The following is a 115,343-nucleotide window of genomic DNA, read 5'->3' as shown; positions in this document are numbered from 1 at the left end:
CCGAGCAATCACTATCGTCGTTCATGGTTATATCAATTTCATCGTCAGGGACATCAGTACAAAATAAATCTATATTAGAGATACGTTCATTACTATACGTTCTGTAATAAAAGGTTCCAAGTTCTGTAGTATTTAAAACGCCATTATCATTAACCTCAAAAAGTTCATCTCTTGTAAAACCATTTATGAATACCGACAAAGACTCTGAAGGATCATCTTTTGTTTTGTAAAGCACTAGGCCACTAACTCCATTACAGGCTTCAAAAGTATCATCAAAATCTATATTAAAAGTGATGATATCGCCATCATCACAAGAAAAAATACAGAAAATTATTGAGGGAATTAATACAAAAAGTAACTTGCGCATTGGGTAGAGATTTTAAGGCAAAAATAATAGAATTGTATTTATAACGCAGGTTATTGATAATAATTTTATTTCAAGTATTTTTACCTCAGAAAAGGATTAAAACCCTAAATGCTTTAAAATGAAAACCGTTTATTTTGATAATGCTGCCACTACTCAAATAAGAGAAGAGGTCATTGCTTCTATGGTTGAGGTTATGAATGGTAGTTACGGAAATCCATCATCTTCACATAGTTTTGGGAGATCATCAAAATCTTTGGTTGAAAGTTGCAGAAAATCAATTGCTAGTTTCTTTAATGTGTCTGCTAGTGAAATTATTTTTACTTCGGGTGGCACAGAAGCCGATAATCTAGTGTTACGAAGTGCTGTTAGAGATTTAGGGGTTAAACACATTGTGACTTCTAAAATAGAGCATCATGCCGTTTTGCATACACTGGATCAATTAGAAAAAGAACATCCATTAAAAATTAGTTTTGTTAAGGTTGATGATAGAGGGACTATTGATTATGAGCAGTTAGAAAGCCTTTTAAAAGGTGAGCAAAAAATATTGGTAAGCCTCATGCATGTTAATAATGAAATAGGTAACCTTATAGATATAGAACGTGTTGCCAATTTATGTAAGGCCAATAATGTTCTATTTCATACCGATGCGGTTCAAGCTATTGGTCACTATCAATTAGATTTACAAAAGGTTTCAGTTGATTTTTTAGCGGCCTCAGCTCATAAATTTCATGGTCCAAAAGGGGTGGGGTTTGCTTTTATTAGAAAAAATACTGGCTTAAAACCTCTTATTTTTGGAGGTGAACAAGAGCGTGGACTCAGAGCCGGAACAGAAAGTGTTCACAACATTGTTGGTATAGCGTCTGCACTAAAAATAGCCTATAACAACCTAGAAAAGGAAACCACCTATATAAAGGGATTAAAGCAATATTTTATTGAAAATTTATCGAAAGCAATTCCGCAAGTAAAGTTTAATGGGCTTTCAGCCAATATGGAAAAAAGTACATATACTTTGGTTAATATTTGTTTACCCGTAGACCCCAAAAAAACAACCCTGTTATTATTTCAGTTAGATTTAAAGGGGATTGCTTGCTCAAAGGGAAGTGCTTGCCAAAGTGGGAGTTCTCAAGGCTCACATGTGTTAGCTGAAATTTTAAATGATGAAGATTTAGAAAAACCATCCATTCGATTTTCTTTTAGTATATATAACACAAAAGAGGAGATAGATTATGTGGTGGAGGTTTTAAAAGACTTGTTAGAAACTTAATAAGACACATGTCACCTTTTAATTTATTGGGGGGGGTATAGATTTGTATTTATTATGCGTATACTTCGTGATTTAAATAACTTCGTTTTTTTACCAAAAAAATTAAAACTTCATGTTAGTCCTCACGTTAAATACTCTAGGTGTTAAGTAATTTGGAATAGCAAACAGGCGTTTACTGTATACGTCCCTTACCCAAGTATTTGTGATAGAGTTTTGAACATCAAAAATGTTGAAAATCTCAAAACCTAGTGATAATTCTTTAAAAGGCTTTTTCCAACCACGGTTAAATTGCTTTTTGTCATCCACCAACACTAGTTGTAAACCAAGGTCAGCTCTTTTATAATCTGGTAATCTAGTTTGATAGATGTAAGGGTCTGCGTAACTTGGTGAACCACCAGGAACTCCAGTGTTATATACCAAATTTAAATACATTTTAAGGTTTGGCATCTTGGGCACATAGTCTTGAAATAACGCTGCAAACTTCAAGCGTTGATCTGTTGGTCTTGAAATATAACCTCGGTTTTCAATGTTCTCTTCTGTTTTTAAGTAGCCAAAACTAAACCATGACTCTGTTCCGGGCACAAATTCCCCATTCAATCGCATATCCAATCCGTAAGCATATGCTTTTGCGCTATTATTGGCTCTATAACGAATTCTAACATTTTCAATGGTATAAGGATTCACATTCGTTAAATTTTTGTAATAAACCTCAGAGGTAAGTTTAAAAGGTCTGTCCCACATTTTAAAACTATAATCATTACCTAAAACCAAATGGAAAGATTTTTGGGCTTTTACATTGGGTTGAACCGTTCCAGTAGCATCACGTAACTCTCTATAAAAAGGTGGTTGATAATAAATACCTGCCGCAGCTCTAAAAAGCATGTCTCTTTTCCAACTAGGTTTTATAGCAAATTGTGCCCTCGGACTAAACACTATTTGGTTTGTAGAGGCAATACTTTCACCTTTTACAGACCAATTGTGTACTCTTACTCCAGCATTATACCAAACATCACTATTTCCTAAAGTAGAGCGTTTACTCCATTGAGTATAAGCTTGTATGCGGTTTATTTGTGTGAAATTGGTTGCTCGTACATTTTGAAAGGGTTCTAACGGACCGCTGTATGGTATATAAGGCTGTTCATTGGTTGGAATGGTTCTTGGAGGCCTTATTGAAAAGCCGGCAGAATCAATGACTTCCCATTCTACCAATCGATCTCTAATATCTTCATTAGTGTATTTTACAGACCACTCAATTCGGTTATCATCTAGCTTTATATCCCCTTTGTGTTCAATATTAGTAATAAGCGCATCTAAATCATTTCTACCATGGTTTAATTGACTGCCAATGCCTTCACTAAACTCCACTTCACCAATATCTTCATCACCAATGTTAGTATTTACTTCGCCTAATCTGTATTGTGCCAGTATATCGAAATACTCTTCTTCTGTGGTATGATAGGTGGAAGCAATCAGTTTTAAAGTTAAATCATCATTTGCAAAATAGGTTCCTTTAAAAGCACCAAAGTAGGTTTGGTATTGATCTTCTTCTTGACCTTCATAAAACACCAATAAAGCTATGGGATCACTTAAAGTACCAAAATTAGTCTGACGTGTTTGTGGTTCATAACTATAAAGGTTTATAGAGGCATTTCCTAAAAAACTTAAGTGAAATTTATTGGTGAATTTATAAGTAAAAAAAGCTTGTAAATCGGCAAATGTAGGGTTAAAGTTCGTTTCGGTTTCTTTTGCATTTACCAATAAACTGTTATCGCGGTATCGCACACCAACAATACTTGTAAATTTAGAATCTTTACTAATGTTTTCTAAGGAAATACTACCACCTAATAAGCTTAAATCGGTATTTACTTCAAATTGGTAGGGCGTTTTGTAGGTAATATCAAGGACGGAGGATAACTTATCACCATATTTTGCTTGAAAACCACCCGATGAAAAATCAACATTTTGAACCAAATTGGTATTAACAAAACTCAATCCTTCTTGCTGTCCAGACCTAATTAAGAAAGGTCTATAAACTTCAATATCATTTATATAGACCAAATTTTCATCAAAATTTCCACCTCTTACTGAGTACTGTGTACTCAGTTCGTTGTTGTTACTAACCCCTGGAAGTGTCATTAAAAGGTTTTCAACACCGGCATTGGCACCGGGAATTTTTCTAATAACTTCTGGTTGAATATTTATGATGCCTTCAACTTCTTTTCGTCTTGTAGTATTTATGGTTACTGTAGAAATTTGTTCTACCGAAGTTTTTAAAACGGGATTAAACTCTAATTCTTCACCATTTTTTAAATTGAAAACGCTTGAAACCTTTTTAAATGAAAGATGTGTAAATTCAATGGTAATATCTGTGTTTGAAGCTATTTCTAAGAGATAAAATCCGTTTTCGTTAGTTTGGGTTCCTAAGTCACCGGCTTTAATATTCACACCTTCAATGGGTTGCTTATTTTCATTTAAAATGATACCTCTAATTATCGATGTTTGTGAAAAGCTTTTGAAAGCTATGAATGAAAGTAAAACAAAGAAAAAGAATTTTGGTTTCAAAAGTAGTTACAATTTATTTTCGATAGAACAACGCTTCAAAAGTAGAATTATTTCCAACATTATCAGTAACAATTACTTTTAAAATGTTTTTGGTGTCGGTTACAATACCATCATTGAAATCAAAAGTTATAGTTTTGTCTTTATAATTATCACGTTCCATTAAAATCCATTTTCCATTAATGGTTGCTCTGTAATTTGATATACCAGAGCCTTCGTCATCAATTTTAATTTTTAGATAGCGATACTTACTAAGCCATTGTCCGTCTTTAAAGTTAACAGGTGTGATGGTTGGTTTTATAGTATCTGTTGCTAAGGCAAAAGTACCAAGTGTTTTTGTAGAAGCTGTAAGTATATTGCCTCTCCTTTGGGTATACGTATATGATGGGAATTTATTGTAGCCCAAAAGACGCGCAATATAAAGCTTACTTTTGTCTGCTTCTTTGTAATTACTAATATCATAAGTAATGTTGAAGTTCTTTTTAGCAGCTATAACATCTTCATGAAGTTTTAAAGTATCACTATTGACTTCAAAATCTAGGTAAAAATCTTCATAAAAAGTGTCTTGGTAAAAATCTACTGAAATTTTCCCCTCTTTTAGGTTAACCGCTTGGTCAGCTTTAATAAAATAGGGTGTGGTTTTTGTTTGTATCGGTGTTGTGATATTGTTTTTAGATCCTTTTAAGTTAAGCGTTACCCAAGTCTCATTATTTTTAAAATCAGCCACGCGAATTTTGTAAACTAAATAAGTGCTATCCTCAATTTTTATGACACCGTCGTTTATAACAGATTTGAAAATACTAAGTGGGTTGTTCTTTTTGTACAATTTTTGAATGCGCTCTTTTTTTGTAACGTAATGCTCGTAATCAATTAATTGATTGATGTGTTTGGTTTCGCTAAACGAAAATCTTTTAAAATCTAATTCAAAATTTTTATTACCATTTACAAAAGTTTGTATGTTATAAACACCGTTTGAATTTGCAGCCAAATTTTGTCTGTCATTTGTTTCAATACCAAATCCTATGTTTCCAATGGCGTTCACATTTTTAACCACATAGTCACCACTTTCAATTGGGATTAAGCGGAGTTTTTGTTTGTAGTTAGAATTATTTACGAAAGAGTTCTCATCCAATGGGTAGGCATAAATAGACTTTACAAAAGGCATAGTACTGTCAGCAATGTCAATGCCAAATAACATAGGGTTTATGGGGCGCTGTGCATTATCTCTAATTTCAAAGTGCAAATGTGGACCACCAGAGCCGCCCGAATTTCCACTATAAGCTACTAAACTACCTTTTTTAACAAGAAGTGTTTCCGCACCTGGAAACATTTCTATTTCGTATGACTCCTTTTTGTATTGATGCTTTTTTACATAAGTTTCAATTTCAGGGGCAAACTTCTGTAAATGGGCATACACCGATGTGTAACCGTTTGGGTGTGTAATGTATAATGCCTTTCCGTAGCCATAAGCTGATATTTTAATTCTACTCACATAACCATCAGCAATGGCTTTTACATTTAAACCTACACGTTGCTGCGTTTTGATATCTAAACCAGAATGAAAATGGTTGGAACGTAATTCTGCAAAGGTTCCAGAAAGTATTAAAGGAATGTCTAACGGATTACCAAAATAGTCTTGTGGGTATTGATTTTGGGCATTGATTAAAAAAGGGAAAACTAAAACAAAAGCAAGTATAAATCTCATAGAAATGTATTATGGCTAAAATATTAATTTGAGGTGAATATGCCAAGACCAAAAAAAAAAATCAAGCCAATGTTTTTTTATTGTTTGATAATGAGGTAATTCAAAATTTTATAAAAAAACAATTGTAATTTATAAGCAGGTATGTTAACTTTGTGAGATAAGTATTGAATTTTTAAATGAGTAATATTGAAGATATTGTAGATTCTCTTGAAAACAAAATTAGCAAAGTATTACACAAAGTAGCACTTTTAAAACAGGCTAATTTAAAATTACAGGAAGAATTAAACGCTTCAAAAAAACAAATTCGAGACCAAAAATTGTTGATAACAGATTGGGAAGAAAAACATAATGCTCTAAGAATAGCAAATACAATACTTGGTAGTGACGATAACAAAAGAGAAACTAAGCTTAAAATAAACGCATTAATAAGAGAAATAGATTATTGTATAGCACAAATTTCAGATTAATGCCGCATATATTCAATGTCAGAAAAGCTTAAAATAAAGCTATCTATAGCTAATAGAGTATACCCTTTAACTATTGAAGCAAGTCAGGAAGAAGGGTTGCGCAAGGCGGCTAAGAATATTGAATATATGATTAAACAGTTTGAGCAAAGTTATTCTGTTAGAGATAAACAAGATGTTTTGGCTATGTGTGCCTTACAATTTGCATCTCAAGTTGAACAGAAATCTATTGATAAAGAGCATGTGAATGAACATGTAGAAATTAAGCTTAAAGCGCTTAATGAGCTATTACATTCGCATTTAAACTCTTAACGTTCTTTAAAATAAACTAAAAGTTACTGCCTACATTGGTTATTTTTTTTGATAAACTCAACGTTAATTCTTTAAAAAGGGTGAGTTTAAGTTGTAAAAGCATGCTGCCTTAGTCGTAGATCCTTGATCAGCTTGTTAGCCCTAAACTTGTTTTTAAGGAGTTTATACAGAATGCACAACTGATGTAGGCTTTTTTTATATATAAATCAACTAAATTAAGAATGGACAATTCAATTATATTGGTAGTAGGAGGAGCCTTTATAGGCCTTATAATAGGTTTTATAATTGCAAAAGTGTTAGAAAAAAGTAAAGCCTCAAAACTTATAAAGGAGGCTAAAAAAAGTGCTTCATTGATTCTAAAAGAAGCTAAAAGCGAAGGTGAAACCATTAAAAAAGATAAAATACTTCAGGCTAAAGAAAAGTTTATAGAACTAAAAGCAGAGCATGAAAAAGTTATTTTAGCTAGAGACAAAAAAATGGCTGAAGCCGAAAAAAGAACTAGAGATAAAGAGTCTCAAGTATCTAGCGAGCTTTCTAAAGGGAAGAAATTAAACCAGAGTTTGGAAGACAAAATTAAGGATTACAACCATAGGCTTGATGTACTTGATAAGAAGCAGGAAGAACTTGATAAGCTTCATAAAAGTCAAGTGCAACAGCTAGAGGTTATTTCTAGTTTATCAGCCGAGGAAGCTAAAGAACAGCTTGTGGAGTCTCTGAAAGGTGAAGCAAAGAATGATGCCATGGCATTTATACAAAGTTCTTTAGAAGAAGCTAAACTAACTGCAGAACAAGAGGCAAAAAAAGTCATTATTAATACGATTCAACGTATTGGAACTGAGGAAGCTGTAGATAACTGTGTATCAGTTTTCAATATAGAATCTGATGACGTTAAAGGACGTATTATAGGGCGTGAAGGTAGAAATATTCGTGCCATTGAAGCCGCAACAGGCGTTGAAATAATTGTTGATGATACCCCTGAAGCTATTATTCTTTCTTGTTTTGATTCTGTTAGAAGAGAGATTGCGAGGTTATCGTTACATAAATTGGTTACAGATGGGCGTATTCATCCTGCTCGTATTGAGGAAGTGGTTAAGAAAACCAAGAAACAAATTGAGCAGGAAATTATTGAAGTTGGTAAGCGTACTGTTATAGACCTAGGTATTCATAATTTAAATCCAGAATTAATAAAAATGGTGGGACGTATGAAGTATCGTTCCTCTTATGGGCAAAACTTGTTACAGCATTCTCGAGAAGTTGCTAAACTTTGTGGCGTTATGGCGGCTGAACTTGGTTTAAACCCCAAACTAGCTAAACGCGCCGGATTATTACATGATATAGGAAAAGTGCCAGATGCTGAAGCTGATATGGAAACACCTCATGCTATTTTAGGTATGCAGTGGGCAGAAAAGTACGGTGAAAAACATGATGTATGTAATGCTATAGGAGCCCACCACGATGAGATTGAAATGAAATCATTATTAGCACCTATTATTCAGGTTTGTGATGCTATTTCGGGAGCGCGTCCAGGAGCACGTCGTCAAGTTTTAGATAGTTATATTCAACGTTTAAAGGATCTTGAAGATATTGCATTTGGCTTTACAGGAGTTAAAAAAGCCTACGCTATTCAAGCAGGAAGAGAACTCCGTGTTATTGTTGAGAGCGAAAAGGTAAATGATGATATGGCAGCTGATTTATCATTCAATATTTCTCAAAAAATTCAAACCGATATGACGTATCCTGGTCAGGTTAAAGTAACAGTTATTAGAGAAACTAGGGCAGTTAATATCGCTAAATAAAACTTTTATTCTCTTGTCACACTGACTGCGGTCTAAGTGTAAATAGAAGCAGATAAAATTAAAGTCCAGAGTACACTGGACTTTTCTATTTCCTAGGATGATATTTCTCAACGACCTTGGTTAGATGACTTTTATCAACATGTACGTAAATTTCGGTGGTAGTGATACTTTCATGCCCTAGCATGAGTTGTATAGAGCGTAAATCGGCATCATTTTGTAGTAAATGTGTAGCAAAGGAATGTCTAAACGTGTGAGGTGATATTTTCTTTTTTAAGCCTACTTGTTCAGCTAATTGTTTCACAATATGGAACACCATAGCTCTAGTTAGCTGTTTACCCCTTCGGTTTAGAAATAAAGTATCCTCAAACCCTGGTTGAATGCGTAAATGATTTCTAATATGTTTTTTGTATATATTGATATACTTTTGCGTAGAAGCAACAATGGGTACAAACCGCTGTTTGTCTCCTTTACCAGTTACTTTTATAAAGCCTTCATCAAAATATAAATCAGATATTTTCAAGTTAACAAGTTCACTTACACGTAAACCACAGCCATAAAGGGTTTCTAACATGGCTCTGTTGCGCTCTCCTTCGGGTTTACTTAAATCTATGGCATCTATAATAGTATCAATTTCTTTTTCTGATAGTGTATCGGGCAATTGTCTTCCTATTTTAGGAGACTCAATAAGTTCCAAAGGATTGTCTTTTCTGTAATCTTCAAAAACTAAATAACCAAAAAAACTACGCAAGCCTGATATAATTCTAGACTGCGAACGGGCATTAATATCTTTTGCAATTTCGTAAATGAATTGCTTAATAACCTCTGAAGAAATAGAAGTAGGAGAGAAGCTTAAGTTCTTGTCTTCCAAATACCGAATCAATTTTTTTACATCTCTAGAATAGTTATCAATGGAGTTATCAGATAATCCACGTTCTATCTTGAGGTAAAGTTGATAATCTTTCAGAGCATGCTGCCATTTCATAGTAATAAAAGTACAATAAAAAAGGCCACTAAAAAGTGGCCTCAACGTTATTTCTACTTTATTCTAGAAATTATCTGTTAGAATATTTATTAAATCTACAATAGCCCAAATGCCTAAACCTCCAATAGTCAAGATAAAAAGAATATTCCAGCCAACAGGCTTTTTGTAATACCATCTATGCGCTGCAAATGGCCAACCTAGAAAGAACCAAAGTGCAACACCTACCCATTTGTCTTGTGAAGCCATTGGGGTAGCCATGGGTTCTACAACCTCAACCGTTGTAGTAACTTCGGTATTAGTTGATGTGGAAATTGTTCTTTTAACAGGAAAAGAAGCATAACTAGCACTGTACATCAGTAAAGTGACTAATAGGGAAAATAATAATTTACTTTTCATAATTAATTGGTTTATGTTTGTTTAAATTTATAAAAAAAATCGTTAATATGATTAGAATTATCCTTATTTATTGTTTTGTATTTTTAACAACAGCTATTTGTTTTTCTCAAAGCAAGTATGAATATTTTGGAGGATTAGTATTAAATGATTCCACTAGAATTACTTACAAATTAAGCTTAACAGAAAGCAAAGGTGAAATAAAAGGATATTCTATTACTGATTTAGGAGGCTTGTATGAAACAAAATCAACCGTTTTTGGAGAGTATAATAAAGCTAAAAAAGAGTTGAATTTTAGAGAAGTTCAAACAATATATACTAAAACACACTTAGAGAAAGATTATGATTTTTGTTATGTAAATACTACTATTAAAAACTTTTCTTTTGAAAAAACAGAGCAGTTTAAGGCAAAATTTATTGGATTGTTTTCTGATAATTCACAATGTATTAATGGGGAATTATTCTTGAGTCAGCCTGAAAAAATAGAAGCTAAAATGGAAAAAGTAAAGAAAAAAATAGATAAAATTAAAAGGATTCCAGATAGCATTAAACAGAAATTTCAACCCTTGAAAATGATGGACTCACTAAATATGAACATTTTAAGAAAGAATCAAACTTTAAGTGTTTTTTCTAAAAGTGACAAAATTAACCTAATAATTTATGACGGAGGAAAAGAAGATGGGGATAAGGTAACAATAAAGGCCAATGGAAAAGTTTTGAAAAACGGATATGTGGTAAATAATAAAAAAGAGATTATAGAATTAAGCTTAAATGAAGAAGTTACCAGAATTTCAATTACAGCTGTAAATGAGGGAGAAATTTCACCTAATACAGCTATTCTTCAATTAGAAGATGAGAAAAACAATATTAAGGCATTGTCTAATTTAAAAGCAGGAGAAACAACTACAATTGATATTTTGAAGTTTAAAAAATAATATCTTTACAGTTATGAAAAAAATAATCATTATCAATGGTCCCAACTTAAATTTATTGGGTAAACGAGAACCAAACATTTATGGCAGTTTAACTTTTACTGAGTTTTTAGACGAATTAAAAGTAAAATACCCAATTGCAAATATTGATTATTTTCAATCTAACATAGAAGGAGAACTTATTGATAAACTTCATGAAGTTGGTTTTAGCTATGATGGAGTTATTTTAAATGCTGGTGCCTACACGCATACTTCTATAGGTATAGGAGATGCGATAAAGGGCATTGAAACACCTGTGGTGGAAGTGCATATATCCAACACTTTTGGAAGGGAAGAGTTTAGACATCAATCATACATATCTCCTAATGCCAAAGGGGTTATTCTTGGTTTCGGTTTACAGAGTTATGAATTAGCATTAGAAAGCTTTCTGAAATCTTAGAATTAATGAAAGGCTTTGCATATGGTATCCTAATATTCTTTTTCGCAAGTATTTCGTTAAACGCCCAAAATAAAGTTGATTTTGGAGTTAAAGGAGGTCTCAACTATACGTTTTTTAAAATAAAAGAATCTAGTTTTGGTTTTGATCAGGATACTGAGTCAGGGTTTTACGGGGGTTTATTTTTTGATTTTAAAATTGATGAAAGTTATGGGCTTCAACCAGAATTACTGTTTATAACTCTTAAAGATTTTAAATTTTTAAATGTTCCACTTTATGTAAGATATGAAGTAGCCAATAGGGTTAATTTATTAGTAGGCCCCAGCGTGAATTATTTCTTTGACTTCTTTTCCAATAAATTAAAGATTAGAGCAGATTTAAGTAGTTCTTATACTATAACTTCTAGTTTAGATATACAAGTGAAATACGCTTTAGGTTTTCAGGAAATTACTCCAAACAGTTTTTTTATAGGTCTTGGTGTTAGGTTATAAAGGCGTGCAATAATAAATTTACAAAATAAAAAAGTTCCGAGAAATCGGAACTTTTTGTCTAAATATCTAATAGTGTAACTTTTCTAAAAGTTCTAAATATGGATACACTCGTCATAAGCATCAGCAACAGCTTCCATAATCGCTTCACTCATAGTAGGGTGTGGGTGTACTGCTTTTAGTACATCATGGCCAGTAGTTTCTAGTTTCCTAGCCACAACAGCTTCGGCAATCATATCGGTTACACCAGCACCAATCATATGACAACCTAGCCATTCACCATATTTAGCATCGAATATTACTTTTACAAAACCGTCTTTATTTCCACCAGCACTAGCTTTACCTGATGCAGAAAATGGGAATTTTCCAATTTTAATATCAAAACCTTTGTCTTTGGCTTGCTGCTCTGTTAACCCAACAGACGCTATTTCAGGTGAGCAATACGTACACCCTGGAATATTTCCATAGTCTAAAGCTTCGACGTGGTGACCAGCTATTTTTTCAACACATAAAATACCTTCGGCAGAAGCTACGTGCGCTAAAGCTTGACCAGGAGTTACATCACCTATAGCATAGTAACCAGGAATATTAGTTTGATAGAAATCATTAACTAAAATTTTGTCTCTATCAACCACGATACCTACATCCTCTAAACCAATATTTTCAATATTTGTTTTAATTCCTACGGCAGATAAAACAATATCAGCTTCTAAAACTTCTTCTCCTTTTTTAGTTTTAACGGTAGCTTTAACACCTTTACCAGAAGTATCTACATTGGTAACTTCGGCAGACGTCATGATATCAATACCATTCTTTTTAAATGAACGTTCTAATTGCTTAGAAACATCACCATCTTCTACAGGAACAATATTTGGTAAATATTCTACAACAGTAACCTCAGTGCCTATGGAGTTATAAAAATAAGCAAACTCAACCCCAATAGCACCAGAACCAACAACAATCATTTTCTTAGGTTGTTTTGACAGGCTCATGGCCTCACGGTAACCAATTACTTTTTCACCATCTTGAGGTAAACTTGGTAACTCACGAGAGCGTGCTCCTGTAGCAATAATGATATGGTCTGCGCTGTAAACAGTTCCGTCAACATCAATCTTTTTTCCTGGTTTCAAAGTACCATAACCAGTAATTACATCTATTTTGTTTTTCTTCATCAAGAACTCAATACCTTTACTCATGCCTTCAGCTACACCACGACTACGTTTTACAACGGCATCAAAATCATGTTCAGCGTCTTTAACTTTTAAACCGTAATCTTCAGCATGCTTTAGATACTCAAATACTTGTGCAGACTTTAATAAGGCTTTGGTTGGAATACATCCCCAGTTCAAACAAACGCCACCTAAGCTTTCTTTCTCAACAATAGCGGTTTTAAAACCTAATTGAGATGCTCTAATTGCAGTTACATAACCACCAGGACCACTTCCAAGAACTATAATATCGTATTTACTCATCTGTTAAAATTTAAGGTGCAAATTTACGAAATCGATTTTTAATAAAGAATTTAGAACCCTATAAAATTTGTATGATTTATTACCTTTGTAATGCAAGCATCATTATATGAATATTCCCAGGACAAGTTACCCCAGAGTTGTTATTATTGGCGGCGGTTTTGCGGGTATAGCTTTGGCAAAAAAGCTATCTAAACAAGAGGTTCAGGTTGTTTTATTAGATAAGAACAATTACCATACCTTTCAACCATTACTATATCAAGTATCTACAGGTGGATTAGAACCAGATTCTATAGCCTATCCTATCAGGAAGGTTTTAAAAGATTTCCCCAATTTTTATTTTAGATTGGCTAATGTTGAAGCAATTGATTCGGAAAAGAATAAAGTAAAAACTAATATTGGTAATTTAAAATTTGATTATTTGGTTATTGCTTCAGGGTCGGTAACTAATTATTTTGGAAATACAGACATTGAAAAGCACAGTATGGCTATGAAAACCATACCGCAGTCGCTTAACCTAAGGAGTTTAATTCTTGAAAATTTTGAAGATGCCCTTTTAACTTCCGATTTAAATGAGCGTAATGCTTTAATGAACTTTGTAATTGTTGGAGGAGGTCCAACGGGAGTGGAACTTGCTGGGGCTTTAGCTGAAATTAAGAAGGGGATTTTGCCCAAGGATTATCCTGATTTAGATACCCGTTTGGCACAAATTCATGTGGTACAGTCGGGTGATTGTATCTTAAAGGGTATGAGTGCCAAAGCTTCTCAAAAGGCAGAAGACTTTCTTGAAAAATTAGGAGTTAATATTTGGAAAAACGTTAGAGTGACTAACTACGATGGAAAAACAGTTACTACCGATACCGATTTAACCTTTGAAACGGCCACCCTTATTTGGGCAGCGGGGGTTAAGGGAGCCACCATCAAAGGTTTAGACAGTAGAGATTTTATTACTAAAGGCCATCGTATTATTGTTAATGCGTTTAGCCAGGTAAAAGGCTTTAATCATATTTTTGCCATAGGTGATGTAGCTTGTATGATAACTAAAAACTTCCCTGATGGCTTACCAATGATGGCGCAACCCGCCATTCAACAAGGCGAACAACTGGGAGGAAATTTATTAAGTATCATAGAGAAAAAACCGCTTAAGCCATTTACTTACAAAGATAAAGGGGCCATGGCTACTATTGGAAGAAACAAGGCGGTAGTAGATTTGAAAAAGTGGAAATTTCAAGGTGTTTTTGCTTGGTATGTATGGATGTTTGTACATCTTTTCTTTCTAATTGGTTTTAGAAATCGCATGGTAGTGTTTGTTAATTGGGTTTATAATTATGTGCGTTTTGATAGAGAGGCACGATTAATCATTAGACCTTTTAAGAAGAGAAATCCATAGCTTTTTCATGATTCCAAATCCTTTTTTTGATGTTAACGGTTATTAATTTGTTAATTGTCAGATATTTTGAGTACATTGATGAAACTATTAACCAATCAAATTTTATTCAAAATGAAAAAACATGTAATTATTGTCATGCTACTTTTTGTAGCAGTAATGTATTCACAAAAAAAGAAAAACGGAACGGTTTACATTGAACACCCAGCTATTGAAATAGTTGAAGCTATGCAACAAGCTGATATTGCAGGCGATGTTGACAAAGTAGCATCTTATCTGGCAGATGATTTTATTTCTGTTAGTGGAACTACCAGAAATAAAAATGCCAAAGGAACCAACAAAGAGCAATTTCTAAAATGGGTAGAAAACAAAACTAAGTGGACTGCTTATCCAAGTTTAACTAGACATGGAGAAGCTTACCCCGATGCTATAGAATATAAAGACGGTAAAACATGGGTGCAAACTTGGAATTATTTAAAAGGAGTTCATGATGCCACAGGCGTTAAGATAGAAATGCCATTACATAACTTGTATAGACTTAATGATGATAATAAAATTGAGTTAGAGATTTATTATAATTATCCCGTTGGTCAAGATATAAGAGCTGGCTTTACAGAAAGAACTAATGGAACTATTTATAATGAGCACCCACATATTAACAAAGTAAGACGTATGATGGCAGCTTTTGAAAATATGGATTTAGAAAAAGCGTATAGCTATTTTGATGAAAAATGTACATTTAGTAGTCTTGAGATGCCCGTTGGTGAAAGTATGAATTTAGACGAAGTTAAGGAAAACCATAAAGGGTTCTATGAAAATTTTGAAATAGAAAGTATCGATGTTGTTGGATATCCAGATTTGTTACATTATGAAATTGGAGGCAATGATATGACCGTTCAGTCTTGGTGGAACTTCAGATTAATAAGAAAGTCAGACAAAAAGAAAATTATTATGCCTGCCATGTATACACATGATTTTGATGATGATGGTAAAATTGTAAGATCTATAGGCTATTTTAGCACGAAGGTATTAGATGCTAAATAGTGCTCATATAGAGTAGTAATTTAACCTCCTTTTACAGGAGGTTTTTCTTTTATAAATCATCAGTAAAATGACGTTTACCTTTTTCTTTGCTAAATTTTTCCTTGTTGTATGTTTTTGATTGTCCTTTAGTAATTGAAAGTGATTGCCAATCTTTACCTTTTAAAACTTTTCCTAAAAACACAATTTGCCCAACATGGTATGCATAATGTGCTAACTGTCGGTTTATGGCCTCGGTAACAGTATGACCTTGGTTTCTTATATAAATAATTTTTTCTAGATCTTCAGTTGTAAGAGATGTAATGGCATTAAATAAGCATTGCCATCCTTTTTCCCAAGCACTAAAAAGTTCTTCTATTGTAGGGTAGCTGTCTTCAAACTCCAAATCACGTTGCCGCCACACTTTTTCGCCATCTTCTGTTAAAAAATTGGTCCATCTACTCAGCATATTACCAGCCATATGTTTTACAATTATAGAAATAGAATTAGCGTCTTTTGAAATTTCATTTTGTAACTCTTCAAAAGTAAGTTGACTAAAGGTGTTGTCACCTAAACTCTTGTAATATTCAAATTGTTTTAAAATATTTGTTAGATAGCTTTCCATTCATTAAAAGTACTACTTATTTTGGTATAAATTTTAAGGAAACACCATTAATACAGTGTCTTTTACCAGTAGTTTCTCTAGGGCCATCATTAAAAACGTGCCCTAAATGCCCCCCACAAGTTGCACAATGCTCCTCGGTTCTGGAATAACCAATTTTGTAGTCTGTTGTGAAGGCTACATTGCCTTTAATTTCTCTATCGAAACTAGGCCATCCGGACCCTGAATCGTACTTGTGTTCACTCTTAAACAATGGAGTTTCACAGGCCTTACATACATAAATACCTTCTTTATAGTTTTTGTTTAAAGGACTGGAAAAACGCTCTTCTGTACCAGATTTTCTAAGCACGTAGTATTCCAAATCAGTTAATTGAGACTTCCATTCTTGATCTGTTTTGGTTACCTCATAAGGTTTATTATTTCCTTTTTGGGCAGAACCATTACAACTTAAAAAAACGCAGCAAATAATCAGTGTGAATATTTTTTTCATTTTCATATAAATTTAATCTATCTATTAGGTCGATTAAGGATAATAAACTTAACGTTTTTTAAGTGGAATAATTTTGAAATTTAATTTACTCATAAAAATTTACCGCGTCTTAAAAACAACAAGGTACAATTTTTGTACTTTTATGATTATTAAAAATATTCAAAAATGAAATTGAAAAATCTACTTATTTATTCAGGTTTACTAATTATAGCTATTGCTTGCGCTACAAACCCTTTTACAGGAAAAAAAACCATGGCGTTGGTGCCAAATTCTCAATTATTCCCAACGGCTTTTTCTCAATATAATCAATTTTTAGAAGAGAATCAAGTTGTAAAAGGAACAAAAGATGCTGAAATGATAACCAGAGTGGGGCAGCGAATTGCTGTAGCCGCAGAGCGTTGGTTAAATGCCAACGGGCATCATGGGTATTTAAAAGATTACAAATGGGAATATAATTTGGTTAATGATAAAACAGTAAATGCGTGGTGCATGCCAGGAGGGAAGATAGTTTTTTATACAGGTATTTTACCGGTTGCTGAAAGTGAGACAGGAGTAGCTGCTATTATGGGACATGAAGTTGCTCATGCCTTGGCAAATCATGGACAGCAACGTATGAGTGCAGCTTACATTCAAGCAGGTGTTGCTATAGCAGGAAATGTCGCTATCAAAGACGAAAAAGATAGAAATGCATTTAACCAATATTATGGAGTAGGTAGTCAGGTAGGTGTTATGTTACCATTTAGCAGAACTCATGAAACCGAGGCCGATAAAATAGGCGTTTATTTAATGGCTATTGCAGGATACAACCCTGATGAGGCGTCAAAATTATGGGAGCGTATGAAAGCTAAAAGTAGTGGGCAAGCTCCACCAGAGATATTGAGTACACATCCCTCTAATGAGTCACGTATTGCCAATCTAAAAACTTTGGCGCCTAAAGCGAAGGAAGAAGCGGCTAAATTTGGTGTCACTTCATTTAGACCACTAGGAAAATATTGATATTATAAATATTTGTTCTATTTTAGATAGCTGTTCACCAAAAAAAAGAGCAGCTTTTTTATTATGGAAGTATTAGAAAAGGGGAATAAAAAATTACTTAATGCTTGGGCTTTTTATGATTGGGCAAACTCTGTTTACCCTTTGGTTATTTCGTCTGCGGTATTTCCAATTTTTTATGGGGCTTTAACAATTATTAAAGATGCAGAAGGGAATAAAATTAATGACACGGTTTCTTTTTTAGGCTACAATTTCAATAACGATTCCCTAATTAGTTATGTAACCGCTTTAAGTTTTTTAATTGTATCTATAATTTCTCCAATACTATCAGGTATCTCAGATTATGTTGGGAATAAGGAAAATTTTATGAAGTTTTTCTGTTATTTAGGATCCTTGTCTTGTATTGGTTTGTATTGGTTTTCTTTAGATAACTTATTTTTTGGGTTATTGTGCTATCTTTTAGCATTAGTAGGGTTTTGGGGAAGTTTGGTTTTTTATAACTCGTATTTACCTGATATAGCCTACCCAGAGCAGCAAGATAAGATTAGCGCTAAGGGGTTTTCTTTAGGGTATATTGGTGGTGTTGTTTTATTAGTGATTAATTTAATAATGATTCTCTACTATGATACGTTTGGCTTCAAAGATTCTGGTGAACCCACTAGAATATCATTTATTATGGTGGGTATATGGTGGATGGGTTTTGCACAATATACGTTTAAGTATTTACCAAAAGGAACTCACGAAGGCCAAAAAGTTACACGTTCTGTAATTGTACACGGTTACAAAGAATTAAAGAAGATTTGGACCGCACTTAAAACTAACAAGATTTTAAAAAGTTATCTAAGTGCTTTTTTTGTTTATAGTATGGCAGTTCAAACCATTATGATTGCAGCTACGTATTTTGGAGTTGAAGAATTGGATTGGGGAGATCAAGATTCAACTATAGGATTAATAATAAGTATTTTATTAATACAGTTAATAGCTGTAGTTGGAGCAAATTACACGGCAAAAATGTCTGAAAAGTATGGTAATATTAAAACCCTTTTAGTAATTGTTTTTCTTTGGATTGCAATTTGTGCGTATGCATACTTTGTTGTTAGTCCAATTCAATTTTATGTAACAGCTGCATGTGTTGGTTTGGTTATGGGAGGGGTGCAAGCTTTATCTCGCTCCACCTACAGTAAGTTGATTCCAGAAGATTCTGAAGATACAGCTTCATATTTTAGTTTTTATGATGTTTCTGAAAAAATAGGTATTGTTATAGGCATGTTTTTGTATGGATTTGTTGCAGAACTAACTGGTAGTATGCGATATTCAATATTATTTCTCATTACTTTTTTCGTAGTTGGGGCTATATTGCTTTTTAGAACCAAGAAAATTTCTCAGATATAACAAAACCCTACATTTAAAAAGAATGTAGGGTTTTGTTATGGTTTATGATAGATAAAAGTCTATGACTCTGTTGGCTTTTCAGCCTTTTCTACTGTAATTTTTAATTCATTAGAGTTCTTATCTAGATCTATTTTAATCTTATCACCCTCTTGAACATTAGATGCCACTATTTCTTCGGCTAAAGCATCTTCAATATACTTCTGAATGGCTCTCTTTAATGGTCTTGCGCCATATTGCCTATCAAAACCTTTATCGGCAATGTAATCTTTTGCACTGTTACTGAGTTTTAAGATATAGCCCAAACCTTTAATGCGTGCTAAAAGCTTTTCAAGTTCAATATCAATGATTTTATTAATGTCTTCTTTTTCTAGGGCATTGAACACAACTACGTCATCAATTCTGTTTAAGAATTCTGGCGCAAATGATTTTTTAAGCGCATTTTCAATAACACTTTTGGCATTAGCATCTTCTTGAGCTTTTTGTGATGCAGTACCAAAACCAACTCCGGTACCAAAATCTTTGAGTTTTCTGGCACCAATATTTGATGTCATAATGATAATGGTATTTCTGAAATCAATTTTCCTTCCAAGACTATCTGTTAAATAACCATCATCAAGCACTTGAAGAAGCATATTAAAGACATCTGGGTGTGCTTTTTCAATCTCGTCCAAAAGAATGACTGCGTAAGGTTTACGTCTTACCTTTTCAGTTAACTGTCCACCTTCCTCGTAACCAACATATCCTGGAGGCGCTCCAATTAATCTTGAAATAGCAAACTTCTCCATATATTCACTCATATCAATTCTAACAAGAGCATCTTCGCTATCAAATAGTTCTTTGGATAGTATTTTAGCCAATTGTGTTTTTCCAACTCCTGTTTGTCCTAAAAAGATAAAAGAGCCAATAGGTTTATTGGGGTCTTTTAATCCAGCACGATTGCGTTGAATAGCTTTTACTACCTTTGAAACGGCCTCGTCCTGACCAATGACTTTTCCTTTAATTAAATTAGGTAATTCTGCTAATTTATTAATTTCGGTCTGTGCTATTTTATTTACAGGAACACCAGTCATCATAGAGATAACATCCGCTACGTTGTCCTCGGTTACTATTTCTCTATGTTGTTTTGTGTCCTCTTCCCATTTTTCTTGAGCTATAGCTAGTTCTTTTTCCAAACGTTTCTCATCGTCTCTTAATTTAGCGGCTTCTTCATACTTTTGCTTTCTAACAACAGCATTCTTAGTTTCTTTAATCTGTTCGAGTTGTTTTTCCAACTCAATGATTTGTTTTGGAACTTCAATATTTGTAATATGAACTCTAGAGCCAGCTTCATCTAAAGCATCTATAGCTTTGTCTGGCAGGAACCTTTCAGTCATATATCTATTTGTTAATTTCACACAAGCCTCAATTGCTTCAGGAGTGTAATCAACATTATGGTGTTCTTCGTATTTAGCTTTTATGTTATTAAGAATTTCAATAGTCTCTTCAACACTTGTAGGTTCTACAATAACCTTTTGAAAACGTCGTTCTAAAGCTCCATCTTTTTCAATATACTGCCTGTATTCGTCTAGTGTAGTTGCACCAATACATTGAATTTCACCCCTTGCCAGTGCTGGTTTAAACATGTTAGAAGCATCTAAACTACCTGTAGCACCACCAGCACCTACAATAGTGTGTATTTCATCAATAAACAAAATAACATCATCGTTTTTTTCAAGCTCGTTCATAACTGCTTTCATACGTTCTTCAAATTGTCCACGATACTTGGTACCAGCAACTAAACTTGCTAAATCTAAAGTAACAACTCTTTTATTAAAAAGGATTCTTGATACCTTTCGTTTTACAATTCTAAGAGCTAATCCTTCAGCAATGGCAGATTTACCTACTCCAGGTTCACCAATTAAAAGCGGATTGTTTTTCTTTCTCCTACTTAAAATTTGAGAAACGCGCTGTATTTCTTTTTCTCTACCAACAACGGGGTCTAACTTACCTTCTTCGGCTAGAACCGTTAGATCGCGCCCAAAATTATCCAAAACAGGGGTTTTAGACTTCTTATTTGATTTGCTTGTAGGTGAATTAAAAATGTCTTTTGAAGAATCTTCTTCAGGGTTTGGGCTGTCATCCTGAAAAGATTCTGCTTTAGGTTCTATATAATCGCTATCGTTTGTAATCATAAGTTTAAACTGTTCTTTGACATTATCGTAATCTACTTTCAGCTTATTTAAAAGCTTGGTAGTGGGGTCGTTTTCGTTTCTAAGGATGCACAATAGTAGATGAGCTGTATTTATGGATGAACTCTGAAATAATTTAGCTTCTAAAAACGTAGTTTTTAGGGCGCGTTCTGCTTGTCTTGTAAGGTGTAAGTTTTTCTTTTGGTTAGAGGCTGCTATAGTATTAGGATTTGCAGGACTCAATATTTCTACTTTTCGCCTTAAATGATTTAAATCTATATCTAAGGCGTTTAAAATATTTATGGCTTTCCCGTTTCCATCACGCAATAGCCCTAGCATCAAATGTTCAGTACCAATAAAATCATGTCCTAAACGCAAGGCTTCCTCTTTACTATATGCAATTACATCTTTTACTCTTGGCGAAAAATTATCATCCATAATAAACTCCTTTCTGCAATAAAAATAACAATAATAGTTGACTAAGGGCAAAAACTGTACCCTAAATTAACTGTCAGTTGCTAATTGACGAAAAAATCTTCATAAAATCAAAATTTTAACGCGCATACTTATCAACTAAAAAGAGCTTAAAAATTGTTAATAAAAAGTATCAAAAAACTAACGTAAGTCAGTTGTTAGCACTCATGAAATATTTATATTAGCATGTTTTGAAAACTCATAAAATTAATTGATTTACTTATGGCAGAAGGAGAAAAATTGATCCCTATTAATATTGAAGATGAAATGAAATCAGCCTACATTGATTACTCGATGTCGGTCATTGTGTCACGTGCTTTACCCGATGTAAGAGACGGATTAAAACCTGTTCATAGACGTGTGCTTTACGGAATGCATGAATTGGGTGTAAGAGCTAATTCTGCACACAAAAAATCTGCAAGAATAGTAGGGGAGGTTTTAGGTAAATATCACCCGCATGGTGATACATCGGTTTATGATACCATGGTACGTATGGCACAGGAATGGAGCCTTCGCTATTTATTAGTTGATGGTCAAGGAAACTTTGGTTCTATTGACGGCGATAGTCCTGCGGCAATGCGATATACCGAAGCACGTATGCAGAAGATATCTGAAGATATGTTGGCAGATATTGAAAAGGAAACTGTAGATCATAAGTTGAATTTTGATGACACGCTTCAAGAGCCAACTGTATTACCAACTAGAATACCAAATCTTTTAGTAAATGGTGCATCAGGTATTGCAGTAGGAATGGCAACAAATATGCCGCCACACAACCTTACAGAGGTTGTTGATGGTACCATTGCTTACATTAACAACAATGATATTGAAGTTGATGAATTAATTAAGTACGTCAAGGCGCCAGATTTTCCAACAGGAGGAACTATTTATGGGTATGACGGAGTTAAGGAAGCCTTCCAAACTGGGCGTGGAAGAATTGTTATAAGAGCAAAAGCCAATATAGAAGAAGTTCAAGGGCGCGAGTGTATAGTTGTTACAGAAATTCCTTATCAAGTCAATAAAGCTGATATGATTAAGAAAACAGCTGATTTGATTAACGATAAAAAAATTGATGGTATTGCCACTATTCGAGATGAGTCTGATAGAAAAGGCATGCGTGTAGTGTATGTTTTAAAACGTGATGCTATCCCTAACATTGTTCTTAATAAACTCTATAAATATACGGCATTACAATCATCATTCAGCGTCAACAATATTGCGCTTGTTAATGGGCGACCTCAGTTATTAAATTTAAAAGATTTAATTCAATATTTTGTTGAGCACAGACACGAAGTTGTAGTAAGAAGAACCAAGTATGAGTTGCGTAAAGCTGAAGAGCGTGCACATATACTTGAAGGTTTAATTATAGCTTCTGATAATATAGATGAAGTTATTGCTTTGATTAGAGCCTCAGCCAATGCAGATGAAGCTAGAGAGAAGTTAATGGAACGCTTTAAATTAACTGAAATTCAAGCTAAAGCAATAGTTGAAATGAGACTGCGTCAGCTAACTGGTTTAGAGCAAGATAAATTGCGAGATGAATATGACGAACTATTAAAAACTATTGAAGACTTAAAAGATATCCTAGATAAGAAAGATCGTAGAATGGATATCATTAAGGAAGAGTTAGAAGTTATTAAAGATAAGTTTGGTGATGAGCGTAGATCTACTATAGAATATGCTGGTGGTGATTTAAGTATTGAGGATATGATTCCTAACGAAAAAGTAGTTATCACAATTTCACATGCTGGTTATATTAAGCGTACCTCGTTAACAGAATATAAAACTCAAAATAGAGGAGGGGTAGGTCAGAAAGCATCTACGACTAGAAATGAAGATTTTCTTGAGCATTTATTTGTGGGTACTAACCATCAATATATGTTATTTTTTACTCAAAAAGGTAAGTGCTTTTGGATGCGTGTTTATGAGATACCAGAAGGAAGTAAAACTTCAAAAGGGCGTGCTATTCAAAACCTTATCAATATAGAACAGGATGATAAAGTAAAAGCCTTTATCTGCACCCAAGATTTAAAAGATGATGATTACATAAATGGTCATTATGTAATAATGGCTACCAAAAACGGTCAAGTTAAGAAAACATCTCTGGAACAGTATTCTCGTCCAAGAACCAATGGTATTAACGCTATTACTATCAAAGAAAGTGATGAGCTTTTAGAGGCTAAATTAACCACTGGTGATAGTCAAGTAATGTTGGCACTAAAATCTGGTAAAGCTATCAGATTTGAAGAAGCCAAAACAAGACCTATGGGGCGCAGTGCATCAGGAGTTAGAGGTATTACTTTAGCTGGACCAAAAGATGAGGTCATAGGTATGGTAACAGTAGAAAACCCACAGGAACAAACGGTTTTAGTCGTTTCTGAAAACGGTTACGGTAAACGAACTTTCATTGATGATCCTGAAGATGGTGAAGCTGTTTACAGAATAACCAATAGAGGCGGAAAAGGAGTTAAAACTATTTCAATTACTGAAAAGACAGGAAATTTAGTAGCTATTAAAACAGTAACTGATAGTGATGATTTAATGATTATAAATAAATCAGGTATCGCAATTAGACTAGAGGTTGCTAATTTAAGAACCATGGGAAGGGCTACTCAAGGGGTTAAATTAATAAATCTAAAAAACTCAGATTCCATTGCGGCTGTTGCCAAAGTTATGCATGACGAGGATGATGTTGAAGAAGTGGAAGGCGTTGAAAACACTGATGTTAATGAAGATGGCACAACTCTTGATAATGATATAAACGAACATAACACTGATAATTAATTAAATAGATTTTAAAATGAACAAACAAATTATTATAGTTTTAGCACTAGTAGTATGCAGCTTTTCATTTTCCCAAAAGAAAGAACTGAAAGCTGTTGAAAAAGCTATTAAAGGGACTAACTTTTCTGAAGCTAAGGCGGCATTAACGCAAGCCGAAGCATTCCTTGATGTCATGGACGAAAAGACAAAGGACAAATATTATTTCTTAAAAGCTCAGGCGTATTATTCAGAAGGTTCTGGTAGTCTAAAAGATTATGATGTAGCTCTTAAAAGTTTAAATGAGGTACAGTCATCATATTCTAATGAGATTCCTGAATTAAAGCAGAAAATGACGAATTCACTTTTAACAAAGGGTAACAAAGCTTATGAAGGGAAAGACTTTTCTAAAGCATCAAAGTTCTTTGAAAAAGCCTATGGGTTTTCAAAAAAGGATACCGTATATCTTTATTATGCAGCAGCAACTGCTGTTAATGTACAAGAGTTTGACAGAGCGTTAAAATTTTATGAAGAGTTAAAAAAAGTAGGTTATACAGGTGTAACTACTGAATACTGTGCTATTGATGTGTCTACTCAAAAAGAAGAGGTTTTTCCTAATAAGCAAATGAGGGATATTTCAATTAAGACAAAAACTCACAAAGATCCTTTTGAAAAGAAATCAGATTCAAAGAAGCCAGAAATTGTAAAAAATGTTGCCTTAATATATGTAAGTCAGGGCAATAATGAAAAGGCGATTGAGGCTATGAAAGATGCAAGAGCAGAGACTCCAGATGATGTAAATTTATTACTCACAGAAGCCAATATTTATTTTAAAATGGGTAATACTGAGAAGTTTAGAAGTTTGTTAGAAGAGGCTACTCAAATGGATCCTGAAAATGCAGAATTACAATACAACTTAGGGGTTATCGCGGCCGATTCTGGTGAAGATGCTCGAGCTAAACAGTATTATGATAAAGCAATAGAATTAGATCCCAATTATATTAACGCTTATATCAATTTATCTGCATTAATATTAGGTAAAGAAGAGTCTATTATCAAAGAAATGAATGGATTAGGAACTTCTGCTGCTGATGATAGACGTTATGAAGAATTAAGAAAGGAAAGACAGGACCTTTATAGAAAGGCAGTGCCTTATCTTTCAAAAGCACTTAATATTGAACCAGAAAATTTGAGTGCTGCTAAAACACTAATGAACATTTATAGTATTTTAGGGGAAACAGATAAATATAAAGAAATGAAAGGGATTGTTGAAGCTATTGAAGCATCAGCAAACTAGACTCATACACAATAATATAAAAAAAATCCACTTTAAATAAAGTGGATTTTTTTTATATTATTTTTTTGATGACTCTTAGTTTATGAGTGTGGGTTCTCTTGTCAGCGTTATAAATCCCAGAGTGGTCTAGCCTATCAATTCTTACTTTACCATGAGCATGGATAATGTAGTTGTCTTTCATGATGATGCCTACATGGGTAATAACCCCTTCGGTATTATCAAAAAATGCTAAATCGCCTGGTTCACTTTCTTCAATAAAACTTAAAGCTTCTCCTTGTGTAGCTTGTTGTGAGGCGTCTCTCAGTAGTTTATATCCATTAAGTTTATAAACCATTTGTGTTAATCCAGAGCAATCTATTCCAAAGGGTGTTTTACCTCCCCATAAATAGGGGGTACCTAAATACAAAAAAGCTGTTTTTATTATGTTTTCTTTGTCAATTTTTCCCTCAATGATATTGCCATCGTGGGAATGTTTTAAAAGGGATAACCCGTTTAAGGAAGACCCAATTAAAATGGGATGTAATTGACCATCAGAATTTTGAATAAACTCCACCAAATCATGAGAAAGTTTTGGTGTTTCTTTGTTTAAAGCACTATAGTCATCTTCAGAGATTTCTAAATACTGCTTATTGTCTATCCAACCTTCATACTTATCAAAAGCCAGCCTAATTTTACTCCAATGCTTACGCTGTTCTAATACTTTAAAAAAGTCGCCATATAGCATCTGAGAGACAAGTTCGCTGGTATCTGCGGGATCATTTCTTAAAGGCACAATGCTTAAACTACAAATTCCGTACTGCATTAAATCAACTTAATTTCTTTCTAAAACAATTGCTGATGCCCCACCACCACCGTTGCATATAGCCGCTGCACCAATTTTAGCATTATTCTGTTCCAAAATGTTTAATAATGTTACAATAATCCTAGCTCCAGAACAACCTAACGGATGTCCTAAAGATACGGCGCCACCATTAACATTTACTTTTGAGCTATCAATCCCCAATATTTTAATATTTGCTAAACCAACCACAGAGAAAGCCTCATTGAGCTCAAAAAAATCAACATCTTCAATTTTGATACCTGCTTTCGCTAAGGCTTTTGGTAACGCTTTTGCAGGAGCGGTTGTGAACCATTTTGATTCCTGTGCGGCATCGGCGTAACTTTTTATTGTGGCAAGCGGTTTTAATCCTAATTCTTGGGCCTTTTCTTTACTCATTAAAACCATGGCAGCCGCACCATCATTTATTGATGAAGCATTAGCTGCTGTCACGGTTCCTTCTTTTGTGAAAGCGGGACGTAAGCTGGTAATTTTCTCTATATTAAAATTAGTAAACTCCTCATCTTGTTTAAATATAATAGGCTCTCCACGTCTTTGAGGAACTTCGATAGAAATAACTTCATTATTGAATTTACCTGTTTCCCAAGCTTCAGCAGATCGTTTGTAAGATTCAATAGCAAAAGCATCTTGGTCCTCTCTTGAAAAATGATATGCTTTAGCACAAGCATCCGCACAAACACCCATAGCATTTTCATCATAAGCATCTACTAAACCATCTTTCTGCATACCGTCAATTAATGTAGCAGGGCCAAATTTAGTTCCTGTTCTGGTATGTAAATAATGAGGTATTAGGCTCATATTTTCCATGCCGCCAGCAATAATAATGTCACCATCGCCTAAAGCAATACTTTGGGTAGCTTGCATAACGGCTTTCATGCCAGAAGCGCATACTTTGTTTATAGTTGTACAAGGTACAGTATCAGGTATTCCAGCGTAAATTGCAGCTTGTCTTGCAGGGGCTTGGCCTAATCCAGCTTGTACCACATTCCCCATTAAAACTTCATCAACTAATTCTGGTTTCAAATTAATTTTGTCTAAACTACCTTTAATAGCTATGGCTCCTAATTTAGGAGCAGGAATAGTAGATAATGCACCAAGAAAACTACCAATAGGAGTTCTCGTAGCAGAAACAATAACTACATCTTTACTCATTTATAATGGTTTAAATGACTTGCAACGAAAATAAACATTTTAAAGGAATTTAGAAGGATTCTTGTATAGATAAAAAACTTAAAACCCGAGAATTTAGTACATTTGAAAACATTAACTCAATAGATGAAAGACTTTATAAATAAACTATACAGAAACCACTCGCTAATTTATAAAGCACTATTATTTGTATCAACAACATTTTTAATTGTATACCTTTTTCCTAAAAGTGGAAAGTTTAAGTACAATTTTGAAAAAGGAAAGCCTTGGCAGTCTGAAAATTTATTGGCCCCATTTGACTTTGCTATAAAAAAAACAACTGATGAGGTTAATACTGAAAAAAAAGCTATAATCGAGGAGGCGGTTCTTTATTTTATTGTTGATAGTATTGTAAAGCCAAAAATTAAAAATGACTTTGAAAATTCTTTTTTCGAGGTGTTTCCAGATTCAATTCCCACAAAACAATTAAGTCTCTTAAAACAAGTGGGTCATGATATTCTAAATGAACTTTATCAATATGGAATATTGAATGAAGATTATAATTTTTCTGAGAAAAGAACCGTAGCTATTCTTGAAGAACGTACCAAAATACAAGATGCTCTTTTTTCAAATTTGGTGAAGCAAAGTCAGGTGTCTTCTATTATCGATAAAGTTTTAAGAAGTAATAATTTAATTGAATACAAAACAGCATTTACATCTTTGTTTTTCGATTTAGTTGAACCTAATTTAACTTATGACAAATCGTTTACAGAGAAAGTCATACAAGAGGAATTAGACAAGATTTCATACACCAGAGGCAGTGTTGCTAAAGGTACACTTATAATATCAAAAGGAGAAGTTGTTGAAGGCGATAAATATCAGAAGCTGGAATCCTTACGGTCTGAATATGAATCACAAGTTTGGAACGAATCAAACTATAATTGGGTTTTATTTGCTTATGCATTATTAGTGGCACTAGCCATGTTAATGTTGTTGTTGTTTTTAAGAAAGTATAGAAATGAAGTTTACGAAAACAATACCAAAGTAACTTTTATTTTCTTTAATATTATACTACTAATTTTTCTTACAACATTTGTTGTTAATTACAATTCAAAATATATTTATATAGTTCCTATTTGTGTACTACCTTTAGTTTTAAAAGCTTTTTTTGATGCCAGATTAGGGCTATTTACGCATGTGCTAACGGTATTACTTTTAGGGTTTATAGTTCCTAATAGCTATGAATATATGTTTCTGCAAATTATAGCGGGAATAGTAACTATTTTAACCGTTTCAGAACTGTATAAGCGTGCCAATTTGTTTATTTCTGTAGGGCAGATTACACTGATTTATATTATTGCTTATTTTGCTTTTTTTGTAATTCATGAAGGAAGTGTTGAGACTTTAAAATGGGAAACCTTTATTTGGTTTGTGTTATGTGGGTTAGCAACACTATTTGTGCAACCTCTTATTTATGCCTACGAAAAGCTATTTGGATTAGTTTCAGACGTTTCTCTTTTAGAACTATCAGACACTAATTCTAAATTGCTTAAAGAACTTTCAGATAAAGCACCTGGTACATTTCATCATTCTTTAAATGTGGCAAATTTGGCCGAAGCCTCTGCAAATGAAATTGGTGCCAATGCCATGTTAGTAAGGGTAGGTGCGTTATACCATGATATAGGTAAAATGAAGAATCCTACCTATTTTACAGAAAATCAATCTACTGGTATAAACCCTCATGATGAATTATCTTCAAGGGAAAGTGCTCAAATTATTGTTAGCCATGTCATTAATGGTATTGAAATTGCCAAAAAAAATAATCTACCAGATAGAGTCATAGATTTTATTAGAACTCACCACGGAACCAGTGTGGTTTATTATTTCTATATGAAGGAGAAAGAGCGTTTGGATGATGTGAATAGAGATGATTTTAGTTACCCTGGACCTAAACCCTTTAGTAAAGAAACCGCTATTTTAATGATGTGTGACAGTATTGAGGCGGCATCTAAAAGTTTAAAAGAGCCAACATCAACAAAAATTGATGATTTTGTTGAAAGTATTATAGATAAACAGATAGAAGAGGGACAATTCTTAAATGCTAATATTACGTTCAAGGAGATTCAATCTATAAAAAAAGTACTTAAATATAAGTTAGCAAATATTTATCATTTACGTATTGAGTATCCGGAATAAATTTTATAAAAAAATAAATAAAATAGTTGCGTTCTTTTAAAGGATGAATTACATTTGCACCCGCCTGAACAGCAAAGGTTATTTGTTGAATAGGAAGCGATTTTAATCGTAAAGGTTCTTAAAGAAAATAGGAGAGGTGCCAGAGTGGTAATGGAGCAGATTGCTAATCTGTCAGCGCGTAAGTGCTGCCCGGGTTCGAATCCCGGTCTCTCCGCATTTTACACCTATCGGGGTGTAGCGTAGCCCGGTCATCGCGCCTGCTTTGGGAGCAGGAGGTCGCAGGTTCGAATCCTGCCACCCCGACACAATGAGTTCATGGTCGCGTAGCTCAGCTGGATAGAGCATCTGCCTTCTAAGCAGACGGTCACAGGTTCGAATCCTGTCGCGATCACTAAATACTAAAGGGCTTCTCTGAATGGGTAGCCCTTATTTTTTATTGATACTATATTTATTTTTTAATCCAGCGGTTTAAACTAAAAAAATATCCTATTCTATTTTACCTATCAAGATTTATAGTTATAATTAACATATTTAACGAATTATTAGTCTAAAAGCCTTACCTTATATGACATAAAATAATTTATGGCAAAATCACAACAATCGTATATTAAAAGAGAAAAAGAAAAGAAACAACAACAAAAGCGAGAAGAAAAACAAAAAAAGAGGGAAGCTCGTAAGGCTGAGAAGAAAGATAATAATGATGGAATACCTTTTGCCTATGTTGATAAATTGGGTAATTTAACAGACATACCTCCTGATAGGTCTCAAAAAGAAGAAATTGAAGCTTCAGAAATTGAGTTAGGCATTCCTAAAAGAGTAAATTTAGAAAAAATTGAACCTATACGGAATGGTAAAATGGAGTTCTTCAATCATAGTAAAGGTTTTGGATTTATTATGGATACTGAGTCAAAAGAAAAATATTTTTGTCATATAAGTAACTTGAAAGATGAAGTTTCTGAGGGAGATAAAGTAAAATTTGAAATAGAAAAAAGTTCGAAAGGCCAAAGTGCAATAAATGTAGAATTACTTTAATTAAAATTTATTTTAAAAATATTACAATTAGCTGATTAATTCTTTTGTTTTTTTACCTATTTATTCGTTATCGTTGCTATACGGTTGGACTACCAAATAATATTTTCCAAATCATTGAAGGGCGTTTTCAAATATTCATAAATAAATGACCCCTAGCATGAAACACCAAATATATTGGATTAAACGAATTAACAGATTTAGTTAATAGATAAATGTTTGCTCATTTTTTTCTTTAAAAGTACCAAAGCACTATTTTATTGTCTTCTTTTATCACAAAATCACAGGTATTTTAATAGATTGGAACCTCCAGATTTTTTTAACTTATTTAGTGCCAATTCTTTAATTTGTCTTACACGTTCTCTTGTAATCTCTAATTTTTTACCTATTTCACTTAAGGACATTGGGGAAACACCACTAATACCATAGTGAAGTTTAATTATTTCTGACTCTCGTTCTGAAAGAGAATTTATGACAGTATCTAGGTCAATTTGTAATGAATCTATTAATAATGATTTATCGGGTGTGTCGAACTCGTCCGTTCCAAACGTATCATTTAGACACAACTTTGAGTCTTCAGAAAGAGGGGCATCCATAGAGACGGAATACTTGGCATTTTTCATGCAAAGCTCAATTTCTAAGACGGAAACTTCAATGATATCTGAAATTTCATCTACAGATGGTGCTCGGTTGTGATTCTGTTCAAAAAAAGCTGTAGATTCTTTGATTTTATTTAAAACACCTATCTTATTTAATGGTAACCTTACCACCCTAGAGTTTTGCGCCAAGGCTTGAATAACACTTTGTCTTATCCACCATACAGCATAGGATATAAACTTAAACCCGCGAGTTTCGTCAAATCTTTTAGCCGCTGTTAGTAGGCCTAAATTACCTTCATTTATTAAATCGGATAATGGCAATCCTTGATTTTGATATTGTTTTGCCACAGACACGACGAACCTTAGGTTGGCTTTGGTTAATTCATTTAATGCTCCTTGATTTCCTTTTCTTATCAGGGCTGCTAATTCTACTTCCCGTTCGGCAGTTATTAAACTAAACTTACCAATCTCAACTAGATATTTAGCTATGGATTCATCATTTCTTAAAGTGATTTGCTTACTAATATGGAGAGACTTCATTCTAGTGTACTATGAAATTACTCTAACATAAATAAGCTTTTGATTACTTTTGGGAAGTTTTCTTGGTTCTATTTCAAATTTGCTTATTGAGTTGATTAATGGCGTTAATTTTTGAAACCCATAATTTCTTGGATCAAAATTTGGTTGTTTCTTTTGAAGTAAAGTACCAACCTCACCTAAAAAAGCCCAACCATCATCATCTTCTAAATCAGAAATTGTAGTTTTAATTAGATTCACAACTGCCGGCGTAATTTTATCAATTTTAGATTTTTGCACTCTGGTTTGAATTGCATTATTGGTTTCTTGTTCTGTTTCACTTTTCAGAATTTCTAAATAGATAAATTTATCACAGGCAACTATAAATGGATTTGGAGTTTTTTTCTCTCCTATACCATATACAACCATTCCAGCTTCTCTTAACCTTACAGCCAACCTTGTAAAATCGCTATCACTGGAAACCAAACAGAAACCATTTACTTTTTTCGAATATAAAATATCCATAGCATCAATAATCATAGCAGAATCTGTAGCATTCTTTCCAGTAGTATAACCATATTGCTGTATAGGCGTTATGGCATTTTCAAGTAGAACTTTTTTCCACTTATTTAGGCTGGGTTTTGTCCAATCTCCATAGATTCTTTTCAAAGTTGGATTTCCATATATAGCAATTTCTTCAAGAAGTTCCTTAACATAATTAGAAGGAATATTGTCTCCATCTATTAAAACTGCTAAATGTTGATTATTGTCCATCATACTCAAATTTCTTGTGAACGCTGGTAGTCTTCCTTGTATTTGGCTTTAGCAATTTCTTCTCTCCTTCTTGTTGATTTTTTGGTAAAATATTTATTGTCCTTTAATAGCTGTAATTGCTTAGTATTCCTAAACTTTCGTTTATAAAGTTTTAAGGCTTTATCAATTTTTTCATCAGGTTTTATCTTTATAACAAGCATAGTTCTTTTGTCTTTTAAAAAGGTAGGTTAATTAAATTTAACTACTTCTATATAAAATTAGTTAATGAGTTCAACGTTAACAGCGTTCAAACCCTTTTTACCGCGTTCAACTTTGAATTGAACTTCATCATTTTCGATAATTCGGTCAATTAATCCTGATTCATGAAAAAAAATATCCTCTCCACTTTCTGCAGATGTGATAAATCCAAAACCTTTGGTTCTGTTAAAGAACTTTACTTTTCCTTCTTTCATAATTTTTAATTTGATTTGTGTTATTAATATCTATACGAGTTAAAAAATAAAGGTGATTAGGCGTGAATAATTAACCTAATACAGAAACCTTGTAATAACCGTATACTATTGGCTAGCAATAAAAATTAAAATAGAAAGGAGTTAAATGGAAGTATAAAAAACTTTGCTAAAGAAATAGTCTCGCTAATTAGTGCAAAGAACAACATTTAAACTGGAATATTCTAATTCCTTTTATTATAATTAAGTAATTATTTTAAATTGTATTAAACGAAAATCAGAAACGTACCAAGATTGGTTAACTATTGCAAGGATAAATATCTTAGATGTAGTAAATATAGGGGATGAGAAATTAGTTCGAATTCTGTCGCAATCACATCAACCCTCACTAGTATTAGTGGGGATTTGTTGTTTCTAAATGTTTTCTATTTTTGAACTCTATGAATGACAATTTTGTGAACGAATTTTTTGGGATAGGTATTCAAAATGGAAAAACGCCTGAAAATCTAGGGGTTTTATGGCGCTCTGCTCAAAACCTAGGAGCTAGTTTTATTTTTACTATTGGGAATCGTTATGCTAAACAGGCTTGTGACACACATAATGCAGTTAAATCGATGCCATATTATCATTATGAAACGTTTGATGAGTTTTTTAATAATTTACCTAAAGGAGCACGATTAGTAGGTGTAGAACTAACCGATAATGCCGAACCTTTGGAGGCCTTTCATCATCCTAGACGTTGCGTATATTTGTTAGGTGCTGAAGATCACGGTTTATCAAAACAAGCCATAGAAAAATCTCATTTTTTAGTGAAATTTAAATCTAAATTAAGTTTAAATGTGTCTGTTGCAGGTAGTATTGTAATGTATGATAGAGGGATTAAAAAATCAAGGTCTTAGTTTAAGTTGTTACTTTTTTGCTCTCAAACAGACTCTGATTCCAAAATTTTTTTCAAGTTTTTTTACAAATTATTGTAATTTTTTTGTTGTTTAAATCTGTTGTGAAAAAGATATACGTATCGCCACCATCCTTTATATTGAGCTTTTTTCTAATCTGTTGCACGGTTTCGGGGAAATTACGTGTTGTTATATTAGCTTTATCTAAACCTAACTTTTTAAAATTCTTTTTGTTATAGTTAATTATGTTCTCAATTTTAAAAGCCCTTCCTGGAAAATCTATTAATGTGTTTGAGGTGTAAAGGTGAGAATGTTGGTGCAGTTTATTAATATTTAACTGACTTGATACTTCATTAAAACCACCTGATTTTAAAATAGCTGCATTAGGTTCATATAGATAAGAAAGTGGTTCACTGTATTGAACTTCATTTTGATTTTTATTTAAAATGAATTTAAAATGTTCCTCAGAGTTATTTTTAATGTTAACGGTTTCTACTGAAACATCATTACCAAAACCCTTTTCTAAAACCCATAAAACTTCTTTTACGTCATTATTAACAGCAATAATATAGATGATTTTTACATGTTTCAGTTCATTGATACCAACCGAAAGATCTAAAAGAGGAGAGGTTTTAATTAGAATGTTATCAGAGGTTTGAAAAAGCAAATCAATATGTTCTGGAACATTAGGCAAACAATCTTTTAAAAAGAAGACTTTTCCTTTGCTATCGTGTCTCCTAGAAGGATCTATATAAATCCAATCAAATTTATTGTTGCTAGATTTTAAAAACTCAATACCATCGATAGGGAAGGTTTCAACATTATTAACAGAAAGTTGTTGGTAGTTATGAGAAACCATTTTTGAAAGGTTTTCATTGATTTCGCAATGAATTACTTTTTTAAACTTCTTTGAAAAATAATAGCAATCTACTCCAAAACCACCAGTTAAATCAGTAATGGAATCACCTGAAATTAATTCTGATTTATATTTGGCCGTAGCTTCTGAAGAAGTTTGCTCAATATTAATTTTATTTGGAAAATAGATGTTTTTGGAATGAAACCAAGTGGGTAACTTACTTTCACATCGTCTTTTTGCTTCAATTTGTTCTATGATTTCTTTGGTATCAACGTCTTTAAAAGAATTGCCTTTGAGTAAAAGAGAGGTAATATCGGTGTTCAGATTTTCCGAAATAAAATCTTGAATTTCCGTATTTAAAATTGAAGCATTCAAAACAGGTTATAAATCCTTGGTAAGCTTTTTAACGATTTTATTTTCAGATAAGAATTCCTTTAAGATGACCTTAATGGCTGTATATGAAGGTATAGCAATTATGAGTCCTAGTACACCAAACAAGATACCTGCAATAAGAATTACTAAAAATATTTCTAAAGGATGCGATTTTACACTTTTTGAAAAAATAACGGGTTGACTACCAAAGTTATCAACCAATTGGCCTATAGCAATCACTAAAAGCACCCATAATGTTTTGGGTACGATAACCTCAGAAAAGCTTTGTCCTAGATTACTAGTCATTGTTAACGTTATCATTAAAAAGGCACCAATAAGTGGTCCTACATATGGAATTAGATTTAATAGCGCACATAAAAAGGCAATGACCACAGCGTTTTCAACACCAATAATTAAAAGACCGGTCATGTAAATTATAAAGAGGATGAATATTTGAAAAATTAACCCAACAAAATAGCGCGATAATAAATCTTTAATTTTTTCTGAGGATGCTTTCCATCGAGTTTCTTTATTATCAGGGATGATAGTAAGGATGCTATTTTCAAATAATTTACTGTCTTTTAAAAAGAAAAATGAGATGAATAATACCGAAAATAATCCGATACTAAAACTACCTAAACCACTAATTATGGAATTTAAAAAGTTCGGTATAAACGAAAAATCAAGTTTTGAAAACAGGTTGGAGTCTTTTAAAGATTGTTCTACATCTATTTGATGTAAATCAAAATAGTTGACAATTTCAGTATATAGATTTTCTATGTTTTCTTGAAGTTCGGAGGTACTTAACAATGATAATTTCTGACCTTGGTCTAGCAATAAAGGTATAAAGAGACTTACCAAACCAGCAATAATTGCTAATAGTAAAACCATGGTAACAACCACGGCAAAGGTGTTTTTAAACTTCAATTTTCGTCTCAAAAATAAAACTATAGGCCTTCCTATTAAAGAAATAACCGCTGCAATGGCAATATAGCCTATTACAGATTGTATTTGGTATAAAAAATAAAGCACCAATAGGATGCCACAAATGATAGCTATAGCTCTTAAAATACCGTTAGAAACTATTTTGGAATTCATTTAGTAAATATAATAATTTGTTTGCACCATGGAAGAATGACCTAAGTAATCTTTCTAATTGAACTGTCATAGCTAGTTAAGAAGTTGTCTTCCGAATAAAAACTGTAATTGAACAGACTGCTCAATACTTTACTGTGTTCGCAATGACGTCATAATAATTGCTTGGTAATTTCGTATAGAGCTATATTTGTAGCCTGCACCACATTCATGCTGCTGTTTTGACCGTACATATCAATATGAATAACAGCATCAGATAATTTTAAAATATCTTCTGAAACTCCAAAGTTTTCATCTCCAACTACCAATGCAATAGGCATTTTTTTATAAAACTCATATGTATGAATGGGGAGGCTACTTTCGGTGATTTCTAATGATATGATTTGATATCTTTTAGTTTTAAGGTTTTCAACTGCTTGTAACACAGACTCTTGAACTTCAAAATTAACAGCCTTTTCTGTGGCTCTAGAGGTTTTTGTCATTTTTCTTCCTAATGGAATATGACTGCCACAAAGTATTAATTTTTCAATGCCAAAGGCATCACAAATTCTAAACAAGCTACCAATATTGGGTGCATTTGTTACATTGTTACTTACAACCGTAATTGGAAATGTTTGTTTTGTAAAGTTGCTATTGTAGTGAGTCAGTTGCAATTGATTGACAATTAATTTTAATTAGAAATAGTGACGGTCTCTTTTGAGTTTAATAGTAAGTATAAAATCGAAATGAATATTATTATAAATATTAGAAGCTTTGTTATTAATTTGAGAAGTCCCTTAAAAGTACTAACGTCTTTTTGACTTTCAAAAAACCATTCAACAATCATAACTAAAAATTCTTTCAAAATTATTGTGAATTAATCCCTAATCATGATTTTATTAAAAGAGCTCGCTCTTTTTTCTTCGCTCATCCAAATGGCAATAGGAATGGTTCCTGTTAATGTTGAAACAAAGCCTAAATCCCAAATAAAGACAGTTATGATTGCTGCTAAAGCTATCCCTCCTAAAATGATAAAATAATTAGGTGAAGCGTGTAACCTATTTATATGGCGTTTAGTGTGTTTCCCACAATGCTTACACCGTTCATTGATTTCTAACCCTATTTCTTCTTTTAAGTCATATCTGTTATTAGATTTAACTTTCATAGCATTTAGTTTTTTGCAAGATGGTGAACTACAGTAATAATGAAGTTTCATGTTTTATTAGTTTTCAAAAGCGTATTTAATAATATTGGCTCCCATTTTAAGCGCTTTTTCTCGTACTTCAGGTGGGTCGTTATGTACAGATTCATCTTCCCAACCATCGCCTAAATCACTTTCATAAGTAAACAATAAAACCAATCTGTCTTCATAAAAAACACCAAAAGCTTGTGGTCTTTTACCATCGTGCTCATGTATTTTTGGTAGTCCATTAGGAAAGTTAAATGCCGAATTAAAAATGTCATGGTTTGTTGGAAGTTCAATCAATTCTTTATCTGGGAATACTTTTTTAAGTTCTTCAGTAATGAAGGGCTCCATACCATAGTTATCATCAATGTGTAAAAAGCCACCAGATAAAAGATAATTTCTTAAATTTTCAGCGTCATCATCACTAAAAAAAACATTACCATGACCCGTCATGTGCAAAAAAGGATATTGAAAAATCTCTACGCTATTCACTTCAACGGTTTGTGGAGTAGTTTCAATTTTAGTTTTAATATTTTCATTACAAAACTTAATGAGGTTGGGTAATGCTGTGGGGTTACTATACCAATCACCTCCACCTTTGTATTTTAGGACTGCTAGTTCTTGTGCAGAGATAGTTAAAAGTGAAAAGCTAAAAGTTAAAAATATGATTACCTTTTTCATGTTATTCGTTGATGAATGCTACGGAATGACAAGCCACAATAGCAGCAGTTTCTGTTCTTAACCTGCTATTTCCCAAAGTTACAGGAATAAATTTATTAGCAATAGCTAATTTAATTTCTTCACTACTAAAATCGCCTTCAGGCCCAATTAGAATTGTAATTTCTGATTTAGGTCTTAATGCTTGTTTTAAAATTTTTTTATCGGTTTCCTCGCAATGTGCTATAAATAAATCGCCTTCATGTGATTGTCTTATAAAGTCCTTAAATGACATAGCCTCATTCAATAAGGGTATATAACAACTTAAGGATTGTTTCATAGCCGATTGTAAAATGCGTTCAAAACGTTCAGGTTTAATGACTTTTCGTTCGCTGTGGTCACAAATAATAGGGGTGATGGTATCAATTCCTATTTCAGTTGCTTTTTCCAGAAACCACTCATAACGGTCATTCATTTTGGTTGGAGCAACAGCTAAATGCAACTTATAACTTTGCTGTGGTTTTTTTTTACTAGATATAATTTTCACTAAACATTTATTAATGTTGGGTAGTGTTATTTCGGCATCAAACAGCCAACCATTGCCATTGGTAATGTGAAGTATATCTCCAGTGTTTTTACGAAGTACTTTTACAATATGTTTGCTTTCATCTTTAGGGAAAGTGAATTCCTTGGTACTATCTGAAATATTTGGATTAAAAAAGAGTTGCATAGGGCGAAGATAGAAAAGATTTACGGTTTTTAATTTTCAAAATACGATTGACTATGTAACTGCGACTCAATACTAGCAACTAAATCTTAAGTCTAGCTGAGGCTATTATATTTTGCTCAGTGGAATACCCTTCTAAATACTTCAAATAACCCACAATAGCTATCATTGCAGCGTTATCTGTAGTGTATTCAAATTTTGGGATATAGGTTGTCCATCCAAACTTTTGTTCACCAACTTTTAGCGCTTGTCTAATACCAGAATTCGCAGAAACCCCACCACCAATAGCAACATGTTTTATTCCAGTTTCTTTGGAAGCCTTTTTTAACTTATCAATCAAAATACCAATGATGGTGTATTGAATTGAGGCGCAAATATCATTGAGGTTTTCTTTAATGAAATTTGGGTTAGTTTTTGTCTCTCGTTGTACAAAATATAAAATAGCTGTTTTTAAGCCAGAAAAACTAAAATTTAATCCGTCTACCTTGGGCTTGGTAAATTTAAAAGCTTGCGGATTCCCTTGTTTAGCACGTTTGTCAATTTCTGGGCCTGCAGGGTAGCCCAAACCAAGAATTTTTCCACTCTTATCAAATGCCTCACCAACAGCGTCATCAATAGTTTCACCAATTACTTTCATATCAAAATAATGATTCACCTTAACAATTTGAGTGTGCCCACCAGAAATAGTCATAGCCAAAAACGGAAATGGTGGTTTTTTAAAACCGTCTTCATCAATGTAATGCGCTAGAATATGTGCTTGCATGTGGTTAACATCAATTAAAGGAATACTTAAACCATAGGCTAAAGATTTTGCAAACGAGGTACCAACCAATAAACTTCCCATTAAACCAGGACCTCTGGTAAAAGACACTGCGTTTAAATCTTCTTTAGTAATACCCGCTTGTTTAATGGCCTGATGCACCACAGGAACGATGTTTTGCTGATGTGCCCTAGACGCTAATTCTGGTACCACACCACCATACGCTTCATGTATTTTTTGATTGGCAACAATGTTGCTTAAAATTTTCCCGTTATGAATTACAGAAGCTGCCGTATCATCGCAGGAAGATTCAATACCAAGAATGTAAATATTTTGTGAAACCATTAATTATTTTTAGGCACAATAATTGTTAATTTTGATTGTGAATAAACGTCTGATTAGATGCAATTATTCGTAACTACAAAACTACTCATTTATTTTTTTAATGAAATGGATAAATAGGTATGGAGTAGTTTACCTTAGACCATAATTTCTAAATATAGAATTGCTAAGGAAATGTAGTTTATTCTCAATAATATCAATAATTTTACAACGTATCAAAAAAGTACTCAAAATAGCATCAAAAATAGCAGGTATTTTGCTGCTACTCTTCATCATTTTGGTGTTAGTACTCTCCATTCCTTCGGTTCAAACAGGTTTAGGAAATTATGCTACCAACAAGATTAATACTGAATTTGGAACGAACATTAATATTGAAAAAGTTGGACTGCAATTTAACGGTGATGTTGAGTTTAAAAATATTTTTATTGAAGATTATAAAAAGGATACCTTAATTAACATAGCAGAATTAAACACCTCGGTCTTAAGTTTTAGAAACTTTTTTAATAATAAAATGACATTTGGTGATATTGATGTTTTCAACTTATTTCTAAACATAAAAACCTATAAAGACACCTCTGAAACCAACCTTGATATTTTTGTAAGAAAGATAGAGGGCGAAAACCCCAAAAAAGGAGATGGTAGCTTTTTATTATCATCAAGTGACGTCTCTATTTATGAGGGGCTTTTTAAACTTACCGATGAAAACAGAGAAACCACTAAGCGTTTAGATTTAGGAAATTTAAATATTAATGCCACTAATTTTTTAATAAAAGGAAGTGATGTTAGTGCTAGAATTAATAAGCTATCTTTTAAGGATAGTAGGGGGTTAATCATGAAAAACATGATGACCGATTTTAAGTACACCCTTACCGGAATGACCTTTGATAATCTTGATATTAAAACTCCAGAGTCTGTTTTAAAAGGAAACTTAAAATTTAGTTACAAAAGAGAAGATTTACAGTATTTCACAGATAAGGTTTTGGTGGAGGCTAAATTTGAAAATTCTGATGTGCTGTTAGATGAACTTAATATAATTTATAATGAGTTTGGGGTTAATCAACGTGCTACGTTTAGTGTAGATATGTCTGGTACCTTAAATGATTTGAAAGCCAAAAATTTAAATCTGAGAACTAATAGAAATACCAGAATTATTGGGGACGCTAATTTTAAAAATTTATTTAGTAGAGAGGAACATAATTTTTATATGGATGGGCATTTTTCTAATTTAACCTCTACCTACAACGATTTAAAAGCCTTATTGCCCAATGTTTTAGGAGAAGCCATTCCATCATCTTTTGAACGTTTAGGAAATTTCACCATTCAAGGAAATACACAAATAACTTCAAGGACCATTAATGCCGATGTTGAAATAGATACTGAAATAGGTTTTATTGATTCTAATTTACAAATAACCAAGGTTGATGATATTGATAACGCAATCTATAAAGGGAAAGTAGTTTTTGAAAAGTTTGACTTTGGAGTGTTTTTTAATGACCCTAAAACAGGTGTTGGGTCTTTAAATTTTGATGTGGATGGTAATGGTTTTTTAACAGATAACCTTGACACTCAGGTAAAAGGAGAGATTTACCAGATTCTCTATAATAATTATAATTACAGTGGAATTAAAGTAGCTGGGAATGTAAGAAATAAGATTTTTGATGGAAACTTAATTGTAAACGACAGAAACTTACAGTTTAATTTTAATGGTCTTGTTGATTTCTCTGAAAAGGTTAAAAAGTATGATTTTGAAGCAAATGTTGATTATGCCAACTTAAGAATTCTAAACTTTGTAAAAAAAGACAGCATATCTATTTTAAAGAGTAGGGTTAAAATGAATATGAATAGTAGCACTTTAGATGACGCCTACGGAAAGATTTCATTTAATAACACTACCTATACTAATGAGCATGACGCCTATTATTTTGACCAGTTTGATATTTCTTCGCGGTTTGATGAGAGTATAAGATATGTTGAATTTAGATCACCAGACATCATTGAAGGTGACCTTAAAGGGCGTTTTGTATTTAGGGATTTAAAAAAACTTTTTGAAAACTCCATTGGACATATATACACAAATTATATTCCGCATAAAATAAACGCCACTCAGAGTATAGATTTTAACTTCAAAATTTACAATAAAATAGCCGAAGTTATTTTTCCAGAAATTGAACTGGGAAAAAATACTTATATCCGTGGTAGGGTTGAGAGTGATGAAACTAAGTTTAAGCTAACATTTAAATCGCCACAAATAAAGGTTCATAATTATTTTGCAAATGATATAGAATTGCAGGTAGATAATAGTAATCCGCTTTTCAATACTTATGTTGAGATAGATAGTCTAAATACCAAATTCTATAACGTATCTAACTTTAATTTAATTAATGTTACGGTTAATGATACCTTGTTTATGCGTTCTGAGTTTAAAGGCGGAAAGCGAAATAAAGATATTTATAATTTAAGTTTTTATCATACAATAAATGACGCTAAGGAGTCTGTTGTAGGCTTTAAAAAATCTGATTTTACCATTAAGGATAGAAAATGGTTTGTGAATGAAAAGAACGATACACTTAACAAAATGTCTTTTAATAAGGCACTTACTAAGTTTAATCTAGATAACTTTAAGATAACCCACAAAAGCGAAGAAATTAAACTTTCTGGATTCTTAAAAGATTCTACCCAAAAAGATATTAAACTAAATTTCAAAAACGTCAATCTTGCTAAAATAACCCCTGTAATTGACAGCCTTTCATTAGCAGGAAAGGTTAATGGTAAATTAGATGTATTGCAGAAGAACGGAAGTTATTTGCCAAATTCAACAATCATAATCAATGATTTTATGGTTAATAGATTTCCTTTAGGAGATTTTGACGCTAGTATTAAGGGAAATGAAGATTTAACAAAATATGAGGTTGATGCTACTATAAAAAATGACAAAGCAAAATCTTTTGAAGCAAAAGGAGAGATAAGTGTTCTTGGTAAAAACTCAACAATAGATGTAGATATCACTTTTGATCATTTTATTTTAGAACCACTTAATCCACTGCTTCAAGATGTGCTTTCTAATATACGAGGAGCTGTAACAGGAGAAGCTAATATTGTAGGGAATCTCAAAAGACCAGATATTCAGGGCGACTTGAGAGTTATAAATGGTGGTTTTGGAATTCCCTATTTAAATGTAGACTATAATTTTAATAATAATGCCTCTGTATCACTAAGTAAACAAAGTTTTATTTTTAACGATATACAACTAACTGATACTAAATTTAAATCAAGAGGCATGCTTAATGGCTCTTTAAGTCACGTAAACCTATCAAAATGGCGTTTAGACTTAGATGTAGATACTAAAAACTTATTAATTTTAGATACCGAAGAATCTGAAGAGGCTCTATATTATGGAAGAGGTTTTATGGGAGGTGAAGCCAAAATTCAAGGGCCCACAGAGCAATTAACTATTAGCGTTGTTGCAGAAACTAAATCAGGTACTGTTTTTAAAATTCCGCTTAATGACACCGAATCGTTTGGTGATAACTCATTTATAAGAACTCTATCTAGAACTGAAAAAGAAGCCAGAGATATAGGTGAAGAAATTACTTTTGAAGATATTCAAGGATTAGAATTAGATTTTGAGGTAGATGTAACTGAAGATGCCGAGGTAGAAATCATTATAGATAAAAGCACCGGACATTCTTTAAAAGGACGTGGTAGAGGTGGTATGTTGGTAGAAATCAATACGAATGGTAAGTTTAACATGTGGGGTGATTTCTCTGTTTTTGAAGGTGTTTACAATTTTGCCTATGGAGGTTTGGTACAAAAAGAGTTTATTGTACAACCCGGTGGAACCATTAACTGGGAAGGAGATCCTTTAAAGGCTCAAATTGATATGTTGGCCATTTATAAAACTACTGCTAATCCGTCTCCATTACTAGATAATCCTATAAATAGAAGTATTCCTGTAGAATTAAATATTGCATTAACAGGTGACTTAGAGCAGCCAACACCTGCATTTGATTTTGAATTTCCTAATATTCATTCGTCCATAAAATCCGAGTTACAATACAGATTGGAGTCACCTGATGATAGACAAAACCAAGCGCTGTATTTAATCTCTACAGGTTCCTTTTCAAGAGGCATTAATGAACTTAATTTTTCTGGAACTATTGCAGAGAGGCTCAATGGTATTATCAATGGTATTTTTTCTGGTGGTGATGGTAAACTCAATCTTGGTGTTAATTATGAGGCAGGTCAAAATAGACCAGATTATCAAACAAATGATAGGGTAGGTGTTACACTTCAAACCCAGATCAGCGATAGGGTACTAATAAATGGTAAAGTAGGGGTGCCAATAGGTGGTGCAGATGCTGCTAATACAGTTGTTGCTGGAGATGTACAGATAGATTTTCTTTTAAATGAAGAAGGTACATTAATAGCAAAAGTATTCAATAGAGAAAATAGTATCAGAAATTTTGGAGAAGCAATAGGTTACACTCAAGGATTAGGTTTGTCTTACAATGTAGATTTTGACACCTTTAAAGAACTTATTCAGAGTTTGTTTAAGAAAAAAGAAGAAGAATCAGAGTTTGATGACCAAACCAATATTGAAGATACTAATGCTACTCCTAGTTTTATAAATCAACGTCTATCTTCACAAAAGTAAAACCCTTTAACTTTTGTTCAAATTTTAAAGCGTTTTTATAGGAAAAATTAAATCATATTTTACTAAAACGTTATAGTGTTAAGTATGCATTAAAAAGGCTTAAATGCTATGATTATATTGTTTTTGTTTAGTAATTTTACCAGCAAATTTAATATATGCCTAATAAAATTAGAAAAATAGCAGTTTTAACTTCAGGGGGCGATGCTCCTGGAATGAATGCCGCGGTTCGTGCGGTAGTTAGAACATGTGCGTATCACGGTGTTGAGTGTATTGGTGTATATCGAGGTTATGAAGGACTGATTGAAGGAGATTTTAAACCTATGAATGCTCGTAGTGTAAGAGGTATCATTAATAAAGGTGGAACCATGTTAAAATCTGCGCGTTCAAAAGAGTTTAGAACTAAAGAAGGTAGAGAGAAAGCTTTTCAAAATATAATAAAAGAAGGTATTGAAGGTTTAGTTGTCATTGGAGGAGATGGTTCTTTTACTGGGGCATTAGTTTTCAATCAAGAGTTTGGATTTCCAGTAATGGGTATTCCTGGAACCATTGATAATGATATTTTTGGAACTACACACACTTTAGGCTTTGATACGGCTTTAAATACAGTAGTAGATGCTATTGATAAAATTAGAGATACAGCAAGTTCCCACAACAGATTATTCTTTATAGAAGTAATGGGACGTGATGTTGGTCATATTGCTTTAAATACTGGCATAGCTGGTGGAGCAGAAGAAATCCTGATTCCTGAGGAAGATTTAGGATTAGATAGATTGAAAGAATCTTTAAATAGAAGTAGAAAAACAGGAAAAACTTCCAGTATTGTAGTTGTTGCCGAAGGTGATAAGATTGGTAAAAACATTTTTGAGTTAAAAGAATATGTAGACGAGAATATGGAAGGGTATGATGTACGTGTTTCTGTTTTAGGACACATGCAGCGTGGAGGAGCACCATCTTGTTTTGATAGAGTTTTAGCCAGTAGAATGGGCGTAAAAGCTGTTGAAACCTTGTTAGAAGGAGAAACAAATTATATGGTAGGATTAAAAAACAATAAAATGGAGTTAACACCATTGGAGCAAGCCATAAAAGGAAAAACAAAAATAAATTTAGAATTATTACGTGTCTCAGATATCATGAGCACATAACACTAATTAATCTTAGATATGTCAAAATTAAAAATTGGAATTAACGGATTTGGTAGAATAGGTAGAATTGCTTTTAGAGTAGCAGCTTCTAGACCTAATGATATTGAAGTAGTAGGAATTAATGACTTGTTAGATGTAGAGCATTTAGCCTATTTATTAAAATATGATTCTGTTCACGGTAGATTTGATGGTACTGTGGATATTAAAGACGGAAACTTAGTAGTTAATGGAAACGAAATTAGAATTACTGCTGAGCGTAACCCAGAAGATTTAAAATGGGATGCAGTAGGAGCAGAGGTTGTTTTAGACTGTACTGGTATTTTCACAACTTTAGAAAAAGCACAAGCTCATATTACAGCAGGAGCTAAGAAAGTAGCAATTTCGGCGCCTTCTGCAGATGCACCAATGTTTGTGATGGGAGTAAATAATGATAAAATAACTGCTGCAGATACTATTGTATCAAATGCGTCTTGTACTACTAATTGTTTAGCACCTTTAGCTAAAGTTATTAACGATAACTTCGGAATTATAGAAGGTTTAATGACTACAGTTCACGCTACAACGGCTACACAAATGACTGTTGATGGTCCTTCAAGAAAAGACTGGAGAGGTGGTAGAAGTGCTTTAGCTAATATAATCCCTTCATCTACTGGTGCAGCTAAAGCTGTAGGAAAAGTAATTCCTGAATTAAATGGGAAATTAACTGGTATGGCGTTTAGAGTACCAACTCCAGATGTATCGGTTGTAGACTTAACTGTTAGAACAGAAAAGTCGGCTTCATGGGATGAGGTTAAAGCTGCTTTAAAAGCTGCTTCTGAAAACGAATTGGCAGGTGTATTTGGTTATACAGAAGAGGCTGTAGTATCTCAGGATTTCGTTTCAGAACCTTTGACTAGTGTATTTGATGCCGATGCAAGTATTGCTTTAAATGATAACTTCTTTAAATTAGTATCATGGTACGACAATGAGTTTGGTTATTCAACTAAATTAGTTGATTTAGCTCAATACATTGCGTCTGTAAAATAATATAATTGTAATTCCCATGAAAATGGGAATCTAATTTACTACAACTCCACAGTGTATTAAGTGTATATGCATTTAACTACTGTGGAGTTTTTTATATTTGAACTTATGATTTTAATTGTAGATAGTGGTTCAACCAAATCAGATTGGTTAGCCGTAGATAAAGAGGGTAACAAGCTAATGGAAAAGATTAGAACCAAAGGTCTTAATCCTGCCATTTTAAGTGAAAAGAAGCTTTTTAAAACCATCAAAGAAAGCGATATTTTAATTGATAACAAAGATGATGTCTCACATCTGTTCTTTTATGGTGCGGGTTGTGGTACAGAGAACCCTAGAAAAATGTTAAAGGGTGTATTAGAGGATATTTTTTCTAATGCAAAAATTTCCGTTAACGAAGATACTTTGGCGGCAGTATATTCAACAATTAATCAACCTAAAGAAGCTGCCGTGGTTTGCATTATGGGAACAGGTTCTAACTGTAGTTATTATGATGGAGAAAAACTTCATCAGCGTGTACTATCTCTAGGATATACGTTAATGGATGATGCTTCGGGTAATTACTACGGAAAACAATTAATTAGAGATTATTATTTTAATCACATGCCCGAAAATGTAAAAGTGGCATTTGGAGCTAAATATAATTTAGAATCAGATTTTATAAAGTATAATTTGTATAAGCAACCCAACCCCAATGCCTATTTAGCAAGTTTTGCAGAGTTTATGTTTTTACATAAAGATTCTGAATACACAATCAATCTTATAAAAAATGGTATTAGATTATTTGCTAAGAATATGATCATGCAGTTTAAGGAAGAATTAAAAACTGTTCCTGTTCATTTTGCTGGTTCTATTGCCTTCTTTTCTCAAAATGAAATTAGGGAAGTTGCAGAAGAAATGGGTTTTAAAGTGGGTAACTTTGTAAGAAGGCCAATAGACGGATTGGTGCCTTTTCACATAAATAACTTGTAAAAACACATTGATTTCATATAGTTTAAAAGAGGGTTTATAGCCCTCTTTTTTTATATTTAGATAAAATCTACAATAATTTGAATACGCACATTGCCATTTATATTTCTAATAAAGACGATAAAAAGTCATTAATCAAAAATATTTTATCAGGAAATCTGATTGAAAGTATAAATGGTTTAAAAGGGGCACTTTTTTCTGAAATAACAATTAACAAGTTTATAGAAGAAGAAAAGCGACATGGACGTTTTAATATTCCTACAAAGAATGGTCATAGCCTGATGAAATCTTCAGAAGGCGAACGAAAGAAAGCATTGATTAAGTATTTAATAGCTGAAAATCCTGAATATTTAATAGCCGACAATATATTTGGAAATTTAGATATTAAATCTCAAGAAGAAATAGTGCTTACTCTGGAAGAGTTGAGTAAATCAATTCCCATTATTCAAATTTCCAATAGAAAGAAGGATTTGCTTCCTTTTATTAATGTTATTTATAAGCCCGAAGGTAAACAGATTGTCCCATTTGAAGATTTTGATAGTCTTTCTCCAAAATCAAAACAATATTTCATTCAAGATTTGCCACAACCTCTTGAACAAATTTTAGTTGAAAGTTATTATTTAGTAAAGTTCCAAAACGTATCGGTTTCCTATTTAAATAAACCAATCATAAAAGATATCTGTTGGGAAATTAAAACAGGGGAATTTTGGCATTTAATGGGGCCAAATGGTTCAGGTAAAAGTACCATTCTATCACTTATTTCTGGAGATAACCCTAAAGCCTTTAATCAAGATATTTATCTTTTCGGAGTTAAGAAGGGTAGCGGTGAAAGTGTTTGGGATATTAAGAAAAAAATCGGGTATTTCACTTCAGAAATGTTACAAGGTTTTAGGCGTTCAGATACTATTGAAAGAATGATTATTTCAGGATTTTATGATTCTATCGGACTGTACAAATATCCTAATGAAAACCAAATTTCAAAGGCGCACGAATGGTTGAAATTATTGAATATGTTCGATATTAAAAATCGAAATTTCCAAACCCTTTCAAGTGGACATAAACGATTAGTATTAATTGCGCGAGCTATGGTAAAACATCCGCCATTACTTATTTTAGATGAACCTACCAACGGATTGGATGATTCAGACACCATCATATTTTCAGAGTTGGTAAATAAAATTGCTAAAGAGAGTAGTACAGCTATTTTGTTTGTCTCCCATCGTCATGAGGTTGGGCTGTCACCAGATAATATTTATGAGCTTATTCCAAATGAAAAAGGTTCCTCAGGAAGGGTTGTGAAATAAAAGTTTTGGATTCATTATATTTAGAACATAAAATACTTGAAAACCAACTTATGCGTAGCGCTCTTTATCTGGTTAACTTTTTAGCTTTCCTTCTTGTTTTTAACTGTCAACAAAATTCTAGTTTTAAACCTAGAGATTATTCCACTTGGAGATCTTATCAAGGTGGACCAGATAGAAATCAGTATTCTACTTTATCAGAAATCACATTAGATAATGTTACCGAATTGAAGGTAGCTTGGATCTATGAGTCGCCAGATTTTGGGCAAATGCAAATGAACCCCATTATCATTGATACTATTTTGTACGGGGTTACTTCTAGACTCAGAGCCATAGCTATTCATGCATCAACAGGAAAGGAAATTTGGAGATTTGGAGACTCATTAAAATTAAGGGCTTCAACCAGTAGAGGGGTTGCCTATTGGGAGAAAGGCAATGACAAACGCATATTATATACTTCAGGGCCGTATTTATACGCTCTTAATGCATTAACAGGAGAGTCTATCAAGAGCTTTGGAGATAAGGGAAAAGTAAACTTAAGTAGTGGTTTAGGTGAAATTGCTATGGGAAGTTTTCTAGTATCCAATACGCCGGGTACCGTTTACAAAGATATTATTGTCATGCCTATTCGAGTTCCTGAAGACATTGGAGCACTTCCTGGAAATATTATGGCGTTTAATGTTATCACAGGTGATTTAGAATGGACTTTCAATACGATTCCATTGTCAGAAGAAGAAGGTATTGAAACTTGGGAAGACCGAAATTCTCATACAAATCCATTAATTGGAGCAGGTAATAATTGGAGTGGAATGGCTTTAGATGAAGAACGTGGTATCATTTACATCCCAACTGGTTCCGCTGCTCCAGATTTCTATGGCGGTATTCGTAAAGGAGATAATTTATATACTGATTGCCTTTTGGCTCTTGATGTTAATACAGGGAAGCGGCTTTGGCATTTTCAAATGGTGTACCATGACTTATGGGACAGAGACCCACCAACACCACCAAATTTAATTACCATTACAAGAAATGGTAAAAAAATACCTGCGGTTTCTCAGTCTACAAAGCAAGGTTATGTTTATGTGTTTAATCGCATTACTGGAGAGCCTTTATTTGATATTAACGAGGTGCCCGTACCAATTTCAACTTTGGTTGGAGAGGAAGCCTCAAAAACACAACCCATTCCGGTAAAGCCAAAACCATTTGCAAGACAATCAACGGAACTAAACGATGATGATATAAGTCCGTATGCCGAAAATAGAGAAGCCTTTTTAGAGCTTTTAAAGCACTCTGACAAAAGACTGTATGCACCACCAAGTTTAGATCCCATGATTTTGTTTCCTGGGTTGGATGGTGCTGCAGAGTGGGGTGGAACTGCTGCAGACCCCGAAGAGGGGATTGTTTATATAAACTCTCAAGAAGCACCTTGGGTTATTCAAATGGAAAAGAATGATACCAGGGTAAAAAACTACCCTTTAGGTAAGCAAACCTATATGCAGTATTGTGTGACCTGTCATCAAAAAGATAGAAGTGGTGTGGTTCAAAGCGGTTTTCCTTCTTTAATAGACTTAAAAAGTAAAAAATCTAAAAATGAGGTAGCTCAATTAATAAAATTAGGAAAGGGTATGATGACCGGTTTTCCTCAAATCCCACCTAAAGAAAAGGAAGCTTTAATGCATTTTTTGTTTGATGAACCAGATACCATTTTGCCCAAGAATCCAAAAATTACGTATCCTTTAGCTTATAAATATATGGGTTACAAACGCTTTTTAGATAGCAAGGGAAGGCCTGCTATTTCACCACCTTGGGGGACTATGCACGCTATAGACTTAAATACGGGTGATTTTAAATGGTCAATTATTTTAGGGGATACACCAGAATTAAAAGAACAAGGATACCCACAAACAGGATGCGAGAATTATGGTGGCCCTATAGTCACAGAAAACGGTTTACTGTTTATTGGCGCAACAAAAGATGGTTATTTCAGGGCGTTTAACAAGTTTACGGGAGCCTTACTATGGGAGTACCAATTACCTGCTCCTGCTTTTGCCACCCCGGCTATGTATCAGGTTAATGGAAAGCAATACATAGCTATAGCCTGCGGTGGAGAAAAACTTGGAACTCCTATTGGAAATAAGATTGTGGCATTCTCTTTAAATTAGTGAGCTAACATAAAAACGGAAAGAATTTTTAAATAAACCATAAATATTATTCTATGGGTCTAATATCTACGGATACTTTCATTTTATTTTTTCCCGTGCTGTAAATAACACCTTTTAGTGGAGGAACATCGTAATAATCTCTTCCGTGAGATACTATTATGTGTTGATTTGAAGGTATTTGGTTATTTGTGGGGTCAAAATCTACCCATCCAAAATAAGGGATGAATATTGAAAACCAAGCATGAGAAGCATCTGTTCCAATAAGTTTTTCTTTACCAGGAGGTGGTATGGTTTCTATATAACCACTAACATAGCGAGCAGGTAAACCAACAGAACGCACACAGGCAATAGCTATTTGGGCAAAATCTTGACAGACCCCCTTTTTTAGATTCATGACTTCATGAATAGGTGTGGCTACATTTGTAACCTCCGCATTAAATTCAAAATCGGTATAAATACGCTGCATTAACTCAAACGCCGCTTCAAAAATTGATCTATTTGATTGAAATGAAACTTCAGCATAAGCTTTAATATTCGATGTAATATTAGCCACTAAAACAGATTCTAAACAAAATTGTTTTACATAACGTATTTCAGGAGAATTGTTTTTTAATTCCAACAAAGCTTGTTGTAACGTAATTTTTTGGGCATCAGTATTGTTGTGAATACTTGGAATATTATGAACTTCTTTTAAAATTTTACTACTGGCAGTTACCTTTAATTTCGAATGTTGTTTTTGAATAGAAAATCTTGTGACAGTATTTCCAAAAAAATCAATCTTCTCAGAAATTTCTTCTGGAATGGGCGTAATATCTAAATGATAATCTAATAACGTTTGTCCCGCAACTTCTTTAGGTTTAAGAGTAGCTATGTTATGACAAAATGATACACCATGCTCGTAGTTGTAGGTAGTAGTATGTAAAACTTGATAAATCATTTAAAGCAATGGAAAGTTTTGATTAACCAATTGTTTTTGTTGGTAAGCATGATTAAAATAAGTATCAGAAAGCGAAATACTACTTTTGTGTAATAAATTGCTAAGTTCAGATAAAACCTCGTCAAGATTTTGACGTAAAGTTTTTGTTTCATTTAACTCGAGTAAATTAGTAATATCTAGGTTTTCTATAATTTTTATAGCCTCAGAAATATATAAACTATAGAAGTTATTTACTGAATTTTCAGAGTGAGGAAGCTTTTGTATATCCTTTTGAATACGTTTAAATTGATACGTGAGCGATTTAGCATATTCTGCATCAAGCATAACTAACCTAATGACGTTTTCAACACTTAAATAAGAGCGATAACTATACCTGTAAATATTTAGACTTTCATGACTTGTTAAAAATGATTCTAGAATTTCATACTGCAATTGTTCAGAGTAATTAAAAACTAGTAGCGCTCTTAATTTAGCAATATGCATCATAGCTTGTTCGGTTTGTAAACCAATAAAATACAGTAAAAGCCCTTGACTTACTAGTATACTTTCTTCAATAAGCCCCATAAACGCTATGAGTCTAGTTATAACACGATCTAATAATTTTGTGAGATCTGGGATAGAACGAGTTTCGTTCTCTTTAAATTTATTCCATAATTTTTTGATACTATCAAATACACGCCACATATCTCTAGACCATAAGTTACGTAGAGAATAGTAGGCATGATTAAAACTAGAAAGAGTCTGGGCAAAACTACCAATTCGGTTTTCATCTAACAGCAAAGACAAAATCTCCTCTATGGGTTCTTGTAACTTTTTTTCCGAATTTTTACCCACAAATCCAGGAAATGTCGAGGTAATATTAGTTACAGATTTATATAGATAAACTAAACTTCTAGATTCTGCATTTTGGTTGTTATATTGTTCGTTATTCATTCGGTTTAAAACCATACGCAAATAACGAGCAGTTGTGAGAGCTCTACCTAAATACCTTCCAGACCAATACAGGTTTTCGGCTGTATTACTTGGTAAATCATTAACGTCTAAGACCGATATTCTACTGTTATCATTCCAAGAATAGCTCTGAATATTGTATTGAAACTCATCTGAGATAATCCAAAAATCTTTACTTATACCACCCCGTTGGTTGGATACAAACAGGTTTTCCCTTTCTGCGGCTACTCTCACCAAACCACCTGGCATTACAGTGTAATTATTGTTATTTGCAATAGCAAATGTTCTACACATAACTTTTCTAGGCTCTAAAGTACCATTGAAAAAATCCGGTGCTGTTGAAAACGAAATTTTTTCTTGTGCCACAAACTTATATGGATTTAGCAGTATTTCATCTTTTAATAGATTCAGAGATGCATCATCTAAAAATTCACAAAAATGAAGGTATTCTCTGTTTGAACGGTCAATATTTTTAATTACAAATTCTCGCATATTATTGAGAACATAGCTGCGTTCTCTTTCTTGTCCGCACCACCACGAAGCAATTTGTGGTAATATTAAGTCTTCGTTGAAGAAATAATTGCAAATACCATTCATAAAAGGTATTAAGCCAGAGTTTTCAAGAACGCCAGCACCAATAGGATTAACAATGGTAACTTGATTGTTTCTTACTACTTCTAGTAAACCTGCAACTCCTAAATATGAATCTTCTCTTAACTCTAGGGGATCCATAAAGGCATCATCAACACGTTTTAGAATAACATCAACTTGTTTAAGAGCTTTCAGGGTTTTCATCCATACTTTTCCGTTTCTAACCACAAGGTCATTGCCTGTAACTAACGGATATCCCAAGAAAGATGCCATATAGGCGTGGTCAAAATAAGTTTCGTTTAAAGGGCCCGGTGTTAAAATAACTATGTTAGGGTTTGTAATATTATTTGGCGCCGCATCAATTAACATCTGATTAAACTCAGAAAAGAATTGGGTTGGTTGTTTAACATTGATATCCTTAAACAGATTGGGCATCATTCTACTCAAAGAGTATCTGTTTTCTAAGGCATATCCCATGCCAGAAGGAGCCTGTGTTCTGTCGTTAACAACCCACATGCGTCCGTCGGGTCCACGTGCTAAATCAGCAGCATATATTATTAATTGTTTTGCAGTTTTGTAGTGAATTTGGTCACACTGTCTTAAAAATCCTCTATGGCCATAAATAACTTCTGGAGGAACAATGCCATTATTAATAAGCTCACGCTTACCGTAAATATCTTTTAAAATAAGGTTTAATAATTCAGCTCTTTGGGTGATACCACGTTCAATGGTTACCCATTCATTTTGATGAATTAAAAAGGGCACAATGTTTAATCGCCATGAGCGTTGCATTCCTTTCGGGTCGTTATATACATTGTATGTAACTCCATTTTCTTCTAAAAGCCAATTAATTTCGTTTTGTTTATCAGTTAATCCCTCGTTTCCGTATTGAGTTAGATTATTAAGTAATGTTTCCCAATTAGGATTAATAGATAAATCAGATTTCAAAACTTCATCGTAGTCTTTGAAATCGGAGAAATAGTTTTGAAATAGTATGTTGGAATGCATGGGTATTGTTTACTTCTTTCTTAAATCTAAAGTAACAGGAAATTCGTTATTAATCTTCAATTCTTTGTATTTAAACTGTTTAGGATTAATTTGTTTTTTAATCTTTTTAAATTCCTCTCTACTTATTATATCTTTTTTATCATCAACAATATCGCCTTGAGTATGGTTAAAATTCCAAAAACGATTTATTCTTCTAGATTCGGCCTCTAAACTATTAATAGGAAAGGACTCATATGAACGTCCTCCCGGATGTGCTACAAAGTAAGTACACCCGCCAATAGAGCGCTTATTCCAAGTGTCTACAACATCAAAAACTAAAGGTGCGTCTACACCTATAGTAGGGTGCAAAGCAGAATAAGGGTTCCAAGCTTTATAACGAATACCAGCAACAAATTCACCTTTGACATCGGTTGGTTTTAAAGGTACTCTTACACCGTTACAAGTAATAACATATCTTTCATTGGTAAAATTAGTAACTTTAATTTGAATTCGTTCCAAAGACGAATCTACATATCTAGCGGTACCACCACCACTCATTTCTTCGCCTAAAACATTCCAAGGTTCTATAGCAGCCCGCAATTCAATATGAATATCGTTTATAGTAACCATACCATGCAGGGGAAATCTAAATTCAAAAAATGGATTAAACCAATCTTCTTTAAAAGCGTATCCAGCTTTGTTAAGTTTTTTCACAACATCATTTATATCTTTTCTAACAAAGTGTTCAATTAGAAACTTATCATGTAATTCTGTACCCCAACGAACTAAATCGTGTTCATAAGGTTTTTTCCAAAACCAAGCAACAAGCGTGCGTACTAATAGATTTTGCATTAAACTCATTTGAGCATGGGGAGGCATGTCAAAAGCTCTTAATTCTAAAATACCTAAACGCCCTGAGGCTGTGTCTGGTGAATATAATTTGTCTATACAGAATTCTGCACGATGTGTGTTACCTGTTAAGTCGGTTAAAAGGTGTCTAAATAATCTATCTGTTAACCAAAAAGGGACTTCGCCATTTTTAGGAATTTTACTAAAGGCAATTTCTAGTTCGTAAAGGTTTTCCATACGTGCCTCATCGATACGTGGTGCCTGACTTGTGGCTCCAATAAATGCTCCCGAAAATAAGTATGATAATCCTGGGTGATGTTGCCAAAAGGTTAATAAACTTCTTAACAAACTTGGTTTTCTAAGTAGCGGACTATCTGCAGGAGTTATACCGCCCAAGGTTACATGATTTCCACCACCCGTCCCAGTATGCTTCCCATCTATCATAAATTTTTCGGTGCCCAAGCGCGATAACTTTGCGTGTTTATAGAGTGTGAGCGTATTATATGTTAATTCACTCCAGTTTTTCGATGGTTGAACGTTAACTTCAATAACACCGGGATCTGGTGTTATTTTTAGTGATTCCAAGCGGTTATCAAATGGTGGGTTATAGCCTTCAAAAACAACTGGAATATCCAAGACTTTTGAAGTAGCTTCAATAGCGGTTACTAAGTCTAAATAATATTCAATAGCATCTAAAGGAGGCAAAAAGATGTATAGTTTTTCGTCCCTAATTTCAATACACAAGGCCGTACGAATAAAATACTCAATTTTTGAAGATTTATTTTGTTTTGTATAACGTTTTGCTACTGTTTCAAAATAGGTTGGTAATTCGTCTTGTTTAGAAAATTGGTCTGGTTGATAAATGGGAAATTCTTTCTGTTTCGGCTTTTGAATTAATGAATTTAATGGTAACCGTAAACCAACAGGTGAGTTACCAGGTAATAGAAACAAATGTTTCCTTCTAAATGTCCAATCACAACTATACCATGTGCCTTTAGAATTGTTGAGTGGTAAAACGTACCCTACAGGTTTTGTAGTTCCTTCTTTTAAAATATTTTGAAGTTTTTCTTTTACCAATAGGTTACCATCTTCTTTTGTGGGGTCAATATCAATTGGCATTTGACCTTCTTGCCACAAAAAGTAAAAACTATCTTCGTAGGTGGGTTTTATATACTTTTCTGAAACACCTAAATATTTGGTTAATGTTTTAAGAAATTTTTTATCGGCATCTTTTGGTAATTTTTTGGATTCTGAAAAAAGGGATAGTAGTTTTTTGTTTTGCCATATAGGTTTACCGTCTTTTCGCCAACAAATCTCAATAGACCAACGGGGTAGCGGTTCACCGGGGTACCATTTGCCTTGTGCTTGATGTAAAACCCCACCTTTTCCAAATTCATCATATAATCGGGCTGAAAGGTTTTTTGCTAACTCTCGTTTGTGGGGGCCATCGGCATCTGTATTCCATTGAGCAGATTCCATATCATCAATAGAAACAAACGTGGGTTCACCTCCCATGGTTAATCTAACATCACCTTTTTCTAATTCTTCATCAACTTTAAACCCGAGATTATAAATGGCGTTCCACTGTTCTTCGGTATAAGGTTTTGTAACTCTGGGAGATTCAAAAATGCGTTTTACCGTATTTTCATAGAAGAATTCTGTTTCGCAAATATCAGTCATTCCCTTAACAGGAGCAGCACTCTCAAAAGATGGTGTGCAGGCCAAAGGAATATGACCTTCACCAGCCAAAAGCCCAGAGGTAGCATCGAAACCTATCCAACCAGCTCCAGGAACGTAAACTTCTGCCCAAGCATGTAAATCGGTAAAATCTTCTTCAGGACCGGACGGACCATCTAATGATTTTTCATCAGATTTTAATTGCACCAAATACCCAGAAACGAATCTTGCTCCAAAACCTAAATGCCTCATAACCTGAACAAACAACCAAGCATAATCCCTACAAGAACCAACTTTAGAATGTAGTGTTTCTTCACAGGTTTGAACGCCTGGATCTAAACGAATACTATAATTTAAGAATTCGTTTATTTTTCGATTAATGTCAATCAGGAAAAAAATTGTCTTTCTTGGAGAAAGATCAATAGTTTTTAGAAACTCATTTAGCAACGGACCATTATCTGTTATTTCTAAATAAGGCAGTAGTTCTTTCTTTACAGTATCTACGTACTGAAACGGATAATCTTCTGCATACTTTTCAACAAAAAAATCAAACGGATTTATGGTTTTTAAATCAGCTATAATTTCAACATCAATACTAAGCTCTTTGGTTTTTTCAGGAAATGTTAATCGTGCTAAATAATTACCAAAAGGGTCTTGTTGCCAATTAAAAAAATGATTTTCTGGCTTTATTTTTATTGAGTACGCTTCAATAGGGGTTCTGCTATGGGGTGCAGGTCTTAATCTAAATATATGAGGAGATAGAGAAACAAGTCTATCGTATTTGTATTTTGTTTTATGCGAAATAACAATTTTTAATGCCATATAACGGGTTGTCTTTTAAGCTCTTTTAACTTGAAAAATAATAATAATAAACTGTTAAGACTAAATTGAATAACAATATTGTTGTCAAAATTTTAATAATTATGATTTTGCAAAGAAACAGAAACCTTGAATATGAAATTATTAAATATTGGATTTAATATTTAAAACTTACCAACATTTTCAATAGAAAACATGAATGCACTCTATTGGTTTTAAACCTGATTTTCTTGTTCTGCAACCCTAATAAAAGTTGTGCGTTTGGTAAGTTCGTATAAGGGTTTAGTTTTGAATAATTTCTTTTTAAACTAAATACTCAAATAAAAGGAGTAAAGACTACCGAGTCCCGGTTTACATCCTAAATAAAAATTTTCAGGAATACCATTATAAAAATCTACTTTGGTAATAGCATAACTACAGTTAGTACATTCTACTGGTTTAAAAATAAGTTGATTATCTTGTATTTGAGAGGGTAATTCACACTTGGTGTTTAAATAATAATTTCCATGAAGATTGTTGTTTCTATCAAAGACTAAAATTTTATTTGTGACTTTTTTGGTTGGTCCCCAATACCGACTAGAAGTCATTATCTTATATGTAGTGGTATCACTAGTTTTAATTTCTCCTAAATATTTTAAATGGGTCTCTGATTCATAACCACTAGGGTTCCATTCACCAAAAATATAAGTTTTTTCTTTTACGTTAGATTTCAATACAGTAATTGTAAAATCTTCATTTTGAGCCTGGCTAGAATAAGGGGAATAGAAGCCTAGACAAAATAATACTATTATTAGTTGTTTCATAGGGATTATAAATAAATCGGATTTCGAAAATAATAAAAAAACCCGTAAGTAATTATTTTATTTTTAAAATACAGATTATGAATTATTTGTGGTTATTTATATTTATTTAAAGTTTAAATTAAGAATTTAAATTAATGCTTCAAATCAATTAATTTATTATTGATAATCTATATATCAACAACTTTTTGGCGTATGAGATCTCCAATAGTTAAACTTCATTTTAATATGTGTAATTTTGTTTCTTTGCCACTCTTTTTTTTATATGAGCAATTTTGAAAACGTTTTATTTCATCCATTAGAGCATTCTAAAGGGGTGTCTTTGCCAAAGCAATTCACATTTCCTTTTTACTACGAGCCCCATGAGTTGAGTGTTTTAGCAACAAAGGACTTACAAAACTACCTTGAAAACCAGGCTAATTTTAATCATAATTTTGGATTAAACCCAGTTGCTGAAGGATTGGTAATAGGAAAAATGTTTGGTGTTATGGTGGTTAAAAAAACTAATGGGACCATTGGTTATTTAGCGGCTTTTTCGGGGAAGTTAGCAGAGCGCAATAATATAAAAGGTTTTGTGCCAACGGTGTATGATACTTTGAACCCCGATGGGTTTTATAAAATTGGAGAACAAGAGTTAAATGAACTTAACCGAAAGATTGAAGCCCTAGAATCATCTGAAGATTACCAGTATGCTAAAAAGACTTTACAATCTCATTTGGAAGTATATCAAACAGAATTGAAGTCTTTGAAAACCACTATAAAGGCAAAGAAAAAGGAGCGTAAAAACTTAAGGGAATCCGAGCAGACCAAATTATCTGAAGTGGATTATGAGAATTTTCTAGAGGATTTAAAAAACCAAAGTATTCATTATCATTTTAGATTAAAAGATTTGAAAGCATCATGGAGCAAGCGAATAGCCATTGCAGAATCTAACTTTAAAAAAATTCAAAATTCAATTGATACGCTTAAAGAAAAGCGTCGTTTGCAGTCTGCTTCATTGCAAAAGCGTTTGCATGCGCAGTATGCCTTTTTAAATGCATTAGGAGAGACAAAAGACTTATTGGAGATTTTTAAACAAACAACAATACGAATTCCTCCAGCAGGTGCTGGCGAATGTGCTGCGCCTAAGTTGTTCCAATATGCTTATGAAAATAAGTTAAAGCCTATTGCCATTGCTGAATTTTGGTGGGGTGCTTCACCAAAATCTGAAGTACGCAAACATAAGCAGTTTTATCCATCTTGTCGAAGCAAATGCGAGCCCATTTTGGGGCATATGATGACTGGATTGAATGTTGAAGACAATCCTATCCTTAAGGCTAATAGCTATAGTGAACCCTTGGAAATTGTCTATGAAGACGATTATCTGCTTTTAGTAAATAAACCACCTGAGTTTTTGTCCGTTCCTGGAAAAACCATTGTAGATTCTGTATTTACCAAAATGAAGGAGTACTTGCCTGAAAGTTCAGGACCTTTATTGGTACATAGACTGGATATGTCAACTTCTGGCTTATTGCTGGTGGCTAAAAATGAAAAGACACATAAAAATCTTCAAAAGCAATTTATAAAGCGTAACGTGGAGAAACGTTATGTAGCACTTTTAGATGGTGAAGTTGAACAAAAACAAGGTGTTATTAACTTACCTCTAAGGGTTGATTTAGATAACAGACCCCAGCAATTAGTTTGTTATAAACATGGCAAGCCTGCTCTAACAAAGTATACGGTTGTTGGCTTTGAAAATGGAAAAACTAGAATTCAGTTTTATCCAATTACAGGTAGAACGCATCAATTACGTGTTCATGCATCCCATCAAGAAGGGTTGAACACACCTATTATTGGAGATGATATATACGGAACAAAAGGGGAACGTTTATACTTACATGCAGAATATATCAAGTTTGAGCACCCTGTAACTCAAAAGGTTTTGGAGTTGATTAATAAGGCTCCTTTTTAGTTTGTATTTATAATTCAATAGACTTAAAGCAGATAGAGTTCCATAAGGAGACGTTGACAAATTTTTAGTTTTATTATTTCTAAATACATAAAAAAACTCCAAAATGATTTGGGAGTTTTTTGTTTTAGATTCCTGCTATGGTAGCAGAATATGAATTAATAATTTGCTTTAACTGTATTTTTAAATCCTCACCTGTATCGAATATCATTTGTTCAGCAGTGGGGAACGGTACTGCACGACGTTCTAAAAATGGAATTAAATTAGTTTCAAGAGCTCTTCTATCACCTCTAGAGGTGGCGTAAATATGTTCAAAAATAAATTCACTATTTAGAGGAAAAGTATCAATTAATTGATTGTTTCTCATATCTATATACTCCACATTTCCGGTGATTTGTGAAGCTTTAAATTGAGTAAATTCATAGTACTCGCAACGTACCGTTTTCATCTTATCAACTTGAATGGCATTACCTAAACTGTCTTTAACTACTTTTCCGTTCTCCACTAAGTTTTCTTTACCATCAGCAATTTGTCTTTCTTTAATGATTTGACGCTCTTTGATTTGTTCTGGAGAGATGTTAATGCCTCTGAAGTTTACTTTCATGTTAAAATCATAATTCAAATTTTCAACAGGACTACTGTGAAATTGTAACCAAAAACTATTGATACCATAACTACTGAAATTGAGCAGGTCGTTTTCTAAGCGAGCTGGTATTATCATACCAGAATCGTTAATCATATCAACCAATACAAAATCAGTACCTCTTTGATGAGCAACATCCATTAAAGTTCTAATGTCTTTATAGTTAGGGTTTATACTTTCAATGTCTCTTAACTGATTATAGGCAGCCCTAATATCAAATTTATTGCTAGAGTTTAACAACACTATGGCGTTGTTATAAAGTTGTAATGAGGCACTATTTTTATAAGTAATTAGCTCGTCGCTGTAATCATTGAAATTAAAATTAACCTCTTTTCCTTTAATATAAAGGGGAAGTAGTGGTTTGATGGCTTCTTGGCGATTATCTAAACTAATATAGGCATCAAAAATGCGTAAGTAGTTTTCTGGATTATTATCTTTTTTTAGAAAGCTAATATTTTCTAAATCTCTAGAAACCGCTTTGTAAAAAGCATCCTCCAAAAGTTCAATGATATCTGCTTTTCCTCTTCGGTCTTTATTGATTTTTAGTTTGCCAATAGCATCATTAATGGCGCGGTCATAATTACCGTAACTAATGGTTTTTTCCATTTGTCTTCGGGTGCTACAAGACAAAATAAGAGTCATTACAAAAACGATAAGTAGTATTTTTTTCATGGGGTAAAAATTTAAAGGTTTTAGTCACCTATTCAATTGTGGTGCCAAAATACTAAATTAATCCATGAAATACGAATAAATCAGTTAAAATGTATAAATAAGTGTATATACGAGAGTTTTAGACTACTTTTTTACAAATATAGGGAGTAATTGTGTTTTAACTTCTCCAAAACCAATACGCGTACCATCGTTTTCACAGTGACCTCTCATAATAACCGTATCGTAATCATTAATGAACTTACGTTCTGTACCGTCTTTCATTTTTATTGGTTTCTCACCTTTCCAAGTCAACTCTAGCATAGATCCATAGCTGTTCTCATTTGGTCCAGAAATGGTTCCACTACCCATCATATCTCCAGAATTTACCGGACAGCCATTAATCGTATGATGTGCTAGCTGTTGTGCTATATTCCAATACATGTATTTGAAATTAGACTGCGACACCACAGTTTCCTTGGCACCTTTTGGTTGAATGGATACTTCTAAATTGATATCGAAGCTTTTTTTGCCTTTGTATTGCAAATACTCTAGTTGTGGTTTGAGTGGTTTAGGTCCTTGTACACGGTAAGGTTCTAGGGCATCTAAAGTCACAATCCATGGTGAAATGGAAGAGGCAAAATTCTTAGCTAAAAAAGGCCCTAAGGGTTGGTATTCCCACTTTTGAATGTCTCTTGCGCTCCAATCATTTAGAAGTACTAAGCCAAAAATATATTCCTCGGCTTCTTCAATAGGAATAGGTTCTCCTAAATCATTAGCGTCTGTTGTAATGAAAGCCATTTCTAATTCAAAATCAACCAATTTACTCGGTCCAAAAATAGGCTCTGTTGCTCCGTTAGGAAGTGTTTGTCCTTGGGGTCTATGAACTGGTATACCTGATGGAATGATTGATGAACTTCTACCATGATATCCAACTGGTATGTGTAACCAATTTGGTAACAGGGCATTATCTGGGTCTCTAAACATACTTCCAACATTAGTAGCATGCTCTAAACTTGAATAAAAATCAGTATAATCTCCAATCTCTACAGGTAATTGCATTTCGATTTCATCCAAACGGAATAGGACTATTTCTTTATGCTTTACATTATTTTTCAACGTATTATTTTCAGCATCAAAAATATGAGCTATTCTATTCCTCACAGCACGCCATGTCTTTCTTCCATCGGCAATAAAATCGTTTAAAGTATCTTGTAGAAAAATATCTTCTGTTAACGCTATACCATCAAAATACCCTAGTTGGTGTAATGCTCCTAAATCAATGGCAGTATCTCCAATACGTGTACCAATAGTGATAATATCATCACGAGTTAAGAATACTCCAAAAGGAATGTTTTGGATTGGGAAATCTGAATTTTTATCTACGTGTAACCACGACTTTCTATCTGGGTTGTTAGCTGATAATGGCATACCTGTTTTATGGATTAAAGATTATTGAATTCAATTCAAACCTACACATTTTTTTTTAGTTTCATATAAAAAATACTCTAAATCCGATAAAATTTAAAAATTGTGAAGTAGTTAATAAAACCGTTTAAAACTTATGTGTAATTCTATATTTTTTGGTGTTTAAAACTATTCAATTTCCTATTTTTGCCGGATAATTAATCATATTTGAATTTTATGCAACGCGACGAACAAATTTTTGAATTAATTGAAGCTGAAAAAGAGCGACAATTACACGGTATAGAGCTTATAGCATCAGAGAATTTTGTAAGCGAACAAGTAATGGAAGCTGCAGGTTCTGTATTAACCAATAAATATGCAGAAGGATACCCTGGTAAGCGTTATTACGGCGGTTGCGAAGTGGTTGATGAAATTGAGCAGTTGGCTATAGATAGAGCTAAGGCACTATTTGGAGCAGAATATGTAAACGTGCAACCACATTCGGGAAGTCAAGCTAATACAGCTGTTTTTGCAGCATGCTTAAAACCAGGTGATAAGATTTTAGGATTTGATTTGTCTCATGGTGGTCATTTAACACATGGTTCTCCTGTAAATTTTTCTGGTAAATTATACAATCCTGTGTTTTACGGTGTAGAAGAAGAGACTGGAGTATTAAATTATGATAAAATTCAAGAGATTGCTACTGCAGAACAACCAAAGTTGATTATTGCAGGGGCTTCTGCGTATTCTCGTGATATTGATTTTAAACGATTCAGAGAAATAGCAGATAGTGTTGGTGCCATTTTATTAGCAGACATCTCACATCCTGCAGGATTGATTGCGAAAGGTATATTGAATGATCCATTACCTCATTGTCACATTGTTACGACTACTACTCACAAGACCTTGAGAGGCCCTAGAGGTGGTTTGATAATGATGGGTAAAGATTTTGAGAATCCTTTTGGGATTACTTTAAAAAGTGGGAAGTTGCGTAAAATGTCATCGTTACTAGACTCTGCTGTGTTTCCAGGAAATCAAGGTGGTCCTTTAGAACATATTATTGCAGCCAAGGCTATTGCTTTTGGTGAAGCACTTACAGATGGGTTTTTACATTACCAATTACAGGTTAAAAAGAATGCAGCAGCGTTAGCACAAGCATTAGTAGATAAGGATTATAAGATTATTTCAGGTGGTACAGATAACCATTGCATGTTAATAGATTTGCGTAACAAGAACGTATCAGGTAAAGAGGCTGAAGAAGCCTTGGTAAAAGCTGATATTACAGTTAACAAGAATATGGTGCCTTTTGATGATAAGTCACCATTTGTTACCTCTGGTATTCGACTAGGAGTTGCTGCAGTTACAACTCGTGGATTAAAAGAAGATGATATGTCAGTCATTGCCAATTTGATTGATGAAGTTGTAACTAATCATGAAGATGAAGCCTTATTAGAAGCAACTAAAGAAAAAGTAAACGTTATGATGGCAGACAGGCCTTTGTTTGTAGCCTAAGTGTAAATATATTATTCGACATTAAAATCTGAAATATCTCAGATTAATAAAAATCCTGAAAATTAATTTTTTCAGGATTTTTTATGATGTGATATGTGGTATGCTCTCTAGGTAGTTTTTTTAATTCTACGTAATAAAAGAATTAATCCTATGGTTGAAGCTATCATAAGAAACAAACCATGTTTTAAACTTAAACTTTCGATATCTAAACTAAGAAAAATATAAAATATTAGGTACAGTGTAATAATTATAATTTGACCTACTAAAAAAGCGAATCGTGTTTTTACAATATCTAGAAGCATTAATAGTACCAGTGTACCAATTGATAAACCGCAAAGACTAATCAACCAATTGTAAAGTTTAAAAAAACCTATACTAAGACTGCCTTCCCAACCAGTAGTGGTTAAAGTTTGACCTCTTAAAGCTGTTGATCCATTAGTTGCTACAAATGAAAACCAACCAGAAAACGAACTAATTATTATAATAACGCAAAGTATTGTAGCAAGAATTAAATAGTTTTTGTTGGGTTGTTCTTTGGTGGTTTCAATGTCTGTCCAGTTTAATTCTAGAGCATCAAAAATCAAGCTAATAGTTTTATTTCGTGGATTACTTTCGTTGTTCTCGATACGCTGTATCGTTCTAAGGTTTACATTGGCCAATTCGGCCAATTCTTCTTGTGATAGTGCTTTTTTATTTCTTGTTTCTTTAATTAAGTTCCCGATATTTCCCATGCTTGATTATTTGCATATAAAAGTATTTAATTATTGGAAAACATTTGGCGGTTTTCACACGACATTTTTACGACAAGTAAAGACTTTTAAATAACCTTAGTATTATAGAATAAAAGTTTAAGTTATCAATGAAAAAAAGGAATTTTTTAATCTTCTTCCGGAAATATAATATGCTGATAGGCGCCTATATCTGGAGAGTTTGTTCTATTAACACCTAAAATATCATTAGGTACTTGAGTTGCGAAGTTTGATTGTCCTTTATCAATGGCCGCTGATTCTTCTCCAATGATGAGCATATTCAAATCTGGATCTTTAAAATTGGGATCTTGATTAAAAATAATGCCTTCGTAGTGACTTATATCGTTAAAATCATAATTGGCACCAGTGAAATTATTGTTATTATCGTCAAAACGAATTAAGCAATTGGTAAATTTAAAATTAAAATCTAGGGCAGCATCTTCAACTTCTTCGAGCAGGATTTCAGGGTTGTCATTACCGTAAATGATACAGTTATTAAAATTAGCTTCAATTAAATCAGTTACAATAGCATTATTATCGTCATCTAAAATGAAATTATTTAATAAAACGGATGGAAACTGTCTAAAACCGTTGTTCCAATAATTAGCAATAGTACAATGGGTTAAATTATATTTACCGCCAAAAGTACCCGCAAAAGATGATAAACCTGAATTGTTTATTACTGTATTTTCAGCTTTAATAGAGGAATTTCTGCCTAAAATACCAAAGTTGCTACAGTTATAGATTTGAGAGTTGGTAATGGTAAGTTTATCTGCTGGTTCGTTGGCGTTACCATCACATAAAATGCCCACTAAAGCATTTTTGATAGTTGCGTGGTTAATAATATTATTTAAACTCCCATCTAAAAACCAAATGGTTCCCCATTGTCCGGGTCTTTCGGAAAAATTAGGCTCCAATCGGTCAGCTTCAAGAATGACTTCGTTTTCCAAAGATTCTGAATTACTGCTTAATCCACCATTTATGTGTAAAGACGCCCCATTATTTACAATGATACCAGAATTTTCATGAAAGTGTAAACGGGCACCAGCTTCTATGGTTAATGTTTCTCCGTTAGGAACTGAGGCAAATCCATATATGACATAGGGTTTTTCATTAGTCATTGTTAATTCATTAGGTAACAACTCCCTACCTTGTAAATCGGTTTCAATTTGTTCGCCGTCGATATCTATAGTAAGTGTTTCGATAACCTTTGTAGCTCCATTTCTGTTGGGGTAAATAAAAACAGCATCTTTTACAAGTGTGACCAATTCTACTTTTTGAAGATTAGAACCTGCATCAAATTCTATTTGGTCTATATACAAGTATTCTCCATTATTATTTGGTAAATTATTAATATCTATGGTTGTTTCAACAAAAATAAAAAGACTGTCTTTTGCCAATAGCTCTACATTTTCAAATACTTTACCTGCCATACCATCAATACTTAACCTATAGTTAGAAGATTCACCCAGAGCCAATTTAACAGAAGGAATAAATATATCATCATCACTTCTGTTATAAACCTTCAAATTGTAAGTGCTTGATCCAATATTTGTAAAGACCGTGTCTAGGTAAACAGTATCCCTAGAGAATCCAAGATTGCCTTTACTTGGTGAAAATTCAAAATCTTTACGACAAGAGCTCCAAATAGTTAAAAACAGAAGGGTTAAGACAAAATATAGGTAGCGGTTCATTAATAAAAATAATTTATGCTAAAATATAACTTTTGAAATAATGAATTATTATCACAGTACTACTATTTATTGCCAGGAGTAGTAAAAGTATCTTTCTCTTTAATGAATAATAAGAAATCCTTACTTAACTTATAAAAGGAATCAAGAAGTACTAAATTTTCTTTAACTGCTAGTAGTTCACAGTTTATGCCCCGTTCCTCGCAATATTCAAAGAATAAGTATTTGTTGTTTTTGGGTATTTTAAGGTCTTTATATAATAAGGAGTCTGTAAATATTTCACTATTATAAAACAGTGAATCTAGTTGATGATATTCTATGTTATTTATGGTAGATTTCTTCTTTTTAAAGAGTTTATTAATACCAATAAGTTTAGCTAATTCTATAAAATTTACACCTCCAGAATAAGATGTTTTAGGCATATACAAATGCGGATTTCTTTTAATATCTTCAGCAATAGCAAATCCTAAATTATTGCTATATTCAACAACCTCAAAAGGTTTATCTTTTTTATCATATAGTAAAACTTCATTCAATTCATTTATACTTTTATTCAATTCGAAAACAATTATTTCTTTGAAAAATGAAGTATTAACTTTTACTTTTTTATCATGATGGAATAATGATTTAAACATTATTGAATCATTGACAATTGCTTTTATTTTGAAGTTTCCTTTAATATCTGAGTATGTCGTGTCGTTTTGAGTTAAATTAATAATTAAGGCACCTTTTACCGTAGAATCTTCATCATATATTTTTCCGTTAATATTTTGAGACAATGCTACTATTGGAATGAAAAATAAAACGATGAGTAGATGTTTCATGTTGATTGATTAGCTTCAGCAATATAGACTATACATAATTTCAAACGGCACAATTAAGAGTATTTAACAGCGCCTTTATAAACATTTAACAATCTAATTTGTTACAAGTTTGAGTAAGGTATGATTAAAATTATTTGGTATAATATAAGAACAGATAAATACTAGGTAATTAGGAGCATTAAATAACTTTTACATTTTAATAAAGATTAGTTTTTTATAAAAAAAATCACTTACTTACTAATTATAAACAATAGATATTATAATAGCCCTCTAATTTTTAACTTAAATAGACCGAGATGAAGCATTTAATTTTAGTATTGTTATTCCTTTTTAATCTTTCTTGTGCTAATGAATACAAGTATACCAAAAACTCAACAAAAGATTATCATATCATACCAAAACCTTTGAGTCTACAATTTATGGATGGAAAGTTTTTGGTTAGTTCGAAAACTAAAATTGTTGGAGATTATCAACTCAAGAATGAAGGTATGTTTCTTGCTGAAATACTTAATAGTTTAACTAATTATAGTATTGATTTTAATACACAAGGCTCTGGAAATATTGAACTTAGAATAGATGATTCTATTGAAAATGAAGAGGGATATAACCTTTTAGTAAACTACAATAAAATTCTTGTTTCTGGAAAATCTTCTAAAGGGATTTTTTATGGTATTCAGTCCTTATTTCAGCTATTACCTTTTTCAAAAGAGTCAGACAAATCCAAGCAAAATGAAATTACCATTCCTGCAGTAGAGATAAGGGATAGCCCAAGATATATATATAGAGGGATGCACTTAGATGTAGCTAGACATATGTTTCCTGTTAGTTATATTAAAAAATATATTGATTTAATTGCATTGCATAAAATGAATACATTTCATTGGCATTTAACAGATGATCAAGGATGGAGAATAGAAATTAAAAAATATCCTAAGTTGACTCAGGTAGGGGCTTGGAGAAATGGAACTATAATTGGACATTTTCCAGGAACAGCAAGTGATGATAAAAAATATGGAGGGTTTTACACTCAGGAAGAAGTATTAGAAATTGTTGATTATGCAACGAAAAGACATGTAACAATAATCCCAGAAATAGAATTACCTGGCCATTCTAGCGCAGCTATTGCAGCTTATCCAAGTTTAAGTTGTTTCCCAGATGAACCTACAGTTGTTGCAAATAATATGATGTCAAAAGCAAGTAAAGAGGCTCAGGCTAAAGAAACTGTAAAAATTGTTCAAGAAACTTGGGGTGTTTTTCCTGATGTTTATTGTGCAGGAAAAGACGATACATTTGTTTTCTTAAAGAATGTGCTTGATGAAGTCATCCTATTATTTCCTTCTCAATACATTCATATAGGAGGAGATGAATGTCCAAAGGATAATTGGGAAAGGTGTACTGATTGCCAGTCTAGAATGAAATCAGAAAACTTGCAAGATGAGCACCAATTACAAAGCTATTTTATACAAAGAATAGAAAAGTATTTAAATTCAAAAGGAAAACAAATCATTGGCTGGGATGAAATTTTAGAAGGAGGTTTAGCTCCTAATGCAACTATAATGTCCTGGAGAGGAACTAAAGGAGGTATTGAAGCAGCTAGACAAGGCCATGATGTTATTATGACACCGTACCAGTCAGTTTATTTTGATTACTATCAACATGTAGATAAAGATAATGAGCCTCTAGCTATAGGAGGGTTGACTACTGTTAAAGATGTCTATTTTTATAACCCTACCCCTGTAGAATTATCTAAGGAAGAACAAAAATATATCTTAGGAGCTCAAGCCAATCTTTGGACAGAATATATTAGTACTATTGACTATGTAGAATATATGGTTTTGCCAAGAATGACAGCATTATCTGAAGTGGTCTGGTCTATAGAAGAAGATAGAAATTGGGATGATTTTAGTAATAGATTATTGACCTTTAGAAAAAAACTTGATGCTTTAGGGTTAAATTATGCTAAGCATACTTTCATAAGTAAGGATTAAATGATTTGTCGCTAATTTATAAACAAAAACCCGCAATGAAAATTGCGGGTTTTTTGCGGAGAAAGAGGGATTCGAACCCCCGGAGGTGTGACCCTCAACAGTTTTCAAGACTGCCGCATTCGACCACTCTGCCATTTCTCCAGTGTCTTATGCTTTTACCTTTTAGCGGGCTAGCCCGCCGAAGAGAGATATAGTATCTAGTAGGCGGGTGCAAATATAAAATCCTTTTTCTTTTCTTTCAAATAAAACGCTTTTTTTTTAAAAATAATTTTGCTCTATGTTTATATACAAGCAATTTATTTATCTATGGTGCTATAATGATTTTCAAATGTTATTTTTGCACTTATAAAAGCAAAAAATGGACGTAATTAATAGACTCAAGTGGCGTTATGCCACTAAAAAGTTTAATACAACCAAAAAGTTATCAGCACAAAAACTTAATATTCTAAAGGAAGCTTTTAATCTAACAGCAACATCCTATGGTTTGCAAACCATAAAAATGTTGGTTATTAAAGATAAAGATTTAAGAGCCTCTTTGGTTGTAGACGCTTACAATCAAAAACAAGTATCAGATGCTTCACATTTATTGGTAATTTGTATTCAAGAAAAAATAGTAGACAACGATATCAATAAGTTTTTCAAGAACATAAAAGATATTCGCAGTACTTCTGATGATATTTTAGACCCTTACAGGTTAAATCTCATAAAAATGTTAGCAGGTATGTCTAAAGAAGAACAGCAACAATGGTCTAAAAATCAAGCTTACATTGCCTTGGGCAATCTTATGACGGTTTGCGCTATTGAAGGAATTGATTCTTGCCCCATGGAAGGTTTCAAACCTCAAAATTTTGATGAAAAACTTAATTTAAAAGAAAAAGAACTTAAATCTGTGTTGCTTTTACCTGTAGGTTATAGAGCTGAAGACGATATGTTTTCTAGCTTTAAAAAAGTAAGAATGAACATAGAAGAAAGTGTACTAGAAATATAATTATGCCAGGATTTGAACTATTTGGAGATATAGAGAGACAACAAGTAAATGATGTTTTAGAGAGTGGTGTGTTAATGCGTTACGGTTTTGATGGCATGCGCAATGGTCATTGGAAAGCCAAAGAACTGGAAGCTGCATTAGAAGACACATTTAAAACCAAGCATGTACAACTGGTTTCTAGTGGAACTGCTGCTGTTACAGTGGCTTTGGCAGCTGCTGGAGTAGGTGCAGGCGACGAGGTTATTATGCCAACCTTTACTTTTGTTGCAAGTTTTGAAGCTATTATGATGTTGGGTGCCATTCCTGTATTGGTTGATATTGATGATACGTTGGTACTTGATCCTAAAGCTGTTGAGGCTGCTATTACCCCAAAAACCAAAGCCATTATGGTCGTGCAAATGTGTGGTAGTATGGGTGAAATGAGTGCGCTACAGGATATATGCAATAAACATAGATTGTTATTAGTAGAAGATGCGTGTCAAGCTATTGGTGGGACTTATAAAGGAAAATCATTAGGAAGTATTGGTGATTTAGGGTGTTTTTCTTTCGATTTTGTAAAAACCATTACCTGTGGTGAAGGAGGAGCCGTTATAACAAACAATAACACATATTATAAAAATGCCGATCATTATAGCGATCACGGACACGATCATGTCGGTAACGATAGAGGTGCAGAGACCCACCCATTTTTAGGTTATAATTTTAGAATATCAGAATTACACGCAGCGGTAGGGTTAGCTCAAGTAAAGCGTTTGCCTGAGTTTTTAAAAATACAGCGCAAGTATTTAAAATTATTTCAAGATATCGTTGGTAAAGTTGATGGTGTAACATTACGAACAGTTCCTGAAAGTGGTGAAGAAAGTGGTTCATTTTTCAATTTCTTTTTGCCAGATTTAGAAACCTCAAGAAAAGTAATTGAAGGTTTTAAGCATGGAGGTATAGATGCCTGTTGGAATTATTATGATAATAACTGGCATTACATACGTAAATGGGAACATTTTAAAGAATTGAAATCGCTTTTCCCAATTTCCAAAGAAGTCATAGATGGCTTAAAATACCTAAAAACAAAGTCTTTTAAGCAATCAGACCACTATATAGGCAGAAATATTTCTTGTTTAATAAAACTTTCTTGGACTGAAGATGAGGTTATAGAACGCGCCAATAAAATGGCAGACATTATTAAGGGTGTTTTAATATCTTAATAGCCAATATAATCAACAATTTCTAACCCATATCCTATCAACCCAACACGTTTGGTTTGAGCGGAATTGGTTATAAGTTTTAATTTATGGATGTTTAGGTCGTGAAGAATTTGAGCACCTATACCAAAGTCTCTAGAATCCATATTAATTCTTGGTGCTTTAGCTACAGTACCTTGTTCTTGATGCTCTTTTAAAAAAGACAAGCGTTTTAAAATATTCATTGACTGAGATTCTTGATTTATAAAGATGATTGCACCTTTACCTTTCTTATTTATAACATTGAACATGTCATCAAGTTGCTTATCAACGTTGTTTGTTAACGTACCTAAAATATCGTTATTTATTAAGGTAGAATTTATTCTGGTAGCCACCTCTTCATTATCTTTCCACTGGCCTTTTGTTAAGGCTATATGCACTTGATTATTAGTGGTTTGTTTATAGGCTCTTAATCTAAAACTTCCAAAGCGTGTTTCAATTTGAAAATCTTCTTTTTTCTCAATTAAAGAGTCGTGTTGCATGCGGTATGCTACCAAATCTTCAATGGATACTATTTTTAAATCAAGTTTTTTGGCAACCTCAAAGAGTTCTGGTAATCGAGCCATGCTACCATCTTCGTTCATAATTTCTACAATCACGCCTGCAGGATTTAAACCAGCTAATCTTGCAAAATCAATAGCAGCTTCGGTATGTCCGGTTCGTCTTAAAACACCGCCATCTTTTGCAATTAAAGGAAATATATGTCCAGGTCTGGCCAATTCAAATGGCTTAGTACTTGGGTCTATTAATGCCTTGATGGTGGTAGCTCGGTCTTTAGCCGATATACCTGTAGTAACACCTCCACCTCTTAAATCTACCGAAACAGTAAAAGCAGTCTCCATGGGGTCGGTGTTGTTTCTCACCATCATATTGAGCTCTAATTCTTTACAACGGCTCTCTGTTAAAGGGGCACAAATTAGTCCTTTACCATGAGTCGCCATAAAGTTTATCATTTGAGGTGTTACTTTATCGGCAGCAGCAACAAAATCACCTTCATTTTCTCTATTTTCATCATCAACCACAATGATTACCTTACCATTTCTAATGTCGTCAATGGCCTCATGAATGGTATTTAATTTATATTGTTGGGTTGCTTCTTTTGTCATAGTCTTAACAGTCATGTGGCAAAGATATTGCTTATTTTAAGAATCTAAACTATTAACGATTAAGTCTTCTTTAATCCTTTTTCTCAAAAGTGGGTAGGCAATCATGTAAAATAGAATTCCGAGTATTAAAAGTATAAAAGGAGGTTTTTTTCCATTTTTTATATGATTATACAGTTGTTTGATGTTGATAATCGATTTGATGTAATACAACAGAAATAGTATCAATGAAACCATACTTAATTGAATGGATGCCGATTCTAAATAGGGTAGTTTGTTGTTTTTAAACACAAAATAGAGTACTAACAAAATGACACCAATACTATAGAGAATGATGGTGAATTTAGAGTGATCATTATAATTCTTTAAAATTGCTTTTGATTTTTTGTCTAGTTCAATTTTCTTTTTGGTTTGATAGTTACTATCCGTAATGCCTAAGTTTAAATCTTTTTTAAGTACTTCTTTTTGTAAAAAGTAAACTATAAAATACAATGGTATTCCTAAAACATGAAGGAGTACATAATTAACATTTAAACCTTTTCCAACATGTTTCCTGTAATTACTTTCACTAATGATGGTTTTTATAAATGAGGCTATAAAAAGCGCCCAAAATATGATACCAATAATCAATAACGAAAGTCCTAAAGAAGGATACCAGTTATTCTTAAAAATGGCCCCTATAATGCCAATAGGATAGGCTATAACGTATAGAACGAAGGTAAGTTTAGCATCTTCTTCAAATCTATTTCTAAGGTTAATAGTTTGTTCATATTCTCTGTTGTTAAAATTACCAGAGAATTTTAATTGTTCATTGGTAATCCCGCGCTTATTTAAAATAGCTAAGGCTGTATTTCTGTAAATGGTCTTATAACCAAATTCTTTATGATTTTTTGCAATATTTATGAGCTTATTGTTATCATAGCTATTTAAAACATCATAGTCTGCATCAGAAATATCAAAAGTTGAAGTATCTTGAATAGTCTCCTTCTTTTTAATTCTGAATAATTTCTTTAGGAATTCAAATAAACCATCGCCTTCAAAAATCTTTCTATCGGCGGTAGCTCTTTTAGTTAGAAATATACTTAACGGAAGTAGTATTAAAGTAGAAAACCAAGTTGCCAAAATAGGGTTAAAACTACCATTTTTAGCACTATTAGTAGCAAATATACCTATGAAATGATAAGTTAAAAATAATAGAATGGCTATTACCATGGGCAAACCAATACCACCTTTTCTTATTAAGGCACCAAGTGGTGCACCAACAAAAAATAAAATGATACAAGCAAAGCCTAAAGCAAATTTTTCATGTAATGAAATGTAGTGTTTATTTAGCTCTGTTTTTTCTCTTTTAAAAGAGTCTTCTTTTGAGGATATAATTTGTTTGGCACTTGTAATACCTCTAGAGGCAGACTCAATAAGCTCTAATTTTTTTCGGGTATTGAATAGGTCCAAAATGTTACCAGTATAGAAAAGAGAGTCCACAGGTTTTTCTACTTTGTTAGTATTTTCTTTTTTATTTAAAGCTACAATTTTTACAGCAACAGAGGATCGCTGCATCAGAATTTCAGACAGGTTATCGTAATTATCTGCTTTTCTTTTTTCTATGGAATCTATAGCTTTATTTAACCCGTTTATGTTAAGCATATTGTATTTGTCTGTGTATGACTTATCATCTAAATCTACATTATCCATTTCAGACAGATCAATATTCATAATGTACTTCTCAAACGTACTTTTAGCAAAGGGGATTTTTTTTCTTTCCTCAGGTTTTGAAGGATTTACATCGCTATAATAATTTCCGTCATAAAGAATTAGTTTCAAAACATTAGAATCTTTTCTACTGGTTAGTTCACCAGTTTTAGATTTTATAGTGGTAGTATTTTTTCCTCTATCAGAACCCTTTATGTGAATAGTGACGTTTTCTAAAAACTGGCCTTTATCTCCGCTTTTCTTTTCAACTTTAATATTGTAATTGTTTATTTCGTTAAACTGACCTTCTACAATGGCCATAGCAGGTTTTAGTTTAGCAATGTTGCGTCTTAAATTATAAGAATTAAGCTCTGCCCAAGGAATAACATTATTAGAAAAGAAAAAAGTAGTTATGGCAAGTCCAACAATAAATATGCTTAAGCCAGACATGGCTCGCTGTAAAGAAATACCAGTAGATTTCATAGCCGCAAACTCATAGTTTTCTGCAAAACTACCAAACACCATAATTGAAGATAGTAATATAGTGAGCGGCAATATGAGTGGTATGAGCTTAGGTAAAAAATACATTAAGAACTTAGCTATTACAGCAAGATCAAGATCTTTACCAGCTAACTCTTTAATATACAACCAAAGGGTCTGTAAAATAAATATCAGTATGAGTATTACAAACACACTGATAAAAGTTTTAAGATAGGTTGTTAGTATGTATCTGTCTAAAATTTTCAATGGAAAAAACCTAATCTAAATTATTGATGTAATAATCTTGATATTTTTTAGCGTCAAAGGTAAATAAGGTTTTTGATATGGGTTGATTTGTTTTAAAGGAATTAACGGTTAATGTTGTTTTAGAACCATTTTTACCAATTTGAATAAGATTGTATATGTGCTTGGTTTGTGAATCAATACCAAGAAGAATGCTTTTTAACTCAGAATTAGAATCGATAGGTATTAGTTTTACATATTGAATTTTACGTCCTTGTATATTTTGCTGAATATCTAATTGATACGTGTAACCTTCCTCATAAAACGAAAGCATTTTACTGGGCGTTATAGCGTCTTCCTCGTCTTCATTTTGAGATGTAATGGTAACCTCTTCGTCTTCAGAACTAATTAAATACAGTTTATTTCCATCAAAAAGTTGCGTAACACCTAAAATATTTAGTTTATATTTTTCGCCTTGCATCACCACATCACCACGAGTTTCTTGTTTGATGTTTTCCGAAAGGTTTTCAAGGGTATACTTGAAATCTATTGAAATATTTTCATAAGTCTTTACTTTCTCTGAAACTTCATCTAATAATGCTTTTCCTTTGTTTTGAGCAAAACCTAAGCAGGTTGTTACAGTCAATACTATACTAGCAAATATGTTTTTCATTTTTCTTTTGGGTGTAAAATTATTCATTTTCTAAATGAGCATCCAAAGCTGTTAAATCAGGGATTAGAACCTGTCTGGCTTTACTGCCCTCAAATGGTCCCACAATGCCAGCCGCCTCTAATTGGTCTATGAGTCTGCCGGCTCTGTTATATCCTAATTTCAATTTTCTTTGTAGTAAAGAGGCAGACCCTTGTTGTGCTGTAACAATAACAATGGCAGCTTCTTTAAATAGACTATCTCTGTCTTCTATGTCTATATCAAGACTTGTGCCACTTTCTTCGCCAACATACTCAGGTAATAAATAGGCATCTGGGTATGCTTTTTGTGCTCCAATATAATCCGTTATTTTCTCCACTTCTGGTGTGTCAACAAAGGCACACTGAATACGTATCATATCATTTCCTTGAGTGAATAACATATCACCACGACCAATTAATTGGTCTGCTCCCGAACCATCTAAAATAGTTCTAGAATCAATTTTTGAAGTCACTCTAAACGCAATTCTAGCTGGGAAATTAGCCTTAATAATACCAGTAATAACATTAACTGATGGCCGCTGGGTTGCAATAATTAAATGAATACCAATGGCACGCGCTAATTGAGCTAATCGTGCTATAGGAGTTTCTACCTCTTTACCAGCAGTCATGATTAAATCTGCAAATTCATCAACTACTAAAACAATGTAGGGCAGAAATTGGTGGCCTTCATTAGGGTTTAATTTTCTAGCTTTAAACTTAGCATTGTACTCTGAAATGTTTCTACACATGGCATTTTTTAACAACTCATAGCGGTTGTCCATTTCAATACAAAGCGAGTTTAAGGTATTGATAACCTTGGTGTTGTCTGTAATAATAGCTTCTTCGCTATCAGGTAATTTTGCTAAATAATGGCGTTCAATTTTGTTATATAGTGTAAGTTCTACTTTTTTCGGGTCAACCAAAATAAACTTTACTTCAGCAGGGTGCTTTTTGTAGAGTAGTGAGGTTAAAACAGCATTTAAACCCACCGACTTACCTTGACCTGTAGCCCCAGCCATTAAAAGGTGAGGCATTTTTGCTAAATCAACAACAAAAGTTTCATTACTGATGGTTTTACCTAAAGCAATAGGTAGCTGCATTTTAGAGCCTTGAAACTTTTTTGATGAAATGGCAGAATGCATAGATACTATGGTGGCATTTTTATTAGGTACCTCAATACCAATGGTTCCTTTACCCGGAATAGGTGCAATAATTCTAATCCCTAAAGCAGATAATGACAGAGCAATATCATCTTCTAAGTTTTTTATTTTTGATATACGAATACCAGCATCTGGGACAATTTCATAGAGTGTTACCGTAGGGCCAATAGTTGCTTTAATACTGGCAATACCAATTTTATAGTTGCTAAGGGTTTCAACAATTCGGTTTTTGTTTTCCTCTAGTTCTTCTTGATTGATAGTGATACTCTCTGTGTCATACTTTTTTAGAAGTTCTAGAGGCGGAAATTGATATTTGCCTAATTCTAAAGTAGGATCAAACTGTCCAAAATCTTCAACCAATTTGTTAGCTAGATTATCGGTTTCAGAAAGTTCTTCGGCAATTTGTTCAACTTTTATTTCAATACCAGATTCTTCATCATTATTTTCTTCCGATGGGGTATCTACCTCTATTGATATATTTTCTTTAGCAGGATTTGACTGCTTTTTTTTGTTTTCCTCCAACTGAATTTCAAAAGCAGTTTTGATAGCTTCTGCTTCATCTGATAATGCGTTGTCTACTGCAACATATGTGTCTTCTTTTAAATCTGATAGTTCATGTTTTATATCTTTTTTAGCAGACTTAAAGAGTTTGGAAATGCTTTCGAAAGTCACACCAAAGCGAATAGCCAAATAGGTAATTAATCCAAAAAGCAATAGGAGTGAAGTACCTACTTTACCTAAATAATCTTGAAGAAGGCTATTAATTTCAAACCCAACAGTACCTCCAAGGATGTCATTAGTCTGTGAAAAAAAACCAAAAAAAACAGAGAGCCAAATAACTATTAAAGTACCCCAAAACCAATGCTTGCGCAACCTGGATTTTGGAAGATTCATTAAAACATAAATCCCGGATAAAAATACAAGACCAGCAAAAATAAAAGACGCTACTCCAAATCCTCTTTGAATAAAAAAGTCACTTAACCAAGCCCCAGATTTACGTAACCAATTTTGGGTTTTAACCTCTCTAGACGAAAAATTTGATAGTGTACTTTGGTCTATTTCTCCTGTAAAAAAGAAAGAAACAAAGGCAATACAAAGCACCACACCAAAAATAATTAGAAAACTACCAAACACAAGCTTTTGCTGGCTAGATAGATTAAAACTTGGAAGTTTTAGTTTTTTCTTTGGAGTTTTTTTAGTGTTGGTTTTTTTCTTCGCCATCAAAGATTTTAAATTGAGGTTCCAAATCAAGTTTAATTTTGAATTGGATAACAGTGCCACAAAAATACAAATTACTAACGTTTATCCTAGTTAGAATATTATTATTAAAAAATCTTTGGTAAGTATATAATGAGACCAATAAGGGCAGCAAAAAAAGCAGATATAAAAACGGCTCCTGCTGCAATATCTTTTATAATTCCAATTTTTTTGTGATGCTCTGGGTGGATAAAATCGGCCACATCTTCAATAGCCGTGTTAATACCTTCTACAGATATTACCATAGCAATTGCTAAACATTGTAAAACCCATTCGGTAGCAGATATTTTGAAAAAGAATCCTGCTATGGTAACCAAAACAGCTATACATAACTGAATTTTAATACTGGCCTCTGTTTTAATGAGATACATAGCACCTTTAAAAGCATATCTAATACTTTTTAAACGGTTTACCAAGAAGGATTCTTTTTTTTTGCTCATTCTTAGCTTAAAACCTCTAAGGCAGCTTGATAGTTTGGTTCTTCAACAACTTCTTGTACTTGCTCTGTATGAAGAATTTTACCATTTTCATCAAGTACTACAATGGCTCGAGCTAGAAGACCTCTAATGGGACCATCAACATATGTAAGGTTGTAGGCTTCACCAAAATTACCATCTCTAAAATCAGATAAAGTTTCCACATTATCAATTCCTTCAGCACCGCAAAATCTGGACATAGCAAAAGGTAAATCCTTTGAAATACATAAAATTTTAGTGTTTTCTAATTCACTAGCTTCTTGGTTAAATTGTCTAACGGACGCTGCGCAAGTTCCTGTATCAATACTATGAAAAATATTCATAATTACTCTGGATCCCTTATAGTCGCTTAGTGTTTTATTTGATAAATCTGACGCTGCTAATTCAAAATCAGGAGCATGAGTGCCAACTGACGGTAATTCACCTTTTGTATTGATTGCGTTTCCTTTTAAGCTTACTGTTGCCATTTTTTTATATTTTAATTTTTAATCAACTAAAATAACAATAATTACTTCGTTAGTTTCAATATTTACATTTCTTTTTAAGTACAATTTTGAAACTATACTATAAAACTATTGTTTTTTAATCGGCTATAAGTTTTATCAATCCTAATATAACTTATTAAAATATTTTTGACGACTTTTTATGCTAACATTTAGTAACTTTATGGTATTCACAAAACATATAATTCTAAAATAAGATATTATGCATAGCACAGAAAGTAATGACATTAATAAATGTCCTTTTATGAGTGGTACTCAAAAACAACCAGCAGGTGGTGGAACTAGAAACCGCGATTGGTGGCCAAACGAACTCAAACTTAATATTTTGCGTCAACATGGTAAAAGTCCAAACCCTTACAAACCAGATTTTAACTATGCTGAAGCATTCAATAGTATAGACTACGCCACGTTAAAACAAGAAGTTATTGACTTGATGACGGATTCACAAGACTGGTGGCCGGCAGATTATGGTCATTATGGACCCTTTATGATACGTATGGCATGGCATAGTGCAGGAACCTACCGCGTAGGAGATGGTAGAGGAGGAGGCGCTTCTGGAACACAACGTTTTGCACCTTTGAATAGCTGGCCAGATAATGGTAACTTAGATAAAGCTAGATTATTGCTTTGGCCTATTAAAAAGAAATATGGAAAGAAATTGTCATGGGCAGATTTAATGATTTTAGCAGGAAACTGTGCTCTGGAATCTATGGGTTTTAAAACCTTTGGATTTGCTGGAGGACGTGAAGATGTTTGGCAACCCGAGGAGGATGTGTATTGGGGATCTGAAACAGGTTGGTTAGATAATGATGATAGATATGATACCAGTGATGGCGATTTAGAAGGGCATTTAGGAGCAGTTCACATGGGATTGATTTATGTAAATCCAGAAGGACCTAATGGAGAGCCAGACCCAATGAAATCTGCTCATGATATAAGAATTACTTTTGGTAGAATGGCTATGAATGACGAAGAGACAGTAGCCTTAGTTGCAGGTGGTCATACTTTTGGTAAAGCACACGGTGCTGCAGACCCTGATAAATACGTGGGGCCTGAGCCACATGGCGCCTCTATAGAAGAAATGAGTACAGGATGGAAAAACACCTATAAATCTGGTGTACTTGATGATACCATTACTAGTGGGTTAGAAGGTCCTTGGACCCCTAATCCAACACAATGGGATCATGATTATTTTGATGTACTCCTTAATTATGAATGGGAATTAACCAAAAGTCCTGCAGGGGCACACCAATGGACACCCAAAGATACCAATGCAAGAAAAGCCCCAGCAGCGAGTGGTCATGGTACACAGGCTTTAATGATGTCTACGGCAGATATCGCCTTAAAAACAGATCCTAAATATTTAGAGATTTCGAAACTATTCCACAAAGATCACGCTGCTTTTGAGGATGCTTTTGCTCGTGCTTGGTACAAATTAACGCATCGTGATATGGGGCCCATAGACCGTTATTTAGGGCCAGAAGTGCCTAAAGAAGAATTGATTTGGCAAGACCCCATTCCAAAGGTTGATTATAAACTAAGTAATGATGATATAGCATCCATAAAAAAAATGATATTAGCTTCTGGCTTAAGCATTTCACAAATGGTAACTACGGCTTGGGCATCGGCTTCAACCTATAGAGATTCTGATAAGCGTGGTGGTGCTAATGGTGGACGCTTACGCTTGGAGCCTCAAAGGAGTTGGGCGGTGAACAACCCAACAGAATTAGAAAAAGTGTTGCATGTTTTAGAGGGCATTCAAAAATCTTTTAAAGGAGATATTTCCATGGCAGATTTAATTGTATTGGCTGGAAATACCGGTGTAGAAGAAGCAGCTAAAAACGCTGGTTACAACATTGAAGTGCCTTTTTCACAAGGTAGAGGAGATGCTTTTCAAGAGCAAACCGATTTAGAATCCTTTGGATACTTAGAGCCTTTAGCCGATGGTTTTAGAAATTATATAAAACCAGGTTTAAAAGTTGATGCTGAAGATTTATTGGTAGACAGAGCCAATTTAATGAATTTGTCTGTACCAGAAATGACAGCCTTAATAGGTGGTATGCGCGTATTAGGCACCAATTACGATGGGTCTAATTATGGTGTGTTTACCGATAATGTTGGGCACCTTACTAATGATTTCTTTACCAACCTTTTAGATTTTAGTTATACATGGAGTGCTACCTCTAATGATGACACTATTTTTGAAGGCAAAGAAAGAAAAACAGGTATTGTGAAATTTTTAGCCACTCGTGCCGACTTAATATTTGGTTCTAATACAGAATTAAGAGCCATTGCTGAAGTTTATGGTGCCGATGATGGAGAAGCACAGTTTGTTAACGACTTTGTTGCCGCTTGGGCAAAGGTCATGGACGCCGATAGATTTGATTTAAAATAAAGTTTAGTTTTTTGTTAGTTTTAGTAGAGGTTGGGGTAAACATAGTCCTTGTGTTTATCCCAATTTATTTTAACTAAACACTTACTAATAATAAAAAAACTATAGAAACAAAAGCTATGAATGATATTAGTATACTTATTGAAGCTATTCAATCTGGAGATATAAGCCGTATAGAAACCCTCATAAATTCGAATCCAAATCTGGTTTTTGCAAAAGACCAAAGAGGGTTTACTCCTTTAATTTTTGCTACTTATTTTGATAAAAAAGGCATTGTTGAAGTCTTGCTAAAGCATAAGGCAGAAGTAGATGCTACCGATGCTTCTGGTAACACTGCACTTATAGGTGTAGCCTTTAAGGGCAACAAAGAAATTGCAAATTTGCTTATTAAAAATGGAGCCCATGTTAATGCGCAAAATAGCCAAGGTGTTACACCGCTTATTTTTGCCACTATGTATAATAAAGTAGATATGGTAACCTTTTTATTAAAGTATAAAGCAGATAAAACTATTAAGGATAGTCAAGGTAAAACGGCTTTAGATTATGCCAAAGAAAAAGGGTTTAAGGATATGGTAGGGGTATTGCAATAAGTTTTTTTCAATATCAATTTTATGATTTTTTTGTTTAACTTAAGGACATGCAATGTTTCATTCTCTTATATCCAGATGTTAAACTAAAGTTGCTGAAAATTTTTATAAAATCAATGTTCAACCATAAAAAAACCACTTCAATTTGAAGTGGTCTTTAAATCCCATTTTTCTTTTTCAATTAGTGATCTATCGAACCAAGAACCCGTTGCATAAAACTATTTAAGGCTTCTTTTTTAGGTGTACCATCTTGTACCATTTTATTTACCTCTATAGCGCCATACATGTTAGAGATTAACTCTCCTATAACATCTAATTCTTCGTCTTTTAGAGAAGGCACTTCGGTTAAAGCTTCTAAAGTTTCAATAGTTTCAACAACAAAGTCTTCGTCGTTGTCCTCAATAAATTGCGTTAAGTGTTTAATTACTGGTAATTTCATTTACTAAGTCTTTTAAAACATCAAACTTGTTGGTTTGTACTTGGTTTACAAAAGCGCCATTTTTAAAGGTTGCGAAGGTTGGTAAATTGTCAACAGTCGCTAACTTTCTAGATTCTGGAAACTTTTCAGCATCAGCAATAATAAAGGTGACATCTTCTAATTCTGAAGCTAACTTCTTTACTTTTGGTTTCATAATGCGGCAATTACCACACCATGTTGCCGAATATTGCACCACTACGGTTTTGTTTTCTGAAACTAAACTTTGCAGATTATCTTGATTTAATTCTTGTACCATAATTATATTTTGTCGTCGTTGCATGTAAAACGAAGCCATCTAATCCAATCAAATAGATTGCTTCAATTTGTTTGCAATGACATTATTTTAATTAACGTGAGCTGCTAAATACTCTGCAACACCAGTTCTATTGGCGTTCATAGCTTCTTTTCCTTCTTCCCAGTTTGCTGGACAAACCTCACCTTTTTCTTGAACGTGGGTTAAGGCATCTACTAATCTTAAGTACTCTTGTACGTTTCTACCTAAAGGCATATTATTAATGCTTTCGTGTTGTACAATACCATCTTCATCAATAATGTACGTTGCTCTGTAAGTTACGTTATCACCCTCAACCAAAACAGCTCCAGTCTCTTCATTATAGGTTTCGTTTGTGATATCTAGAATACCTAAGGTAGAGGCTAAGTTTCTGTTAGAATCTGCTAATAGTGGATAGGTAACCCCTTCTATACCGCCATTATCTTTTTCGGTATTTAACCAAGCAAAGTGAACTTCGGGAGTATCACATGAGGCTCCAATAACAATGGTATTTCTTTTTTCAAATTCACTTAAAGCTGCTTGAAAAGCATGTAATTCTGTTGGGCATACAAAAGTGAAGTCTTTGGGGTACCAAAACAATACCACTTTTTTCTTGTTGTTTACTGCTTCTTCTAATACGTTTAATTTAAAAGTGTCGCCCATGTCATTCATTGCGTCTACGTTTAAATTTGGAAATTTTTTCCCTACAAATGCCATATTAATTTGATTTTAAATTTTAATGATTCAGTTAAATTCAATGGCAAAATTAATCCATTAGGTATGTTTAAAAATTTTATTCAATTATAAAATCTTATAATTAAATAGTAATAGCATATGGATAAAAAAAAGGCCCTTGTATTTTGTTAATTTGTAAAAAAATAAGGTGATAAATTACTTTATTCTTAATGGAAAAAGGATTTAGCTGGTCTTTTTATTTTGTGTTAATTTGCTTAATTTTTATACGGAATGCTGCAAATAATAAGGTCATGAACGGACTCAACCAATTGAAAATGGCAAAGGCTAAATAATCTATAACCGGAACGCCTAATACGCCCGATTGATAAGCACCACACGTATTCCAAGGGATTAATACCGAGGTGACAGTTCCAGAATCTTCTAAAGTTCTACTTAAATTTTCTGGAGCAAGCCCTTTTTCTTTATAAGCTTTTTGGTACATTTTACCCGGAACTACAATAGCTAAATATTGGTCTGATGCTAAGGCGTTTAAACCCAAACAGCTAATAACCGTACTGGCGAATAATCCGAATACGGAATCGAATAAGTTTAAAACCGACTTACTGATTCTTGAAAGAGCTCCTATAGCATCCATAACCCCTCCAAAAACCATGGCACAAATAATGAGCCAAATAGTTCCCAACATACCGCTCATACCTCCAGATGAAAATAAATCATTTAATTCTGTACTCGAGGTTGCTACCGAAGTATCAACCGTAATGGCATTCATAACACCTTTATAAGCAGCGTTAAAGGTTAATGAGTCAGATTCAGCTACCGCCAACACAATATGAGGTTGGGCAATTATAGCTGCCATACCGCCAAGAAGTGTACCTACTAAAAGCGCTACCAAGGGTGGCGTTTTTTTAATTATCATAAAAATTACAACCACCGGAACTAAAAATAGCCAAGGCGAAATGTGAAAAGCTTGACTAATAGCAGTAAGTTTATCCGATATATCAGGACTTCCGGTAGTGTCAATGTTCAAGCCTATTATCACAAAGGCAATTAAAGTAATGATTATTGTAGGTGTTGTTGTTAAGGCCATATATCTAATATGCGAAAATAATTCACCACCAGCCATAGCAGGAGCTAGATTAGTAGTATCACTTAAAGGAGACATTTTATCTCCAAAATAAGCTCCAGATAAAACGGCTCCGGCGGTCATACCCACAGAGACGTCTAAAGTTTTTGCAATACCAATAAGGGCAATACCAACAGTTGCTGATGTGGTCCATGAGCTACCTGTGGCAATGGAAATAATGGCACAAATGATTACGCAAGCTCCTAGGAATATAGTAGGATTTAGTATTTGCAATCCGTAGTAAATCATGGATGGGATAATACCGCTTATAAGCCATGTTCCAGCTAAAGCACCTACCATCAATAATATTAAAATAGCCCCAGCAGTAGATTTAATATTTTCTGCAACTTCATCAAGCATTTGTTTATAAGATACTTTATTAAAACATCCAACAATAGCAGCTACTGCGGCACCTAATAAAAGAATGAATTGATTACTACCACTTAAGGCATCATCACCATAAACAAAAAACACATTGTAAAAAAGCATACCCAATAGGGCAAAAACCGGAATAAGCGCCTCCCAAATATTAAGTTCTCTGTTTTCTATGATGTTTTCGTCTTGAGGTTCTCTGGGTTTTATATTTTGGCTCTCCATGAAGTGATAAGAAATTTTAATGCAGTTCAATGTTACAACTTTAGCTTCATGTTTGCAAATAGAAATACTTACGTAAATTTACATTCGTATTATGCATTTATGGATTCTTTAACTCAAATTGTTTTAGGTGCTGCCTGTGGTGAGGCGGTCTTAGGTAAAAAAATAGGTAATAAAGCATTACTCTTTGGAGCTATTGGAGGCACTATTCCCGATTTAGATGTTTTTGTAGGCCGTTGGCTTTATGGAAACGAAATTGACGCCATGTTGTTTCACCGTGGGTTTATGCATTCTATTTTGTTTTCTGTTTTTGCTGCCATTATTTTGGGTTGGCTTACTTTTAAATTTTACAATATTGGTAAAAGACAAGGAACAACCGATTTAAAAGATTGGAAAAACCTGTTCTTTTGGGCCTTATTTACGCATCCCATTTTAGACTGTTTTACGCCCTATGGCACCCAATTATTTGCGCCTTTTACCAATTACAGAGTGGCTTTAAATAATATTGCTGTTGTTGACCCCATTTACACTTTGCCATTTCTTTTATGTCTCATCGTTCTGATGTTTTTTAGAAGGACTTCAAATAAAAGACGTTTTATTTTAAAACTAGGAATTGGTATTAGTTCTGCCTACTTGCTATTTACTTTTGGGAATAAATTATATATGGATACCGTTTTTAAAAAATCATTAGAATCCAATAAAATAAATTTTAAAAGAGGGTATACCCAACCAACAATTTTTAATAATATTTTATGGTATGGTGTTGCAGAAACAGATTCTACGTATTGGGTAGGTTATTATTCTTTGTTAGATAAAGATAATCTCTTTTCAGATTTTAGAGAACTAAAAAAAGAACGAGCCCTATCTACTGAAAAGTATAAACGTGTTAAGGATTTGGCGTGGTTTAGTAATCAGTATTATAGTATTTATAAAGTGGCCGAAAATGAATACCAATACAATGATTTACGTTATCCGGTTACTCAAGAAGAAAACTCAACATCTTCTGTTTTTAGTTTTTTATTACATGACGATGATGGAGCACTCAATATGAAACCTTTTGAGAGAAATGAAGATAACATATCTGAGGCCTTAAATGCACTTTGGATAAGAATGAAAGGAAAGTAATTATGTTATTTTACCTAATTTTTTAAATTTTAAAATCCCTAATGCCTCCATACATTGTCGCATCATTTTATAGGTACGTTCAATATCAGCATCTAGCCCTATAGAAAACCTGATTAATCCATCGGTTAATCCCATAGCTTTTTGTTCATTTGCAGGAATTTCTGAAGACGTCGATGTTCCTGGAGCACTAAATAATGTTTTATAAAAACCTAAGCTCACTGCTAAATACCCCAGGTTTTTTTCTTGCATCATTTCCATAAGCTTATTAGCTTTATCTAAAGCCCCAACATCAATGGTTAGCATACCTCCATAACCATATTCCTTATTCATTTGATTGGTGAATAATTTATGTGATGGATGCGATTCTAATCCTGGATAAACAGTTTTAAGTCCGTCTGCCTCAAATTTACGAGCAAGGTATAATCCGTTTTTACTGTGTTGCTGCATTCTTATATGAAGGGTTCTTAAATTTTTTAAAATAGAAGCTGCCCTAAGACTATCCATAGTGACACCTAGTAACATAGCAGCACCATCATTAACATTTCGTAATAGGTTTATCAACTCATGAGTTCCACAGACGGCCCCACCAACCGTATCACTGGAGCCATTTATAAATTTAGTTAAGCTATGAATTATCACGTGAGCTCCTAGTTTAGCGGGAGAAATTGAAAGTGGTGAAAACGTATTGTCTACAACCAGTGTTAACTGATGTTTATTTGCAATTTTGGCAATTTCTTTAATATTTGCTATTTCTAGGAGTGGATTACTTACAACTTCACAATAAATAATTTTTGTGTTTTTATCTATAGCCTTTTCAATAGATTCTAATTTGGTGATATCTACAAAAGACGTTTTTATATTGAATTTAGGTGTAAAATTTTTCAGAAAAGCATAGGTGCCACCATAGATGGTCCTACTTGAAATAATATGATCTCCTACATTACACAACTGTAATAAAACCGAGGTAATGGCTCCCATACCTGATGATGTTACAATGGCGGTTTCTGTGCCTTCCATGGCAGCCAACGCTTCACCTAAATATAAATTGGAAGGCGAAGAGTGGCGTGAATATAAATAACAACCATCTGCATTACCTTCAAAAGTATCGAACATGGTTTTTGCCGATAGAAATGTGTATGTTGAAGAATCAGAAATAGAAGGATTAACGCCTCCAAATTCTCCAAAGTACTGTAAATCCTGAATATGGTTTGCGGGCTTAAAAGACATAATGTATGGTTTAATTACTTCTAATTTCGTGAAATATAGACTTATAGTCAATGATTATTTATAATTATAGAATACAAAACTATTATATATATAAAATATAGAATTAAAATCATTTATATGATGAATTAACTGTATATTTAGAAAAAATTTCGAATATGGTTTTTGATGCTACAGATAAGAAGTTACTTGAGTTTTTACAAAAAGACAGTAAACAAACTAACAAAGAATTGTCTAATAAGCTAAACCTTTCTGTAACTGCTGTTTATGAACGCATAAAAAAACTTGAAAAAGCTGGTTTTATTCAAGGGTATGTAGCTTTAGTTGATAAACAAAAAGTAGAAAAGAATTTCATTGTGTTTTGTCATATTAAATTGGTTCAACACATACAAGAATATGTAGTGAGCTTTGAAAGAGAAGTAGCCAAATTAAACGAAGTGTTAGAATGCTACCATTTAAGCGGTGATTATGACTACCTGTTAAAAGTTTTAGTTTCAGATATGTCTGCATTTAGAGAGTTTATGGTTAAAAAGCTCACAACATTGAAGCATATAGGAAGTACTCATAGTATGTTTGTTATAAATGAAGTTAAACATACCACTGTCATTAACTTCTAATATGAAAACAATCGTTTATAAAGGCATTGAGTTTTTCTTAGTATTTGTGTTAGCACCTGTAAGCTTTACCATTTCTTATTTACCAATTATGATTAAGATGATTATTGGGCTTCTGGGATTTTTTTATGTGGTATTTATACTTATAAAAGTTGAAAAACTTAAGTTTCAAATATTCTCTAATTTGAGGTGGAAACGCTTTTGGAAAACGACTCTTATAAAATTTGTTGTTATTGTAGGTGTTACTACTGTATTTGTTTGGATTACAAATAAGGAATTGCTTTTTAATGTACTTGTGAATAAACCCAAAATGTGGGTGGGTATTGTATTCATCTATAGTTTATTGTCTGTTTACCCTCAAGAACTTGTATACCGTACCTTCTTTTTTCAGCGCTATCAATGCCTGATTAAAAATGATAAGTTTTTTTTGTTTTTAAATGCTATTATGTTTTCCCTTGGTCATTTATTCTTTAAAAACACCTTAGTAATTGTACTTACGTTTCTAGGAGGGGTATTGTTTGCTTCAACATTCTATAGAACCAATTCTACTTTATTGGTTTCTATCGAACATGCTATTTATGGCTGTTGGCTTTTTACTGTTGGTATGGGTAATATGTTAGGGTTTCCAAGTTAAATTATATTTTAATTACCCAAACCACTTAAACATTTTTCTTATGATAGTCATTTTTTTATTGTCATAAGGCGCGTAACGTGTTGGTGGGTCTATCCAAGTACCTCGTTTTACAATAGATTTCTCATGAGAAAACGTATCGAAACCATGCTTACCATGATAAGCTCCCATACCACTAGAACCAACACCGCCAAAAGGTAGTTTGGGATTACCAAAATGAATTAATAAATCATTCACTACACCACCACCAAATTCAAATTTATTTATTGTACTATCAATAAATGACTTATTGTTCGAAAACACATAAAAGGCCAAAGGTTTTTCAAAAGTTCTAATAATGTTTTCTATGTCTATGTCTGTCTTATAGGCAAGTATAGGAAGTATGGGACCAAATATTTCATTATTCATCAATTCACAATCCAAATTTGTTAAATCCACTAGTGTAGGAGAAATGTATCTGTTTTCAATATCTACTTCACCTCCAAAAATAATATGAGTATTATCAAGTGCTTTTGCAAGTCTTTTGGTATGCTGCTTATTTATAATCCTTGGAAAGTCTTTAGATTTTTTAGGGTTTTGGCCATAGGCCCTAATAATTTCCTTTTTCAGTATTTCTATAAAAACTTCCTTGATGTTGTCATTAACTATTAGGTAATCCGCAGCTATGCAGGTTTGTCCACCATTTAAAAATTTACCCCAGATTACTCGTCTAGCAGTTAGTTTTAAATCAACCGTATCATCAACAATACAAGGTGATTTTCCTCCAAGCTCTAATGTTACAGGGGTTAAATGTTTAGCTGCTGCTTTTGCAACAATTTTCCCAACAGCTACACTTCCTGTAAAGAATATATAATCCCATTTTTGAGTCAGTAATTCTGTAGCTACAGGTACACCACCTTGAACCGAAATAACCACCTGTTTGGGAAATACATTCGAAATAATTTCTGAAATTAACTGAGAGGTGTTTGTAGTCAATTCACTGGGTTTTAAAACAACTGTATTACCTGCAGCTATGGCCATGATTAAAGGCTCCATAGTTAACAGAAATGGATAATTCCAAGGACCAATAATCAAAACATTGCCGTAAGGTGATTTGTAAATATAGTCTCTGGAAGGAAACGTGAGCAAAGAAGCTGTGACACGTTTAGGTTTAGCCCATTTCTTCAGATTTTTAATAACTAAATTCAGTTCTGAAATCACCAATCCGTATTCACTTAAAAAACTCTCGAATTCCGACTTGTTAAAATCTTTCTTCAGTGCCTCGTAAATAGCCTGTTCATTAGAAATAATTTCAAGTCTCAAGGCTTTTAATAGTATCAACCTGTAAGAAACATCTTTTGTTTTCTGAGTTTTGAAAAAGTTTTTTTGTGTCGAAAGTATGTTGGGAATGCTCTTCAAATAAAGTTTTTTTAAATATATCTAATTTACTCCAAACAAGCATTCCATATGGGATCGTTAGGTAAAGGTGCCATGATATTTATATCTTCTTTAGACACAGGATGTGTAAATTGAATCTGTCTTGCATGAAGGTGAATGCTAGCATCTTTATTACTTCGGTTAGCGCCGTATTTTAAATCACCTTTAATAATGCAGCCTATGCTAGAAAGTTGTGAGCGGATTTGATGATGTCTCCCGGTTTCCAAATTTATTTCCAATAGTAGATAATTGTCTAGTTCTTTAAGGACTTTATAATGCAGAACGGCTTTTTTACTATCGCTAACTTCTTTTATATGTGCGTAGGACTTATTGTTCCTGGGGTTTTTCTTAAGCCAATGTATCAAGGTGTCTTCTTTTTTAGGAGGTTTATTGTTTACTAAGGCCCAATAGGTTTTTTGCGCTTTCTTTTCTGAAAAGAGCTTGTTAAGTCTAGGTAGCGCTTTACTGGTGCGTGCAAAAACAATAATACCTGTAGTAGGTCTATCTAACCTATGAACTGTGCCTAAAAATACGTTACCAGGTTTATTGTATTTCGCTTTCAGATATTCCTTAACAACATCACTAAGGGGCTTATCTCCAGTTTTGTCGCCTTGAACAATATCGCCAGCACGTTTGTTAACGATTATGATATGATTGTCCTCATAAAGAATGTTAAGGTTGTTATTATTCGAAATAGTCTTCAATGCCATTATTTTTCTCGAAAACGCGCCATGACGCAAAGTTTTAATTTCGCTAATAGCTAATAGCTAACAGAGGTTAATATTGTTCAGATTCATTAGGAAAATCTAAGCTTTTCACATCAGACACATATTGCTTCATGGCGTTGGTCATATCTTCATACAAATTTAAATATCGACGTAAAAAACGTGGATTAAACTCATGAGTCATTCCCAACATATCATGTAGCACTAAAACCTGACCATCAACATAAGGACCTGCTCCAATACCAATAATAGGGATACTTACACTGTCCGCAACCTGTTTAGCCAGGGATGCAGGTATTTTTTCAAGTACAATGGCAAAACAACCAGTTCGTTCTAACATTTTGGCATCTTTAATAAGTTGCTCAGCCTCTTCTTCTTCTTTAGCTCTAACGGTGTAAGTACCAAATTTGTAAATAGATTGGGGTGTTAATCCAAGGTGTCCCATGACGGGAATTCCGGCATTTAAAATTCGTTTAATAGATTCTTTAATCTCTTTTCCGCCTTCAAGTTTAACAGAATGTGCGCCACTTTCTTTCATAATTCTAATAGCAGATCGAAGCGCTTCCTTGGGGTCGCTCTGATAGCTTCCAAAAGGTAAATCAACTACTACCAAAGCTCTGTCAATAGCCCTAATCACAGACGATGCGTGATAAATCATTTGATCTAAAGTAATGGGTAACGTTGTTTCATGACCTGCCATAACGTTGCTGGCAGAATCTCCAACCAAAATAACATCTACGCCAGCACCGTCAACAATTTTTGCCATGGTGTAGTCATAGGCTGTAAGCATGGAAATTTTCTCACCAGAAGTCTTCATATCCACCAATGATTTGACCGTAACGCGTTTATATTCTTTTTTAGCTTTGGACATATCTTATTTGTTTAAATAGCATGTAAAAGTAATAAATTAAACGGTTCCTTAATGAGTTCGGGAATAAAGTAAAATTAATAAACCAAATCAACAATCGAGACTGATAGCTGACACTGTGTCAGTATTATTGCATTGGCATAATGATTGACATTTACAAAACGAGTTTAAAAAGAATATTCAACACAATAAAGTAAAATATATTATGAGTAAGATTATTGGAATAGATTTAGGAACAACCAACTCTTGTGTTTCGGTAATGGAGGGTAATGATCCCGTTGTAATTCCAAACGCAGAAGGTAAGCGTACTACACCATCAGTCATTGCATTTGTTGAGGGTGGAGAGATTAAAGTTGGTGATCCTGCTAAAAGACAAGCGGTAACAAACCCTACAAAGACAGTTTATTCTATTAAACGTTTTATGGGGAATAAATATTCTGAATCTAAAAGTGAAGCAGAACGTGTACCGTATAAAGTAGTTAAAGGTGACAATGATACTCCTAGAGTTGATATTGACGGTAGATTATATACACCACAAGAATTATCTGCCATGATTCTTCAAAAAATGAAGAAAACTGCCGAAGATTACTTAGGACAAGATGTAAGCAGAGCTGTGATTACAGTACCAGCTTACTTTAATGATTCTCAAAGACAAGCTACCAAAGAAGCTGGTGAGATTGCTGGTTTGAAGGTAGAGCGTATTATTAATGAGCCTACGGCAGCTGCTTTAGCCTACGGTTTAGATAAAAAAGGACAAGACCAAAAAATAGTGGTATTTGATTTTGGTGGTGGAACACATGATGTATCTATCCTTGAATTAGGTGATGGGGTATTTGAAGTACTTTCTACTGATGGTGATACACATTTAGGTGGTGATGATGTAGATGAGAAAATCATTAACTGGTTAGCAGATGAATTTAAGGCAGAGGAATCTATGGATCTTAGACAAGACCCAATGTCATTACAACGTCTAAAAGAAGCTGCTGAAAAAGCTAAGATTGAGTTATCATCGTCTTCTCAAACCGAGATTAATTTACCGTACATTACTGCTACAGCTAGTGGACCAAAACACTTAGTGCGTACATTAACCCGCTCTAAATTTGAACAGTTAATAGACGACTTAGTAAAGCGTACCATTGAGCCATGTGCATCTGCTTTAAAAGCAGCTGGATTAAGTAAAAGTGATATTGATGAAATCATTTTAGTAGGTGGTTCTACACGTATTCCTGCAGTACAAGAAGCTGTTGAGAAATTCTTTGGAAAAGCGCCAAGTAAAGGTGTAAACCCAGATGAAGTTGTTTCTTTAGGAGCTGGTATCCAAGGTGGTGTATTAACTGGAGACGTTAAAGACGTTTTACTTCTTGACGTAACGCCATTATCTTTAGGTATCGAGACTATGGGTAACGTGTTTACCAAATTGATTGAGGCGAATACTACCATTCCTACTAAGAAATCGCAAGTATTCTCTACAGCTGCCGATAATCAGCCTTCAGTAGAAATTCACGTGTTACAAGGTGAAAGACCAATGGCTGCAGATAACAAAACTATTGGGCGTTTCCACCTAGATGGTATTCCACCAGCAAGACGTGGTACCCCTCAAATTGAAGTGACGTTTGATATTGATGCCAACGGTATTATTAAAGTATCTGCTGAAGATAAGGCTACTGGTAAGAAACAAGACATTAGAATAGAAGCCTCTTCTGGATTAACTGAAGAAGAAATCCAAAAAATGAAAGCTGATGCCGAAGCAAATGCAGAAGCTGATGCTAAAGCTGCTGAAACTGCCAAAAAATTAAATGAGGCAGATTCAATGATTTTCCAAACAGAGAAGCAATTAGAGGAATTTGGTGATAAATTATCAGAAGATAAAAAACAACCAATCCAAGAAGCCTTAGAGGAATTGAAAAAAGCTTATGAAACAAAGGATATCGCTATCATTGACCCTGCTTTAGAAAAAATGAACGAAGCTTGGAAAGTAGCAAGCGAAGAAATGTATAAAGCACAAGCTGAAGCTCAACAAGCAGGAGGTGCACAATCAGGACCTGATGCTGGAGCTAGTTCAGATGCAGGAGAAAGTAGTGACGTTGAAGACGTTGACTTTGAAGAGGTAAAATAATTTGTTGTTATGCTAAACTTGTTTTAGCATCCTCATTAGCATAAGAAAAAAAACGCAACTCATTGAGTTGCGTTTTTTTATAACTTACAAAACCAATACTTTTGGATAGATATTAAAAGTACATGTCGTTTTCATCAAAAGTTAAATCAAAGTTTACTCCAAAAAACTTAGCTGTTAAATTAAGCGCTAAAGGCGAACATTCTGTTTTAAAAGGGCATCCATGGGTATTTTCAAATAGTATAACTAAAATAAGTAGTGGTGCCAAGACAGGTGACTTAGCTATTATTTTTGGAAAGCATAAAAATAAAGTCATAGGATTGGGACTCTATGATGCCAATTCACCTATTAGCATCAAAATGATTCTGTTAGGTTCTTCCGAAGTTAATGCGTCGTTTTTTTTAAAAAACATTGAAAAGGCTTTTGTAAAGCGTAAAGAATTACTAAAAACAAACACTAATAGTTATCGATTGATTTTTGGTGAAAATGATGGATTTCCTGGACTTATAGCCGATGTTTACAACACAGTTTTAGTGGTAAAGTTATATTCTGAAATTTGGTTACCTTATCTAGAAAGCATTTTAGAAAGCTTACAAAAAATTTCTAAAGCTGAAACTATAGTAATTAGGTTAAGTAGAAGTCTTCAAAAATCAAAAAATCATCAATTGAAGGATGGTGAAGTTGTTTATGGTGAATTAGAAAATGAAATTATTGAGTTTGTTGAGCACAATGTTAAGTTTTCGGCCAATGTTATTAAAGGACATAAAACAGGTTATTTTTTAGACCATCGTGCTAACAGAAAACAGGTAGGTGAATTTAGTAAAAGTAAAACCGTATTAGATGTCTTCTCTTATGCTGGAGGGTTTTCGGTACATGCCCTATACAATGGAGCAACCGAAGTAACCAGTTTAGATATTAGCAAACAAGCACTTGAAATTGCAATTGAAAACGGAAAGCGGAATAATTATTCAGGAAAACATGTAACTATTTTAGGAGATGCGTTTGAAGAATTAAAAAGACTAATAATAAAAGGAGAAACTTTTGATGTTGTAGTTATAGACCCACCTAGTTTTGCTAAACAACAATCTGAAATAGAGTTAGCTAAAAAGAAATATGCACAATTAGCAGAACTAGGAGAGAAGCTAACAGCTAAAAATGGACTTTTAGTATTGGCATCCTGCTCTTCGAGAGTATTGGCACAATCCTTTTTTGATATTAATACCCAGACTCTTAAGAAGCAAAAAAGGGTGTTCAAAAATATAATGAATACTCAACATGATTTAGATCATCCAGTTACATTCCCAGAGGGAGCTTATTTAAAATGTGGGTATTATCGTTTTACAAATTAAATAAAATCACCCTTTTCGTTAGTTTTAATCGTTAGTATTTGGTCTTCGTTTTTAATCTTAACTTTGTATTCCTTTTTTAAGCTATCGCTTTCACAGTGGTATTTTATATGATAAATATCTTCAACAATCCCCCAATTAGGAAAGCGATTTGATATAGCTTGCATAACTTCTAATGGTAGTCTAACATTATTATATTTTTCTAAAGTTCTAATAATTTCTCCCTTTTTGTTAATAGACGCTATAATTTTGCCTTCTGGTATATTAAAAGACACGAGATATATGTCTTTTTTATCATCATAAAGATCAGATATAGCTGTATTATTATAATTTAAAACGGCTTCTTCTAGTTTTTTGACACGTTCTGGAGCATTTTCAATATCGATAGCATTCAAATAGTCCGAGTTCAAATAAATTACTGCATCAGGTAATTCAATAATTTGTGCGTTTAATTGTAGCGAAAGTATTATTAAAAAAGACGCTAAAAGTATTCTTTTCATGATGTAATGGTTTTGTAATTAAATGCATCAAAAATAACTATGCATGCATAGTAAAAATATGATAAATATCATTAAACCAAATGGTTAGCCTTTTTTTAATCATTGATAATTGTAACTATCTGATTTTAAGTTGTTATGCATGCATAATATTTTTATATTTGTTGAAATATTAATTTTAAATGTCAAATAATCTAACCGATTTGCTAGAAATTAAACATCCTATTATTCAGGCGCCTATGTTTTTGGTATCTAATGTAGATATGGTTACAGAAGCTATGAAAAGTGGTATTGCAGGCTGCATTCCTGCCCTCAATTTTAGAACTCTTGATGAATTACGATTAGCAGCAAAAGCTCTAAAAAAAGCTAAGGTTAAAGGAGGTGCGTTTGGATTTAATTTAATCGTTAACAAATCTAATGTCAAGTGTAAAAGTCAGTTAGAAGTTATTTGTGAAGAGGGTTGCGATTTTATTATAACATCTTTAGGAAGCCCAGAAGAAACAATTAGGAAAGCACACAAAGTCGGAATAAAAGTGTTCTGTGATGTGGTAGATTTAAAGTTTGCAAAAAAAGTTGAAAACTTAGGAGCAGATGCTATTATTGCTGTTAATAATCAGGCAGGTGGGCATAGAGGAAATATATCTCCAAAAGATTTAATTACTGAATTGGTTGAGCATTGTAATATTCCCATAATTTCTGCTGGTGGTGTAGGTTGTAAGGCCGATGTTGAAAAAATGATTAGTTATGGAGCTGCAGGAGTTTCAGTAGGGAGTCCGTTTATAGCGTCAAATGAAGCTCAAGTAACCGATGAATATAAACAAGCCTGTGTTGACTATGGAGCTGAAGATATTGTTATGACCGAGCGTATTTCTGGAACGCCTTGTACGGTCATCAATACGCCTTATGTTAAAAAAATAGGAACCAAAGCTACATGGATTGAAAATTTGCTTAACAAAAATAGAAAATTGAAAAAATGGGTGAAGATGATTCGCTTTTCTATTGGTATGAACGCCACTAAAAATGCAGCAACTAAAGCCACTTATAAGACTGTTTGGGTGGCTGGACCAAGTATTGAACATACTAGCAAAATTTTACCTACAAGATCTATTGTTAAGAGATTAACGGAATAAATAAATTACAAAATTTGTTTTCAAAAAATGCGTTTCGGCGTATTTTTATGTTATTTAATCTAAAATGTTTAATATAAATAATAAAAAGTTAAACAAAATTATTATGTTTAACTAAAATTAAAAAATATTAAACAAAATGAAGACAGCATTAACAGTAAACAGACTCCCCAAAATCTACCTATTTTTTCTCCCTATTCTACTATTTCTCTTTACGATTTTTTCATGTAGTAATGAAGAAGTAGATACTATTGATTTAAATTCGGGTTTACCTGATCTAGTTGAAGTACTTGAAAGCTATGGTAGTGGTCAAGATATTACAGCCAAAGCTACTGAAAGTAAGGATGGTGACTACGAACCCACTTTTGATGTACTCAGTAAGGCCCTTGCAAGAACCAAGTTAGCAAGTACTGTATCTAGAAACAGGCTAACGGTTTTTGCTCCCACCGATGACGCTTTTGCAGCATTAGGGATTACAACCAAAAACGTTACTGAAGTTGATAATTTAGCTGACATTCTGTTGTATCACGTGGTTTGGGCAACAGTTTATAGTAACCAATTAGAAAATGGTTCAGTTCCAACAGCAAATGGTGCAGAAGTCATCATTAACATAGATAATGGTGTGCTTGTAAATAATGCTAGGGTAACCATGGCAGATATAAAAGCTAGAAATGGAGTTATTCATGTAATAGATAGCGTATTATTTCCTCCTTCAATGACCACAGCTGAAATAGCGTCATCCAACCCTGATTTTTCAGTTTTACTGGCGGCTGCTGTTCATGCTAATTTAGCTAGCGCTTTGGGTGATTCAATGCCTGAAACTGTTTTTGCCCCTACGAATCAAGCATTTGTAGATTTCCTAGGTGTAGCAGATTCTGACGCTGCAATAACTACGATAGAGAGTCTTGACCCAATGCTAGTAGCTAGTATTTTAAAATATCATATTGTTGGTGGTTATGTTTTTAGTAATCAATTAAGCAACGGGTTTGTACCAACAGCGAATGGTGCAGCTGTTGAAGTTGATTTAAGTATGGGGGTTATGATTAATGACGCTAATGTTGTTATGCCTAACGTTCAGTCTACAAATGGGGTTATTCATGTAATAGATAAAGTATTGTCCCCGCCAACCATGAATTTAGTAGAAAAAGCGGCAAGCTTTGCTCCAGAGTTTTCCATTCTACTAGCAGCAGCCACAAAAGCTGGTTTAGCAGGAGTGCTAATGGGTGAAGGTCCTTACGAGCAATTAACAGTTTTTGCGCCTACAAATCAAGCATTTATGGATTTATTAAATAACTTGCCTGATTATGATTCCTTGGATGATTTTGATACAGAAGAAGACATAGCTCTGCTTACAAGTATACTTCTTTATCATGTAGTTGAAGGCCGTGTTTATTCAAGCGACTTAACTAGTGGCCCTGTAACTACTTTAAATGGCGCATTCAATCTTGATTTAGATAACCTAACATTAGATGGTAACGCTATGTTAGACCCCAGTTTATTAAATGTACAAGCAACAAATGGAGTTATTCACGTTATAGACGCTGTTCTGGTACCGTAAATTCTATTTTGTAAATATATAGTTTGGTTTGTTAGAAAAAAGGGTATTATGATTTAAAGTAATGCCCTTTTTTATTCGGAGTATGTTTGGTTTTCCTGTTCTGCAACTCTAATAAAAGTAGTTCTCTTGGTAAGTTCTTTTAAACGTTTTGCTCCAACATAGGTGCAGGTACTTCTAAGACCACCCAAAATATCTTGCACTGTAGATTCTACTTCGCCTCGGTAAGGTACTTCAACAGTTTTTCCTTCGCTAGCTCTGTAATCGGCAACACCTCCTATATGTTTTTCCATTGCGGTAGAAGAGCTCATACCATAAAATTGTTTATAAGTCTTTCCGTTTTTCTCAATTTTTTTACCACCACTTTCATCGTGGCCAGCTAACATACCACCAAGCATCACAAAATCGGCTCCAGCTCCAAAAGCCTTGGCTATATCACCAGGAATAGAGCATCCGCCATCACTAATAATTTGACCTCCCAGACCATGAGCAGCATCTGCGCATTCTATTATAGCAGATAGTTGTGGGTATCCAACCCCTGTTTTAATACGCGTTGTACATACAGATCCAGGGCCAATACCAACTTTTACAATATCGGCTCCAGAAAGTAATAACTCTTCAACCATTTCACCAGTAACAACATTACCAGCTATAATAACTTTACTTGGATATAGTTTTCTTGTTTGTCTCACAAAATCTGTAAAATGTTCAGAATATCCGTTGGCTACATCAATACAAATAAATTTTAAATTAGTATTGAACTTTAAAATGTCGTTTAATTTTTCAAAGTCTTGTTTACTTATACCGGTACTTACGGCTATGTATTTTGATTCATCTTCAGATAAATTTGATGCAAATACATTCCAATCTGCTAAGGAATAATGTTTATGTATAGCAGTAAAAAGCTTTTTGCTGGATAAAGCTTTAGCCATGTCAAAAGTACCAACGGTGTCCATATTAGCAGCCATTATTGGAATTCCAGACCATGTTATTGGGCTATGTAAAAATTTAAATTCTCTATCTAATGTGACTTCTGATCTGCTTTTTAAAGTAGAACGCTTGGGGCGTATCATGACGTCTTTAAAACCTAATTTTATATCGTATTCTATTCGCATGCTATTCTGAGTGATGGGCTTTACTCAAAATTAATTTTTTTTATTATGAAAAGGAAATTATTTTATGGCAATCATACTAATTTCAACATTAACATCTTTAGGTAATCTAGCTACCTGAACCGTTTCTCTAGCTGGGGCCGTGGCTTCATTAAAATAACTGCCATAGACTTCGTTGATAGTGATAAAATTATCCATATTACTTATGAAAATTGAAGATTTAACCACATTTTCAAAAGTCATACCTGCTGCTTCTAAAACAACTTTAAGATTTTTCATTACTTGGTGTGTTTCAGATGTAATGGTGTCTAAAATAAGTTTCCCAGTCTCTGTATTTATGGCTATTTGCCCCGAAATATATAGGGTGTTACCACTAAGAATTGCTTGGTTATAGGGACCTAATGGAGCAGGAGCCTTGTCTGTAGTAATAATCTTTTTCATATGATTGATATTTCTATTTACAACCTTTGATCGGGTTGTCTACGTTTTTCGTACTTCAAGTCTTGCAAAATACTTGATTTAATACCAATAAAGAAATTCCATGAAGTTCTTTCACTAAATGGTATCCAACTAAAATCCATTTTCCAACTTAATAAATCTCGTGAAAATCGCAGTTGTGTATAAGTAAAACCTTGATTTTTTATGTCGTAACCAGATGAGGCTCCAACACTCCATTTAGTGGTTAAATCAATATCACCAGAAAACATTAGGGAATGGGATGATATTTCGTTTTGTCTTCTACTATTAGAGTAGTTAATAGCATATGCTAAACGTAAATTCCATGGAATTTTATGATTGTAAAAATTTACACCTTCTTCATTTTCATTATCCCCATTTTCATCTTCATCTCTACCTATTTGCTGATTAGCATAATCTATATTTTTTGGTAGGACATCTTCAGGATTATCACTAGCCACATTATCGGTGTCTTTCTTTTTACCTTTATCTTTATTAGACAAAGACCAACTAGCAGTAAGATTAGCAGTGGTTAGCCTAAATAGGCTACCGCCATTATCTATGTTAAATTTATTAATTCTAGCATTGTTATTGTCTAGGGCATAAGGATCTAAAGTGGCGCCAAAGTTAATACTCATTTGGTTATTAAAAAGCTGGGTGCTTCCATTAACTCTAACAGGACTCCATTTCAATGAATCTGCAGCAAAATTATAGGAACTAGAAAAGTTTAAAGAGTTTAAAAGTTTAATCTTTTTTGGTTCTGTTTTGGTTGTGTCTTTATCTTTTATTTTAGCCTCTAGATTATTAGCAATAGAAATACCCATAGAACTTGAAAAGTCCCTACCAGGCGACCCAAAAATAGAGCCTTCAAATCTAGAATACTCCAAATTATTAGAACTTTGTATAGCATCTAGTTCACCTTGCGTTAATCCGTCTGCATTAATAACTTCGGCGCTTTCATAGTATTTATCAAAGGCTGGGTTTATATTATAGCTTACAGAAGGTCTCATGACATGCCTAATGGCCATTAATTTAGGATCTTTTCCTTCTTTTTCAAAATTAAACATGCCGTAAACTGTTGTACCTATACTAGTGCTAAAGTTGTAAGTTCTAAAAGAATCAAATCCGTTAATATCTTCGGTAATAGTTTCTCTAGTAGAATAATCATATGTCTTTTTAATAGTATTAAATGACCAGACTTCATTATAATTTGTACCTGCACTAACACTAAAATGTTTAAATACTTTAAAGTTTGTGGTTAGTGGTATAGTATGTTGAAACCCAGCTCTAGCATCATCAAACATTTCTTTTTTAAAGAAGAGAGAATCTGTTGTTTGAATTCTATTTTCCCCTCTTAAATTGTATTGTAAATTCACATTTTTAATAATTCCCTTTTTTGTACCTGTTTTTGATGCAAACGGATACATTCTACCGATGCTTCCTTGAAATGTTGGAAGTGTCATACTAACAGATTGTGATTGTGTATTTTGTGTATGTGTAGCAGTTACACTATAATTTACCTGAGGCTCTCCCTGGAAGGTCTTAGAATATGAAACCGATGAATTTAAAGTATTGGTTAAAAAGTTACTACCCGCGTTAATCTGATTAAGCGAGTTTCTGTAATACGTACTACTACCTAAGTTAACAGAGGCAGAAAACCTTGAATTAGGATTTGCCTTAGAATCTTGACTGTGAGACCACCGTAGGTTGTAAATAGTACTTTTTGAATAATCTGGGAAACCCCGTTCACTAGAGATTAAGTTTTCAAATCTAAATGCTAAATTGCCCCTAAATCTATATCTTTTGGCATAAGTACTTTCTAACCTCAAACCATAGCTGCCATTTGTATAATAATCACCAAGAACAGCCAAATCAACATAGTCATTGATTGCAAAATAATAGCCACCATTTTGTAAAAAGTAACCCCGGTCGTTTTGTTCGCCAAAGGTGGGTATTAAAACACCAGAAGTGTGTTTTTCACTTTGAGGAAAAAAGCTAAATGGTAACCAAATAGGGGTAGGAACATCATAAATATACATTCCTGCAGCTCCAGTTACAATTTTTTTTCCAGGAACAATTTTAGCTTTTAAAAGTCTTATGTAATAATCAGGATCATCAAGATCTGTAGCGGTAGTATATTTTGCATTTTTTATAAAGTATACGGAGTCGTTTTCTTTTTTGGTTAGGCTAGCTATAACGGTCCCCTCACCCTGTTCAGTTACAGAATTGTATATGAGTGCTTTTTTTGAGTCTGTATTAAAGATAATGGAGTCTGGTTCTACAACATTAGTGCCTTGAGTAAATACTGGTTTTTGTGTATATCCTGAAACAGTATCTGTAATCCCTTTTGCATAAACCATATTGGTGTTGTAATCAATGGTAATGCTTCCAGCAGTTATATTCATATCTCCATAATCTATTCTAGCATTGTTATAGAGATATAACTTTTGATTTTTATGATTAAATTTTGTGTAATCTGTGGCAGAATATTTAACAGTGTATTCTAATAATTCTTTTGGTTTAATAGAATCTGTAAAGGTGGAGTCCTGACTTTTCTCAGACAATACGGGTACTTCAATATTAGGAACGGCAATATCAACAACTAAGCTGTCATCTTCAACAGCCTTTATAGGTTTTCCTTTTTTTGGGATGTCTTGGCTAAAGCCAAACGTGTTAATAAACACTGTAAAACTTAGAGCAAAAAGTATTTTAAAGTTGTTTCTGTGCAACGCTTTTAATGTATTTTTGTAAAAGTATGGCTCGATTTTTGAAAAGCCAAAATTACATATATTTTTCGGTGTTTGGTTTAAATTTTAAAATAAAATAAACATCAAAAATGCTAAGTAATAACCCCATTTTTTAGACGTTAATAACAATGATGCAAACGTACAGATTATCACTTTTCGTATCTATTATAATAGTATTAACACTCTCCTATAACACAACTGCTAATGCTCAAGTATCAAATAATTTTGTTATCATGATTGATCCAGGTCATGGGGGAAAAGATTCAGGAACTCCGGGTACTGGAAGATATAAAACTACAGAGAAAGACATTGCACTTGATGTTTCATTGGCCTTAGGAAAAATGATTCAACAAAAAATACCAGCGGTTAATGTGGTTTACACAAGGAGTAATGATATTTACCCTACTTTAAATGGTAGAACCGTTTTAGCAAATAAAAAAGATGTCGATTTATTTATCTCCATTCACTGTAATGCCCAACCTGGAAAAACAGGTACTGCCTATGGTTCTGAAACATATGTTTTGGGTACTACAAAGAACAAACAAAATTTGGAAGTAGCAAAAAGAGAGAATAGTGTAATTGCTTTAGAAGACGATACCGAAGTTTATAAAGATTTTAATCCGGACTCTCCAGAATCTGTTCTTGGGCTTATGATTGCACAAGAGGCATATTTAGATCACAGTATTAAACTTGCAAGATATATTGAAGATGAATTTCAGGTTACTGCAAAGCGGAAAAGTAGAGGGGTTAAACAGAATATTTTTTATGTACTAGCTTACACATATATGCCCAGTGTACTAGTAGAACTTGGATTTTTAACGCATAAAAAGGAAGAAGATTTCTTAAACTCAAAACGAGGTAAAGAATTAATGACTAAATCCTTGTTTAACGCTATTGAAAAGTATCTTCAGTATTTAAATGTGAACACCAATGATGTTGTTTTTGTTGAAGATACCACTACGGAACCACCTTCAAAGAGTATTGAATTTAAGGTTCAAATAGCGGCTAGTTCTAAAGAATTAGAAACGAAACCCTATAACTTTAAAGGTTTAAATAATATTTCATCAATTAGAGAAGGAAGTTTGTTTAAATACTTCTATGGTAATACCTCAAATTACGAAGCCACAAAACAATTAGAAGAAGAAGCCAAAAAAAAAGGCTATAAATCTTGCTTTGTAGTAGCTTTTAAGGATGGAAAAAAAATCCCTCTGATAGATGCTTTAAAAACAATTTCTAATTAGCTCTGTTCTAAATTAAATTTATTTTAAATTTGTTCTATAAACGAATTTATTTTGAAAATATCCAAAGAAGTTAAAACAGCCGTATTAGTATTGTCAGGAATTGTACTGCTGATTTTTGGTTATAATTACTTAAAGGGTCAAAATCTACTAGACTCTTCTAGAATTTTTTACACAGAATATGCTAATGTTGAGGGTTTAACGCCTTCAATGCCTGTTACCATCAGTGGTAAAGTTGTTGGCAAAGTGTCGAAAATCACTTTTAAAGATGACGGTTCTGCAAATTTAATTGTAGAATTATTAGTTGATAGTGATTTTCAATTCTCTAAAAATAGTAAAGCAGAGTTATACGAAACTGGATTAATTGGTGGCAAAGCGGTTGCTATTGTACCTGCTTTCGATAATGCTGCAAATGCAGAATCTGGTGATACCTTAGCGGGGAGTGTGCAAGCTGGTTTAAGCGAGTTAGTGAATCAAAAATTAACACCACTTCAGGAGAAAATTGAAGCGGTATTAGGTAATACTGAACAATCACTAACAAATATTAACGAAGTTTTTGATGATAAAACGAAAGTTAATTTGCGAAATAGTATTGCAGATTTGAGTGTAATAATTAGCAATTTCAAAGATACATCAAAATCTATTGATGCCTTGGTTATAACTAATAAAGACAAGCTAAATAGTACCTTAGAAAATGTTGATAATATTTCTCTAAACTTTTCAAAAGTATCAGATTCACTAGTTAATACTAATATTGGGCAAACTATTAGAAATTTAGAGTCTACACTAAACAATTTCAATACTATTTTGGCCAACATGGAAAGTGGTAAAGGCTCTATGGGTAAACTTTTAAAAGACGATGCGTTATACAATAATTTAGAAGGTGCTACCGGAGAACTAGAAGAGCTTTTAAGAGATATAAAACTGCATCCAAAACGTTACTTTAGAATACTATCTAAAAAGGAAATACCCTACTCAGAAGAAGAAAATAATTAGTATGCAGTATTTGCCAAATATTTTGTTTGCAATCACCTTAGTGTTAGGCATTGGTTATTTTACTAAAAATGTAAAAAAACTCATAAGAAATATAAAACTTGGTAAAGATATTGATGTAAGCGATAATAAGCCAGAACGTTTTAAAAATATGATGCGCATTGCCTTTGGGCAAAGTAAAATGGTGCGGCGTCCCATTGCAGGTATTTTACACGTTATAGTGTATGTTGGTTTTATTATTATCAACATAGAAGTTTTAGAAATCATAATAGATGGATTGCTTGGTACGCACCGAGTTTTTGCCTTTATGGGTGGTTTTTATGATTTTCTAATTGGATCATTTGAAATTTTAGCGTTACTGGTAATAGTATCTGTAGTTGTTTTCTGGATTCGCAGAAACGTTATTAAAATCAATCGTTTTTGGAATAAAGAAATGACCAGTTGGCCTAAAAATGATGCTAACTACATATTATATTTTGAAGTGGTTTTAATGTGTTTATTTTTAATAATGAATGCAGCAGATTTAACCATTCAAATGATGCCTGGAGCACCAGATAATGATTATGCTAATGCAGGTTGTTATCCTGTTAGTCAATTTTTAACACCACTTTTTGATAGTTTTAATTATAGTAGTGCTGTTATTGTAGAGCGTGCAGCATGGTGGTTACATATCTTGGGTATTTTAACTTTTTTAAATTATCTATATTTCTCAAAGCATTTGCATATCCTCTTGGCATTTCCTAATACCTATTATGGTAGTTTAAAGCCTAAAGGACAATTTAATAATTTAGAGTCAGTTACAAAGGAAGTGAGGTTAATGATGGATCCAAATGTAGATCCGTTTGCGGCACCACCCGAAGGAGCAGATGGAGAAATGCCTTCAAAATTTGGTGCTAGTGATGTGCAAGATTTAAGTTGGGTACAATTACTAGGCGCTTATACATGTACAGAATGCGGAAGATGTACCTCTTCTTGTCCAGCAAACCTCACAGGAAAAAAGCTTTCACCGCGTAAGATTATGATGGACACCCGAGACCGCTTGGAAGAAGTAGGTAAGAATATAGACGCTAATAAAGGGGAATTCAAAGACGACGGAAAGCAACTCCTTGGCGATTATATAAAACATGAAGAACTCTGGGCGTGTACGACCTGTAATGCTTGTGTTGAAGAGTGTCCAGTAAGTATAGATCCGTTATCCATAATATTAGAAATGCGTCGTTATTTAGTCATGGAGCAAAGTGCAGCACCAGCAGAGCTCAACAATATGATGACTAATATTGAAAATAATGGTGCACCTTGGCCATACAACCAAATGGATCGTTTAAATTGGAAAAATGAATAATTCAAAATAACCTAATTACATGAGTAATGAATTAAAAGTGCCAACTATGGCAGATTTTATCTCAGAAGGCAAACAGCCTGAGGTTTTATTTTGGGTTGGGTCTGCCGGAAGTTTTGATGATAGAGCAAAAAAAATAACAAAGGCCTTTGTTAAAATATTAAACAAAGCCAATGTTGATTTTGCAGTTTTAGGAACTGAAGAAAGCTGTACAGGTGATGTTGCCAAACGTGCAGGTAATGAGTTCTTATTCCAAATGCAGGCGTTAATGAATATTGAAGTTTTAAATGCTTATGAAATAAAAAAGATAGTAACTTGTGACCCTCATTCCTATAACTGTTTAAAAAACGAATACCCTGGTTTGGGAGGTAATTATGAAGTCATTCATCACACACAGTTCATTCAAGAATTAATAACATCTGGAAGATTAAAAGTTAAAGGTAGCCTATACAAAGGAAAGCGCATAACTTTTCATGACCCTTGCTATTTAGGAAGAGCTAATAACGAATATAATGCACCAAGAGAAGTTCTAAATAACACCAAAGCAACTATTGTTGAAATGAAACTGCATAAACACAATGCTTTGTGTTGTGGCGCTGGTGGAGCACAAATGTTTAAGGAGCCTGAAAAAGGAGACAAAGACATTAATGTTCTAAGAACGGAAGGTGCCCTTGAAACTAGCCCCAATATTATCGCCACAGCTTGTCCCTATTGCAATACTATGATGACTGATGGTGTAAAAGCAAAAGAAAAAGAATTAGAAATTTCTGTTTTAGATATTGCTGAATTAATTGCTAATTCAGAAGAATTATGATAATAAACCCTATCACATGTTAAAAAACCTAACAACTATTGCTTGCATTTTATTAACAATAAGTATTTCGGCTCAAGGCAAAACCAGAGATGAAGTTTTGCAGTTAATCGCAGAAGATACTTGCGAGTGTATAAAGAATGATCCAGAAGCTTTTACTCAAGCTAAATCGATGCAGCAAAAAGAGGTAGCCTTAGGCATATGTTTATTAAAAAGTTTTAATAAAAGAAAATCAGAATCTGAAGAAACTAAGAATTTGGGAGTTGGATTAGATTTTGAGGCTTTGGGAGAAGAAGTAGGAATAAAAATGGTGACTACCTGTGGGGCTGATTTTATGGCCATTTTTTCAGATGACCAATTAGATGAAATTATAGATGAAGGTTTGAATGACCAAACGCCACCACCACCAGCAGAAAAAGATGTTTTAAGTTTGTCAATGACAGTTTCTCTTGAAACTATTCATAACGATGTAATCTCGTATATTAAATTTAAAGATGATTTTGATAAAGAACAAACTTTTTTGATAGTCGATCAGTTTACAGGAAAGGAATTATTAAAAAAACGTAATGTTGGAAAGACTTTTGAAGTTTATTACGAAAAACGTAATTTTTACGATTTGAGTGAACAAACCTATACAAAGAAAAAAGTGCTTAAATATATTGAACTTAAAGAATAATGTTAGTAGATTTCAATACATTGCCTGAAGAATCAAGAGTTTGGATTTACCAAGCCAACCGCTCTTTTACAGAAGACGAAATAGCTGAAATTAGTTCAAAACTGGAAACTTTTATAGAAAATTGGACTGCCCATGGCAGTGACTTGCATTCTGGATATCTAGTTAAATATAAGCGATTTATTGTTATTGGATTGAATCAAAACTTAAATAACGCTACAGGTTGTTCAATAGATGCCTCAGTCCATTTTATACAACAGTTAGAAAAAGAGTATCATGTTGATTTGATGGATAAAATGAATGTGTCTTACAAACAAGGAGACTTTATTGCTTATAAGTCATTAACAGATTTTAAAAAAATGGCTAAAGACAGATCAGTTTCTAAAAACACCATTGTCTTTAATAATTTAGTTACTAATATTGCCGAGTTCAATGAAAACTGGGAAGTTCCTGCAAGCGAAAGTTGGCACAATAGATTTCTTAATTAACAATTCACAGTATTAACTTTCATATTTCAAACAGAATAGTGATTTTTACAGCTTTAAAAGTGAAAACAGGAAACTTATGGCTAAAGAAATTTTCTTATTAAACATTTCAGGGCAAGATAAACCTGGGTTAACATCGGGGCTAACATCGGTATTAGCCGAATATGGAGCCAAAGTGTTAGATATTGGTCAAGCCAATATTCATGATACCTTGTCACTAGGGATGATGTTCGAAATTCAATCAGGGAAAAAGTCGGCAGCAGTTTTAAAGGATTTATTGTTCAAGGCCTATGAGTTAGGTATTACCGCTAAGTTTACGCCAATTTCACTGCCAGATTATGAAGATTGGGTTAATCTTCAAGGAAAGGATAGATATATTATAACCATTCTTGGTGAGAAATTGGCAGCAAAACAAATATCTGAAGTAACAAAAGTTATCTCTGATAAAAACTTAAACATTGATTCTATTAAACGTCTCACTGGGCGTTTATCTTTAATTAAGTCTGAAGAATATCCTAGGGCTTCTATACAGTTGTCCATAAGAGGAAAAATTGATAACAAAGCTGAATTTACAGAAAAATTCATGCAGATTTCTCATGACTTAGATGTAGACATTGCTTTCCAAGAAGATAATATTTATCGTCGAAACAGACGTTTGGTTTGTTTTGATATGGATTCTACCTTAATTCAAACTGAAGTCATTGATGAATTAGCAGAATTAGCTGGGGTTGGTAAGCAGGTAAAAGCTATCACTGAATCTGCAATGCAAGGGGAAATAGACTTTAATGAAAGTTTTGAAAAGCGTATGAAGCTTTTAAAAGGACTCAGTGAAGATGTATTGCATAATGTGGCTGTTAATTTACCAATAACCAAAGGAGCTAGAAGGCTTATTGATACCTTGAAAAGTTATGGCTTTAAAACAGCTATTTTATCGGGTGGGTTTACCTACTTTGGCCATTATTTGCAAAAAGAATTAGGTATAGATTATGTATATGCCAACCAATTAGAAATCAAGAACGGTGCGCTAACAGGCAATTACATTGGAGAGATAGTCAATGGGGAGAAAAAAGCTGAATACCTCATGGAAATCGCCCAAAAGGAAGGCATACATATCAATCAAACTATTGCTGTTGGTGATGGTGCTAATGATTTGCCAATGCTAAATCTTGCAGGTTTAGGCATTGCTTTTCATGCAAAACCAACAGTAAAAGATAATGCCCAAAGCTCTATTTCGAGTATTGGTCTTGATGGTGTTTTATATCTTTTAGGATATCACGATAGACATATTGATTTGTTAGAATAGTAGTTCATTTCTTCTTTATAATTCTATCTTAAAGTCTTTTTATCTTCTTGTTAAAAGTAGTATTTTGGCATGATTATTAGTGTTAATAACTGTTTTTGCTAATAGTCACAATAGTTTTACTCATGCGTCAACTCTTAACCATAATAGTTTTATTTTTTGTTTTCTATAACCTACAAGGACAAAGCACTCAAAATCCTTTGCTTTCTAGTGATGTAAAGTCTCAAAAAAAATGGGTAGATAGTGTCTATAACTCCCTTTCCTTAAAAGAAAAAGTAGGGCAGTTGTACATGGTACAGGTCATGTCTAATCAGGATGCGGCTACAAAAAATAAAATTGTGAAGCTCATACGTAACCAGCATATTGGTGGTATAATTTATTCCAATGGCGGTCCAATTAAACAGGCTAAGTTAAATAACGAATTACAATCAATTTCTAAAATTCCTTTGTTAATAGGTATGGATGCTGAATGGGGCTTGAGTATGCGATTAGATTCTACCTATGCGTTTCCATGGAACATGACTCTAGGAGCCATTAAAAATAATGCCTTGATTGAAAAAACAGGAAAACACATTGGTGAACATTGCAAACGCATCGGAGTCCATTTTAATTTTGCTCCGGTTGTTGATATTAATACCAATCCTAATAACCCTATTATCGGAAATAGGTCATTTGGTGAAGATAGAGATAATGTCACAGACAAGGCACTTGCTTTTATGAAAGGTATGCAAAATGCAGGCGTATTGGCAAATGCTAAACATTTTCCGGGACATGGTGATACTGATCAAGACTCTCATAAAACGTTGCCAACTATAAATTTTGATGCAAAACGCATTGATTCTGTTGAATTATACCCGTACAAAAAGCTTATAAAAATGGGTCTTTCAAGTGTGATGGTGGCTCACTTGAACGTGCCAAGTCTAGAAACTAAAACAGGGTATCCCTCTTCATTGTCAAAAAATATCATAAGTAATATTTTAAAAGATTCCTTAGGATTCCAAGGATTAATTTTTACAGATGCGCTTACTATGAAGGGTGCAGCAGATTTCGATTTAACTGGAGATATTGATTTAGCTGCTTTTAAAGCAGGTAATGATGTGATGCTCATGTCTGAAGACCCAGAAATAGGTATTTTAAAAATAGTTCGAGCTTACAATAATGGTGAGATTTCTGAAGAACGTTTGGCTCACTCTGTGAAAAAGATTCTTCAGGCAAAGTATAAAGTTGGGTTACATAATTATCAACCTGTTGGGTTATCTAATTTGGTAGCAGATTTAAATAGACTGGAAGACGATATATTATACGAAGAATTAATTGAAAACGCTGTTACCGTTATTAAAAATGATAATGATTTGCTTCCATTAAGGCAATTAGAAACCAAGAAAATTGCCTATGTGCAATTAGGTGATGATAGCGGTTCTATGTTTTTTGATGAACTTAAAAAGTATACCAAAGTACACCATGTTAAAGTTAATGAACTAGATGACTTAATGGGCAAACTTCAGGTATATAATACGGTTGTAATAGGTTTTCATAAATCTAATGCTAGCCCATGGAAATCTTATAAGTTTTCGGATAAAGACTTAGCTTGTTTGCAAGAAATTTCCAGAACTCATGACGTTATTCTTGATGTTTTTGTTAAGCCTTATGCGCTACTAGATTTAAAGTCTATTGAAAATATAAAGAGTATCGTAGTAAGCTATCAAAACAGTGAAATAGCTCAACAAAAATCAGCCCAAATTATTTTTGGAGCATTAGAGGCTAAAGGAATATTACCTGTTTCTATAAGGGATAATTTCAGTACAGGTTTTGGAATAGAATATAATGAGATTAAACGTTTAGGGTACACGCTCCCTGAACGTGTTGGTATGAGTTCTAAAAAATTAGAAAAAGTTGATTCTATCGCTCAATTGGCAGTTCAAAAAAAAATGACGCCTGGTATTCAGTTATTAATTGCTAGAAAAGGAAAAGTAATATATAATAAAAATTTTGGGAAGCATACCTATGAAGGAAATGAAAAGGTCTCTTTTGATGATATTTATGATGTAGCTTCTTTAACTAAAATTCTAGCTACTTTACCACTTCTAATGGAGCTTGAAGAACAGGGTTTAGTCTCATTAGATAGTAAGCTGTCAGATATTTTACCAGAGTATAAAGAATCGAATAAAAAAGATATTACAATCAAAAAAATGCTTTCTCATTATGCTAGATTACGTCCGTGGGAACCTTTTTATTATCATACTTTAGATTCGATCACAAAAAAACCAAGTGAAAAATATTATAGAACTAGTAAAACTGATACTTTCAATATTGAAGTTACTAAAAACCTGTATTTACGGTCAGATTATCAGGACTCTATTCAAAAAATTATCAGAGAATCTGAACTGTTGGATAAATTAAGATATAGATATAGTGACTTTCCTTATTATATTCTAAAGAAATTTATTGAAACTCATTACGACAAAGGGTTAGATAAATTGGTCCAAGAGCATTTTTACCAGTCGTTGGGAGCAAACTATACATTATATAACCCGTATCATAGAATAAGTAATAAAAAAATAGTCCCTACAGAGGTTGATGATTATTACAGACATCAAAAAGTGCATGGTTTTGTGCATGATATGGGAGCAGCCATGCAAAATGGAGTAGGAGGTCACGCGGGTATTTTTAGTAACGCCAATGATGTAGCTAAAATTATGCAGATGTTTTTACAAAAAGGATTTTATGGGGGTAAGCGTTATTTAAAACCAGAAACCATAGATAAGTTTAATACATGCTATTTTTGTGAAAACGATAACAGACGAGGCGTGGGTTTTGATAAGCCACAGTTAGATGAAGAAGGACCAACTTGTGGCTGTGTATCAATGACTAGTTTTGGGCATTCTGGTTTTACAGGAACTTATGCTTGGGCAGATCCTGAAGACGAAATTGTATATATTTTTTTAGCAAATAGAACATATCCTAAAGCAGGGAAAAATTTATTACTAAAAGAAAATATTAGAACGGAAATACAGCGCTTTATTTATGAAGCAATAGAAGATTAATAAAGTGCCCTAAAGTTTATGAGAAATGAGTACTTGAAATTTAAGTATCTCAATACTTAAGGCACTTATAACTTGAAGTACTTAAAATTTAGTGTATGAATATAGGGATTGTTTGTTATCCTACATTTGGAGGTAGTGGTGTTGTAGCCACAGAGTTGGGGCTAGAACTTTCTAAACGAGGTCATGAGATTCATTTTATAACTTACAGTCAACCCGTTAGGTTGGAGTTGATTAGTAATAATGTACATTATCATGAAGTGAATGTGCCAGAATATCCTCTATTTCACTATCAACCTTATGAGCTAGCTTTGTCTAGTAAATTAGTGGACATGGTTAAACTACATAAAATTGAAATTTTGCATGTTCATTATGCAATACCTCATGCTTATGCAGCGTACATGGCAAAAAAGATGCTATTAGAAGAAGGTATTCATGTTCCTATCGTTACGACTCTTCACGGAACTGATATCACCTTAGTAGGTAGTCATCCTTTTTATAGACCAGCAGTTACTTTTAGTATAAACAAGTCTGATGCCGTAACAGCAGTATCTAAGAATTTAAAAGATGATACGTTACGTTTATTTGATATTAAGAATATGATAAATGTAGTTCCTAATTTTATTGATTTAGATAAATATAACCACCAATTTAAAGATTGTCAGCGTGGTATGATGGCAAGTGAAGATGAAAAAATAATTACTCACATAAGTAACTTAAGGCCAGTAAAGCGGGTTCAAGATGTTATAACTGTGTTTTATAACATTCAAAAAGAAATACCAGCTAAATTAATGTTTATTGGTGAAGGCCCAGAAAAGGAAAATGTAGAACAAAGGTGCATGGAATTGGGTATTATAGATAAAGTCATTTTCTTTGGAAGGAGTAATGAAATAGACAAAATACTTTGTTTTAGTGATTTATTTCTGTTGCCGTCACTTACAGAAAGTTTTGGTTTGGCTGCATTGGAAGCTATGGCCTCTGGTGTTCCTGTAATTTCAAGTAATACGGGAGGTATTCCAGAAGTTAATATCCATGGTTTTTCTGGTTTTTTAAGTAATGTGGGCGATGTAGATGATATGACCAAAAATGCACTTTATATTTTAAGTGATGAAAAGCGACTTAAAAAGTTTAAGGAAAATGCTAGGACACAATCCTTAAAGTTTGATATACACAGTATAGTACCACAATACGAAGCTATTTACGAAGATACGTTGACAAAATGTCTGGTGTTATAATCTAAACATGCTGGTCTACCAAAATAACGTTTCCGTCGGGGTCTAAAAGAGCAAAACTGGCAGGCCCCGATGTTGATTCATCGGCTTCATTAGTTAATTTTATATTATTAGATTTTAAGTGTTTTTGAATTTCTCGTACATCATCAAAATTCTCTAGCTTGTTTGCATTTTCATCCCAACCAGGGTTAAAAGTTAAAATGTTATTTTCAAACATTCCTTGAAATAAACCCACAAGCGCATTTCCGTTTTTCATTATGAGATAGTTC

At 33.3% G+C, this 115,343-nt stretch carries 95 protein-coding genes, 4 tRNA genes and 1 other RNA gene (2 of these 100 running past the window's edge); 49 read left to right on the top strand and 51 right to left on the bottom strand.

Annotation, left to right across the window (positions count from 1 at the left end; all coding sequences use genetic code 11):
- A protein-coding gene (locus DFQ02_RS05735; protein WP_116040028.1) for a hypothetical protein crosses the window boundary here: on the bottom strand, positions 1-367 show its 5' portion. Its footprint begins 551 nt before the window's first position; only the first 367 of its 918 coding nucleotides appear in the window; it begins with the start codon at positions 365-367; its stop codon lies off the left edge, out of view.
- Positions 368-485: 118 nt separating this feature from the next.
- On the opposite strand from DFQ02_RS05735, the gene DFQ02_RS05730 reads away from it, so the two are divergent.
- Positions 486-1,631: a cysteine desulfurase family protein gene (locus DFQ02_RS05730; RefSeq protein WP_116040027.1), complete on the top strand. Its 1,146-nt coding sequence runs from the start codon at positions 486-488 to the stop codon at positions 1,629-1,631.
- Between the two features lie 102 nt (positions 1,632-1,733).
- On the opposite strand, the gene DFQ02_RS05725 is transcribed toward DFQ02_RS05730, so the two are convergent.
- Together DFQ02_RS05725 and DFQ02_RS05720 are read right to left on the bottom strand one after the other, a co-directional pair.
- Complete coding sequence (locus tag DFQ02_RS05725; protein ID WP_245940206.1) at positions 1,734-4,193, bottom strand: TonB-dependent receptor; 2,460 nt, start codon at positions 4,191-4,193, stop codon at positions 1,734-1,736.
- A 13-nt stretch (positions 4,194-4,206) separates the two neighbouring features.
- Positions 4,207-5,895, bottom strand: coding sequence for a M23 family metallopeptidase (locus tag DFQ02_RS05720; protein ID WP_116040026.1), 1,689 nt, complete (start codon positions 5,893-5,895; stop codon positions 4,207-4,209).
- Positions 5,896-6,071: 176 nt separating this feature from the next.
- Here DFQ02_RS05720 and DFQ02_RS05715 point away from each other — a divergent pair, with 176 nt between their 5' ends.
- The 4 genes from DFQ02_RS05715 (at position 6,072) to rny (ending at position 8,467) form a co-directional block, all read left to right on the top strand.
- The gene (locus DFQ02_RS05715) at positions 6,072-6,362 is read left to right on the top strand and encodes a hypothetical protein (RefSeq protein ID WP_116040025.1); all 291 of its coding nucleotides are present in this window, start codon (positions 6,072-6,074) and stop codon (positions 6,360-6,362) included.
- Between the two features lie 15 nt (positions 6,363-6,377).
- A complete protein-coding gene (locus DFQ02_RS05710; protein WP_116040024.1) occupies positions 6,378-6,671 on the top strand; it encodes a cell division protein ZapA in 294 nt (97 codons plus the stop codon).
- 55 nt (positions 6,672-6,726) lie between these two features.
- A non-coding RNA gene (gene ssrS, locus DFQ02_RS05705) (6S RNA) lies at positions 6,727-6,835 on the top strand.
- Between the two features lie 57 nt (positions 6,836-6,892).
- Positions 6,893-8,467, top strand: coding sequence for a ribonuclease Y (rny, locus tag DFQ02_RS05700; protein WP_116040023.1), 1,575 nt, complete (start codon positions 6,893-6,895; stop codon positions 8,465-8,467).
- An 85-nt stretch (positions 8,468-8,552) separates the two neighbouring features.
- Here rny and xerD read toward each other — a convergent pair whose 3' ends face one another.
- Both xerD and DFQ02_RS05690 read right to left on the bottom strand, forming a co-directional pair.
- Positions 8,553-9,449 (bottom strand): site-specific tyrosine recombinase XerD, encoded by an 897-nt coding sequence (gene xerD / locus DFQ02_RS05695; protein WP_116040022.1) that lies wholly within the window; start codon positions 9,447-9,449, stop codon positions 8,553-8,555.
- A gap of 63 nt (positions 9,450-9,512) precedes the next feature.
- Complete coding sequence (locus DFQ02_RS05690) at positions 9,513-9,845, bottom strand: TM2 domain-containing protein (protein ID WP_116040021.1); 333 nt, start codon at positions 9,843-9,845, stop codon at positions 9,513-9,515.
- 47 nt (positions 9,846-9,892) lie between these two features.
- Between DFQ02_RS05690 and DFQ02_RS05685 the strand changes: the two genes are divergently transcribed.
- Genes DFQ02_RS05685 through DFQ02_RS05675 form a run of 3 tightly spaced genes read left to right on the top strand, consistent with a single transcriptional unit; the run spans position 9,893 to position 11,701 of the window.
- A complete protein-coding gene (locus DFQ02_RS05685; RefSeq protein ID WP_116040020.1) occupies positions 9,893-10,777 on the top strand; it encodes a hypothetical protein in 885 nt (294 codons plus the stop codon).
- A 13-nt stretch (positions 10,778-10,790) separates the two neighbouring features.
- On the top strand, positions 10,791-11,213 hold the full coding sequence (aroQ, locus tag DFQ02_RS05680; RefSeq protein WP_116040019.1) for a type II 3-dehydroquinate dehydratase: 423 nt from the start codon (positions 10,791-10,793) through the stop codon (positions 11,211-11,213).
- 5 nt (positions 11,214-11,218) lie between these two features.
- The gene (locus tag DFQ02_RS05675; protein WP_116040018.1) at positions 11,219-11,701 is read left to right on the top strand and encodes an outer membrane beta-barrel protein; all 483 of its coding nucleotides are present in this window, start codon (positions 11,219-11,221) and stop codon (positions 11,699-11,701) included.
- Between the two features lie 92 nt (positions 11,702-11,793).
- Here the strand turns inward: DFQ02_RS05675 and lpdA are convergent, their stop codons facing one another.
- On the bottom strand, positions 11,794-13,170 hold the full coding sequence (gene lpdA, locus DFQ02_RS05670; RefSeq protein ID WP_116040017.1) for a dihydrolipoyl dehydrogenase: 1,377 nt from the start codon (positions 13,168-13,170) through the stop codon (positions 11,794-11,796).
- Between the two features lie 106 nt (positions 13,171-13,276).
- Between lpdA and DFQ02_RS05665 the strand changes: the two genes are divergently transcribed.
- On the top strand, positions 13,277-14,557 hold the full coding sequence (locus DFQ02_RS05665) for an NAD(P)/FAD-dependent oxidoreductase (RefSeq protein ID WP_116040016.1): 1,281 nt from the start codon (positions 13,277-13,279) through the stop codon (positions 14,555-14,557).
- Between the two features lie 111 nt (positions 14,558-14,668).
- Entirely contained in the window at positions 14,669-15,598 is a 930-nt protein-coding gene (locus tag DFQ02_RS05660) for a nuclear transport factor 2 family protein (protein WP_116040063.1), read from the top strand.
- A 49-nt stretch (positions 15,599-15,647) separates the two neighbouring features.
- Here DFQ02_RS05660 and DFQ02_RS05655 read toward each other — a convergent pair whose 3' ends face one another.
- A complete protein-coding gene (locus tag DFQ02_RS05655) occupies positions 15,648-16,199 on the bottom strand; it encodes a DinB family protein (protein ID WP_116040015.1) in 552 nt (183 codons plus the stop codon).
- 16 nt (positions 16,200-16,215) lie between these two features.
- Positions 16,216-16,686: a peptide-methionine (R)-S-oxide reductase MsrB gene (gene msrB, locus DFQ02_RS05650; protein ID WP_116040014.1), complete on the bottom strand. Its 471-nt coding sequence runs from the start codon at positions 16,684-16,686 to the stop codon at positions 16,216-16,218.
- Positions 16,687-16,851: 165 nt separating this feature from the next.
- On the opposite strand from msrB, the gene DFQ02_RS05645 reads away from it, so the two are divergent.
- Together DFQ02_RS05645 and DFQ02_RS05640 are read left to right on the top strand one after the other, a co-directional pair.
- Positions 16,852-17,682: a M48 family metallopeptidase gene (locus DFQ02_RS05645; protein ID WP_116040013.1), complete on the top strand. Its 831-nt coding sequence runs from the start codon at positions 16,852-16,854 to the stop codon at positions 17,680-17,682.
- A 63-nt stretch (positions 17,683-17,745) separates the two neighbouring features.
- Positions 17,746-19,071, top strand: coding sequence for an MFS transporter (locus DFQ02_RS05640; protein WP_116040012.1), 1,326 nt, complete (start codon positions 17,746-17,748; stop codon positions 19,069-19,071).
- A gap of 59 nt (positions 19,072-19,130) precedes the next feature.
- Here the strand turns inward: DFQ02_RS05640 and DFQ02_RS05635 are convergent, their stop codons facing one another.
- Positions 19,131-21,677: an ATP-dependent Clp protease ATP-binding subunit gene (locus DFQ02_RS05635; RefSeq protein WP_116040011.1), complete on the bottom strand. Its 2,547-nt coding sequence runs from the start codon at positions 21,675-21,677 to the stop codon at positions 19,131-19,133.
- Positions 21,678-21,935: 258 nt separating this feature from the next.
- Between DFQ02_RS05635 and gyrA the strand changes: the two genes are divergently transcribed.
- Positions 21,936-24,497: a DNA gyrase subunit A gene (gene gyrA / locus DFQ02_RS05630; RefSeq protein ID WP_116040010.1), complete on the top strand. Its 2,562-nt coding sequence runs from the start codon at positions 21,936-21,938 to the stop codon at positions 24,495-24,497.
- A 16-nt stretch (positions 24,498-24,513) separates the two neighbouring features.
- Positions 24,514-25,770: a tetratricopeptide repeat protein gene (locus DFQ02_RS05625; protein WP_116040009.1), complete on the top strand. Its 1,257-nt coding sequence runs from the start codon at positions 24,514-24,516 to the stop codon at positions 25,768-25,770.
- Between the two features lie 52 nt (positions 25,771-25,822).
- Here DFQ02_RS05625 and DFQ02_RS05620 read toward each other — a convergent pair whose 3' ends face one another.
- Positions 25,823-26,572 carry a C40 family peptidase gene (locus DFQ02_RS05620; RefSeq protein ID WP_116040008.1) on the bottom strand — a complete coding sequence of 250 codons (750 nt, stop codon included), beginning with the start codon at positions 26,570-26,572 and terminating at the stop codon, positions 25,823-25,825.
- 9 nt (positions 26,573-26,581) lie between these two features.
- Positions 26,582-27,760, bottom strand: coding sequence for an acetyl-CoA C-acyltransferase (locus DFQ02_RS05615; RefSeq protein ID WP_116040007.1), 1,179 nt, complete (start codon positions 27,758-27,760; stop codon positions 26,582-26,584).
- Between the two features lie 123 nt (positions 27,761-27,883).
- On the opposite strand from DFQ02_RS05615, the gene DFQ02_RS05610 reads away from it, so the two are divergent.
- The 5 genes from DFQ02_RS05610 (at position 27,884) to DFQ02_RS05590 (ending at position 30,964) form a co-directional block, all read left to right on the top strand.
- The gene (locus tag DFQ02_RS05610) at positions 27,884-29,932 is read left to right on the top strand and encodes an HD family phosphohydrolase (RefSeq protein WP_116040006.1); all 2,049 of its coding nucleotides are present in this window, start codon (positions 27,884-27,886) and stop codon (positions 29,930-29,932) included.
- Between the two features lie 130 nt (positions 29,933-30,062).
- A tRNA-Ser gene (locus DFQ02_RS05605) sits at positions 30,063-30,146 on the top strand.
- 14 nt (positions 30,147-30,160) lie between these two features.
- Positions 30,161-30,235 (top strand) — tRNA-Pro (locus tag DFQ02_RS05600).
- A gap of 14 nt (positions 30,236-30,249) precedes the next feature.
- Positions 30,250-30,323, top strand: a tRNA-Arg gene (locus DFQ02_RS05595).
- Positions 30,324-30,514: 191 nt separating this feature from the next.
- Positions 30,515-30,964 carry a cold-shock protein gene (locus DFQ02_RS05590; RefSeq protein WP_116040005.1) on the top strand — a complete coding sequence of 150 codons (450 nt, stop codon included), beginning with the start codon at positions 30,515-30,517 and terminating at the stop codon, positions 30,962-30,964.
- Positions 30,965-31,242: 278 nt separating this feature from the next.
- On the opposite strand, the gene DFQ02_RS05585 is transcribed toward DFQ02_RS05590, so the two are convergent.
- The 4 genes from DFQ02_RS05585 to DFQ02_RS05570 are packed head-to-tail and all read right to left on the bottom strand — an operon-like array spanning position 31,243 to position 33,302.
- On the bottom strand, positions 31,243-32,100 hold the full coding sequence (locus DFQ02_RS05585) for a sigma-70 family RNA polymerase sigma factor (protein WP_116040004.1): 858 nt from the start codon (positions 32,098-32,100) through the stop codon (positions 31,243-31,245).
- Between the two features lie 9 nt (positions 32,101-32,109).
- Positions 32,110-32,850 carry an NYN domain-containing protein gene (locus DFQ02_RS05580; protein WP_116040062.1) on the bottom strand — a complete coding sequence of 247 codons (741 nt, stop codon included), beginning with the start codon at positions 32,848-32,850 and terminating at the stop codon, positions 32,110-32,112.
- Positions 32,851-32,855: 5 nt separating this feature from the next.
- Positions 32,856-33,050, bottom strand: coding sequence for a 30S ribosomal protein S21 (rpsU, locus tag DFQ02_RS05575; protein ID WP_116040003.1), 195 nt, complete (start codon positions 33,048-33,050; stop codon positions 32,856-32,858).
- A gap of 57 nt (positions 33,051-33,107) precedes the next feature.
- Positions 33,108-33,302, bottom strand: a complete 195-nt coding sequence (locus tag DFQ02_RS05570) for a cold-shock protein (protein ID WP_116040002.1) — start codon at positions 33,300-33,302, stop codon at positions 33,108-33,110.
- Positions 33,303-33,739: 437 nt separating this feature from the next.
- Between DFQ02_RS05570 and DFQ02_RS05565 the strand changes: the two genes are divergently transcribed.
- Complete coding sequence (locus tag DFQ02_RS05565; protein WP_116040001.1) at positions 33,740-34,198, top strand: RNA methyltransferase; 459 nt, start codon at positions 33,740-33,742, stop codon at positions 34,196-34,198.
- A gap of 52 nt (positions 34,199-34,250) precedes the next feature.
- On the opposite strand, the gene DFQ02_RS05560 is transcribed toward DFQ02_RS05565, so the two are convergent.
- The 7 genes from DFQ02_RS05560 to tsaD form a co-directional block, all read right to left on the bottom strand.
- On the bottom strand, positions 34,251-35,426 hold the full coding sequence (locus DFQ02_RS05560) for a THUMP-like domain-containing protein (protein ID WP_116040000.1): 1,176 nt from the start codon (positions 35,424-35,426) through the stop codon (positions 34,251-34,253).
- 6 nt (positions 35,427-35,432) lie between these two features.
- Positions 35,433-36,521: an AI-2E family transporter gene (locus tag DFQ02_RS05555; protein ID WP_116039999.1), complete on the bottom strand. Its 1,089-nt coding sequence runs from the start codon at positions 36,519-36,521 to the stop codon at positions 35,433-35,435.
- 149 nt (positions 36,522-36,670) lie between these two features.
- On the bottom strand, positions 36,671-37,171 hold the full coding sequence (locus DFQ02_RS05550; protein WP_116039998.1) for a TrmH family RNA methyltransferase: 501 nt from the start codon (positions 37,169-37,171) through the stop codon (positions 36,671-36,673).
- Positions 37,172-37,374: 203 nt separating this feature from the next.
- Entirely contained in the window at positions 37,375-37,662 is a 288-nt protein-coding gene (locus DFQ02_RS05545; RefSeq protein ID WP_147297735.1) for a hypothetical protein, read from the bottom strand.
- A 57-nt stretch (positions 37,663-37,719) separates the two neighbouring features.
- Positions 37,720-38,364 (bottom strand): DUF4159 domain-containing protein, encoded by a 645-nt coding sequence (locus DFQ02_RS05540; RefSeq protein ID WP_116039996.1) that lies wholly within the window; start codon positions 38,362-38,364, stop codon positions 37,720-37,722.
- Position 38,365: 1 nt separating this feature from the next.
- Positions 38,366-39,070, bottom strand: coding sequence for a 16S rRNA (uracil(1498)-N(3))-methyltransferase (locus DFQ02_RS05535; protein ID WP_116039995.1), 705 nt, complete (start codon positions 39,068-39,070; stop codon positions 38,366-38,368).
- Positions 39,071-39,149: 79 nt separating this feature from the next.
- Positions 39,150-40,172: a tRNA (adenosine(37)-N6)-threonylcarbamoyltransferase complex transferase subunit TsaD gene (gene tsaD, locus DFQ02_RS05530; protein ID WP_116039994.1), complete on the bottom strand. Its 1,023-nt coding sequence runs from the start codon at positions 40,170-40,172 to the stop codon at positions 39,150-39,152.
- Positions 40,173-40,425: 253 nt separating this feature from the next.
- On the opposite strand from tsaD, the gene DFQ02_RS05525 reads away from it, so the two are divergent.
- The 6 genes from DFQ02_RS05525 to DFQ02_RS05500 all read left to right on the top strand — a co-directional run bounded on the left by DFQ02_RS05525 (position 40,426) and on the right by DFQ02_RS05500 (position 51,417).
- Complete coding sequence (locus tag DFQ02_RS05525; protein WP_245940205.1) at positions 40,426-44,823, top strand: translocation/assembly module TamB domain-containing protein; 4,398 nt, start codon at positions 40,426-40,428, stop codon at positions 44,821-44,823.
- A 155-nt stretch (positions 44,824-44,978) separates the two neighbouring features.
- Entirely contained in the window at positions 44,979-45,965 is a 987-nt protein-coding gene (pfkA, locus tag DFQ02_RS05520; RefSeq protein ID WP_116039993.1) for a 6-phosphofructokinase, read from the top strand.
- Between the two features lie 18 nt (positions 45,966-45,983).
- On the top strand, positions 45,984-46,991 hold the full coding sequence (gene gap, locus DFQ02_RS05515) for a type I glyceraldehyde-3-phosphate dehydrogenase (RefSeq protein ID WP_116039992.1): 1,008 nt from the start codon (positions 45,984-45,986) through the stop codon (positions 46,989-46,991).
- A gap of 105 nt (positions 46,992-47,096) precedes the next feature.
- On the top strand, positions 47,097-47,957 hold the full coding sequence (locus tag DFQ02_RS05510) for an N-acetylglucosamine kinase (RefSeq protein ID WP_116040060.1): 861 nt from the start codon (positions 47,097-47,099) through the stop codon (positions 47,955-47,957).
- A 77-nt stretch (positions 47,958-48,034) separates the two neighbouring features.
- Positions 48,035-49,258, top strand: a complete 1,224-nt coding sequence (locus DFQ02_RS05505) for an ATP-binding cassette domain-containing protein (protein ID WP_116039991.1) — start codon at positions 48,035-48,037, stop codon at positions 49,256-49,258.
- Between the two features lie 5 nt (positions 49,259-49,263).
- Positions 49,264-51,417: a pyrroloquinoline quinone-dependent dehydrogenase gene (locus tag DFQ02_RS05500; protein ID WP_245940204.1), complete on the top strand. Its 2,154-nt coding sequence runs from the start codon at positions 49,264-49,266 to the stop codon at positions 51,415-51,417.
- A gap of 46 nt (positions 51,418-51,463) precedes the next feature.
- On the opposite strand, the gene DFQ02_RS05495 is transcribed toward DFQ02_RS05500, so the two are convergent.
- The 4 genes from DFQ02_RS05495 to DFQ02_RS05480 all read right to left on the bottom strand — a co-directional run bounded on the left by DFQ02_RS05495 (position 51,464) and on the right by DFQ02_RS05480 (position 59,031).
- Entirely contained in the window at positions 51,464-52,354 is an 891-nt protein-coding gene (locus tag DFQ02_RS05495; RefSeq protein ID WP_116039989.1) for a transglutaminase family protein, read from the bottom strand.
- Positions 52,355-54,904: a circularly permuted type 2 ATP-grasp protein gene (locus tag DFQ02_RS05490; protein ID WP_245940203.1), complete on the bottom strand. Its 2,550-nt coding sequence runs from the start codon at positions 54,902-54,904 to the stop codon at positions 52,355-52,357.
- A gap of 9 nt (positions 54,905-54,913) precedes the next feature.
- Positions 54,914-58,231 carry a transglutaminase family protein gene (locus tag DFQ02_RS05485; protein WP_116039987.1) on the bottom strand — a complete coding sequence of 1,106 codons (3,318 nt, stop codon included), beginning with the start codon at positions 58,229-58,231 and terminating at the stop codon, positions 54,914-54,916.
- 305 nt (positions 58,232-58,536) lie between these two features.
- The gene (locus DFQ02_RS05480; RefSeq protein ID WP_116039986.1) at positions 58,537-59,031 is read right to left on the bottom strand and encodes a hypothetical protein; all 495 of its coding nucleotides are present in this window, start codon (positions 59,029-59,031) and stop codon (positions 58,537-58,539) included.
- A 262-nt stretch (positions 59,032-59,293) separates the two neighbouring features.
- On the opposite strand from DFQ02_RS05480, the gene DFQ02_RS05475 reads away from it, so the two are divergent.
- Positions 59,294-60,979 carry an RluA family pseudouridine synthase gene (locus DFQ02_RS05475; RefSeq protein WP_116039985.1) on the top strand — a complete coding sequence of 562 codons (1,686 nt, stop codon included), beginning with the start codon at positions 59,294-59,296 and terminating at the stop codon, positions 60,977-60,979.
- 124 nt (positions 60,980-61,103) lie between these two features.
- Here the strand turns inward: DFQ02_RS05475 and DFQ02_RS05470 are convergent, their stop codons facing one another.
- Both DFQ02_RS05470 and fahA read right to left on the bottom strand, forming a co-directional pair.
- The gene (locus DFQ02_RS05470; protein WP_116039984.1) at positions 61,104-62,291 is read right to left on the bottom strand and encodes a hypothetical protein; all 1,188 of its coding nucleotides are present in this window, start codon (positions 62,289-62,291) and stop codon (positions 61,104-61,106) included.
- A gap of 123 nt (positions 62,292-62,414) precedes the next feature.
- A complete protein-coding gene (gene fahA / locus DFQ02_RS05465) occupies positions 62,415-63,698 on the bottom strand; it encodes a fumarylacetoacetase (RefSeq protein ID WP_116039983.1) in 1,284 nt (427 codons plus the stop codon).
- A 213-nt stretch (positions 63,699-63,911) separates the two neighbouring features.
- Here fahA and glyA point away from each other — a divergent pair, with 213 nt between their 5' ends.
- Positions 63,912-65,186 carry a serine hydroxymethyltransferase gene (glyA, locus tag DFQ02_RS05460; RefSeq protein WP_116039982.1) on the top strand — a complete coding sequence of 425 codons (1,275 nt, stop codon included), beginning with the start codon at positions 63,912-63,914 and terminating at the stop codon, positions 65,184-65,186.
- A gap of 107 nt (positions 65,187-65,293) precedes the next feature.
- Here glyA and DFQ02_RS05455 read toward each other — a convergent pair whose 3' ends face one another.
- From DFQ02_RS05455 to DFQ02_RS05445, 3 genes are all read right to left on the bottom strand, one after another.
- Positions 65,294-65,917: a helix-turn-helix transcriptional regulator gene (locus tag DFQ02_RS05455; protein ID WP_116039981.1), complete on the bottom strand. Its 624-nt coding sequence runs from the start codon at positions 65,915-65,917 to the stop codon at positions 65,294-65,296.
- 146 nt (positions 65,918-66,063) lie between these two features.
- Positions 66,064-67,629, bottom strand: coding sequence for a right-handed parallel beta-helix repeat-containing protein (locus DFQ02_RS05450; protein ID WP_116039980.1), 1,566 nt, complete (start codon positions 67,627-67,629; stop codon positions 66,064-66,066).
- A gap of 62 nt (positions 67,630-67,691) precedes the next feature.
- A complete protein-coding gene (locus DFQ02_RS05445) occupies positions 67,692-68,450 on the bottom strand; it encodes a peptidase associated/transthyretin-like domain-containing protein (protein ID WP_147297734.1) in 759 nt (252 codons plus the stop codon).
- Positions 68,451-68,746: 296 nt separating this feature from the next.
- Between DFQ02_RS05445 and DFQ02_RS05440 the strand changes: the two genes are divergently transcribed.
- The gene (locus DFQ02_RS05440) at positions 68,747-70,438 is read left to right on the top strand and encodes a beta-N-acetylhexosaminidase (RefSeq protein ID WP_116039978.1); all 1,692 of its coding nucleotides are present in this window, start codon (positions 68,747-68,749) and stop codon (positions 70,436-70,438) included.
- Between the two features lie 56 nt (positions 70,439-70,494).
- Here DFQ02_RS05440 and DFQ02_RS05435 read toward each other — a convergent pair.
- Positions 70,495-70,579, bottom strand: a tRNA-Ser gene (locus DFQ02_RS05435).
- Positions 70,580-70,796: 217 nt separating this feature from the next.
- On the opposite strand from DFQ02_RS05435, the gene DFQ02_RS05430 reads away from it, so the two are divergent.
- Both DFQ02_RS05430 and DFQ02_RS05425 read left to right on the top strand, forming a co-directional pair.
- A complete protein-coding gene (locus DFQ02_RS05430) occupies positions 70,797-71,426 on the top strand; it encodes an NAD(P)H-dependent oxidoreductase (protein ID WP_116039977.1) in 630 nt (209 codons plus the stop codon).
- Between the two features lie 2 nt (positions 71,427-71,428).
- Complete coding sequence (locus DFQ02_RS05425; protein WP_116039976.1) at positions 71,429-72,628, top strand: DegT/DnrJ/EryC1/StrS family aminotransferase; 1,200 nt, start codon at positions 71,429-71,431, stop codon at positions 72,626-72,628.
- On the opposite strand, the gene ribB is transcribed toward DFQ02_RS05425, so the two are convergent.
- From ribB to tpx, 6 genes are all read right to left on the bottom strand, one after another.
- Positions 72,625-73,785: a 3,4-dihydroxy-2-butanone-4-phosphate synthase gene (ribB, locus tag DFQ02_RS05420; protein WP_181896360.1), complete on the bottom strand. Its 1,161-nt coding sequence runs from the start codon at positions 73,783-73,785 to the stop codon at positions 72,625-72,627. The two genes, DFQ02_RS05425 and ribB, sit on opposite strands and share 4 nt — an antisense overlap.
- Before the next feature lie 21 nt (positions 73,786-73,806).
- Positions 73,807-76,203, bottom strand: a complete 2,397-nt coding sequence (locus DFQ02_RS05415; RefSeq protein WP_116039974.1) for an LptF/LptG family permease — start codon at positions 76,201-76,203, stop codon at positions 73,807-73,809.
- Positions 76,204-76,213: 10 nt separating this feature from the next.
- Complete coding sequence (locus DFQ02_RS05410; RefSeq protein ID WP_116040059.1) at positions 76,214-76,852, bottom strand: LolA family protein; 639 nt, start codon at positions 76,850-76,852, stop codon at positions 76,214-76,216.
- A gap of 19 nt (positions 76,853-76,871) precedes the next feature.
- Positions 76,872-79,250, bottom strand: coding sequence for a DNA translocase FtsK (locus tag DFQ02_RS05405; RefSeq protein ID WP_116039973.1), 2,379 nt, complete (start codon positions 79,248-79,250; stop codon positions 76,872-76,874).
- A 104-nt stretch (positions 79,251-79,354) separates the two neighbouring features.
- A complete protein-coding gene (locus DFQ02_RS05400) occupies positions 79,355-79,726 on the bottom strand; it encodes a diacylglycerol kinase (protein WP_116039972.1) in 372 nt (123 codons plus the stop codon).
- Between the two features lie 2 nt (positions 79,727-79,728).
- The gene (gene tpx, locus DFQ02_RS05395) at positions 79,729-80,229 is read right to left on the bottom strand and encodes a thiol peroxidase (protein ID WP_116039971.1); all 501 of its coding nucleotides are present in this window, start codon (positions 80,227-80,229) and stop codon (positions 79,729-79,731) included.
- Between the two features lie 238 nt (positions 80,230-80,467).
- Between tpx and katG the strand changes: the two genes are divergently transcribed.
- Positions 80,468-82,660 (top strand): catalase/peroxidase HPI, encoded by a 2,193-nt coding sequence (gene katG, locus DFQ02_RS05390; protein WP_116039970.1) that lies wholly within the window; start codon positions 80,468-80,470, stop codon positions 82,658-82,660.
- Positions 82,661-82,776: 116 nt separating this feature from the next.
- On the top strand, positions 82,777-83,247 hold the full coding sequence (locus DFQ02_RS05385; RefSeq protein WP_116039969.1) for an ankyrin repeat domain-containing protein: 471 nt from the start codon (positions 82,777-82,779) through the stop codon (positions 83,245-83,247).
- Positions 83,248-83,425: 178 nt separating this feature from the next.
- On the opposite strand, the gene DFQ02_RS05380 is transcribed toward DFQ02_RS05385, so the two are convergent.
- From DFQ02_RS05380 to nhaC, 4 genes are all read right to left on the bottom strand, one after another.
- Positions 83,426-83,683 (bottom strand): DUF6952 family protein, encoded by a 258-nt coding sequence (locus DFQ02_RS05380; protein ID WP_116039968.1) that lies wholly within the window; start codon positions 83,681-83,683, stop codon positions 83,426-83,428.
- Positions 83,664-83,978: a thioredoxin family protein gene (locus DFQ02_RS05375; protein WP_116039967.1), complete on the bottom strand. Its 315-nt coding sequence runs from the start codon at positions 83,976-83,978 to the stop codon at positions 83,664-83,666. The genes DFQ02_RS05380 and DFQ02_RS05375 overlap by 20 nt, the downstream gene beginning before the upstream one ends.
- An 87-nt stretch (positions 83,979-84,065) precedes the next feature.
- The gene (locus DFQ02_RS05370) at positions 84,066-84,710 is read right to left on the bottom strand and encodes a peroxiredoxin (protein WP_116039966.1); all 645 of its coding nucleotides are present in this window, start codon (positions 84,708-84,710) and stop codon (positions 84,066-84,068) included.
- 214 nt (positions 84,711-84,924) lie between these two features.
- Positions 84,925-86,409, bottom strand: coding sequence for a Na+/H+ antiporter NhaC (gene nhaC / locus DFQ02_RS05365; RefSeq protein WP_116039965.1), 1,485 nt, complete (start codon positions 86,407-86,409; stop codon positions 84,925-84,927).
- Between the two features lie 48 nt (positions 86,410-86,457).
- Between nhaC and DFQ02_RS05360 the strand changes: the two genes are divergently transcribed.
- The gene (locus DFQ02_RS05360) at positions 86,458-87,531 is read left to right on the top strand and encodes a metal-dependent hydrolase (RefSeq protein WP_245940201.1); all 1,074 of its coding nucleotides are present in this window, start codon (positions 86,458-86,460) and stop codon (positions 87,529-87,531) included.
- Here the strand turns inward: DFQ02_RS05360 and DFQ02_RS05355 are convergent, their stop codons facing one another.
- Complete coding sequence (locus DFQ02_RS05355; protein WP_116039964.1) at positions 87,532-88,758, bottom strand: aminotransferase class I/II-fold pyridoxal phosphate-dependent enzyme; 1,227 nt, start codon at positions 88,756-88,758, stop codon at positions 87,532-87,534.
- Positions 88,759-88,913: 155 nt separating this feature from the next.
- On the opposite strand from DFQ02_RS05355, the gene DFQ02_RS05350 reads away from it, so the two are divergent.
- Both DFQ02_RS05350 and DFQ02_RS05345 read left to right on the top strand, forming a co-directional pair.
- A complete protein-coding gene (locus DFQ02_RS05350; protein WP_116039963.1) occupies positions 88,914-89,372 on the top strand; it encodes an Lrp/AsnC family transcriptional regulator in 459 nt (152 codons plus the stop codon).
- A 1-nt stretch (position 89,373) separates the two neighbouring features.
- The gene (locus DFQ02_RS05345) at positions 89,374-90,003 is read left to right on the top strand and encodes a CPBP family glutamic-type intramembrane protease (protein WP_116039962.1); all 630 of its coding nucleotides are present in this window, start codon (positions 89,374-89,376) and stop codon (positions 90,001-90,003) included.
- A 12-nt stretch (positions 90,004-90,015) separates the two neighbouring features.
- Here the strand turns inward: DFQ02_RS05345 and DFQ02_RS05340 are convergent, their stop codons facing one another.
- The 3 genes from DFQ02_RS05340 to panB form a co-directional block, all read right to left on the bottom strand.
- Positions 90,016-91,398 (bottom strand): aldehyde dehydrogenase, encoded by a 1,383-nt coding sequence (locus DFQ02_RS05340; RefSeq protein WP_116039961.1) that lies wholly within the window; start codon positions 91,396-91,398, stop codon positions 90,016-90,018.
- A 26-nt stretch (positions 91,399-91,424) separates the two neighbouring features.
- Positions 91,425-92,126 carry an RluA family pseudouridine synthase gene (locus tag DFQ02_RS05335; protein ID WP_116039960.1) on the bottom strand — a complete coding sequence of 234 codons (702 nt, stop codon included), beginning with the start codon at positions 92,124-92,126 and terminating at the stop codon, positions 91,425-91,427.
- Positions 92,127-92,193: 67 nt separating this feature from the next.
- On the bottom strand, positions 92,194-93,012 hold the full coding sequence (gene panB, locus DFQ02_RS05330; RefSeq protein ID WP_116039959.1) for a 3-methyl-2-oxobutanoate hydroxymethyltransferase: 819 nt from the start codon (positions 93,010-93,012) through the stop codon (positions 92,194-92,196).
- Positions 93,013-93,214: 202 nt separating this feature from the next.
- On the opposite strand from panB, the gene dnaK reads away from it, so the two are divergent.
- Both dnaK and DFQ02_RS05320 read left to right on the top strand, forming a co-directional pair.
- Positions 93,215-95,125: a molecular chaperone DnaK gene (dnaK, locus tag DFQ02_RS05325; protein ID WP_116039958.1), complete on the top strand. Its 1,911-nt coding sequence runs from the start codon at positions 93,215-93,217 to the stop codon at positions 95,123-95,125.
- A gap of 122 nt (positions 95,126-95,247) precedes the next feature.
- Positions 95,248-96,471, top strand: a complete 1,224-nt coding sequence (locus DFQ02_RS05320) for a class I SAM-dependent rRNA methyltransferase (protein WP_116039957.1) — start codon at positions 95,248-95,250, stop codon at positions 96,469-96,471.
- Here the strand turns inward: DFQ02_RS05320 and DFQ02_RS05315 are convergent.
- Positions 96,468-96,968 carry a nicotinate-nucleotide adenylyltransferase gene (locus tag DFQ02_RS05315; RefSeq protein WP_116039956.1) on the bottom strand — a complete coding sequence of 167 codons (501 nt, stop codon included), beginning with the start codon at positions 96,966-96,968 and terminating at the stop codon, positions 96,468-96,470. The two genes, DFQ02_RS05320 and DFQ02_RS05315, sit on opposite strands and share 4 nt — an antisense overlap.
- 179 nt (positions 96,969-97,147) lie before the next feature.
- Here DFQ02_RS05315 and DFQ02_RS05310 point away from each other — a divergent pair, with 179 nt between their 5' ends.
- Positions 97,148-98,095, top strand: a complete 948-nt coding sequence (locus DFQ02_RS05310) for an NAD(P)H-dependent flavin oxidoreductase (RefSeq protein ID WP_116039955.1) — start codon at positions 97,148-97,150, stop codon at positions 98,093-98,095.
- 136 nt (positions 98,096-98,231) lie between these two features.
- The gene (locus DFQ02_RS05305; RefSeq protein WP_116039954.1) at positions 98,232-99,650 is read left to right on the top strand and encodes a fasciclin domain-containing protein; all 1,419 of its coding nucleotides are present in this window, start codon (positions 98,232-98,234) and stop codon (positions 99,648-99,650) included.
- 71 nt (positions 99,651-99,721) lie between these two features.
- Here the strand turns inward: DFQ02_RS05305 and DFQ02_RS05300 are convergent, their stop codons facing one another.
- From DFQ02_RS05300 to DFQ02_RS05290, 3 genes are read right to left on the bottom strand one after another with little or no spacing between them, the layout of a single operon-like run.
- Complete coding sequence (locus tag DFQ02_RS05300) at positions 99,722-100,762, bottom strand: GMP reductase (protein ID WP_116039953.1); 1,041 nt, start codon at positions 100,760-100,762, stop codon at positions 99,722-99,724.
- 57 nt (positions 100,763-100,819) lie between these two features.
- Positions 100,820-101,200, bottom strand: a complete 381-nt coding sequence (locus tag DFQ02_RS05295) for a RidA family protein (protein WP_116039952.1) — start codon at positions 101,198-101,200, stop codon at positions 100,820-100,822.
- A gap of 17 nt (positions 101,201-101,217) precedes the next feature.
- On the bottom strand, positions 101,218-103,944 hold the full coding sequence (locus tag DFQ02_RS05290) for a putative LPS assembly protein LptD (RefSeq protein WP_181896359.1): 2,727 nt from the start codon (positions 103,942-103,944) through the stop codon (positions 101,218-101,220).
- Positions 103,945-104,090: 146 nt separating this feature from the next.
- On the opposite strand from DFQ02_RS05290, the gene DFQ02_RS05285 reads away from it, so the two are divergent.
- The 9 genes from DFQ02_RS05285 to bshA all read left to right on the top strand — a co-directional run bounded on the left by DFQ02_RS05285 (position 104,091) and on the right by bshA (position 115,077).
- Complete coding sequence (locus DFQ02_RS05285; protein ID WP_245940200.1) at positions 104,091-105,203, top strand: N-acetylmuramoyl-L-alanine amidase family protein; 1,113 nt, start codon at positions 104,091-104,093, stop codon at positions 105,201-105,203.
- Between the two features lie 51 nt (positions 105,204-105,254).
- Positions 105,255-106,196, top strand: coding sequence for an MlaD family protein (locus DFQ02_RS05280; RefSeq protein WP_116039950.1), 942 nt, complete (start codon positions 105,255-105,257; stop codon positions 106,194-106,196).
- 1 nt (position 106,197) lies between these two features.
- Complete coding sequence (locus DFQ02_RS05275) at positions 106,198-107,535, top strand: (Fe-S)-binding protein (RefSeq protein ID WP_116039949.1); 1,338 nt, start codon at positions 106,198-106,200, stop codon at positions 107,533-107,535.
- Positions 107,536-107,554: 19 nt separating this feature from the next.
- Complete coding sequence (locus tag DFQ02_RS05270; RefSeq protein WP_116039948.1) at positions 107,555-108,346, top strand: (Fe-S)-binding protein; 792 nt, start codon at positions 107,555-107,557, stop codon at positions 108,344-108,346.
- Positions 108,347-108,362: 16 nt separating this feature from the next.
- The gene (locus DFQ02_RS05265) at positions 108,363-109,019 is read left to right on the top strand and encodes a hypothetical protein (protein ID WP_147297733.1); all 657 of its coding nucleotides are present in this window, start codon (positions 108,363-108,365) and stop codon (positions 109,017-109,019) included.
- Positions 109,019-109,504, top strand: a complete 486-nt coding sequence (locus DFQ02_RS05260; protein ID WP_116039946.1) for an ABC transporter ATPase — start codon at positions 109,019-109,021, stop codon at positions 109,502-109,504. The genes DFQ02_RS05265 and DFQ02_RS05260 overlap by 1 nt, the downstream gene beginning before the upstream one ends.
- Positions 109,505-109,580: 76 nt before the next feature.
- Positions 109,581-110,804 (top strand): phosphoserine phosphatase SerB, encoded by a 1,224-nt coding sequence (serB, locus tag DFQ02_RS05255; RefSeq protein WP_116039945.1) that lies wholly within the window; start codon positions 109,581-109,583, stop codon positions 110,802-110,804.
- A 122-nt stretch (positions 110,805-110,926) separates the two neighbouring features.
- Positions 110,927-113,845 carry a glycoside hydrolase family 3 N-terminal domain-containing protein gene (locus DFQ02_RS05250; RefSeq protein WP_116039944.1) on the top strand — a complete coding sequence of 973 codons (2,919 nt, stop codon included), beginning with the start codon at positions 110,927-110,929 and terminating at the stop codon, positions 113,843-113,845.
- Between the two features lie 95 nt (positions 113,846-113,940).
- On the top strand, positions 113,941-115,077 hold the full coding sequence (bshA, locus tag DFQ02_RS05245) for an N-acetyl-alpha-D-glucosaminyl L-malate synthase BshA (RefSeq protein ID WP_116039943.1): 1,137 nt from the start codon (positions 113,941-113,943) through the stop codon (positions 115,075-115,077).
- A 1-nt stretch (position 115,078) separates the two neighbouring features.
- On the opposite strand, the gene DFQ02_RS05240 is transcribed toward bshA, so the two are convergent.
- Positions 115,079-115,343: the 3' portion of a VOC family protein gene (locus DFQ02_RS05240; RefSeq protein WP_116039942.1), read on the bottom strand. It continues 107 nt past the right edge of the window; only the last 265 of its 372 coding nucleotides appear in the window; its start codon lies off the right edge, out of view — the gene reads right to left on this strand; the stop codon is at positions 115,079-115,081.

The sequence above is a fragment of the Seonamhaeicola aphaedonensis genome (genome assembly GCF_003386195.1).
In the GTDB taxonomy this organism is placed as follows: Bacteria; Bacteroidota; Bacteroidia; order Flavobacteriales; family Flavobacteriaceae; genus Seonamhaeicola; species Seonamhaeicola aphaedonensis.
This window is presented reverse-complemented; position numbering and strand designations above follow the sequence as displayed.

What these genes read in the sequence shown, in the direction of transcription:
- DFQ02_RS05730 (WP_116040027.1), top strand. Translation starts at nt 486, where the DNA reads ATGAAAACCGTTTATTTTGATAATGCTGCCACTACTCAAATAAGAGAA.
- DFQ02_RS05720 (WP_116040026.1), bottom strand. Translation starts at nt 5,895, where the DNA reads ATGAGATTTATACTTGCTTTTGTTTTAGTTTTCCCTTTTTTAATCAAT.
- DFQ02_RS05715 (WP_116040025.1), top strand. Translation starts at nt 6,072, where the DNA reads ATGAGTAATATTGAAGATATTGTAGATTCTCTTGAAAACAAAATTAGC.
- DFQ02_RS05710 (WP_116040024.1), top strand. Translation starts at nt 6,378, where the DNA reads ATGTCAGAAAAGCTTAAAATAAAGCTATCTATAGCTAATAGAGTATAC.
- rny (WP_116040023.1), top strand. Translation starts at nt 6,893, where the DNA reads ATGGACAATTCAATTATATTGGTAGTAGGAGGAGCCTTTATAGGCCTT.
- xerD (WP_116040022.1), bottom strand. Translation starts at nt 9,449, where the DNA reads ATGAAATGGCAGCATGCTCTGAAAGATTATCAACTTTACCTCAAGATA.
- DFQ02_RS05690 (WP_116040021.1), bottom strand. Translation starts at nt 9,845, where the DNA reads ATGAAAAGTAAATTATTATTTTCCCTATTAGTCACTTTACTGATGTAC.
- DFQ02_RS05685 (WP_116040020.1), top strand. Translation starts at nt 9,893, where the DNA reads ATGATTAGAATTATCCTTATTTATTGTTTTGTATTTTTAACAACAGCT.
- aroQ (WP_116040019.1), top strand. Translation starts at nt 10,791, where the DNA reads ATGAAAAAAATAATCATTATCAATGGTCCCAACTTAAATTTATTGGGT.
- DFQ02_RS05675 (WP_116040018.1), top strand. Translation starts at nt 11,219, where the DNA reads ATGAAAGGCTTTGCATATGGTATCCTAATATTCTTTTTCGCAAGTATT.
- lpdA (WP_116040017.1), bottom strand. Translation starts at nt 13,170, where the DNA reads ATGAGTAAATACGATATTATAGTTCTTGGAAGTGGTCCTGGTGGTTAT.
- DFQ02_RS05665 (WP_116040016.1), top strand. Translation starts at nt 13,277, where the DNA reads ATGAATATTCCCAGGACAAGTTACCCCAGAGTTGTTATTATTGGCGGC.
- DFQ02_RS05660 (WP_116040063.1), top strand. Translation starts at nt 14,669, where the DNA reads ATGAAAAAACATGTAATTATTGTCATGCTACTTTTTGTAGCAGTAATG.
- DFQ02_RS05655 (WP_116040015.1), bottom strand. Translation starts at nt 16,199, where the DNA reads ATGGAAAGCTATCTAACAAATATTTTAAAACAATTTGAATATTACAAG.
- msrB (WP_116040014.1), bottom strand. Translation starts at nt 16,686, where the DNA reads ATGAAAAAAATATTCACACTGATTATTTGCTGCGTTTTTTTAAGTTGT.
- DFQ02_RS05645 (WP_116040013.1), top strand. Translation starts at nt 16,852, where the DNA reads ATGAAATTGAAAAATCTACTTATTTATTCAGGTTTACTAATTATAGCT.
- DFQ02_RS05640 (WP_116040012.1), top strand. Translation starts at nt 17,746, where the DNA reads ATGGAAGTATTAGAAAAGGGGAATAAAAAATTACTTAATGCTTGGGCT.
- DFQ02_RS05635 (WP_116040011.1), bottom strand. Translation starts at nt 21,677, where the DNA reads ATGGATGATAATTTTTCGCCAAGAGTAAAAGATGTAATTGCATATAGT.
- gyrA (WP_116040010.1), top strand. Translation starts at nt 21,936, where the DNA reads ATGGCAGAAGGAGAAAAATTGATCCCTATTAATATTGAAGATGAAATG.
- DFQ02_RS05625 (WP_116040009.1), top strand. Translation starts at nt 24,514, where the DNA reads ATGAACAAACAAATTATTATAGTTTTAGCACTAGTAGTATGCAGCTTT.
- DFQ02_RS05620 (WP_116040008.1), bottom strand. Translation starts at nt 26,572, where the DNA reads ATGCAGTACGGAATTTGTAGTTTAAGCATTGTGCCTTTAAGAAATGAT.
- DFQ02_RS05615 (WP_116040007.1), bottom strand. Translation starts at nt 27,760, where the DNA reads ATGAGTAAAGATGTAGTTATTGTTTCTGCTACGAGAACTCCTATTGGT.
- DFQ02_RS05610 (WP_116040006.1), top strand. Translation starts at nt 27,884, where the DNA reads ATGAAAGACTTTATAAATAAACTATACAGAAACCACTCGCTAATTTAT.
- DFQ02_RS05590 (WP_116040005.1), top strand. Translation starts at nt 30,515, where the DNA reads ATGGCAAAATCACAACAATCGTATATTAAAAGAGAAAAAGAAAAGAAA.
- DFQ02_RS05585 (WP_116040004.1), bottom strand. Translation starts at nt 32,100, where the DNA reads ATGAAGTCTCTCCATATTAGTAAGCAAATCACTTTAAGAAATGATGAA.
- DFQ02_RS05580 (WP_116040062.1), bottom strand. Translation starts at nt 32,850, where the DNA reads ATGGACAATAATCAACATTTAGCAGTTTTAATAGATGGAGACAATATT.
- rpsU (WP_116040003.1), bottom strand. Translation starts at nt 33,050, where the DNA reads ATGCTTGTTATAAAGATAAAACCTGATGAAAAAATTGATAAAGCCTTA.
- DFQ02_RS05570 (WP_116040002.1), bottom strand. Translation starts at nt 33,302, where the DNA reads ATGAAAGAAGGAAAAGTAAAGTTCTTTAACAGAACCAAAGGTTTTGGA.
- DFQ02_RS05565 (WP_116040001.1), top strand. Translation starts at nt 33,740, where the DNA reads ATGAATGACAATTTTGTGAACGAATTTTTTGGGATAGGTATTCAAAAT.
- DFQ02_RS05555 (WP_116039999.1), bottom strand. Translation starts at nt 36,521, where the DNA reads ATGAATTCCAAAATAGTTTCTAACGGTATTTTAAGAGCTATAGCTATC.
- DFQ02_RS05545 (WP_147297735.1), bottom strand. Translation starts at nt 37,662, where the DNA reads ATGAAAGTTAAATCTAATAACAGATATGACTTAAAAGAAGAAATAGGG.
- DFQ02_RS05540 (WP_116039996.1), bottom strand. Translation starts at nt 38,364, where the DNA reads ATGAAAAAGGTAATCATATTTTTAACTTTTAGCTTTTCACTTTTAACT.
- DFQ02_RS05535 (WP_116039995.1), bottom strand. Translation starts at nt 39,070, where the DNA reads ATGCAACTCTTTTTTAATCCAAATATTTCAGATAGTACCAAGGAATTC.
- tsaD (WP_116039994.1), bottom strand. Translation starts at nt 40,172, where the DNA reads ATGGTTTCACAAAATATTTACATTCTTGGTATTGAATCTTCCTGCGAT.
- pfkA (WP_116039993.1), top strand. Translation starts at nt 44,979, where the DNA reads ATGCCTAATAAAATTAGAAAAATAGCAGTTTTAACTTCAGGGGGCGAT.
- gap (WP_116039992.1), top strand. Translation starts at nt 45,984, where the DNA reads ATGTCAAAATTAAAAATTGGAATTAACGGATTTGGTAGAATAGGTAGA.
- DFQ02_RS05510 (WP_116040060.1), top strand. Translation starts at nt 47,097, where the DNA reads ATGATTTTAATTGTAGATAGTGGTTCAACCAAATCAGATTGGTTAGCC.
- DFQ02_RS05495 (WP_116039989.1), bottom strand. Translation starts at nt 52,354, where the DNA reads ATGATTTATCAAGTTTTACATACTACTACCTACAACTACGAGCATGGT.
- DFQ02_RS05490 (WP_245940203.1), bottom strand. Translation starts at nt 54,904, where the DNA reads ATGCATTCCAACATACTATTTCAAAACTATTTCTCCGATTTCAAAGAC.
- DFQ02_RS05485 (WP_116039987.1), bottom strand. Translation starts at nt 58,231, where the DNA reads ATGGCATTAAAAATTGTTATTTCGCATAAAACAAAATACAAATACGAT.
- DFQ02_RS05480 (WP_116039986.1), bottom strand. Translation starts at nt 59,031, where the DNA reads ATGAAACAACTAATAATAGTATTATTTTGTCTAGGCTTCTATTCCCCT.
- DFQ02_RS05475 (WP_116039985.1), top strand. Translation starts at nt 59,294, where the DNA reads ATGAGCAATTTTGAAAACGTTTTATTTCATCCATTAGAGCATTCTAAA.
- DFQ02_RS05470 (WP_116039984.1), bottom strand. Translation starts at nt 62,291, where the DNA reads ATGAAAAAAATACTACTTATCGTTTTTGTAATGACTCTTATTTTGTCT.
- fahA (WP_116039983.1), bottom strand. Translation starts at nt 63,698, where the DNA reads ATGCCATTATCAGCTAACAACCCAGATAGAAAGTCGTGGTTACACGTA.
- glyA (WP_116039982.1), top strand. Translation starts at nt 63,912, where the DNA reads ATGCAACGCGACGAACAAATTTTTGAATTAATTGAAGCTGAAAAAGAG.
- DFQ02_RS05455 (WP_116039981.1), bottom strand. Translation starts at nt 65,917, where the DNA reads ATGGGAAATATCGGGAACTTAATTAAAGAAACAAGAAATAAAAAAGCA.
- DFQ02_RS05450 (WP_116039980.1), bottom strand. Translation starts at nt 67,629, where the DNA reads ATGAACCGCTACCTATATTTTGTCTTAACCCTTCTGTTTTTAACTATT.
- DFQ02_RS05445 (WP_147297734.1), bottom strand. Translation starts at nt 68,450, where the DNA reads ATGAAACATCTACTCATCGTTTTATTTTTCATTCCAATAGTAGCATTG.
- DFQ02_RS05440 (WP_116039978.1), top strand. Translation starts at nt 68,747, where the DNA reads ATGAAGCATTTAATTTTAGTATTGTTATTCCTTTTTAATCTTTCTTGT.
- DFQ02_RS05430 (WP_116039977.1), top strand. Translation starts at nt 70,797, where the DNA reads ATGGACGTAATTAATAGACTCAAGTGGCGTTATGCCACTAAAAAGTTT.
- DFQ02_RS05425 (WP_116039976.1), top strand. Translation starts at nt 71,429, where the DNA reads ATGCCAGGATTTGAACTATTTGGAGATATAGAGAGACAACAAGTAAAT.
- ribB (WP_181896360.1), bottom strand. Translation starts at nt 73,785, where the DNA reads ATGACTGTTAAGACTATGACAAAAGAAGCAACCCAACAATATAAATTA.
- DFQ02_RS05410 (WP_116040059.1), bottom strand. Translation starts at nt 76,852, where the DNA reads ATGAAAAACATATTTGCTAGTATAGTATTGACTGTAACAACCTGCTTA.
- DFQ02_RS05405 (WP_116039973.1), bottom strand. Translation starts at nt 79,250, where the DNA reads ATGGCGAAGAAAAAAACCAACACTAAAAAAACTCCAAAGAAAAAACTA.
- DFQ02_RS05400 (WP_116039972.1), bottom strand. Translation starts at nt 79,726, where the DNA reads ATGAGCAAAAAAAAAGAATCCTTCTTGGTAAACCGTTTAAAAAGTATT.
- tpx (WP_116039971.1), bottom strand. Translation starts at nt 80,229, where the DNA reads ATGGCAACAGTAAGCTTAAAAGGAAACGCAATCAATACAAAAGGTGAA.
- katG (WP_116039970.1), top strand. Translation starts at nt 80,468, where the DNA reads ATGCATAGCACAGAAAGTAATGACATTAATAAATGTCCTTTTATGAGT.
- DFQ02_RS05385 (WP_116039969.1), top strand. Translation starts at nt 82,777, where the DNA reads ATGAATGATATTAGTATACTTATTGAAGCTATTCAATCTGGAGATATA.
- DFQ02_RS05380 (WP_116039968.1), bottom strand. Translation starts at nt 83,683, where the DNA reads ATGAAATTACCAGTAATTAAACACTTAACGCAATTTATTGAGGACAAC.
- DFQ02_RS05375 (WP_116039967.1), bottom strand. Translation starts at nt 83,978, where the DNA reads ATGGTACAAGAATTAAATCAAGATAATCTGCAAAGTTTAGTTTCAGAA.
- DFQ02_RS05370 (WP_116039966.1), bottom strand. Translation starts at nt 84,710, where the DNA reads ATGGCATTTGTAGGGAAAAAATTTCCAAATTTAAACGTAGACGCAATG.
- nhaC (WP_116039965.1), bottom strand. Translation starts at nt 86,409, where the DNA reads ATGGAGAGCCAAAATATAAAACCCAGAGAACCTCAAGACGAAAACATC.
- DFQ02_RS05360 (WP_245940201.1), top strand. Translation starts at nt 86,458, where the DNA reads ATGTTTGCAAATAGAAATACTTACGTAAATTTACATTCGTATTATGCA.
- DFQ02_RS05355 (WP_116039964.1), bottom strand. Translation starts at nt 88,758, where the DNA reads ATGTCTTTTAAGCCCGCAAACCATATTCAGGATTTACAGTACTTTGGA.
- DFQ02_RS05350 (WP_116039963.1), top strand. Translation starts at nt 88,914, where the DNA reads ATGGTTTTTGATGCTACAGATAAGAAGTTACTTGAGTTTTTACAAAAA.
- DFQ02_RS05345 (WP_116039962.1), top strand. Translation starts at nt 89,374, where the DNA reads ATGAAAACAATCGTTTATAAAGGCATTGAGTTTTTCTTAGTATTTGTG.
- DFQ02_RS05335 (WP_116039960.1), bottom strand. Translation starts at nt 92,126, where the DNA reads ATGGCATTGAAGACTATTTCGAATAATAACAACCTTAACATTCTTTAT.
- panB (WP_116039959.1), bottom strand. Translation starts at nt 93,012, where the DNA reads ATGTCCAAAGCTAAAAAAGAATATAAACGCGTTACGGTCAAATCATTG.
- dnaK (WP_116039958.1), top strand. Translation starts at nt 93,215, where the DNA reads ATGAGTAAGATTATTGGAATAGATTTAGGAACAACCAACTCTTGTGTT.
- DFQ02_RS05320 (WP_116039957.1), top strand. Translation starts at nt 95,248, where the DNA reads ATGTCGTTTTCATCAAAAGTTAAATCAAAGTTTACTCCAAAAAACTTA.
- DFQ02_RS05315 (WP_116039956.1), bottom strand. Translation starts at nt 96,968, where the DNA reads ATGAAAAGAATACTTTTAGCGTCTTTTTTAATAATACTTTCGCTACAA.
- DFQ02_RS05310 (WP_116039955.1), top strand. Translation starts at nt 97,148, where the DNA reads ATGTCAAATAATCTAACCGATTTGCTAGAAATTAAACATCCTATTATT.
- DFQ02_RS05305 (WP_116039954.1), top strand. Translation starts at nt 98,232, where the DNA reads ATGAAGACAGCATTAACAGTAAACAGACTCCCCAAAATCTACCTATTT.
- DFQ02_RS05300 (WP_116039953.1), bottom strand. Translation starts at nt 100,762, where the DNA reads ATGCGAATAGAATACGATATAAAATTAGGTTTTAAAGACGTCATGATA.
- DFQ02_RS05295 (WP_116039952.1), bottom strand. Translation starts at nt 101,200, where the DNA reads ATGAAAAAGATTATTACTACAGACAAGGCTCCTGCTCCATTAGGTCCC.
- DFQ02_RS05285 (WP_245940200.1), top strand. Translation starts at nt 104,091, where the DNA reads ATGATGCAAACGTACAGATTATCACTTTTCGTATCTATTATAATAGTA.
- DFQ02_RS05275 (WP_116039949.1), top strand. Translation starts at nt 106,198, where the DNA reads ATGCAGTATTTGCCAAATATTTTGTTTGCAATCACCTTAGTGTTAGGC.
- DFQ02_RS05270 (WP_116039948.1), top strand. Translation starts at nt 107,555, where the DNA reads ATGAGTAATGAATTAAAAGTGCCAACTATGGCAGATTTTATCTCAGAA.
- DFQ02_RS05265 (WP_147297733.1), top strand. Translation starts at nt 108,363, where the DNA reads ATGTTAAAAAACCTAACAACTATTGCTTGCATTTTATTAACAATAAGT.
- DFQ02_RS05260 (WP_116039946.1), top strand. Translation starts at nt 109,019, where the DNA reads ATGTTAGTAGATTTCAATACATTGCCTGAAGAATCAAGAGTTTGGATT.
- serB (WP_116039945.1), top strand. Translation starts at nt 109,581, where the DNA reads ATGGCTAAAGAAATTTTCTTATTAAACATTTCAGGGCAAGATAAACCT.
- DFQ02_RS05250 (WP_116039944.1), top strand. Translation starts at nt 110,927, where the DNA reads ATGCGTCAACTCTTAACCATAATAGTTTTATTTTTTGTTTTCTATAAC.
- bshA (WP_116039943.1), top strand. Translation starts at nt 113,941, where the DNA reads ATGAATATAGGGATTGTTTGTTATCCTACATTTGGAGGTAGTGGTGTT.